Origin of the sequence: Paenibacillus xylanilyticus (assembly GCF_009664365.1) — a bacterium.
GTDB lineage: Bacteria > Bacillota > Bacilli > Paenibacillales > Paenibacillaceae > Paenibacillus > Paenibacillus xylanilyticus_A.
The window spans coordinates 6242848-6358190 of the sequence record NZ_CP044310.1 but is presented as its reverse complement, the minus strand read 5'-3'; the positions used below and the strand labels follow the sequence as shown (position 1 = coordinate 6358190).

At 48.6% G+C, this 115343-nt stretch carries 98 protein-coding genes (1 of these 98 running past the window's edge); 66 read left to right on the top strand and 32 right to left on the bottom strand.

What is annotated here, in order from left to right; all coding sequences use genetic code 11:
- Positions 1-3 precede the first annotated feature (3 nt).
- Positions 4-1509 (top strand): malate:quinone oxidoreductase, encoded by a 1506-nt coding sequence (locus F4V51_RS28330; protein ID WP_153980454.1) that lies wholly within the window; start codon positions 4-6, stop codon positions 1507-1509.
- 155 nt (positions 1510-1664) lie between these two features.
- On the opposite strand, the gene F4V51_RS28325 is transcribed toward F4V51_RS28330, so the two are convergent.
- Complete coding sequence (locus tag F4V51_RS28325) at positions 1665-2738, bottom strand: hypothetical protein (protein WP_153980453.1); 1074 nt, start codon at positions 2736-2738, stop codon at positions 1665-1667.
- Positions 2739-3134: 396 nt separating this feature from the next.
- On the opposite strand from F4V51_RS28325, the gene F4V51_RS28320 reads away from it, so the two are divergent.
- Positions 3135-5234, top strand: coding sequence for a TerD family protein (locus F4V51_RS28320; RefSeq protein WP_153980452.1), 2100 nt, complete (start codon positions 3135-3137; stop codon positions 5232-5234).
- Positions 5235-5406: 172 nt separating this feature from the next.
- On the opposite strand, the gene F4V51_RS28315 is transcribed toward F4V51_RS28320, so the two are convergent.
- Complete coding sequence (locus tag F4V51_RS28315) at positions 5407-6144, bottom strand: glycosyltransferase family 2 protein (RefSeq protein WP_153980451.1); 738 nt, start codon at positions 6142-6144, stop codon at positions 5407-5409.
- Between the two features lie 216 nt (positions 6145-6360).
- On the opposite strand from F4V51_RS28315, the gene F4V51_RS28310 reads away from it, so the two are divergent.
- From F4V51_RS28310 to F4V51_RS28280, 7 genes are all read left to right on the top strand, one after another.
- A complete protein-coding gene (locus tag F4V51_RS28310; protein WP_153980905.1) occupies positions 6361-7233 on the top strand; it encodes an AraC family transcriptional regulator in 873 nt (290 codons plus the stop codon).
- Positions 7234-7795: 562 nt separating this feature from the next.
- Entirely contained in the window at positions 7796-8764 is a 969-nt protein-coding gene (locus F4V51_RS28305; protein ID WP_153980450.1) for an SMI1/KNR4 family protein, read from the top strand.
- A 218-nt stretch (positions 8765-8982) separates the two neighbouring features.
- On the top strand, positions 8983-9783 hold the full coding sequence (locus F4V51_RS28300) for an SDR family NAD(P)-dependent oxidoreductase (protein ID WP_153980449.1): 801 nt from the start codon (positions 8983-8985) through the stop codon (positions 9781-9783).
- Between the two features lie 62 nt (positions 9784-9845).
- Positions 9846-10580 (top strand): SDR family NAD(P)-dependent oxidoreductase, encoded by a 735-nt coding sequence (locus F4V51_RS28295; protein ID WP_153980448.1) that lies wholly within the window; start codon positions 9846-9848, stop codon positions 10578-10580.
- Between the two features lie 63 nt (positions 10581-10643).
- On the top strand, positions 10644-11057 hold the full coding sequence (locus tag F4V51_RS28290; RefSeq protein ID WP_110758206.1) for a MarR family winged helix-turn-helix transcriptional regulator: 414 nt from the start codon (positions 10644-10646) through the stop codon (positions 11055-11057).
- Between the two features lie 108 nt (positions 11058-11165).
- A complete protein-coding gene (gene flgB, locus F4V51_RS28285) occupies positions 11166-11576 on the top strand; it encodes a flagellar basal body rod protein FlgB (protein WP_153980447.1) in 411 nt (136 codons plus the stop codon).
- Between the two features lie 158 nt (positions 11577-11734).
- Positions 11735-13057, top strand: coding sequence for an ATP-binding protein (locus F4V51_RS28280; protein ID WP_153980446.1), 1323 nt, complete (start codon positions 11735-11737; stop codon positions 13055-13057).
- A gap of 63 nt (positions 13058-13120) precedes the next feature.
- Here the strand turns inward: F4V51_RS28280 and F4V51_RS28275 are convergent, their stop codons facing one another.
- Positions 13121-13738: an NUDIX hydrolase gene (locus F4V51_RS28275; protein ID WP_153980445.1), complete on the bottom strand. Its 618-nt coding sequence runs from the start codon at positions 13736-13738 to the stop codon at positions 13121-13123.
- 218 nt (positions 13739-13956) lie between these two features.
- Here F4V51_RS28275 and F4V51_RS28270 point away from each other — a divergent pair, with 218 nt between their 5' ends.
- Positions 13957-14325, top strand: a complete 369-nt coding sequence (locus tag F4V51_RS28270; RefSeq protein WP_153980444.1) for a DUF4180 domain-containing protein — start codon at positions 13957-13959, stop codon at positions 14323-14325.
- Positions 14326-14352: 27 nt separating this feature from the next.
- On the top strand, positions 14353-15477 hold the full coding sequence (locus F4V51_RS28265; RefSeq protein WP_153980443.1) for an SGNH/GDSL hydrolase family protein: 1125 nt from the start codon (positions 14353-14355) through the stop codon (positions 15475-15477).
- Positions 15478-15565: 88 nt separating this feature from the next.
- Here F4V51_RS28265 and F4V51_RS28260 read toward each other — a convergent pair whose 3' ends face one another.
- A complete protein-coding gene (locus F4V51_RS28260) occupies positions 15566-16093 on the bottom strand; it encodes a dihydrofolate reductase family protein (RefSeq protein WP_153980442.1) in 528 nt (175 codons plus the stop codon).
- 75 nt (positions 16094-16168) lie between these two features.
- Between F4V51_RS28260 and F4V51_RS28255 the strand changes: the two genes are divergently transcribed.
- Both F4V51_RS28255 and F4V51_RS28250 read left to right on the top strand, forming a co-directional pair.
- Positions 16169-17071, top strand: coding sequence for a helix-turn-helix transcriptional regulator (locus F4V51_RS28255; RefSeq protein WP_153980441.1), 903 nt, complete (start codon positions 16169-16171; stop codon positions 17069-17071).
- 285 nt (positions 17072-17356) lie between these two features.
- The gene (locus tag F4V51_RS28250) at positions 17357-17623 is read left to right on the top strand and encodes a CD3324 family protein (RefSeq protein WP_153980440.1); all 267 of its coding nucleotides are present in this window, start codon (positions 17357-17359) and stop codon (positions 17621-17623) included.
- A 246-nt stretch (positions 17624-17869) separates the two neighbouring features.
- On the opposite strand, the gene F4V51_RS28245 is transcribed toward F4V51_RS28250, so the two are convergent.
- Together F4V51_RS28245 and F4V51_RS28240 are read right to left on the bottom strand one after the other, a co-directional pair.
- A complete protein-coding gene (locus F4V51_RS28245) occupies positions 17870-19687 on the bottom strand; it encodes an AbfB domain-containing protein (RefSeq protein ID WP_236146855.1) in 1818 nt (605 codons plus the stop codon).
- A 300-nt stretch (positions 19688-19987) separates the two neighbouring features.
- Complete coding sequence (locus tag F4V51_RS28240; protein ID WP_153980438.1) at positions 19988-21436, bottom strand: DEAD/DEAH box helicase; 1449 nt, start codon at positions 21434-21436, stop codon at positions 19988-19990.
- Positions 21437-21925: 489 nt separating this feature from the next.
- Here F4V51_RS28240 and F4V51_RS28235 point away from each other — a divergent pair, with 489 nt between their 5' ends.
- Positions 21926-22864 (top strand): macrolide 2'-phosphotransferase, encoded by a 939-nt coding sequence (locus F4V51_RS28235; protein WP_153980437.1) that lies wholly within the window; start codon positions 21926-21928, stop codon positions 22862-22864.
- Positions 22865-22939: 75 nt separating this feature from the next.
- Here F4V51_RS28235 and F4V51_RS28230 read toward each other — a convergent pair whose 3' ends face one another.
- Complete coding sequence (locus F4V51_RS28230; protein ID WP_162010006.1) at positions 22940-24454, bottom strand: leucine-rich repeat domain-containing protein; 1515 nt, start codon at positions 24452-24454, stop codon at positions 22940-22942.
- A gap of 310 nt (positions 24455-24764) precedes the next feature.
- Here F4V51_RS28230 and F4V51_RS28225 point away from each other — a divergent pair, with 310 nt between their 5' ends.
- From F4V51_RS28225 to F4V51_RS28200, 6 genes are all read left to right on the top strand, one after another.
- Positions 24765-25655, top strand: coding sequence for a diacylglycerol/lipid kinase family protein (locus F4V51_RS28225; RefSeq protein ID WP_236146665.1), 891 nt, complete (start codon positions 24765-24767; stop codon positions 25653-25655).
- A 142-nt stretch (positions 25656-25797) separates the two neighbouring features.
- Positions 25798-26715, top strand: coding sequence for an aldo/keto reductase (locus F4V51_RS28220; RefSeq protein ID WP_153980434.1), 918 nt, complete (start codon positions 25798-25800; stop codon positions 26713-26715).
- 274 nt (positions 26716-26989) lie between these two features.
- Complete coding sequence (locus F4V51_RS28215; protein WP_153980433.1) at positions 26990-28372, top strand: helix-turn-helix domain-containing protein; 1383 nt, start codon at positions 26990-26992, stop codon at positions 28370-28372.
- A gap of 338 nt (positions 28373-28710) precedes the next feature.
- A complete protein-coding gene (locus F4V51_RS28210; protein ID WP_095290679.1) occupies positions 28711-29091 on the top strand; it encodes a GntR family transcriptional regulator in 381 nt (126 codons plus the stop codon).
- Positions 29088-29963: an ATP-binding cassette domain-containing protein gene (locus F4V51_RS28205; protein ID WP_153980432.1), complete on the top strand. Its 876-nt coding sequence runs from the start codon at positions 29088-29090 to the stop codon at positions 29961-29963. Before F4V51_RS28210 ends, F4V51_RS28205 begins: the two co-directional genes overlap by 4 nt.
- Positions 29960-30658 (top strand): hypothetical protein, encoded by a 699-nt coding sequence (locus F4V51_RS28200; RefSeq protein ID WP_153980431.1) that lies wholly within the window; start codon positions 29960-29962, stop codon positions 30656-30658. Before F4V51_RS28205 ends, F4V51_RS28200 begins: the two co-directional genes overlap by 4 nt.
- Before the next feature lie 119 nt (positions 30659-30777).
- Here the strand turns inward: F4V51_RS28200 and F4V51_RS28195 are convergent, their stop codons facing one another.
- The 3 genes from F4V51_RS28195 to F4V51_RS28185 form a co-directional block, all read right to left on the bottom strand.
- Complete coding sequence (locus F4V51_RS28195; protein ID WP_153980430.1) at positions 30778-31554, bottom strand: isocitrate lyase/PEP mutase family protein; 777 nt, start codon at positions 31552-31554, stop codon at positions 30778-30780.
- 57 nt (positions 31555-31611) lie between these two features.
- Positions 31612-32670 carry a bifunctional transcriptional activator/DNA repair enzyme AdaA gene (locus F4V51_RS28190; RefSeq protein WP_153980429.1) on the bottom strand — a complete coding sequence of 353 codons (1059 nt, stop codon included), beginning with the start codon at positions 32668-32670 and terminating at the stop codon, positions 31612-31614.
- A gap of 126 nt (positions 32671-32796) precedes the next feature.
- Positions 32797-33666, bottom strand: a complete 870-nt coding sequence (locus tag F4V51_RS28185) for a DMT family transporter (RefSeq protein ID WP_153980428.1) — start codon at positions 33664-33666, stop codon at positions 32797-32799.
- Between the two features lie 199 nt (positions 33667-33865).
- On the opposite strand from F4V51_RS28185, the gene F4V51_RS28180 reads away from it, so the two are divergent.
- Entirely contained in the window at positions 33866-34456 is a 591-nt protein-coding gene (locus tag F4V51_RS28180) for a hypothetical protein (RefSeq protein WP_153980427.1), read from the top strand.
- A 120-nt stretch (positions 34457-34576) separates the two neighbouring features.
- Here the strand turns inward: F4V51_RS28180 and F4V51_RS28175 are convergent, their stop codons facing one another.
- Positions 34577-35494 (bottom strand): phosphatidate cytidylyltransferase, encoded by a 918-nt coding sequence (locus tag F4V51_RS28175; RefSeq protein WP_095290686.1) that lies wholly within the window; start codon positions 35492-35494, stop codon positions 34577-34579.
- A gap of 98 nt (positions 35495-35592) precedes the next feature.
- On the opposite strand from F4V51_RS28175, the gene F4V51_RS28170 reads away from it, so the two are divergent.
- From F4V51_RS28170 to F4V51_RS28160, 3 genes are all read left to right on the top strand, one after another.
- A complete protein-coding gene (locus F4V51_RS28170) occupies positions 35593-36135 on the top strand; it encodes a hypothetical protein (RefSeq protein WP_153980426.1) in 543 nt (180 codons plus the stop codon).
- A 226-nt stretch (positions 36136-36361) separates the two neighbouring features.
- Positions 36362-37687, top strand: coding sequence for a GntP family permease (locus tag F4V51_RS28165; RefSeq protein ID WP_323131794.1), 1326 nt, complete (start codon positions 36362-36364; stop codon positions 37685-37687).
- 22 nt (positions 37688-37709) lie between these two features.
- Entirely contained in the window at positions 37710-38852 is a 1143-nt protein-coding gene (locus F4V51_RS28160) for a glycerate kinase (RefSeq protein WP_153980424.1), read from the top strand.
- Positions 38853-38965: 113 nt separating this feature from the next.
- Here F4V51_RS28160 and F4V51_RS28155 read toward each other — a convergent pair whose 3' ends face one another.
- Entirely contained in the window at positions 38966-40012 is a 1047-nt protein-coding gene (locus tag F4V51_RS28155; protein ID WP_153980423.1) for a CdaR family transcriptional regulator, read from the bottom strand.
- A gap of 461 nt (positions 40013-40473) precedes the next feature.
- Here F4V51_RS28155 and F4V51_RS28150 point away from each other — a divergent pair, with 461 nt between their 5' ends.
- Both F4V51_RS28150 and F4V51_RS28145 read left to right on the top strand, forming a co-directional pair.
- Positions 40474-44475: a DUF4073 domain-containing protein gene (locus tag F4V51_RS28150; RefSeq protein ID WP_153980422.1), complete on the top strand. Its 4002-nt coding sequence runs from the start codon at positions 40474-40476 to the stop codon at positions 44473-44475.
- Positions 44476-44918: 443 nt separating this feature from the next.
- On the top strand, positions 44919-46379 hold the full coding sequence (locus F4V51_RS28145) for a carboxylesterase/lipase family protein (protein WP_153980421.1): 1461 nt from the start codon (positions 44919-44921) through the stop codon (positions 46377-46379).
- Positions 46380-46506: 127 nt separating this feature from the next.
- Here F4V51_RS28145 and F4V51_RS28140 read toward each other — a convergent pair whose 3' ends face one another.
- Positions 46507-47673, bottom strand: coding sequence for a VanZ family protein (locus F4V51_RS28140; protein ID WP_236146664.1), 1167 nt, complete (start codon positions 47671-47673; stop codon positions 46507-46509).
- Positions 47674-47970: 297 nt separating this feature from the next.
- Between F4V51_RS28140 and F4V51_RS28135 the strand changes: the two genes are divergently transcribed.
- From F4V51_RS28135 to F4V51_RS28125, 3 genes are all read left to right on the top strand, one after another.
- Positions 47971-48312: a zinc ribbon domain-containing protein YjdM gene (locus F4V51_RS28135; protein ID WP_153980420.1), complete on the top strand. Its 342-nt coding sequence runs from the start codon at positions 47971-47973 to the stop codon at positions 48310-48312.
- Positions 48313-48736: 424 nt separating this feature from the next.
- Positions 48737-49549 (top strand): class I SAM-dependent methyltransferase, encoded by an 813-nt coding sequence (locus F4V51_RS28130; RefSeq protein WP_153980419.1) that lies wholly within the window; start codon positions 48737-48739, stop codon positions 49547-49549.
- 174 nt (positions 49550-49723) lie between these two features.
- Complete coding sequence (locus tag F4V51_RS28125) at positions 49724-50785, top strand: LLM class flavin-dependent oxidoreductase (protein WP_153980418.1); 1062 nt, start codon at positions 49724-49726, stop codon at positions 50783-50785.
- A gap of 117 nt (positions 50786-50902) precedes the next feature.
- On the opposite strand, the gene F4V51_RS28120 is transcribed toward F4V51_RS28125, so the two are convergent.
- The 3 genes from F4V51_RS28120 to F4V51_RS28110 form a co-directional block, all read right to left on the bottom strand.
- Complete coding sequence (locus tag F4V51_RS28120) at positions 50903-51355, bottom strand: hypothetical protein (protein ID WP_153980417.1); 453 nt, start codon at positions 51353-51355, stop codon at positions 50903-50905.
- A 91-nt stretch (positions 51356-51446) separates the two neighbouring features.
- A complete protein-coding gene (locus F4V51_RS28115; protein ID WP_153980416.1) occupies positions 51447-53207 on the bottom strand; it encodes a cellulase family glycosylhydrolase in 1761 nt (586 codons plus the stop codon).
- Positions 53208-53318: 111 nt separating this feature from the next.
- Positions 53319-53783, bottom strand: a complete 465-nt coding sequence (locus F4V51_RS28110; protein WP_127537517.1) for a DUF4385 domain-containing protein — start codon at positions 53781-53783, stop codon at positions 53319-53321.
- A 161-nt stretch (positions 53784-53944) separates the two neighbouring features.
- Between F4V51_RS28110 and F4V51_RS28105 the strand changes: the two genes are divergently transcribed.
- The 3 genes from F4V51_RS28105 (at position 53945) to F4V51_RS28100 (ending at position 56342) form a co-directional block, all read left to right on the top strand.
- Positions 53945-54412 carry a YfbM family protein gene (locus F4V51_RS28105; protein ID WP_153980415.1) on the top strand — a complete coding sequence of 156 codons (468 nt, stop codon included), beginning with the start codon at positions 53945-53947 and terminating at the stop codon, positions 54410-54412.
- A 120-nt stretch (positions 54413-54532) separates the two neighbouring features.
- Positions 54533-54658, top strand: coding sequence for a hypothetical protein (locus F4V51_RS29335; RefSeq protein WP_265333663.1), 126 nt, complete (start codon positions 54533-54535; stop codon positions 54656-54658).
- Between the two features lie 235 nt (positions 54659-54893).
- Positions 54894-56342: a copper amine oxidase N-terminal domain-containing protein gene (locus tag F4V51_RS28100; protein WP_236146663.1), complete on the top strand. Its 1449-nt coding sequence runs from the start codon at positions 54894-54896 to the stop codon at positions 56340-56342.
- A gap of 170 nt (positions 56343-56512) precedes the next feature.
- Here F4V51_RS28100 and F4V51_RS28095 read toward each other — a convergent pair whose 3' ends face one another.
- The 3 genes from F4V51_RS28095 to F4V51_RS28085 are packed head-to-tail and all read right to left on the bottom strand — an operon-like array spanning position 56513 to position 59372.
- Positions 56513-56971, bottom strand: a complete 459-nt coding sequence (locus F4V51_RS28095) for a GNAT family N-acetyltransferase (RefSeq protein WP_236146662.1) — start codon at positions 56969-56971, stop codon at positions 56513-56515.
- Complete coding sequence (locus tag F4V51_RS28090) at positions 56968-57888, bottom strand: D-alanine--D-alanine ligase (protein WP_153980414.1); 921 nt, start codon at positions 57886-57888, stop codon at positions 56968-56970. Before F4V51_RS28090 ends, F4V51_RS28095 begins: the two co-directional genes overlap by 4 nt.
- 32 nt (positions 57889-57920) lie before the next feature.
- Complete coding sequence (locus tag F4V51_RS28085) at positions 57921-59372, bottom strand: MocR-like pyridoxine biosynthesis transcription factor PdxR (protein ID WP_153980413.1); 1452 nt, start codon at positions 59370-59372, stop codon at positions 57921-57923.
- Between the two features lie 246 nt (positions 59373-59618).
- Between F4V51_RS28085 and F4V51_RS28080 the strand changes: the two genes are divergently transcribed.
- The 12 genes from F4V51_RS28080 to F4V51_RS28025 all read left to right on the top strand — a co-directional run bounded on the left by F4V51_RS28080 (position 59619) and on the right by F4V51_RS28025 (position 79189).
- Complete coding sequence (locus F4V51_RS28080; RefSeq protein WP_153980412.1) at positions 59619-60854, top strand: MFS transporter; 1236 nt, start codon at positions 59619-59621, stop codon at positions 60852-60854.
- Positions 60855-61639: 785 nt separating this feature from the next.
- Positions 61640-61996, top strand: a complete 357-nt coding sequence (locus tag F4V51_RS28075; RefSeq protein ID WP_153980411.1) for a nucleotide excision repair endonuclease — start codon at positions 61640-61642, stop codon at positions 61994-61996.
- A gap of 259 nt (positions 61997-62255) precedes the next feature.
- The gene (locus tag F4V51_RS28070; RefSeq protein ID WP_153980410.1) at positions 62256-63005 is read left to right on the top strand and encodes a Bax inhibitor-1/YccA family protein; all 750 of its coding nucleotides are present in this window, start codon (positions 62256-62258) and stop codon (positions 63003-63005) included.
- 276 nt (positions 63006-63281) lie between these two features.
- Complete coding sequence (locus F4V51_RS28065; protein WP_153980409.1) at positions 63282-64496, top strand: AraC family transcriptional regulator; 1215 nt, start codon at positions 63282-63284, stop codon at positions 64494-64496.
- A 49-nt stretch (positions 64497-64545) separates the two neighbouring features.
- The gene (locus F4V51_RS28060; RefSeq protein WP_153980408.1) at positions 64546-65598 is read left to right on the top strand and encodes an ABC transporter substrate-binding protein; all 1053 of its coding nucleotides are present in this window, start codon (positions 64546-64548) and stop codon (positions 65596-65598) included.
- 277 nt (positions 65599-65875) lie between these two features.
- Entirely contained in the window at positions 65876-66736 is an 861-nt protein-coding gene (locus F4V51_RS28055) for an alpha/beta hydrolase (protein WP_153980407.1), read from the top strand.
- Positions 66737-66877: 141 nt separating this feature from the next.
- A complete protein-coding gene (locus F4V51_RS28050) occupies positions 66878-67663 on the top strand; it encodes a 2,3-dihydro-2,3-dihydroxybenzoate dehydrogenase (RefSeq protein WP_153980406.1) in 786 nt (261 codons plus the stop codon).
- Between the two features lie 23 nt (positions 67664-67686).
- The gene (gene dhbC / locus F4V51_RS28045) at positions 67687-69021 is read left to right on the top strand and encodes an isochorismate synthase DhbC (RefSeq protein ID WP_153980405.1); all 1335 of its coding nucleotides are present in this window, start codon (positions 67687-67689) and stop codon (positions 69019-69021) included.
- 5 nt (positions 69022-69026) lie between these two features.
- Positions 69027-70640, top strand: coding sequence for a (2,3-dihydroxybenzoyl)adenylate synthase (locus F4V51_RS28040; protein WP_153980404.1), 1614 nt, complete (start codon positions 69027-69029; stop codon positions 70638-70640).
- Positions 70641-70703: 63 nt separating this feature from the next.
- On the top strand, positions 70704-71699 hold the full coding sequence (locus F4V51_RS28035) for an isochorismatase family protein (RefSeq protein ID WP_153980403.1): 996 nt from the start codon (positions 70704-70706) through the stop codon (positions 71697-71699).
- Between the two features lie 14 nt (positions 71700-71713).
- Complete coding sequence (locus F4V51_RS28030; protein ID WP_153980402.1) at positions 71714-78940, top strand: amino acid adenylation domain-containing protein; 7227 nt, start codon at positions 71714-71716, stop codon at positions 78938-78940.
- A 12-nt stretch (positions 78941-78952) separates the two neighbouring features.
- Positions 78953-79189 (top strand): MbtH family protein, encoded by a 237-nt coding sequence (locus F4V51_RS28025; protein WP_153980401.1) that lies wholly within the window; start codon positions 78953-78955, stop codon positions 79187-79189.
- Positions 79190-79296: 107 nt separating this feature from the next.
- Here the strand turns inward: F4V51_RS28025 and F4V51_RS28020 are convergent, their stop codons facing one another.
- Positions 79297-79986 carry a 4'-phosphopantetheinyl transferase family protein gene (locus tag F4V51_RS28020; protein WP_153980400.1) on the bottom strand — a complete coding sequence of 230 codons (690 nt, stop codon included), beginning with the start codon at positions 79984-79986 and terminating at the stop codon, positions 79297-79299.
- An 82-nt stretch (positions 79987-80068) separates the two neighbouring features.
- Positions 80069-80938 carry an arylamine N-acetyltransferase family protein gene (locus F4V51_RS28015; RefSeq protein WP_153980399.1) on the bottom strand — a complete coding sequence of 290 codons (870 nt, stop codon included), beginning with the start codon at positions 80936-80938 and terminating at the stop codon, positions 80069-80071.
- Positions 80939-81173: 235 nt separating this feature from the next.
- On the opposite strand from F4V51_RS28015, the gene greA reads away from it, so the two are divergent.
- The 3 genes from greA to rlmN all read left to right on the top strand — a co-directional run bounded on the left by greA (position 81174) and on the right by rlmN (position 84581).
- Positions 81174-81653 carry a transcription elongation factor GreA gene (gene greA, locus F4V51_RS28010; RefSeq protein WP_095290722.1) on the top strand — a complete coding sequence of 160 codons (480 nt, stop codon included), beginning with the start codon at positions 81174-81176 and terminating at the stop codon, positions 81651-81653.
- A gap of 299 nt (positions 81654-81952) precedes the next feature.
- Entirely contained in the window at positions 81953-83308 is a 1356-nt protein-coding gene (locus F4V51_RS28005) for a sodium-dependent transporter (protein WP_153980398.1), read from the top strand.
- 178 nt (positions 83309-83486) lie between these two features.
- The gene (gene rlmN, locus F4V51_RS28000; RefSeq protein WP_153980397.1) at positions 83487-84581 is read left to right on the top strand and encodes a dual-specificity RNA methyltransferase RlmN; all 1095 of its coding nucleotides are present in this window, start codon (positions 83487-83489) and stop codon (positions 84579-84581) included.
- 101 nt (positions 84582-84682) lie between these two features.
- Here rlmN and F4V51_RS27995 read toward each other — a convergent pair whose 3' ends face one another.
- Positions 84683-85123, bottom strand: coding sequence for a GNAT family N-acetyltransferase (locus tag F4V51_RS27995; RefSeq protein ID WP_153980396.1), 441 nt, complete (start codon positions 85121-85123; stop codon positions 84683-84685).
- Between the two features lie 177 nt (positions 85124-85300).
- Here F4V51_RS27995 and F4V51_RS27990 point away from each other — a divergent pair, with 177 nt between their 5' ends.
- From F4V51_RS27990 to F4V51_RS27975, 5 genes are all read left to right on the top strand, one after another.
- The gene (locus tag F4V51_RS27990; RefSeq protein WP_095290726.1) at positions 85301-85777 is read left to right on the top strand and encodes a MarR family winged helix-turn-helix transcriptional regulator; all 477 of its coding nucleotides are present in this window, start codon (positions 85301-85303) and stop codon (positions 85775-85777) included.
- A gap of 101 nt (positions 85778-85878) precedes the next feature.
- Positions 85879-86997 (top strand): glycosyl hydrolase family 8, encoded by a 1119-nt coding sequence (locus F4V51_RS27985; RefSeq protein ID WP_153980395.1) that lies wholly within the window; start codon positions 85879-85881, stop codon positions 86995-86997.
- Positions 86998-87110: 113 nt separating this feature from the next.
- Entirely contained in the window at positions 87111-87986 is an 876-nt protein-coding gene (locus F4V51_RS27980) for a diguanylate cyclase domain-containing protein (RefSeq protein WP_095360227.1), read from the top strand.
- A 22-nt stretch (positions 87987-88008) separates the two neighbouring features.
- Positions 88009-88152, top strand: a complete 144-nt coding sequence (locus F4V51_RS28915) for a hypothetical protein (RefSeq protein ID WP_167301716.1) — start codon at positions 88009-88011, stop codon at positions 88150-88152.
- Complete coding sequence (locus tag F4V51_RS27975; RefSeq protein WP_153980394.1) at positions 88145-89440, top strand: glycosyltransferase family 2 protein; 1296 nt, start codon at positions 88145-88147, stop codon at positions 89438-89440. Before F4V51_RS28915 ends, F4V51_RS27975 begins: the two co-directional genes overlap by 8 nt.
- A gap of 274 nt (positions 89441-89714) precedes the next feature.
- On the opposite strand, the gene F4V51_RS27970 is transcribed toward F4V51_RS27975, so the two are convergent.
- Entirely contained in the window at positions 89715-90494 is a 780-nt protein-coding gene (locus F4V51_RS27970) for an ABC transporter ATP-binding protein (RefSeq protein WP_153980393.1), read from the bottom strand.
- A gap of 166 nt (positions 90495-90660) precedes the next feature.
- On the opposite strand from F4V51_RS27970, the gene F4V51_RS27965 reads away from it, so the two are divergent.
- The 3 genes from F4V51_RS27965 to F4V51_RS27955 all read left to right on the top strand — a co-directional run bounded on the left by F4V51_RS27965 (position 90661) and on the right by F4V51_RS27955 (position 95534).
- Positions 90661-91461, top strand: coding sequence for a pectinesterase family protein (locus F4V51_RS27965; protein ID WP_153980392.1), 801 nt, complete (start codon positions 90661-90663; stop codon positions 91459-91461).
- 393 nt (positions 91462-91854) lie between these two features.
- Positions 91855-93432 carry a chitinase gene (locus tag F4V51_RS27960; protein WP_153980391.1) on the top strand — a complete coding sequence of 526 codons (1578 nt, stop codon included), beginning with the start codon at positions 91855-91857 and terminating at the stop codon, positions 93430-93432.
- Positions 93432-95534: a glycosyl hydrolase family 18 protein gene (locus F4V51_RS27955; RefSeq protein ID WP_153980390.1), complete on the top strand. Its 2103-nt coding sequence runs from the start codon at positions 93432-93434 to the stop codon at positions 95532-95534. Before F4V51_RS27960 ends, F4V51_RS27955 begins: the two co-directional genes overlap by 1 nt.
- Before the next feature lie 150 nt (positions 95535-95684).
- Here the strand turns inward: F4V51_RS27955 and F4V51_RS27950 are convergent, their stop codons facing one another.
- Positions 95685-96530: an aldo/keto reductase gene (locus F4V51_RS27950; protein WP_095290736.1), complete on the bottom strand. Its 846-nt coding sequence runs from the start codon at positions 96528-96530 to the stop codon at positions 95685-95687.
- Positions 96531-96755: 225 nt separating this feature from the next.
- On the bottom strand, positions 96756-97943 hold the full coding sequence (locus tag F4V51_RS27945; protein WP_153980389.1) for an MFS transporter: 1188 nt from the start codon (positions 97941-97943) through the stop codon (positions 96756-96758).
- Between the two features lie 166 nt (positions 97944-98109).
- Here F4V51_RS27945 and F4V51_RS27940 point away from each other — a divergent pair, with 166 nt between their 5' ends.
- From F4V51_RS27940 to F4V51_RS27930, 3 genes are all read left to right on the top strand, one after another.
- On the top strand, positions 98110-98508 hold the full coding sequence (locus F4V51_RS27940; RefSeq protein WP_095290738.1) for a winged helix-turn-helix transcriptional regulator: 399 nt from the start codon (positions 98110-98112) through the stop codon (positions 98506-98508).
- Positions 98505-99182 carry a TIGR00266 family protein gene (locus tag F4V51_RS27935; protein WP_153980388.1) on the top strand — a complete coding sequence of 226 codons (678 nt, stop codon included), beginning with the start codon at positions 98505-98507 and terminating at the stop codon, positions 99180-99182. Before F4V51_RS27940 ends, F4V51_RS27935 begins: the two co-directional genes overlap by 4 nt.
- An 82-nt stretch (positions 99183-99264) precedes the next feature.
- Positions 99265-99720: a MarR family winged helix-turn-helix transcriptional regulator gene (locus F4V51_RS27930; protein WP_153980387.1), complete on the top strand. Its 456-nt coding sequence runs from the start codon at positions 99265-99267 to the stop codon at positions 99718-99720.
- 142 nt (positions 99721-99862) lie between these two features.
- Here the strand turns inward: F4V51_RS27930 and F4V51_RS27925 are convergent, their stop codons facing one another.
- On the bottom strand, positions 99863-100837 hold the full coding sequence (locus F4V51_RS27925) for an aldo/keto reductase (protein ID WP_153980386.1): 975 nt from the start codon (positions 100835-100837) through the stop codon (positions 99863-99865).
- Positions 100838-100949: 112 nt separating this feature from the next.
- Between F4V51_RS27925 and F4V51_RS27920 the strand changes: the two genes are divergently transcribed.
- Together F4V51_RS27920 and F4V51_RS27915 are read left to right on the top strand one after the other, a co-directional pair.
- Positions 100950-101996 carry an LCP family protein gene (locus F4V51_RS27920; protein ID WP_323131793.1) on the top strand — a complete coding sequence of 349 codons (1047 nt, stop codon included), beginning with the start codon at positions 100950-100952 and terminating at the stop codon, positions 101994-101996.
- A gap of 172 nt (positions 101997-102168) precedes the next feature.
- Positions 102169-104745, top strand: a complete 2577-nt coding sequence (locus F4V51_RS27915) for a DUF2339 domain-containing protein (protein ID WP_153980385.1) — start codon at positions 102169-102171, stop codon at positions 104743-104745.
- A gap of 218 nt (positions 104746-104963) precedes the next feature.
- Here F4V51_RS27915 and F4V51_RS27910 read toward each other — a convergent pair whose 3' ends face one another.
- Positions 104964-105119, bottom strand: coding sequence for a hypothetical protein (locus tag F4V51_RS27910; RefSeq protein ID WP_153980384.1), 156 nt, complete (start codon positions 105117-105119; stop codon positions 104964-104966).
- A 211-nt stretch (positions 105120-105330) separates the two neighbouring features.
- Between F4V51_RS27910 and F4V51_RS27905 the strand changes: the two genes are divergently transcribed.
- Together F4V51_RS27905 and F4V51_RS27900 are read left to right on the top strand one after the other, a co-directional pair.
- Entirely contained in the window at positions 105331-106020 is a 690-nt protein-coding gene (locus F4V51_RS27905) for an FHA domain-containing protein (RefSeq protein WP_153980383.1), read from the top strand.
- Between the two features lie 29 nt (positions 106021-106049).
- Positions 106050-106628, top strand: coding sequence for a class I SAM-dependent methyltransferase (locus F4V51_RS27900; RefSeq protein ID WP_153980382.1), 579 nt, complete (start codon positions 106050-106052; stop codon positions 106626-106628).
- Between the two features lie 109 nt (positions 106629-106737).
- Here the strand turns inward: F4V51_RS27900 and F4V51_RS27895 are convergent, their stop codons facing one another.
- Genes F4V51_RS27895 through F4V51_RS27885 form a run of 3 tightly spaced genes read right to left on the bottom strand, consistent with a single transcriptional unit; the run spans position 106738 to position 110600 of the window.
- Positions 106738-109074 carry a carbohydrate-binding domain-containing protein gene (locus F4V51_RS27895; protein ID WP_236146661.1) on the bottom strand — a complete coding sequence of 779 codons (2337 nt, stop codon included), beginning with the start codon at positions 109072-109074 and terminating at the stop codon, positions 106738-106740.
- A 34-nt stretch (positions 109075-109108) separates the two neighbouring features.
- Positions 109109-109789 carry a DUF4956 domain-containing protein gene (locus F4V51_RS27890; RefSeq protein WP_153980381.1) on the bottom strand — a complete coding sequence of 227 codons (681 nt, stop codon included), beginning with the start codon at positions 109787-109789 and terminating at the stop codon, positions 109109-109111.
- A complete protein-coding gene (locus F4V51_RS27885; RefSeq protein WP_153980380.1) occupies positions 109782-110600 on the bottom strand; it encodes a polyphosphate polymerase domain-containing protein in 819 nt (272 codons plus the stop codon). Before F4V51_RS27885 ends, F4V51_RS27890 begins: the two co-directional genes overlap by 8 nt.
- A gap of 253 nt (positions 110601-110853) precedes the next feature.
- Here F4V51_RS27885 and F4V51_RS27880 point away from each other — a divergent pair, with 253 nt between their 5' ends.
- The 3 genes from F4V51_RS27880 to F4V51_RS27870 all read left to right on the top strand — a co-directional run bounded on the left by F4V51_RS27880 (position 110854) and on the right by F4V51_RS27870 (position 113189).
- Positions 110854-111531: a response regulator transcription factor gene (locus F4V51_RS27880; RefSeq protein WP_153980379.1), complete on the top strand. Its 678-nt coding sequence runs from the start codon at positions 110854-110856 to the stop codon at positions 111529-111531.
- Positions 111531-112823, top strand: coding sequence for a sensor histidine kinase (locus F4V51_RS27875; RefSeq protein ID WP_153980378.1), 1293 nt, complete (start codon positions 111531-111533; stop codon positions 112821-112823). The genes F4V51_RS27880 and F4V51_RS27875 overlap by 1 nt, the downstream gene beginning before the upstream one ends.
- An 81-nt stretch (positions 112824-112904) precedes the next feature.
- Entirely contained in the window at positions 112905-113189 is a 285-nt protein-coding gene (locus tag F4V51_RS27870) for a hypothetical protein (RefSeq protein WP_371859949.1), read from the top strand.
- Between the two features lie 166 nt (positions 113190-113355).
- Here the strand turns inward: F4V51_RS27870 and F4V51_RS27865 are convergent, their stop codons facing one another.
- Positions 113356-114120, bottom strand: a complete 765-nt coding sequence (locus F4V51_RS27865; protein ID WP_153980377.1) for an SDR family NAD(P)-dependent oxidoreductase — start codon at positions 114118-114120, stop codon at positions 113356-113358.
- Positions 114121-114316: 196 nt separating this feature from the next.
- On the opposite strand from F4V51_RS27865, the gene F4V51_RS27860 reads away from it, so the two are divergent.
- On the top strand, positions 114317-114955 hold the full coding sequence (locus F4V51_RS27860) for a TetR/AcrR family transcriptional regulator (protein ID WP_153980376.1): 639 nt from the start codon (positions 114317-114319) through the stop codon (positions 114953-114955).
- An 18-nt stretch (positions 114956-114973) separates the two neighbouring features.
- Here F4V51_RS27860 and cobA read toward each other — a convergent pair whose 3' ends face one another.
- Positions 114974-115343 carry the 3' portion of a uroporphyrinogen-III C-methyltransferase gene (gene cobA, locus F4V51_RS27855; protein WP_153980375.1) on the bottom strand. Its footprint extends 401 nt past the window's final position, so 370 of the gene's 771 nt are visible here — the last part of the coding sequence; its start codon lies beyond the right edge, outside the window; its stop codon occupies positions 114974-114976.

The following is a 115343-nucleotide window of genomic DNA, read 5'->3' as shown; positions in this document are numbered from 1 at the left end:
GACATGAGCCAGGGACAAACGAGTACAGATGTTATCTTGATTGGTGCCGGAATTATGAGTGCAACATTGGGAACCTTGCTGAAGGAATTGGCACCAGATTGGAATATTAAGGTTTATGAGAAGCTCGCCAGTGCAGGAGAGGAAAGCTCCAACGAATGGAACAATGCCGGAACCGGCCACTCTGCACTTTGCGAATTGAACTATACCGTTGAACGACCGGACGGAACCGTAGATATCAGCAAAGCCATTAAGGTGAATGAGCATTTTCAAGTCTCCAGACAATTTTGGTCCTATCTCGTTAATAGCAATCTGATTCGTAATCCGCGGGACTTCATTATGCCGCTCCCTCATTTGAGTTATGTGCATGGAGAGAGCAATGTCCTGTTTTTGAAAAGACGTTTTGAAGCCTTATCGAACCACCCTTTATTTGAAGGTATGGAATTCTCGGACGACCCGACAAAATTGCGGAAATGGATTCCTCTGATGATGAAAGGCCGCAAGGGGAAAGAACCGATCGCAGCTACCAAAATCGACTCCGGTACGGATGTTAACTTTGGTGCTTTAACGCGCATGCTGCTCGATCACCTGAAGAAGCAAAACGTGGATATCCACTACCAACATAGTGTGAAAAATATTAAACGCAAGCAAGACGGAGCTTGGGAATTAACGGTGAAGAATCTGAGCAGCGGTGCAGTAGAGCGCCATACAGCCAAGTTTGTCTTTATCGGTGCGGGTGGCGGAAGCCTGCACTTGCTGCAAAAAACCGGTATTCCGGAAGGTAAACATATCGGCGGATTCCCGGTCAGCGGACTCTTCATGGTGTGCAAAAATCAGGAGGTTGTGGAACAGCATCATGCCAAGGTGTATGGTAAAGCTTCGGTGGGTGCTCCGCCGATGTCTGTTCCGCATCTGGATACCCGCTATATCGACAATCAGAAGTCGCTGCTGTTTGGCCCATTTGCCGGATTCTCACCCAAATTCCTGAAGACCGGTTCGAATACCGACCTCATCACGTCTGTCAAAACACATAATCTCTTGACCATGCTTGCTGCAGGGGTCAAAGAGATCTCACTGACCAAATATCTGATTCAACAGCTGATGTTGTCCAAAGAGCAGCGTATGCAGGAACTGCGTGATTTTGTTCCAAGTGCCAAAAGCGAAGATTGGGATATGGTTCTGGCAGGTCAGCGCGTGCAGGTCATTAAGGATACGGTGCAAGGCGGCAAAGGCACACTTCAATTCGGTACAGAAGTTGTTACTGCTGCCGACGGCTCTGTAGCCGCATTGCTCGGTGCATCACCAGGGGCTTCCACTGCGGTGCAAGTCATGCTGGAGATTCTGCAGCGATGCTTCCCGCAGCATATGGATTCATGGGAGCCGAAGATTAAGGAAATGATTCCTTCCTACGGCGAGTCCCTGGTGGAGAATCCGGAGCTTCTTCGCAAGGTGCACACAACGACAGCGAAGGCGCTTGGGCTGACGGATGAGAAGAAGGCTGCTTCGGTGTAAAGAGGTAAAAGAGATAGAACAACATTGCATCATTTTGACTTTAATTATGACAATGGATAAGAATAAAGTACGTCAAAAAGCCTTTGCTGACATTAATGTCGGCGAAGGCTTTTTGAGGTTCTATGTTGGATTAGTGCACGGCACTCCTTCCGGAGCTACAGATAGATCCGTTTTGCCTCGTCCTCAAAGAACTGAGTTACATTCGGGTACGCCGTTATATCGATGCGCTTCTGTCGCAATATTCGCTCCATGAAGATGGTGTCCATACAGATTTTATTGATAATCGTTCTGCACCACACAGGGGTGTCTTCGAAATATTCCACCAATGCATGAATCTCATCAAACCTGAAAAATAAAATATACGAAGCATAGTTCTGAAGCAGTGTCGTGAAGCAGTGGTCCCGATAGGGAGTGGGACGAGCTTCCGTCAGGAAATTTTTCATGATATCAAACAACGCACTTTTATTTTCGTCATGCATTTGCAGCATTTGATCCACGTCATTAATGAGCCGCAGCACTGCTTCTAACCCTTCCTCCTCGGGCATGTTCAGCTTGGCCGATTTCCCTTCAATACACTGCAAAAGCTCCAACGTAAGGTGTTTGCAGGCCTGGATGTCGTGTGGAGCAATGGCAATCTGCTCGCTGTACTCATTCTTATTTGAACTATAGTAATCATGAAATGCCGTGAAATAATGCTCCAATGTAATATCGGTTTTGGTATGCACCAAGTTCTGGCCTTCAAAGGAACACGCGTAAAGCGTTTCCTCGTTAACCGGATGCGAATATAGATAGAAAAAGAAGAAAAAGTCTCGTAGCTGCTGCTTTTGCTCCTCGTTTAAACGGGTGATCTCGCTCAAGTGAGACAGCTGTAGGAAGCTGTAATTTTTCATGAAATCATTCATGGTGCTATACGCGTTATGCGAGTTAACGGACAGTGTGGTGTTTATGCTGAACAGAAGATGATACAGGACCTGTTCATCATATATATCCATCTGTTGAAGAACAGCTGCGAGAACAGGCTGCCAGTTTGGCTCGGATACATAATGGGGATCCCTTGGTTGCAAGTCGTACATCCAATTCGTGAAGGTCACCTCAGGGTGATTCGGTAGAAACAGATCAGCACTGTCATCTTCATACAGGCCATATTCGAACGAATTCATCCGTAAAGGCGGTAATCCGCGTTTGAATTTGATATTCAGATACTCGTTATATATCGATTGAAGCTCCATCTATCCTAACCTCGATTCATGCGTAGTTCTATTCTAAGTCTTACATAGTGGTATTCGACGCCAATGGGGTTGTTCCTATTCGGCCTTCCATCAAGCGAGCTGTATGGATTACGGGTGATATTGGAAAACGATTGATGCAGTCGTAATACTTTCACCCTGTTGGGAGATCGTGGAATCTGAGATGATGGGTCTACCAAAGGTTCGGGTCACGAACTTCGGACCTCTGGCCTTCAGGCTATTGCGATCCTTCCTTCTAACTCAATTGGATGAATAGGGTCGCAGCTCTCCTGAAGGATTTCTATTCAAGAGAGGAGGCGTCCAGGCTATTATATTCCTTCCTTCTCAATCTAACCTTTCATGTTATATAGGGATATAGCTTTCCTGGACTCTTTTATCATGAACCATAACACCATTTATTTAAGACGAGCAAACAAACTGATTATCGAACATCAAGGGGAGAAACAACTGCCCAAGTCTTATCTGGCTACTGCCCTTAAAAATATTGAAACGCTGGGATACACGTTCTCTGATGAACTGATGCGAGCCGTACGAAGACTATCCAAGGAACAGTTTGAAGCTTTGGTTGTTCAGTTGGTAGCGGATCTGAGAGTGATGGTCGGGGCACAGGTGAAGTACAAACCGATGTATCCGGGATTTCCCATGCAGGTCATGCAGGAAGATGAAGCGGAGCTGTATCTCAATGCCATCATTCACTACCTAACCTTGGTATATCCTGATCGTGAACCTGTTGATAGACAGCCTTTGTCCGACAAGACAGATCTGAAAGTGATCCACTTGGGAAGTGAGGAAGGGTTCAGAACACTCATCCGCCAGCTGATTGAAGCAAAGGGCTCGATTTCGGAGACGGACAAGAATGACATCGATACCGTACTGGAACATGCGGAACCGGATGAGGTAGATGCGATACTGCCTATTGAAATTCCGTTCAAGGAGAATGTGGGCTTCGTGGTGGCTTCGCTGTTGAAACATGAAAAGGCGAGGTTAGAACGAATCGGCCCATACTTCAAAACAGCAACCGACGTCCTGCGTCTGGCTGCTGCCTGGTCGAACGGTGATGTTAGTCTTGCTGCGCCTGTACGCTTCCGCAATTTCAAACGCCGTGAGAGACGTTTATTGCTAGGTTTACTAGAGCAATGCGGACAGATCACCGAGGATATGCTCCGGTATAAGGATCGCTGGGTTCGTCTGGGGGAGATTCTGCATCCTTCCGAATATAAGCTTCGGTATCCTCGCTGCGAAGAAGCCTTTGATATTCTGCGCAATAACAAGCCGTTTGCAACCTTTAATAGAAGCGTGGAGCTGGCGTTCCAGTATCACAACACCTGGAGCCTGATCGATCTGCTGTCGCAGCGTCCGGGTGAATTTGCCAGAAGACTGGATCATCTATTGCGAATCACTGAGGATGAGGCCTATGTATTGTTGGCATTTAGTGAGGTAACTGCACAGGTATCGACGCCGGTGCTGCTGCAGGTGAGACAACATTTTGCCCAGCGTAATGAACCCCAGGATCTTCGTGTCTTTTTTCCAAAAGGCAACGTGGCAAAGGCATTCGGCGTTCCGAATCAGCTGCCAGAGCTGGATGAAGCGACGTGCCAGGAAGTTGTGCAATTGTGCGAGCAGGCACTGGTTGAACGATTCGCTGCTCTTCCTCCGCTGGGTAAGACGTATATCGATGAACAGCTCCATGACTATCTTGTGCCGTTTTCCCAACGTTCCGCGAGCAAGGCCCTGCGTACCCTCGTGAGAGGCAGCCGGGTACCCATGGGTGAAGGAGATACGATTCGTTTCTTCAACTGGTGGAAGGAAGGCATGGTCAACGGGCAGGACACAGGACGCGTTGATATTGACCTGTCTGCGGTGATGTATGACGAGAACTGGAATTATGTTGAGCACATCTCCTATACGAATCTGCGCTCCACCAAGTATAAGGCTGTTCACAGCGGAGATATCGTATCGGCTCCGCAGGGCGCATGCGAGTTCATTGACCTGCATATTCCGTCGATCGTTAATTATGGAGGGCGGTATGTCGTTGCTTCATTGCTGTCGTTCACGAGTCATCCGTATTGCGATCTTCCGGAATGCTTCGCGGGGTGGATGATGCGCAAGAAGCCAGGATCGGGTGAGATTTTTGAACCGTCTACGGTGGCTAACAAAATTGATATTACAGCCGATACACAGATTACGATTCCTGTCATACTTGATCTGGTAGATCGCACGGTGATCTGGACCGATCTTGCCCTAACCAGCCACCCAAACTATTACAACAATGTAGAGGGCAATGAAAAGGGAATGGTCTTGATGGGCAAAGCCATGACCGGATTGCGCAAGCCAGACCTGTACGATCTGTTCAAGCTTCATGCAACGGCCCGGGGCGAACTGGTAGATACACTGGATCAGGCAGACACAGTCTATTCGGTGAAGCAAGGGGTTACTCCTTATGACATCGAGCAGATTATGGCAGAGTACCTGGTTTGAGTTTAGCGAATGTGATTTGTGCAAAAAGAAGGGCAGCTCTGCTGCTCTTCTTTTTTTGTGGATGTAGACTCCGTATAGAGTTATGAAACAATAAGCTGATGACTCACCTATGCTTCAAATAATTTAACTATTTGGAGGAAAAATTTAAATTAAGCGCGTAGATCAGCTGCCATCAGAATTGGCCCTTCGGTTTTTTCTGTACATATCGCTTATAATGCTTCGTTGTTCGGATCTTCTTGCTTTGCGAGAGGAGTTCGCGATCACTGATGATCCAAGTGTGGCCGGAGGAGTTTTTCCTGCGGATCGCGACAAAGTTATGCCTGCCTCCCGAGTATACCTTGTATCCCTTCCGTTTACTTCTTATACAAAACAGATCATCTTCACCGACGCTTCGATTCGGAAACTGGACATGGCTGAATACATATCGTTTAAAGACAAGCGTAGCACCTGGGAGGAGGGTTACAGGGCGATGTTCATCCTGGGGAAAACGAAGGAGCAGCTTCCTGGGTCCTCTTAAATATAGATAATGTGCCCGCTTGCCAATGACATCGGCATTCGTTCTCTTGAAGGTCTGCAAGCTTTCCGTCAAATAGTAGGGAGCATAGTAATCGTCATCATCAAACTTGGCAATATAGCCGTATTTTGTTTTCTTGACCGCATAATTGAGGCAAGCACCGAGAGAGGTACGTTCCGGCAGACGAAAAACGTGTACGTTCCGAAGCTTTTTGGCTAAGCTTTGATAAGGAGCAAGAGGGATATTATCGTTGTTGACGATAACGATCATCTCTTTCTTGGAGTGCTTCTGTCGGCTGTAATTTTTAAATAGATTATGGATATAATGCTGGCGTTTGGTGCAGGCAATGATAGACACGCCTTGTTTGGTCTTGACTGTACCGGGGCTGGCTTCCATTCGATCGCGCTCCTTATCCGTGAGGTTCAAAACGACCTTTCTATAAAATATGTACATAACAAGTAAGAGGAACGGCCTTGATATAAAATGGAGAATTCGCCGTCTATGCTGGCCGTCTGCGGATCCATAAATTACTGCCTGCAGAATGGTGCAGGGAATGTCGGATGCCAGAAGAAGAGCTTTGTTATGCTTGGATCAATGGGGGAGGGAATGATGATGAATACACTGGCACGGCTCAACGAGGGGTTGGCCTATATTGAGGAGAATCTGACGGAGACATTGGATATGAAAGAGGTCGCGCGAATCGCTTGCTGCTCGGAATACCATTTTACACGAATGTTCTCCTTTCTTAGCGGTATTACCTTATCCGAGTACATCCGTCGCCGGCGCTTGACGCTGGCAGCAATGGAGCTCAGCAGTCATGACAGCAAAGTCATCGATGTTGCGCTCAAATATGGATATACCGCACCGGATTCCTTCGCCAGGGCATTTCAGAGCATGCATGGGGTCACACCCTCCGAAGCGAGGAATCATGGCCCTTCGCTCAAGGCCTTCCCCCGGATGACATTTCAATTGACCATTCAAGGAGGAAGTGAAATGAACTACCGTATTGAAGAGAAAGAAGCCTTTCGGATTGTGGGAATCAGCAAAAGGGTGCCGATCGTGTTCAATGGGGTAAACCCCGACATTGCTGCGATGTATCAGCAGCTCACCCCGGAATTGATTGAGACGATCAAAGGGGTGTCGAATGTTCAGCCGCTGGGGATCATCAGTGCTTCGGCTCATTTTAGCGAAGAGCGGATGGAGGAGAAGGGCGAACTGGATCATTATATCGGTGCAGCCACGACCCAAGTGGCCCCCGAAGGTCTGGCATGTCTGGAAGTACCCGCATCAACATGGGCTGTGTTTACTGCGGTTGGCCCCTTTCCGAGTACGCTTCAGGATGTGTGGGGACGAATCTACGCCGAGTGGTTTCCTTCGTCCGATTATGAACTTAGCGAAGGACCGGAAATGCTGTGGAATGAGCACAAGGATGTTACCTTGCCGCAGTACAGAAGCGAGATATGGATTCCGATCCGGAAGAGCTAAAGTAACGAGTAGTATTCTTAAGGTGAAGCAGGAAAATAGACCGGATACGTGGAAAGGGTAACCGACCTGTTTCATAACCATTGGAAGAATTGCATTCATTCAGTAGTATGACATCATACTTGGGGGTGGTAACCATGGATCGCTTGAAACACAGTGGATTTTATAAGCTTAAGTTTCTGGTAACACCAGAGGAATTCAAAGGTCTTTACTGGGCAGGAAAAGCTCCATTACCACCCCCATTTTGTATACTCCATAACAATGAACTTGGATGATAAAATCTCTGGTTTTTTCATAAAAAACGAAGGAATCAGCTTCCCTTATCGCGGAGCGTGGGCCTTCAACGGATGATGTGCAGGAGCTAAAACCCTCTGTGCGGGTTAGTAGAGATGCAGCAGCCGATCTGGCAAACTCATGGATCTTCACAACCTATTCGCTTGTGCTGAATATGGCATAAGGCCAACTTGAATATTAGTCAGGAATGGCATTGCTGGAGAAGGCAATCTGATAAATGGTATAATTTTCAGCAAGGGATATCGAGCGAATGATCAGGGAGGTACGAAGGATGAGAGAAGAGTTATTGGAGCAGCTGGAAGAGTGGCATGAACAGGATGAATTCGAAGAGATTGTGGATGCGATTACAGCCATCGATGTGGAAGAGCGCGACTATGAGCTAATCGGTCATTTGGGTAGAGCGCTGAACAACCTGGAGCGTTACGAAGAGGCAGTTGAACAATTTCTGACGGTTTCCGAAGAGGGTCAGGACGACCCCTTGTGGCATTATCGCATTGGTCTGGCATATTATTACCTGGAGCAATATGAGAAGGCACGTGAGGCTTTTGAAACAGCAGACCGGCTGTATCCGGGAGATGAAGATACACAGGAGTTTCTCGAATGGATTCGCAGTAAGACAGCCGAGAAGCCTGCTGAGGAAATAACTCAAGTGACAACTCAGGAGACGGCTCAATCCGTCCCGGCAATCTCCATGGAGCAGCCCAGTGTTAGTGATCCGAATTCCACGGATTTCTGGGATGACAATGCCGAAGCTGTGCAGAACTGGATTCTGCCTTCACCTACGGACGACCAGGTCGAGTCGGTAGAGGAGCGGCTCGTTTTCAAATTGCCTAGAGCTTATGTCGACATGATGAAATTACATAATGGTGGGATCCCTCGTTATCGATATGTTCCAGTCAGCGAAGCTGGGGCTGCAGAGAAGAGACTCATTGAGATCTCGGGCATGCTGGGCATCGGCCAGGAGAAAAAGCATTCCCTGTGCGGTGAAGAAGGCAGCAGATGGATCATTGAGCAAAATGGCTATCCGGAGATTGGTGTGGTTCTATGTAAGTGCCCATCGGACGCTGAGATCGTTATGCTGGATTACCGTGCATCGGATAATGCGGGTGAGCCTGAGGTTGTTCATGTGGATAAGGGGAACAACTATAAGATCACCTGGATTGCTCCCGATTTTGATACCTTTGTCCGTAGTCTGGTCAATGAGGACAATCGCCGTCCTGACTTGTCTAATTCAATTTAAGTTAGTCTACCCATACCCTGTTTGACCCTTTCATTCCAAATGAGAGCGTTGGACAGGGTGTTTTCGTTTTTGCGATAACCAAAATAAGTTAAATGTATCCATGCCATTGCATATCGGATAGTCTGGTGCTATTATTTAGACATCAAATAGTTATATATCTAAATAATAATCATCTTAGAACCATTACAGGTTTCTTAAATATAAGGAGCGTGGTGAATATGGACAGAATGAAGGACAAGGTTGTGCTAGTTACCGGAGGAGCTTCTGGCATCGGCTTATCCGCAGCCAACTTAATGGCTGCGGAAGGTGCTAGAGTCGTCATTGCCGATTTTAATGTCGATGGCGCTATAGAAGCTGCCAAAAACATTCAGCTCCGAGGAGGCGATGCCGTAGGCATATTTGTTGATGCTGCAAAAGAAACCTCAATTCAAGAAGCAATTGAATTTACGGCACAGCGATACGGTAAGCTCACATGCTTGTTTAACAATGTGGGCTTGACCAACCTCAAGAAGGATTTGGACGTGGTTCATGTAGACCTGGATGAATGGGATCGACTGATGAATGTTAACCTCAAGAGTGTACTTCTGGGATGCAGATTTGCCATTCCTCATATGATCCGTGCTGGCGGGGGTTCCATCATCAATACAGCATCCATGGCAGGCTTTACCGGTGATGCTGTTCGTGTGGCTTATGGCGCTTCCAAAGCAGGTGTAGTCAATCTTACCAAGTATATTGCAGCCCAATACGGGAAGCACAACATTCGTTGTAATGCGGTTGCACCCGGTCTGATTTTGACACCGGCAGCGCAGGATAACATGCCACAAGACGTCTTGAATATGTTTGCAAAATATAATGCACTGCCTTATCACGGAGAACCGGATGATATTGGACATACCGTCCTATTCCTGGCTTCCGACGAGTCCAAATTTATTACCGGCCAGACGATTCAGGTGGAAGGCGGGCATTATATCGCTAATCCAACGGTTCCTGATTTTGAGCAATTTATGCAAAGCGTATAAGCCTTCATTGCTGGCTTTATTCCTATAAACAAACATTCAAAACAAAGTGAGGAGCAACGGACATGAGAAAATTGGAAGGTAAAGTAGCTATTATTACAGGCGGAGCTTCAGGCATTGGCGAGTGCATGGTGGATCTTTTTGCACAGGAAGGTGCCATCGTGATTGCAGCAGATATTAATGAGGCAGCGCTGGAGACAGCTAGCCAGAAGCAGAATGTATATGGAATGAAATTAAACGTGGCGTCAGACGAGAACTGGGAGGCACTGGCGAAGGTCGTCAACGAGCGATTTGACAAAATAGATATCTTGGTCAACAATGCGGGTATCTCATCCGAAAAACCATTTGAGGAGATCAACGCACAGGACTGGGAGAAGATGCTTTCCATTAACGGATTTGGCCCGTTTGCGGGTATGAAGCATGTGACTCCATATATGGCCGCTCAGAAGAAAGGCTCCATCGTTAATATTTCTTCGTATACTGCAATGATTGGACAGGGCTTCAATCACTACTCGGCGTCGAAGGGCGCGGTACGTGCGTTGTCCAAAGCAGCGGCTACGACATTCGGACGTCAGGGCATTCGTGTCAATGCTCTTTTCCCAGGGATTATCGAAACGCCTATGACCCAATCCCTGAGCACGTCCCAAGAACTGCTTGGTCGGCTGATTCAGGCAACGCCTCTACAGCGTTTGGGTCAAGCTATGGATATTGCCAAAGCGGCACTGTTCCTGGCTTCCGATGATTCCTCCTATATTACCGGCTCCGAGCTGGTCATTGATGGTGGATACTCCGCACAATAGTGTGTAGAATAATGACAGCTCTTAATTTTCATTAGGGGCTGTCTTTTTTATGAGGAGGCAGTTATGGAAGAGAAAACAATTTTTGAAATCATACACAATATGGATACCTTCACCAACAAGTTGATTATACAGTGGAACAAATCATTTAATGAGGACCTGGGCGTATCTCATGTGCTTGTGCTTTCCCATTTGAAGCAAAACGGAAAAAGTCGACCTTCGGATATTGCGAAAGTACTGGGGCTTACCCCGCCAACTCTCAGTTATTTATCCGACAAGCTCGTCGGAAAGAAACTGGCTGTCAGGGTCGTTGATGAATCCGATCGCCGCAATAGTTACCTGGATATCACCGAGGATGGCTCCGAAGTTCTTAGCAGAGCATCCATGGAGGGACAAAAGCTGCGCAGAGCGTTATTTGAAAAGCTAACTGCACAGGACCGGGAGAAGTTAGCGGAGATTTTTGAAAAGCTGAATCGCTAATGTTGTGTTAAGTTTTATATGTAAGAATTGAGTGAATGTTGACAGAGGGCAACTTTTTTTCTTATGATAAGTGGGACTGCACCATTATGCTCTGAAGGAGACTGAGCCGTGATTGAAACCAACACGTCAAGACGCAATGAATCTCTTTTGCAAGTGCTGAACGTGCAGCACAAGGTCACCACTGACAATATTGCCAATGCAGACACACCCAATTACAAAAAGAAATCGGTGGAGTTTGAAGAAGCACTGAGACGTATCGTTGAAAATGGTACAAGCAGGGAGCTGGATATGCACCGGACACATCCGAAGCATCTGCCTGCCAAAGACCTCAATTCTTCTGTCGTTCCATACCGGATTGTGGAGAACAACGAAACAACGATGAACAACAACGGCAATAATGTGGACATTGATGCCGAAATGGCGAACCTGTCGGAGAACCAGCTCATGTATAACTACATGGTTGACCGGGTAAGCGGGCATTACAACAAAATGAAAAACATTCTGCAGAGCTTGAAATGAAGAATGTCCAGCGGCCCCGAGGGCTGCTTTTTTTATGGGCAAGTAACGAAAGCCGCTACCTTAACTAATTCATATAGAAAATGTGTATGCTAGTACAAGGGCATCAGAAATACAGCACGAGTGATCAATACGGATCCAGTTCACAGTAGGAGAAAGATATGCGTAATTGGCTTAAAAATGAGAATGTACAAATGACGGCAGTCGCCCTGGCTACAGCCATTGGTGCGCAATTTAAGATCAATCCTTTTCAGGAAGACTATTTTCGAATCGGCCTGGGCGTAAGCATTCTATTGTTCCTGCTTATGATCATGCCGCATCTGTCTTATGTGAAGACGGGGATTCTGACGGGGATCGTGAGCTTTATCGTGCAATCCATAGATTTACTGTACGATGTGAACTCGATGTCGGTCCTGGAAAGTTTGCATGACAACATTGGAGCGGGCATCTATTATATTGCCTTCTCTTATGGTCTTAGCAAGTTCAAGAACAGGTTTCACGAAATTCAGCCACTGCTCCTGGGTGGCTTAATTACATGTGTGGATTTTTCCTCCAATCTCATTGAGCTTTTCATTCGCGGTGTATTGAATGGGACCAGCATCTTCGATATGAGAGAATGGCTGTATCTGCTTGTTGTCGGTGGGCTGCGAAGTTATTTCATCAGCGGTTTGTATAACAGTATCGCAGTAAGACAGATGAGGCTCATGCATGCGGAGCAGGAGAAGCGGATGGAGCAAATGCTCAATGTAAACTCCGGTCTCTACGGCGAGGTCTTCTATCTGAAAAAGGCCATGAAGACAATCGAAGACATAACGGCGGATAGCTACGACCTATATCGGGATCTTAGGGAACAGGACATGAATCAATACAGTCAGCGGACACTGGGGATTGCTCAGCAGATCCATGAGGTGAAGAAAGACTCGCAGCGCATCCTGGCCGGACTGCTGAAACTATATGACAGTGAGAAGGCAGTCAACATGAGCCTGTCGGAGATTCTGAATTTTGCCGTGAAGGGCAATCTTAAATACGCTGAGATGCTGGATAAAAGAATACACATTCAAATGGAGCAGCAGTATGATTGTGAGTCGCCTTTTTACATTCCACTCTTAACGGTAATGAACAATCTGATCGCCAATGCTGTGGAAGTGATCGAGCTCGAAGGGACTATTCGCATACAGGTATATGAACAGGATGAGGATGTACATTTTGCAGTCATCGATTCGGGCAAAGGAATACCTGAAGCCAAGCGAAATATAATTTTCGAGCCTGGCTATACGACGAAATTCAATCAGGCAGGCATTGCCGCAACTGGAATCGGTCTGTCCCATGTTCGAGATATTGTCCAGTCCTTGGAGGGACATATCACGGTGGATTTTGCAGATCAAAGCGGGCAAGGGACCGCCTTTGATGTGTTGATTCCCAAAAGGAACCTGATCAAAGGTGCGGAACTCGAGAACACGATTCCTCCAGATCATAATCTGTGATAAACAGAAAGAGTAGCGACTGTACCCTTCGCGTGGGAGAGTCGCTATTTGGCGTGTTCGACTTTAATCCAGAATGACTTCTTTGGCGGGATGATCCAGAAACTCAAACATGGTCTTCACCTGCTCTGCTGTATTTCTTTCAAGCGAAAGCTCAGGCAGATCATGCCTGTCGAAGAACTGGACTGCACTGGTTTCCACACCGGTTTCAGCTGTACCACCTGTAATCTCGCACCGAATAAACATCTTGTAGATATGATAAGGTTCGGGTGGATGGCCATGGAATTTCTTATCCAATACGGCCAACAGGCGCAAGGGCACGACATCGAAGCCGGATTCTTCCTTGATTTCCTTCACGGCTACTTCCGAGGGAGAGAGACCGATGTCGCTCCAGCCCCCTGGCAAGGCCCAGGCACCATCGATTTTTTCCTGTACCAAAAGGATTTTGTTATCCTTGAAAACAACACCTCGAATATCGACTTTGGGCGTTGCGTATCCAGAATCACTCGCGAAAGTGAGTGCTATCTTTTCCTTGTTTACAGAAGTGTAGTTAGCCAGGATATCCACACTAATCTTTCTTAATTCCTCGTAGCGTTCGATATCGTATACATCTTTGCCATAAGTTAAACCGGTCTGAGCAATAGCCTGAATCTGTTTAGCCCAATCGAGCCACTTCATGTCCATGGTAGCATCCCTCTTTCTTAGGCAAATCGCGAAATATAATTTTTATAGGAAATAAATCCATTATAGCAGAGGAATTCCAGCGAGTGATTACAAATAAGAAGCAAACCCAGGAATGTTGGAGGAGCGAAATGTTCCATATTGCTGTGAAATATACATTGCTTTTTGCGAAGGAAATGCGAGATAGTATAGGGACATGAGATATGGAAGGAGCATGTGAAATGGATATTACAATCGATCAACAGGGCAACTCCAAGGTTGCTATTATTGAGAGTAACGACATCGTCATCAGCAAAGTGCAAGATGCACTGGATCTGATGGCGTCGGTAAATTACCTGAACGAGGCATACAAGATGATTATCGACAAATCCAACATTACGGAAGAATTCTTCGATCTGAAAACGAAGCTGGCCGGCGAAATTCTGCAAAAGTACGTTAATTACCAGGTGAAGCTTGCCATCGTTGGTGATTTTGACGGCTACAGCAGCAAAAGTCTGAAGGATTTCATTTATGAGTGCAATAATGGCAAGCATGTGTTCTTCGTAAAAACAAAAGAGGAAGCGCTTCATATCCTGCATGGCTTGGATTAATTATTATTCGTAGAGGAGGAATACAGGGTGAAAGAGAGTGACAAGTTACAGGTGCACGTTCTGTCTGAGATACAGAATCTGAAGGTACATGGCAGGACAACAGAGCAGCGGGCACCGCTGACGTTATTTTGGACAGGCAGCGCCATTGAACTCCAAGTCACAGGATCTGAACTCTGGGTGGAAGTGGAGTCGGACTATGATATCCATGAACCGTGGATCAGTATCCTGATCAATGGAGTTCCTGTAAGCAGGCAGATGGTCACAGCAGAACGGTATTGGATCTGTATCTTCCGGGGCATGAGCGAAGGTACAGTGAAGAACGTACGCATCGTCAAGGATGTGCAGGCCATGAGCGCAGACCCTGGCTGCTTATTGCAGTTCCATGCCTTGAAGTCGGATGGTGCATTCCTGCCTGTGGAAGAGAAGCCGTACAAGATTGAGTTTATTGGGGATAGCATCACATCTGGAGAAGGTGCAATAGGGGCCAGAGCGGAAGAAGACTGGATTCCAATGTGGTTCAGCGCGATACATAACTATACGTACATGACAGCAGAGGCAATGAACGCAGACTACAGAGTAATATCCCAGAGTGGTTGGGGTGTACTTACCAGCTGGGACAATAACCCGAACAATAACATTCCTGATTATTATGAACAAGTCTGCGGATTGCTCACGGGTGAGAATAACCAGGCAATCGGAGCCGGGGACCCGCATGATTTTGAGTCCTGGCAGCCGGACGTGGTTGTGATCAACCTGGGAAGCAACGATGGAGGTGCCTTCCAGACACCGGAATGGAGAGATCCCGTAACTGGAAAGGTACATAAGCAGCGTTTAAACGAAGACGGGAGCTATCATGAAGAGGACTTGACCGCTTTTGAGAATGCGGTAGACCGGTTTCTGGTCAAACTCCGCAAGAATAATCCGAAGGCTCAGCTTGTCTGGGCCTATGGCATGCTTGGTTTTCCCATGATGCCTGCCATCTATCGTGCAGTGGATCGTTATACGAAGCGGACAGGCGACCGAAAGGTATCCGTCCTGCAGCTCCCGGATACAACGGAAGAGACGATTGGGGCTCGGACTCATCCGGGTGAGTTATCCCACCGCCGGGCAGCAGAGACGCTAACGGAATACCTGCAAGGAATTCTGGCTTAATGAGGAATGCCGTACCAGGGCTGGCTGAATAAAACAAAGACCACACTTCTTCTTGGGGGAGCGTGGTCTTTTTCTCGTATTGGTTGGGTTATATCTGAACCTGATAAAGGATGGATACGATCTGACCGAGTGTCTGTGTTCTCATCATCTTCAGATTACTCGGTACAATTCCCTGGGGAAATAAGGGGATGCCTTCTCCGAGAATTTTCGGAATGATGGCCACTTCAATTTCATGAAGCAGTCGTTTTTCCATAACGGCCTGAACCAGCTGGCCGCCGCCAACAATCCATAGATCGGCATCGGATGCCTGCTGTAAACGGGGAATCAGGCTCTCCACGGGCTCAGTTGTAAACTGCACATGAGGGGCAGGCGGCTGCTCCGAACGGGAGAGTACATATGTGGGTCGGTCTGCATATAGGAAATCTTCGGATAGCTTAAGCACGTCTTCGTACGTGGTTCGGCCCATGACTACTGTCCCAATCGTTTGATAAAATGCAGCATACCCGTTATCTCCGCCATCCCCTTCCACGTCAAACAGCCAATCTACCGAACCGTCCTTTCTTGCAATATAACCATCCAGACTCATCGCAATGTACAGCACTACTTTATTGGACATAATAGATCGCTCCCTTCTGTTTCATATGATACACTCTAACTATGACAAATATTGACGCAGTTAGGTGGTGCAATCATGAATGGTCGAAAACTAGCCATAATGAGACTGATGGATTCAAGAAAAAAGTTTACCGCCCGTGAACTGGCGGAACGATTCGGTGTATCCGTCCGTACCATTCAGCGTGACTTGGATGCGCTGCAGGAGATGGGGTTTCCTTTGTACACGGAGGTCGGCGTGAATGGGGGTTACAGGGTTTTGCCTAATCGAATTCTGCCGCCCCTGCAGCTGACACAGAACGAGGCACTTGGTCTGTTTCTGATGATCGAATATTTGCAGCAGGTCCCGGATTTTCCGTATGGATCCATGCGAGAGCATTTGGCGGAACAGTATTTCTCCACCTTGCCGGCGGATGTGCAGGACCTGATTGTACGCATGAGAGAACATGTGACGTTTGTACAGCATCCGGGTGAGCACGCAGAAATGTTAACGACCGAAATTCTTCATGCTGCCGTAGATAAAAGAGAGATTGAATTTACGTATCATTCCCGAAAAGGGAGGAAAGAAACACAGGCCTATCCTATTGGCATCTACTATGAAAATGGATTTTGGTACATGCCTGCACGTCATAAGGAGCATGTGTTGTTATATCGCGTGGACCGCATGCAGCAATTGAGAGTGCTTGATTCCATAGATGAGTCCATTCCCAGCCTGCAGGCATGGTTTAATTCCGAAGACGACAGGGAAGGCGTAGAAGTGGTGCTGCATTTCACCGAGTTTGGTACAAGACTCGCACATTCGGATGTGCTGTTCCAGTCGATTCAAGGCAATGAATGGCGAGGGCTGGTTCCCCTAGAGGAATTCCCATTCACTGCACGGAAGCTGCTTGCCTACGGTCCTGAAGTTAAAGTGGTCTCGCCAGAACCATTGCAGCAGGCTGTTCGGGAGATGCTGAAGAAGAGTTGGAGCCAGTATTCTTAATGTGGAGGCGATGGAATGGTGCTGATCAGGAGGATATCGCCGTGTGTGGATCGAATGGATTCATGTGTGGGAATCAAACAGCGCCTAACCTATGGGTGCCGAATGGGGGGCTACCATGATTCAATTCATAAGAGGTTTCACGATCCGCTCTATGCAGAGTCCATGCGATGAACAACGGCGGTTGTTTGCATAGAGCCATGACTTTCCTTTCCGCCACATAGAACTCGGAAGTGTACGTCGTATGACTCTGCTGCCTTAAAGACTAATTTTAAGGAGCGGAGCAGCATGAATTATATCAATGCAGATGCGATCTTGCCGGAAGAATTATTAAAAGAGATCCAGAGGCACATCCCGGGTGGGCTGGTTTACATTCCAAAACCGAAGGAAGCTCACAAAAAGTGGGGCGAAAAATCGGGCAGCAGGGCGGTTGTGAAAGAGCGTAATGAGCAGATCCGGCGCCTATTCGCTGCAGGTGTAACTGTACATGAGCTGACGGAACGTTTTTTCCTGTCCATCGACAGTATTAAGAAGATTGTGTATTCCAAGAAATAAGGATGAAGAGCCACATTAGGGAAATCTAGTGTGGCTTTTTTTGTGTAAAGATTCGTTATTACATGTGAAATGGCACATTCAGGGAGCCATCTATTAGAGATTTACAGAATTCGCTTATGAGGCAAAAGAGCAGCGTGATACGAACCGATCCAGATAACCAAAGGCTGCACACTTAGATCAGATTCTAAGATGCAGCCTTTATAACAGTGGGATCTTACGGATGAGATCAGCCTTCACCACGTTAAACTAGAAATTGATTCGCCCGAACGTAGCGTCGCTTTTCACGGTAGAGCTGCTGGATGCGTTAATGGTATCTAGCTGCAGTACGTAGTCATAGTGCCGGATGTAATACCCGGGCTGGCTGTATGATTGGAGTGATATTTTGGAGCTGTCTGCCCAGCCGGGGCTGCTCAGAAAGGTTGCATCTCCCTTATAAGCGGCTGTGTCTACATAGGCTTCAAGCACAATTTTGTTGCTGCTGTTTCGCTTCAGGAAGTATCCCGGGAAGTTGATGGACTCCAGCGAAATGCCCGTTGAGCTGGCGAGACCAGGAACAACGCGGAACTGGGAGTCAAGTGCAGGTGAGACATTCGCGTCAATACGAGCTGTGAAATTGGAATGCCGGATAGAACGGTCCGGATAGTTATGTGAGCTGAACTGGCTGTAGCCTGTCGCTTCCGGGGCAGCAGGTCCCAGCATTTTAACCTCATGCAGTGTTGGAGTGTACCAATTACCCGGGTTGTTCCACAGCACGGCATTTACCATATGGATACGTACATAGCGGGCCGTAAAGTGCACTGTATCTGTGGTAAACCCGTAGGTCAGGTTATTGGTCCGATCCAGTGTGGAATAGTTGACACCATCGTTGCTGATCTCAATCTTGTATTTGTAATACCCCTCCGATCCTTTATACATAAACCAGGAGATATCGATCTCGGTAATGGTCTTCGGCACTCCGAAGTCAACCTGCCACCAAGCAGGCCATGTATTGGAAGAGGCCGCCCACGAAGTCTGGTAGTTACCGTCATTTACATTGGCAGCGGAAGAACCGGAGGCTGTCGAAATGGCCGTAGCTGTCTTGCCTTGAGCGTGATTGACGAGAGAGGACGGCGCTACCGTACCTGCAGCAGCATCGATACTCCAATCCTTATACCACTCCAGTGATGCCGTTCCGTTGGTATCGTTCAGGGTCAGAGGGAGCCAGATATGCTTGTGCTCGCCCAGATTCATTGGATTCCAGCGGTCTCCCATATAAATATAGGACGTGGTGCTGCTGCCTGTAATCGTGGCAATATCATGAATCTGCGATCCAAAGGCAGAGGGATTGCCAGAAGGGGTCAGTGCAGACCATGGTCCAGTCATGGATGTGGCTGTCGCATAAGCCCCCTGATTCGGATACCAGCCAGCGGCCTGGGAGGTGAAGAGGTAATAGCGGTTTCCCTTTTTCACAACGGCAGGGGCCTCTCGGTAGCTGTTCTCAAATAACCAGCCAACAAAGGATTCTACGCCTGTATAGCTTGCGTTCATTTTGAAAATAGCCATCGTATCGTTCGCTCCGCCATTCTTGCGTGACGCACTGATGAGATAGCCCGTACCATCGGTATCCACGAACACTGTCATATCGCGGGACTCATAGTCCAGTGGCCGGAAGCTGCCCTCATACGTGAATTTGCCACTTGGTGTATTGCTGGTCGCTACGGCGACACGTCCCAGATTATAATCCGTTCCGTTCTCATAATGTGCCCAGAGCACATACTGCTGCGTAGCGGGATTGTAGATCACTTTGGGGCGCTCAATCTTGCTGGAGGCAAGCTCTGTTGCGGAATCCTTGGTGAGGATGGCATTGCTGAATGTCCAGTTTTTCAGATCGGTTGAAGTATAGACGTTAACACTGTCAAACTTGCCACTTACCGCATGCTCACCATACCAATAATACGTGCTTCCCACTTTCAGAATATTGCCGCTGTTCGCATGAATGGGGTTACCTGCGGTATCCAGCCAATCGGAGCCGTTGCTAATGGTCACACTTGCCGCGTCCGTTCGTTCCGGATGGAAGCCAAACATCGTCAGTGTCAGAGTCAGAACCAGAATCCATGCATACTTCCTGCTTCTCATTACATGCACCTCCCCAAGGTATGAGCAAAGTGTAGCGCTTTCACATATATTCTAGCTGGACTTCCATTCGTTTCAAGTGAACAATTCATCCATTGCTGAACAAAGAAGTGCTTTTCGATATAAAGCGGCGAGAGCGGGGGGTTTTTGTATAAGATATGTTCTTCTGCTTGCTGAAAACCTGTATAAATCAAAGAAGGAGTGCCTCAAGACACTCCCTCTTCTAAGATATATTAAATTCGTATCATGTGCTTACACATGCTTCCCTTTGCGGACCTTCAGCTGCTTGCCCTTGACCGTTGTGTTTTGCATCATTTCCAGTACAAGCGGGCCTTTGCCGTTTAGAATCTCTACATCAGTCACATTATCGAGAATGGTGATAATCCCGATATCATCTGCGGTGACCCCCTCCAGTTTGGCGATGGTACCTACAAAGTCCACGGCACGCAGCTTTTTCTTTTTGCCGCCGTTGAAGTTCAGCTTCATGATCTGCTGGTTCAGCTGCTCACGCTTGTCTTTTTTGCGCTCAGGTACAATCTTCAGGCGTTTCTCGAATTCTTCCCTGCGGCGATCGACAGCTTCTTCAGATGGCGCCGGAACGACCGGGATCTCGAATCCGATATAGGATTCAATCTCGGCCAGGCGTCTGCCATCCTTCGGCGTAACCAGCGTGATGGCCTTGCCTGTCTTACCAGCACGTCCGGTACGGCCTGTACGGTGCACATAGCTCTCTTTTTCCAGCGGAATATCATAGTTGATGACATGAGTGATATTCGTGATATCGATTCCACGTGCCGCAACATCGGTTGCAATCAAATAACGGAATTGACCTCTTCTGAATGCATTCATGACTTCGATCCGCTCGTCCTGCTCCATGCCTCCGTGGATTCGGTCTGCTGGGTAGTCCAGGTCAGCCATCACCCGGAACAGTTTATCCACGTTCTCCTGTGTACGGCAGAATACAATGCAGCTGTCCGGATTTTCCACGATAAATAGATCCTCCAGCACAGCAGTCTTGTTGACTTCGGATACCCGAACAACCTCGTGTTCTATTGTAGCTGTTGTGAGACCACTTGCTTTGATCTCGATCTCTACCGGATGATCCATATACTTGCGTGAGAGACGGGCAACGTCCTCAGGGAATGTAGCGGAGAATAACATCGTTACGCGTTCGCTAGGCAAGGCCTGAATGATAGCCTGTACCGTCTCGATAAAGCCCATGTTCAGCATTTCATCCGCCTCGTCAATGACGAGATAGGCAATCCGCTCGAGCGGCAGCGTGCCGCGTTCGATATGGTCCAGCACACGTCCCGGCGTACCTACGGCTACATGTGTTCTTTGCTTTAGCTCTGCTTTTTGAACATAAAAAGGAGATTGTCCATAGAGTGCCGTGGCTTTAATCCGCTTATAGCGTCCAATATTGGTGATGTCTTCATTGACCTGCAGGGCCAGTTCACGGGTGGGCGTGAGAATTAGAGCCTGCGGTTTATTTTCATTCCATTCCACCAGCTCACAAATCGGAATACCATACGCAGCTGTTTTACCACTGCCTGTCTGGGATTTGACCACGAGGTCTTTATTTTCCAAAGCGACCGGAATCACTTCAGTCTGAACCTCGGTTGGCGTTTCATAACCCAGACTATCCAGTGCCCGGACGATCTCTTCGCCAAGCTTATAATCTTTGAATTGTTGCTTGCTCATTGTTAACCTCTTTTGCATTAGTTTTAAGTGCTCATACCAGAGACGTGCAGGATGCTTACTATAAGCATTGCACCATACCTATATCGTATACCTGTTCATTATACTCTATATGCAGGAAGGCCAGTGGAGGAATTGACCTAGGTACATGGGCAAATCAGGAAATTCATGCTGGTACCAGGAATTGGAATATGTTAGCATAGGGGTAACTTATTGAACGGAGGGATACGTGTGGCACATTTTTTCCGATTGAGATAGCAGCGAAACGTTTGTTTACGCGTGCTGTTTGCTGCCTGTGTGCAGATAATCGGGAGTGGTTTGCCTATTTACACGTATGCCGTAATCGATAGTGGACACTCTTGTCTAGGAGTGGTTCTTTGGTGTACCACTATTGGACTGCACATATTTAGGTATATCCCTTAATCCGAGATCAAGCACAGGCGTGAATGTCTGTGTTTTTTTATTTTTCTGAGGAAAAGGGGAGGAATGGGTATGACAGGACCAATTTCGAATGAACAGGTAAAACTTCAACAGGAGATATGGCTGCTTGCTGAACAGAATGGGCTTCGAATCCGCAAAGATTCGATGGAAATCAATGAGTCGGGGATGGACTTCAGGGTGGCCTTTGCTACGGATGAGAGTGGGCAAAAGTGGGTTCTGCGCCAGCCGAGACGTGGAGATGTATGGGAGCGTGCCGAGAATGAGCGCAAGGTATTGGGGGTTGTGAAGGAGCACTTGTCTGTTAAAGTGCCGGATTGGCAAATTTGTACACCGGAGCTGATTGCGTACCCCTTGCTGGACGGTGAACCGATTGCTGTGTTCGATCCTGCTGGGGGAGGATATGCATGGCGCTTTCCACTGGAAGACCTATCGGATGTATTCTTTGATTCACTGGCTGCTGCACTCGTACAACTGCATGGTATTGATGCCAGTGCAGCAGTACAAGACGGAGTGCTGAGCAAAACGCCTAGGGAAGTCCGCCAGGAGTTTGCCGCCAATATGGAGCAGATTAAGCAGAGCTTCACGGTACCGGAGCGACTCGCCGAGCGGTGGGAAAAATGGGTATCTACAGACCATTTCTGGCCTGAGCACGTCACATTCAATCATGGTGATCTGCATCCACCGCATATTATCGTCGATCCTACACAGCGGGTTACCGGGCTTATCGACTGGACGGAAGCGGAGATCGCTGATCCGGGGAAGGATTTTGTGATCTTGTATGGGCTTTTCCAGGATGCCGGATTGCGCGATCTGTTAAAGCGTTACGAAAAGGCAGGGGGAAAAACATGGCCCCGGATGTTTGAGCATATTCGGGAGCAGTGGGCTGCTTACCCGGTACTGGTTGCTAAGTTTGCTCTAATCACAGGGGAAGAGTCGACCATGGAGATGGCGAGGGGTATGCTGGCTAGCTGGGATGTGCCAAAGGATTAAACCGATTGTATAAATAATAAGCCTATCGCATGTAGTTCATACAAGAACCTGCGATAGGCTTATTTATCGTAACATTTAAGAGTCAATACTGTTGTCCGCCTGTTTATTCTCAAAAATCAAAATCGTTTTGCTTCGCCCGATATATCCGACTGTCGTGTTAAGCTGCTCCGAAACAAAGCGGACAGGCACAAAAGCCGTACCGTTTTCGATCAACAAGGGGGCATCATTCATCAGGAGCGAACCATCTACCACTACCTGTTTGTTGCCGGCAGTCCAGCGAATGGTTTGTTCACCTTGTGTGATTACGGCCTCCTGCTTGTTGCGATCCCAACCCACCTGGGCATTCAGTTGTTCGGACACAAATCGCAGTGGCACATACGTACGCCCTTCATGGATAAAAGGTGCAGCTTCCAGGGCGTATGTGCGATCACCCACATAGGCTGTGGTCGATCCTTCGATCAGACGCTGGAAACGGCCTTGCGGTGTGCGTTTCTGTTCCCGCACATTCATCTGGTTAAGGAGACTCATGGTACTGCTGCCACTCGATACGTCCAGGTAGTTATTTTGCACGGTCAATCCAGCGGAATCCGCTTCTGTCATTGGGGTCAGTACATTAGGAGATACAGAGGTGGAGGCTCCGATGTCCTGGACCGTATTCACGGGAATAGCCTGTGTAAAAGTAAAATCGGCAATCGGCGTCAGATCCCATACACGATTGTTTGCAAGCTTCAGTACCTCCAGCTTGGTGAGCTGTCGTAATGGCTCCAGATCATAGATCTGATTGGATTCCGCATTAAGCTCGGTTAACCGCACCAAACCTTCAAGTGCCTTGAGGTGCTGAATGTGGTTACTCGAAATGTCGAGCCCCTGAAGACGCGTCATATGCTGCAAGGGTGTCAGGTCCGAGATGGCATTGCCTGCCACGTTTAGTCTCAATAATGTATTGTCCATTTCGGTCAGTGGGGCCAGTGATTGAAGCCGATTATTTGCTACGTTCAGCTGCTGCAGCCGAGATTGATGAACCAGTGGAGACAGATCCGTAATCTCATTGTTGGAAATCTCCAGCCATTTCAGATGATCTAGATCAGACAAGGCAGATAGGCTGTAAATTTGATTGCCACTCGCGTAAAACGTATGTAAGCGGGTGAAGCCACGAACCACTTCTATAGAAGAGATAGAGTTGTTGCTGATGTACAGCCGTCCCAGTTCCTTCAGGTCAGCGAGTGGATCAATGGAGGTAATATAATTATTGCTTACGTCGATTTCCCGGAGCTGGTCCAGATGCTTCAGCGGGGTCAGATCCTCAATCTCATTGCCATATAGGCGGAGATGTGTCAGGTTGGTCGCATACTCCAGTCCCGACAGGCTCTGTATCCCTGCATTACTCAGATCAACAACGGTAAGCTGTTCCAGGTCGGAGGAAGTTAAGGGTGAATCTACCGGTTTGTTCAAGATCAGTTTAAGTCCGTTTTCCAGTGCAGGATCTTCTATGATGCCTTTGCCTGAGTCCATCGTTGCGTAGGCCATGGCTTGCCCCGACGCACCGATACTTAGAATGAATATTAGACATAGTAGTGCCAATCTTTTCATTGCATGCATTCCCTCCGATATTCTTGAAATTCTCTGCTTTTATGTAGTCCATCTCCAAAGTTAAAGTCAGATCAACAGGAGTAAATCCTTAACATTTCTCTAGTTATTAACCCGTCAGCCGAGAAAAGGAACATTAATTTCAGGGGACAGGTAACAACTCTACTTCTATTCTATATGAAACAAGCCTTGATCTGTACTCCTACAGGTGAACTTTACCAAAAAAATCTTTTGGACTGCGAGCCTTATTCATTCTCCCCCGAGAAAGGGTATAGAAGAAGTAAATATGTGCAGGTGGAGGGGAGAGGCGTTTATGCGTCAAGCCATGATCATTAGCAATCCGTCATCGGGAAAAGAAGAGGCGCAGCAGTACGTGTCCCAGGTTCAGGCGATTTTGGAATCGCAGCAATATCAAGTGATGATTAATGAGACAGCCGGGGTGGGTGATGCAACCAGTTACTGTCTGGACGCCTGCCAAGGCGGCTGTGATCTGGTCATATCCATTGGGGGAGACGGCACACTGCATGAGACCATTAATGGCATGATGGATCAGAAGCATCGTCCCAGGCTGGGGATTGTGCCACTCGGTACAGTGAATGATTTTGCTCGTGCGCTCCATCTCTCTCTCGATCCGGATGAAGCCATTAAGCAGCTTGGTTCAGATCAGGTACGCAGGGTGGATCTGGGGAAAATTAATGATCGTCTCTTCGCCAATGTGGTGGCAGCTGGTTCTTTGGCTGAGGCGTTATCTTCTGTCTCATCGGAAGACAAGTCGAAGCTGGGCTCCCTGGCTTATTTGAGGGAAGGATTGAAGGACCTTGTGTCCTCGCAAGCCAATCCTTTGAAGATTGAATACGATGGGATGACGTGGGAGGGTGAATCCCCGTTGTTTCTTGCTGCGCTAACCAATTCGGTTGGCGGATTTGAGAAGCTGTCTCCGGATGCAGTAGTGGACGATGGACTGATTCATTGTTTTGTAATTCGCAATATCAGTGTGTTCAACAGCCTGACACTGGGAACCTCCTTGTTGTTTGGGCATCTGAAGGACCATAAGGATGTGGATTATTTTACGGCCAAAGAGGTCCGGGTAAGCTGCACTGAATCGGTTCGCACCAATGTGGACGGAGAGGAAGGGCCTGCACTGCCCATCCAGATCAGCGTTCTGCCCCAACATATTGAAGTAATCGTGCCTCAAGAAACGTAAGCCTGTCGAGAGTTGAAGTAAAAACAACCATTTTTCCATATAAGATATCTAAAAATCCATTGAAACCGATTGCAGATCTGTGTCACAATCATAGCTGGAAGACAAGTATATACAATCTATCCGAATATGGAGGGAAATCACCTTGAGAACAATAAAACTTGGCAGCAGCTCACTTGAAGTACCAGTTGTGGCCGTAGGCTGCATGCGCATCAATTCACTCAGCAACAAAGAGGCAGAACAATTTGTTCATTCCGCCATGGAAGTCGGTGCGAACTTCTTCGACCATGCTGATATTTATGGAAACGGGGCATGTGAAGAGATTTTTGCAGAGGCGGTACAGATGAATCCCCAGGTTCGTGAAAATATGATTTTGCAATCCAAATGCGGTATCCGCAAGGGCATGTTTGATTTCTCCAAAGAGCATATCCTGAATTCAGTGGATGGCATTCTGCAGCGTCTGAAAACCGAGTATCTTGATGTCTTGCTGCTGCACCGTCCGGATGCTCTCGTGGAGCCTGAAGAAGTGGCAGAGGCATTTGATCTGCTCGAGCGCGAAGGCAAAGTGCGTCATTTCGGCGTATCCAACCAGAACCCGAACCAGATTGAACTGTTGAAAAAGTACGTGAAGCAGCCGCTGGTAGCCAACCAGCTTCAGCTGAGTATTACCAACACAACAATGATCTCCAGCGGGATCAACGTGAACATGGAGAACGATGCAGCCGTGAACCGTGATGGCAGTATTTTGGATTATTGCCGTTTGCACGATATCACGATCCAGCCTTGGTCTCCGTTCCAGTATGGCTTCTTCGAGGGCGTATTCCTGGGCAGCGACAAGTTCCCGGAACTGAACGCCAAGATCGATGAGATTGCAGCCAAATATGATGTGAGCAACACCACCATCGCCATTGCCTGGTTGCTGCGTCACCCAGCTCAAATGCAGCCTGTAACGGGCACAACGAATATTGAACGCCTGAAGGACTGTGTGAAAGCCGGAGATGTTCATCTTACACGCCAGGAGTGGTACGAAATCTATCGTGCTGCCGGCAACATCCTGCCTTAAGTCTGATTCACAAACAGAGTCGTAGAGACTACTCTCTTATACGAAAACGCGAGCATTTATTCGGCTCGTGTTTTTTGTTTTTTCCTTGATTTGATGCGAGTTCATTCCCGGTATAAAATAGGGGAACGGGGTTTATTTTATCAAAAGGATTAAATTGTAATTAATACAAATTAGTTGAAATTATTATGTTGACCCTTTCTTTTGGATTACATATAATTACTTTTGCAAACCGTTAATCCTGTATATGGCTTTAATTTGGGAGGGTGGTGTTCGTTTGGAGCCGACAACCACGATTCGCGATCATTTAGAGAATTATCTGAAGCGCGAGCAGATGTCCATCAGTTCTTTTTCGGAAGCATCGGGTATTAATTCGGGTACGCTGAGCAATATTTTGAACAAAAACCGCCCGATTGCGATGCAGCAGTTGGACCGAATCACTTCAGCCATGAAGCTTGAAGAAGGCCATTTCTATGAATTGTATATAGATGAGTGTTTCGTTCATGCTACCCCCGATTGGCGAAGACTGGGCCCCTTCCTTCACCGTTGTGCGGAGTTAGACAAGCTAAATTGTATTGAAGAGGTTATCCAATTGATGATGGATAACCTATCGTATATTCCCCTTTTATTTGATCTGGCTGAGGAATTCTACCACGAAGGCAGATTTAAACCAGCCATTCTCTTATATGAAACGATTGCTGAGAGTGAGAAAATGCAGCATTCGGAGCGTCTTGCTCTATGTCAGTATCGGCTGTTCAAGTTGGGTCTGACCAATGACCAGCAGAGAAACCTGATCATCGCAGCCAAGTTCGAGTATTATGTCGATCGCCTGGATGAACGATATCAGTTGGACGCTCTTAATGAACTGATCAATGCTTTTGGAGCACTACACCGATGGAGCAAAGTGCAGGAGCTGTCCGAGAAGCTAAAAGTGAAGGCAACCATTCATTATGAATTGAATGGCAGAAGAAAACAGGAAGAAACCAAAAAGCCTATTGTTTTCTATGTCCTTTATTCCGATTTGGCTGCTGGAAGTGCATGTTATCATCTCAAAGATTACGATAGTGCTTTAAAATATGTCTCATTATATGCAGATAACAGCTGGGTTAAAGACCCCGATCAGGATGAGATTGTGGTTATTCATCAGTTCCAGGAATGGGCTGTAGCAAATCGTTATATCTATCAATTGATGGCGGGGCAGTTCGAGATACTGCCTTCCTATTTAGAATATATATCTACCAAGGAAAATGAAATTTTTCCTGCGCTTTGCGATATAGTCACCGCCGCTAATCGTTATGGTGAAAATATCGATTATGTTCTTGAACAGTATCAATCCTATTTTACGTATCAGGAACAGAGTAATCGAATTGGAAAGGTTAGCAAGCAGGTTACAGATGATCGTTATTTACGTCTTTTAGCTGATCTTGGAGCGTATTATCTAAAGAAAGATGAATATCATAAAGGCTTGGGATTCGTGCTTGATAGCTTAAGATTTTCTATTGTAATTAGCAGCGGCAGGGGTATGCTAAGGGGTATCGGATTGTTTGAACAGTATAGGGATTATGCGACCGATACAGCCAAGCAGCAGTACAAAATGATTATTAGTGAGGTGCAGAAACTCAATGAAGAGAAAGTTGGCTTTGCTGATAGCTACATGTAGCATTGTGGTAAGCATACTAACTCCTGCAAGTGAGCCTGACTTAAGTACGGATGCTCCAAACCCCGAAATTATGAGAACCGCTGATCATGGTTTCGGCTCTTAATCCCATTAGGAAATTGGAACGCTTCTGAATTTTCATTCAGAGGCGTTTTTTTTGTTTGCCTTTGCCATGACAAAGGAGGGGTGGCTCCATCTTAAACGGATGAACTCACTCCATCCTGCAGGTTCAAAAAAATGAAATACGGGATAGTCGGCTATTTACTTTTGAATATCTGTGTACTATAGTTAGTTACATGAGTAACTAACCAATTAACCTAAATAACGAAAGTTGGATTGGCATGAAATCGACTTTGGATGAATCACAGCCCATATTTCATCAGATTGCCATGATGATTATGGATGATATTGTGGAAGGCAGATTACAGGCGGAAGAGCAGGTTCCATCGACGAATGAGCTCTCGCGGTTCTACAATATCAATCCGGCAACAGCGCGCAAAGGGCTGCAGGAGCTTGTGGACAGAGGAATCATTTATAAACAGCGAGGTGTTGGGATGTTTGTCGCCAAAGGAGCAAGAGATGCACTGCTGGTTGAGCGAAAGCAGCATTTTTACGAAGAATACATTATGCCACTGCTCGAGGAAGCCAGACGGATTCATATGAATGAAGACATGATTATCGATCTGATTAAAGGCAAGAGAGACAAGGAGAGTGAGTCATGATTCGTGTAGATCAGGTAAGCTACGGTTACCATCAGACACCTGTTTTGGACCATGTCACATTGCATGAAAGTGAGCCGGTCATTAGTGCGATCTGGGGGAGAAACGGAGCCGGGAAGACAACGCTTATGAGTTTGCTTGCTGGACATAATCGTCCGGATCAGGGCAGCATTCAAGTCATGGGGGAGAACCCCTATAATAATCTGGCTGCCCAGAAGCATCTCTGCTACGTTCAGGAGAATCACCCGCTGGGCAGGAATTGGACAATAAGTGACCTGGTACGATTCGGTCAGTATTTTCATCCGGAGTGGAATCAGGAATTGGCAGAGTCGTTAATTGATCGGTTTGAATTACCATCTAAAAGGAAGATCGTCAAATTTTCCAAAGGGATGAAAACAGCTGCCCAGATGGTTCTTGGCCTCGCAAGCCAAGCGAGTGTTACCATTCTGGATGAGCCGACTAACGGGTTGGATGCAGAGAAACGCAAATTTTTCTATAATGCCTTGCTTGAAAGTTATGAAGAGCATCCCCGTTTGATTTTGATTTCTACCCATCATATTGAAGAGATTCAGCCGTTATGTGAGTCAATCATCGTCCTTCATCAAGGTGGCGTCCTGTGTCATGAACAGATGGAAGAGATGCGCGAAAAAGGAGTTCTGCTAACAGGGTTAATTCGAGATGTAGATCAGGTTACCCAAGGAGAATCCATCATGGAGTCTATACAGCTCGGATCAACAAAAAAGGTGATGATTAACGCCTCTTACTCCAAGGAATGGAGGGATAAAGCGCAGGCGCATGGCCTTTCCATAGAAAAAGCGACACTGCAGGACTATTTGGTTAACCTGACGCGGAAACAGGAGGTGCTTAAGGGATGAATGCAGTTAAAGGTACAAATCGACTGATTCTGGATGATATGCGTTGGTATCTAATGCTCTTCTCACTCATTACACTTATGCTTACGGCAGTATATCTGGCAGTGGGCTTCATATTTGATGTTGCTTTTACCACGCAGCTGTTCGGACCCATGTATGGGGGGATCTGTGCATTTGCCGTGGCAGGTCTCATTACGCTGTACCCCGTTGCAATTGGACTGGGGAGCACCCGGATTCAGTTTCTGAAATCCTTCTACCTCATCTCTGCATGGATGGTGGTTGGTACCATTACCATTCTGAATGTGATCTATCTCATCATGCATCTGCTTCATGAAGCGGGATGGCTAGGTGTAACCTTTTATCAGTTGGGTAGGCTGCACTCAAGTCATTATCAATTCTTGTCCTATCTCTGGATTGACTTGATGGTTGGATTTCTTGTCCTCGGGTTATCTATCTTTTTGACGGTTTGCTGGATACGGTTGGGGATGCGCAATTTCCTGATCCTGTTCTTCGGCTTGGGCCTGATTCTTACACTGGCTTTCGTTTTATCTGACCTGAGTGTTCTCGTAAAATGGTTCACGAGTATCAACATCCTGGTGTTTGCCACGGTCTTGGGGGCTTTGAGCTGGGGGTTGATTCTATGCACCTATCCCATGATGAAGAATGCGCCGCTTACAATGAAGGGCAGAAAAGAGTAGTGGTTACCGGTATACGTTAGAAGGCTGTGTGGAACTATGGGATCAAAGCGTAAACAAACACGAGTGCATGACTGCCTCGTGTTTTTCTGTTTAAATACCACTCCTGTACCTGAATCTTCTTAGCTTGTTTCAAGTAAAATGCTTCGTCCGAGTTCCTTCAAGTGTTCCATGGCACTCTGATAAGGATAAGGTCCATAGCTTACCCGGGCTACCCCAAGCCTCGCGAGCTGCGCTGGTGTGGGCTCATTAGATGTCACCATCACGTTTACTGGAATCGGGGAGCGTTCACATAATTCCTGAATAAGTTGTGGGTTCTGCAGGCCTGGAACGAATAGGCCGCTGGCTCCTGCCTCAGCATAAGCGCGGGATCGTACCAAGGCTTCTTCCAAGTGGGATGAGGTATGCTGCGCTGGGGCCGTTTGCAAAAATATATCCGTCCGAGCGTTAATGAATAGGGGAATGTCCATCTGTTCAGCCGCTTCCCGAGCGGCTCTCAAGCGCAGGACGAACTCCTCGATGGCATAGAGACCTGTTCCACCAGGAAGTTGATCTTCGATGTTAATGCCGACAGCGCCATGTTCAATGACCCGGAGGACATTTTCCTTCACTTCTGACGCATACCTGCCATGCCCTCCCTCCATATCGATGGTAACAGGCAGTTTAGTGCTGGATGTGATGCGAGCCAGATTGGAAAGTACCCATTCAAACGGCATGATCTCTCCGTCCTGCTCACCATGAGCCGCAGCAACAGACCAGCTTCCGGTGGCTATGGCTGCGGCTCCAATCGATTCAATGACTTTTGTACTTCCGGCATCCCACACATTGATTAGCACGAGTGGATTACCTTTGATGTGCAGCTGGTGAAATAGCTGTGTTTGTTCTTTCAGGGTCTGCATAGGATGATTCTCCTCCGTTATATCGTTATTAATGATTACTTTTTCACTGATGATGTCTCAACGAATTTGTTCATAAGCAGTCTTCTCATGGGTTAACAGCCAGTTCTTGCGAGTGAGGCCACCGCCGTACCCACCCAGATCACCACTTGCATTAATGACCCTGTGGCACGGGATTACAATGGCCAGTTGATTCGCCCCATTGGCCTGTGCGACTGCACGGCATGCGGACGGTTTACCCAGTGCAACAGCGATGTCCTGATATGACCTTGTCTCGCCTGGCGGAATCGCCATAAGCTGCTCCCAGACGCTCTTTTGAAATGGTGTTCCTAAACAGAACAACGGGGTGTCGAATGCCCTTAAAGTCCCGTCAAAATACGCTGTCAGTTCCCTCTCTATGGAGCGAATGGGTTCAGTTACACCCGGTACGATGGCCGACTTGGTTCGTTTCCGAAGACGCTCCACTTCCCGCTCCAGACCTCTGCGATCCACAAATTCAAGCAGATACAGGGCTGTATCATCTGCCACGGCCATCATGGGTCCAAGACGTGTATCGATCCAGGAGGCCTTTAGCACTCGCCCGTCATCCACATGAGTAGGAGCGGCACCCATAATTCGGGAGAAAGCATCCCGGAAGCCGCTGCTGGATTCGTAACCTGTCGATAGCTGGGCATCGATAATGGTGCGGCCTGAGCGGATATTCTTCAAAGCCAGTCCCATGCGACGTGCGCGAGCATACTCCACAAAGGTCATGCCGAACCGCTTTTTGAACTGGCGGCGTGCCGTGGACTCATCGATGGACAGATCCTTGAAATCCTGACCTTTCCAGCGCTTTTCCGGATTGTTCTCCACGGCCTCGACCAGTATTCGGACTACATCGGATACCTGGTTGGGATGGGATAATGGACGGCAACGCTGACAGGGGCGAAATGAAGCGAGCAGTGCCTGCTGTGCAGTCTCGTAAAACTCACAGTTTTCATATTTGGGTTTCCGTGCAGGGCAGGTAGGGCGGCAGAATACCCCCGTCGTTTTGACACCAACATAGAATAAACCTTCGTATTCCGAATCTTTGGCAACCAGCGCCTGATAATATTGTTCTTTCAGTTCAGTAGAGATCATTACACGCACGTCCTTACGATTTTTGTTCCAGCCAGCAAGATGCTGTTTTTACGGAAGTTACATCTGTCTTTGTTATTATAAAAAAACGATGCGCAGGGCATCGCCGAAAATCAGGCATGAATATTTTTATTTTGGTGCAATGTCTTTCTTTCCTCCAGTCCAGTTTACCAAAAAGATCCCCAGGAATATAAATAACCCGCCAATATAAACGTAGCTCCGGATGACCTCCCCAAGAAGCAGCCAGCCAGATAGTATGCCGAAGAACGGAGCTAGAAAAAGAAAGGCGCTTGTTTTGCCAGGATCGCCTTTGCTCAGCAGGTAGTACCATGCAGCAAACTGAACAATGGAGCCAAGCAGTGCCAGGTATAGAACAGCACGAATGGAAATGGCGTTAAGCTCCAGATGTGGTGTCTCCAGCGTTAAACTGAGCAGTAATAGGAGCAGGCCGCCGAATAACATCTGATAAGCGGTCAGCACCCAGGTGCTGAAGCGGGCCCCCCACTTTTTTACGAGTAAAGTAGCAATGGCCCACGACACCGCGGAGCCTATGCCCAGCCACGTTCCTTCTGATAACTGCAAGTGAAATCCCAACGTAACAAACACTCCTGCAATACCAATAACGACACCTATCCACTGATAAAACCGGTATTTCAGATGGAGAAACAGACCTCCCAATATAACGACCAGCAACGGATTGGTAAACGTAAGAATGGAGGTCTCTCCAGAAGGAATGGTACGCATGCTAAGAAAGATGCAGGCCATAACCCCAGTTGTCTGGAACATACCAATAACGAATAATCGGGTCCAGTCCAGTAAGGTGGAAGGAAGATTTTTGTTCCATACCCATAGTGCCATGAGTCCTCCAGCCAGTGTAAAGCGGGTACCTACGAGAAGAAGTGGAGAGATATAAGCGAGCCCGATTTTGCCAACAGCAAAAGAAGAACCCATAAGCGAAGTGGCAATGATGACAAGTATGATGTAAACCAAGCGATTCAATATGTTCCCCCCTAAATTCGGTAATGCCTTCGTCTAACCAAGGTAACACGTCAATAGTTCAGAACTCATCGAAGTGTCGCTGTAATGATCAAATTCGGTGGGTTTACATATTATGGAGCTTCATGAGGGACGATATGGTGTAGTGATTAATAAGGCATGTGTCGTTTACATGGATTAGACCAAGATGGAAGGAGTTCCAATGATGAAAAAAAACACGAATACATTTGCTCTTTGGGCATCGGTGCTTTGCATTCTGCTGCTGATCAGCGCATGTGGCGCGAAAAATAACAATGAATCGGTTCAGGAACACGCTTATCCGCAATCCAAGCAGCCTATCGAGGAAGCGGGAAAAGGCTCCATTCCGAACTCGGATGCCAAACAGGGTAATGAGGACCCGGCAAATACGGCGGATGGCGATGAAGGGAAGCTGTCTGCTCAATCCGATTCATCAGCCAATGACGAACAGATCACCATTCAAATTGACCAATCGGATAAGCCGACAGAGGATAACAAAAGCTTTGACTTCTCCGTGAGCCAGGTGCCAGAGGGCTACACCCTCTCTGAGCTGCGGTGGACATCCAACCAGATTACCATCATTAACTCGCCTGCAGAGGCCATTCAGCATGGTGGTGACGGTAAAGAAGGCTTCTATATTAGCGGGAACGGACAGTTCTCCGGCTTTAAGTACTCGGATGAAATGAAGGGTGAACGGGGCAAAATCACACTTGTCTACAAGAATGAAGCGGGTAAGGAAATCCTGGCCGAGCAGGAAGTTCAGTTGAAAAAATAACGTATAAGCAGCCGATATTGAACTGCACCCTAATTGTTGGATAGCATCTAACAATTGGAGGTGCAGTTTTTTGTGTGCCATTATATCCAAAAATGTATCTTGCGTTAAGCGTTGTCTGCTCTACATGAAATCGAAGAAATAACGAACGACATGAAACATGACCGGAGACGTATAGGTCAGGCTGTCGACCCGGCTGAGATAGCTTTTTTTGAGTGCATCGAATTTGTTGTCGTCCCCGATTAACAGGTCACGCTTGAGTACAGACACCGTCAGACTGCCGAAGAAGCCGGCAAGGCTGATCAATACACCGATAAAGATTCCGAATTGCCAATCGAACGGAGTCAGATAAGGGTGAATGAAATAGGAGGCTGCCGTTGTGATCACGAATGCACAGGCGAATCCTTCCCATGTCAAAAATGGATTGGCTGTGGGGACCACTTTCCGTTTGCCCAGATATAGAGAGACCAGATAGTGGACCACATCGTTAAGCTGTGTTAACACCACCAGGAAGAGGACCAGCTTCGACCCATACTCCGGCGTTGCGAACGGAAAGTAGGCCAGATGGCTGAGTCCGAATACCATCAGCATCAATCCCCACTGCGTAGAACTTACACTTCGCAGGAAGCCGACTGTTCCCTTATTAATCAAGCGGGGAAGCGGCAGCACGAGGAAGACATACAGCGGAATAAAGACGATAAACATCCCATACCATCCAATATAGATCCAATAGAACTGTACCGGTATAGCGAGATAAGCCCATAGGAACAGCCGGCGGTCAGCCTTTCGGGTGCTGCGGATCATGGAGAAATACTCTTTGAGCGCGAAGAACGCGAGTACCATTAACGAGATAAGGGAAACAATCGGATTGAAGAGCGTAGCGAGACAGAAAATGACGAGCATGCCCCACCAGGTCTTGATTTTGTTGCCGATGCCCGAATAATCCTTATCCGGCTGAAGCTTGGCAATGATTTTGTACACGATATGTATGACGAGTAATGCTGCAAAAATGAGCGTTAATGTGAAGAGCGAGCTGCTCACGAACCAATCACCTGCTTATTCCAGAAGTAAGATCCCATAATTGGGTACCTATGTTATTATGAAGGAATAGTGCCAACTTGATAAGGGGAAATTTCGTTATGACAGCCGACCGTTCAATCTACATCCTGCTTACGAATACAGGGACACTGTTTACCAAGGTTATTCAGAGTTACACCAGAGCACCATACAATCATGCCTCGATCTCTTTCAACCGGGAATTATCCGAGCTGTACAGCTTCGGCCGCAAGCACCCGAACAATCCGCTGAATGGCGGTTTTGTGAAGGAGGATATTCAGACGGGTACATATAGCAAATATCCAAATACAACTTGTGTTATTTATGAGCTTCAGGTTACGGACCGCGAGGTGGAAAAAATGAAACGTGTGCTGCAGATCTTCATCCGCAGCCGTCAGAAGTACATGTATAATCTGCTGGGGGTCATCGGCATTACCCTGAAGGAGCCCGTGGAATTCAGCAACTCCTACTTTTGCTCCCAGTTCGTGGCGGAAATCCTTCAACGTTCAGGAATTAAGCTGTGGAATAAGCTGCCTGCCCTGGTGACCCCCGATGATTTTCGTCAAAGCGATCGCCTGAAGCTCGTGTACGAAGGAAGGTTAAGCGACTATAAGCCAGTTACCTAAATGCAAAACAGCCTGCTGCCTCGAATCATTGGACAGCAGGCTGTTCTTGTATATTATAGGGACGATCTCGCCGACTGATCAAAGTCTACTTCTTCAATAAACTCAATGACTTCGCCGGTTGGGGTATGAACCAAAGCTTTTTTACTTGTACCTGTTGTGCATATGCACAATGAATTTCGTCCTTTCATCAATATTGTTTTAATGCTCCAGCCTCTATAATGAAAGCGTGTTCAACAAGAGCAAGGGGGCAATCACAATGGAGGCTTTAACTATTAGTTGGATTGGCGCACTGGCAGGACTTGCTATTGCCATCATATTGATCTTAAGGAAGCTGAACCCGGTCTATTCGTTATTTCTGGGAGCAATTGTAGGCGCTTTAATTGGTGGAGCAAACCTGGAAGAGACCGTAAACATATTGGTGAATGGCACGCAAAGCGTCATGGGCACCGTGCTCCGCGTCCTTGCGGCAGGGGTTCTGGCAGGTGTCATGATGGAGTCTGGAGCGGCAGAGACCATAGCTCAGGCGATTGTGAGAAAATTTGGTGGAAGCAAAGCAATTCTGGCATTGGCACTGGCCACGATGATTATTACAGCCGTTGGGGTATTCATCCCCGTTGCCGTACTTATAGTGGCACCAATCGCACTGTCTGTGGGTAACAAAATGGGCATTTCCAAACTGGCCCTAATTCTTGCGCTATCTGGCGGTGGTAAAGCGGGGAACATTATCTCTCCGAATCCCAATACGATTGCAGCGGCACGTGGATTCGATCTGGATCTCAGCAATGTCATGCTGGCAGGTGTGATTCCGGCCATCTGCGGATTAATTGTGACCGTTATCGTCGCTTCGATGCTCAAAAATAAAGGCGTAATGGTTACTGGTCAGGAAGCGGAGCAGGGTGAAGTGGATACCTCACAGTACCCGCCGCTGAAAAAAGCAATTGTTGCACCTCTGGTAGCCATCATTTTGTTAATGATTAACCCGATTGGTTCAATAACAGGGGTAGAAGTACTATCCACGTTCAAAGTGGATGCGATGTATATTCTGCCGCTTGCCGGCATCATCGGCATGCTGGCGATGGGACAAGGTAGAAACATTGTGAAGTATACAACTTCCGGATTAAATAAAATGACAGCAACCGTGCTTATTCTGATCGGCGCAGGTGGGATAGCGGGTCTGATCTCTGCATCCGACCTGTCAGGTCAGGTGGTTAGTTTAATTGAAGCATCCGGCATCTCAGGCACCTTCCTGGCGTCGATTGCGGGTATTCTGATGGCAGCAGCTACTGCCTCTACATCAACCGGTGTCATTCTGGCAACGGGCTCGTTCGGTGACGCAATTCTGAACATGGGGACGGCTCCGCTCGCAGCAGCGGTTATGGTGCACACCGGGGCAACCGTCATTGATTCTCTACCTCAGGGGAATTACTTCCACGTTTCGGCAGACAGCATGAAAATGACGATCCGGCAGCGGATGGGAGTCATTCCTTATGAAGCTATTGTGGGTGGGACGATGGCGATTGTAGCCACATTACTATACGGATTTATCCTCTAATAATAAGGATGGGGTGAGAAGAATGGGAGAGAAGACATTTGTACTGGCACCGGATTCATTCAAGGAGAGCATGACGGCGAAGGAAGTCTGTATTGCGATGGAAAAAGGATTGCGTAAAATCTACCCGGACGCCAGTTACATCCATGTGCCCATGGCAGACGGCGGAGAGGGAACCGTGCAATCATTGGTGGATGCTTCGAATGGCATCATTCACCGGAAAGAGGTGAGCGGACCGCTTGGTCAACCGGTCATGGCGCAGTATGGCATTCTGGGCGACGGCGCAACGGCAGCCATTGAGATGGCATCAGCCAGCGGCATTCATCTGGTAACCCCGGACAGCCGGGACCCGCTCCGCACGACTACTTACGGAACAGGAGAACTGATTCGGGCATGTCTGGATCTTGGCATTCGCAAAATCATTATCGGGATTGGTGGCAGTGCCACCAACGATGGCGGTACAGGTATGGCTGAGGCGCTTGGGGCGAAGTTTCTGGATGCCCAAGGGCAGCCACTTGCTCGTGGCGGTGGGGATCTGAACAAGTTGGCCCATATCGATGTGTCGGGTCTGGACCCGCGTTTGCAGGAAGTGGAGCTCATTGTAGCCTGTGATGTGACCAATCCGTTATGCGGAGAGCATGGTGCTTCAAGGGTATTTGGACCGCAGAAGGGGGCTACACCGGAAATGGTGCAGCTGCTGGATGTCAATCTCTCTCATTATGCGGAGGTGGTGAAACAGCAGTTGGGCAAGGATATTCGGGATGTTCCAGGTGCCGGAGCAGCGGGTGGACTGGGTGCAGGATTGCTGATTTTTACCCAGGCTGTTCTGCGTAAAGGTATTGAGATTGTCATCGAATACACAGGTTTGCAGGGCAAGCTGGATGATGCAGATGTGGTGTTTACAGGTGAGGGCGGAATCGATTTTCAAACGAAATTCGGCAAAACCCCTTACGGTGTTGCACAGGCCGCCAAGGAAGCGGGCAAACCGGTGATCGCCATCGCAGGGTATGTTGGTGAAGGGATTGATACGCTGTACACGGAAGGTATTGATGCTGTATTCGGTATTGTACCGGGCGCAGCCGATCTGGATAAGCTGCTTCGTGAAGGGCCGGAGAATGTGGAGCGTACCATGGAGAACATTGCAAGAGTGCTGAAGTTGGGTTTATGATCTTGATGATTAATCGCTATGAAGTGATAAATTAAAGTATAACGGAGACGGGTTGCGGATCTGCCAGCGTGCAGATGCTGCATGCCCGTCTCTCTTTGTTATGTTGGCTGGTGTCACTGATGGAGTGAGAGCAGTCCATGGGTAAGCTCGATCAGTTCGAGCCAGTTGTGTGGGTCTCTGCCCGTAATGCTCTCTATGCGTTTGAGGCGATACTGCAGCGTATTGCGATGAATGTTCAGATCGGTTGCCGTCATGGTCATGCTGCCGTTATGGTGGATGAAGCTGCGCAAGGTTTCCAGCAGATCTGCGTGATCTTCCAACCTGCTAATGATGTTGGCTTGAGACGTCAGTCGAGCCTTGCTGAAGCTTACCAGAAAGTGCACATCATCATAATAGAGGAGAGGAGCAGCCGGCTGAAGTGCCAACAGAATATTCATGACGGATCTTGCCTGCTCATAACAAACGGCAACGTTGGGTTCTTTTCGGCTGACTGATATAAAGCAGTGAGGCTGTTCTTGACGCAATCGCTTAAGGAGTGAATCAAGATCCATCTCGCTTTGAATCATAATAATCTGTGCGTCACCTTCGTCTTCCATGGAGAACGAGGGGAACTGCAGCAATACTTTGCCTATACTTTCATTGAATTCAGGAGTAGTTCCACTGGCCTTGATGTAGAGGAGGGTCGTTGGCAGCTGCAGATCCAAGTTGTATTGCAAGGCTTCCTTCCTGATCTTCAAGGAATAGGAGCCGTAATGATTCAAGAGGCGTTCCAGAAAGGCCTTCTTGCGAGATGTTTCGTGAGCCAGACTCTCCAATTGGTTGCGTTGTTCAATGAGGAGCGCTACCGTTGTTCGCACAATGTTACAGAACGGGCGAACCTCATCCGGATGGCCAGAGATTCCGATGACACCCACATGCTGGTTGTTGATCGTAATCGGTTCATTGGTACCCATTTTCTCTAATTTCCCGTCCTGCCAGACCTCTACTCGGCTTCCGGTTGTCAGTGCCCGAACAGCACCCTGATGAACGGTTCCAACCCGCTCCTTCTGACCGCTTCCAATAATAATGCCCTGTTCATTCATGATGTTGATGTTATACGGGATGTCCTGCATCATGTTATCGACGATTTCCTGTGCCTGTTTCTCGGTGAGCTGCAGCAACGCTATTTCCCCCTTTCTACTTATTTTACTTAATACAGGTCAATCGTTATTTGGGAATGTTGGCATATCGATCTACGTTGTTCATATGAACGAAATTATAAAGGATTGATAAGGCTTACACAAATGACATATTCAACTCGATTGCGCGAGTGATAATATGTTCCTCTCCCAGTTCCCGCTCTGATTCGTTAAGGTTCCTTAGACTACAATTTTGTTGATGTTCACTCCACCTTGATTTGATAGGCTCGACATAGAGGGGAGTAGGTCTTCGAGATTATATGTAAATAAAAAAATGATGAATAATGACGAAAAATCTAGAGATTCTGCCTATTTTTTCACCTTCAAGCAGGATCTTTTTCCATATTTTAGATTGATTGTTCAGAATCCGTTCAGAGTTGTGCAATACAATAGACCTAAATTGCGGACCATTTGAATGGAATAGAAGGGGAGGACATAGGTTTATGTTTTACAGGAAGCTAGTAAGTTGTTTATTAGTTGCAGTTCTGTTGTTGCAGGTTGTTAGCGTAGGTGGGGTAGCGAATGCAGCATCTACACCATTGGAGCAATTAAATGGAATCAGAAATTCTGTTCAGGATATTGAACAAACTATTTCACAAGTTCAAAGTCTCATAGAGAACAGCAGCTTAATTGATATTATCGATAAAACAACGCTCTATGACGGGCTGGATGGAGAACAGAAGAAAGAACTGGCAAGAGGAATGACTCTTTTGCTTCCACTTGGAACAGATTATGAAAGTCAGGGTCAAGTGGATTACATGTTTTATCTCTTAAGCGACATAGTAGTGCTGCCCAGAGTTACGAATTCAAGTGCTGTAGAGGGTCTTCTGAATGAGCTATATAACTATTATAGTCAGGCTGGAAATTTCCTACCTTCTGAACAAGCACAACCAATGGGTGAGGCGAGTGCTGCCTACAGCATGCTTAGAGGTGCTGATAAGGAAATATTCACAAATATTGTGATGTTTGGACCTGCTTTAGGTCAACACCAAACACCCATTAATTATAAGGGTCAGATTGAATTACTGAACGTGCTGATGTCGGATTATCTTCCAATTAACAGACCCATCACTGGATCAGACATGGATGCTGCACTGAATAGTCTTTATGCACACTATCAAATGACTACAATGTTCGGCATGAGTCCAAATGCTACGGTACAGCCTTTTCCAATCAACATGGAGAAGATGTCTACCATCCAGAATAATGAGCAGAGACGGGCGGAACTGGCAGATTGGATGATTTATAAGAGAACCGGTGTTGAAGGCTACAATACCACAGCAGAAGTACAAGCCGCCTTCGACGCATTCTTCGCAGTGGCTGCACCAGCAGTGACAGCGGATGATGAAGCAAATGCAATTGTAGGTGCGGACGGTACAATGGAATACAGCACGAATGCTGGCGTGGATTGGTTTGTATACAGTTCTGCTAATCAACCTCAATTTGAAGGTGCCCAAACGGTATGGGTACGTGTGAAAGCAACTGAAAGTACTCCAGTAGGTCCTTACGTGACATTGACCTTCACCGAGAATAGAGGAGCAGATCCACTTGAGGCACTGAACTTGGCAAAAAGTAATGGAGATTTAGCCGGTGTACTTTCTGCAGTTCAAGATCCTCAAGTTGGAGTAATTCTTCCTCAGGATTTTGACAACTGGACCAAGGATGAGAAAGAATCCATGGCTGAGTTTTTAACATTTATGAACGGCAGCAAAGGATATGTGAGTAAAGATCAAGTGCAATATGTGATTGACCTGGTTGTTTACCCTCGGGGAATTCTTCAGACACGTGATTTGCCGAGCGTGGAGCAGAGGATTACAACGTATTTTGACATGCTGAGAGGCCTGCCTGAAGTATTCAGTGGGAATATGGATTCCAGCATCCCGGAATACTATAGCATTGGGAAAAAGTATAACAAGCTGTCGGCAGTAGATAAGCAGATTTTGGCGTATAATATTAAATTTGATATTTTACGTAGTTCGCTACCCGTATATCAGTATAGTGAGCGGTTATCTGCTAGTCTATCGACGTATGGACCGATTAACAGTTTGACAACCCAAAACCAAATGTACAGTGCATTGGTGCGTCTTCGTTTATTACAGAAGGAGTCGGCAGAGTTTAATCAGAATTCGAGCACATCAGAATATTTGGAGAACTTCTCGCTTAACCTAAATAAAGTAGACGATATTACCTATTCAAAATACAAAGAACTCGCCCAGTGGATGATTGATAATCGTCCAGTACAGGGTTACGAAAGCTACCAAGCTATTCAACAAACGTTCAATGCTTTCTTTGGCCCATTATCACCGATGGAACAATTAAACGATGCAGTGGATGCAGAAAATGTAGGTGAGGTTCTAACTATTATCCGCAACAGCCCTGAGCTTGTAATACTCCCTGCGGGATTCAATGATCTTACTCTTGAAGAGCAGCTAGCTGTAGCTCAAGCTTTGATTGATTTGCTTCCGGATAAATATGATTATGAAAATGAAGGACAGGTAAGATATACCGTTGGGCTGGCATATGAAGCTGTGCTTGCTTATAAGGCAACGAGTCAGGCCGAGATGCAAAGTCATTTGGATAATTTCTATATGAAGCTTTCTCAAGTCGATGAATATATCTCGATTGAAGACTTCGAAGATTATGAAGAATTCCGTGAGCTTAGCAAAAAGTACGTAGAGGGGTCTGTTGTAGATCAGAAATTGATCGCTTATATGGCTCGCCTCATCTTCAAAGAAGAAGGTCTTTCAGTAGATAAGGCTCTTCTCGGCATGGTTATGATCTTGACCATTTCTCCATCTCTTAATGTAAACACAACAGACGAGATGAGCCAGACCTTGTTTACACTTCTGATGATTCAACAAGAGGTGGAAGAGTACAACAAACAATCGGATCATGAAAAGCTGGATGACTTCCCATTGAATTTCTCGAAATTAGCAGATGCATCGAGTGATGAGTCTAAGATCGAAAAACTCGCACAATGGATGCTGGACAAAAAACCAGCTAACGGTTATGGAAGCTATACCGAGGTTCAATCGGCATTTGACGAGTTTTTTGAACCCAAGACCCCGGTGGTCACTCCGCCAAGCAGTGGCGGAAGCGGTGGTGGATCTTCATCTACACCTGTAACATCAACGCCTGCAACCAACAAAGAGACACTTACGGTGGATGTGAATGGTACCAACGGGACCAACTTGGTGAAAACAACAATTACACGTACAACAGAAACAAATGGTAAGGTGAAGGACCTCGTAACAATGTCTGAAGCGACTGCCAAAGAATCTGTAGAAAAAGCAAAACAGCTTGGCATGGATACAGCACGCATCATCATTCCGGATGCCAAAGATTCCGTATCCGAGACTCGCGTAGAACTGCCAAAAGCAGCAGTAAAACAGCTGAATGATGGCGGACTTAAGCTGGAGATCTCGACAGAGAATGCAATCATTTCAATTCCTACGGTTTCGACCGCTGGTTTCAACCAAGACTTGTACTTCCGCATTGTGCCAATGAAGCAGGAATCCGAGCGCAAGCAAGTGGAAGAACGCGCGAAGCAAGAGCAATTGATTCAGCAAATTACGCCGGATGCAAATGTCAAAGTACTGGCTCGTCCAGTCGAAATCGAAACGAATATGCAGAGTCGTGAAGTAACACTGACATTGCCACTCCGTGATAGTCTGCCGACAGATGCAGCAGCACGTCAGAAGGCTTTGGACAACCTGGCCATCTACATTGAACACAGTGACGGTACCAAAGAATTGCTGCAAGGAAAGCTCGTTCAGCTGAACGATGGCAGTGAAGGCATCGAATTTACAGTAAGCAAATTCAGTACGTTCACACTGGTTGTGGTCGATGGACTGAAAGCGGCAGAAACAACTAATAAACCGTATATCAAAGGTTTTGGTGACAAGTTCCGTCCAGATGCATTCGTGACTCGTGCTCAAATGGCAGCGATGCTGGCGCGTAACCTGACGGATGAATCTAAATCTATTAATTCCGGTAATTTTGCCGACGTAGCAGCAACTCACTGGGCAAACAGCGAAATTGCACAAGCTCAATCCGCAGGGATCATGAATGGTATGAGCGCAACTCAATTTGTACCAGAAGGTTCGATTACACGCGCGCAGATGGCGACGATTGCTTACCGCTGGATGCAGCAGCAATCGGGCAGTGCAACTGCAGCAACGGAAGCTAGATCATCCTTTACGGATGTGTCCACAGATTCCTGGGCTGCAGAAGCGATCGCATATGTACAATCTGCTGGCCTGATGACTGGATACACCGATGGTACGTTCAAACCGGATAGCCAATTAACCCGGGCTGAAGCAGTAAAAGTATTAAATGTGTTGTTCAAGCGTACCCCAGCAACGGGTACAGGTTCACAATCGTTCTCGGACGTACCTGCGTCTCACTGGGCATATGCAGATATTCAAGCTGCAGCACAGCAATAATTTATCGGTAAAATAGTTGATAAATAAATAAGGCTACCCGAAAGGGTGGCCTTATTTGTATTTAAAAGAACAGATTGCAGTTTATTTTAGATGCGAATTTTACATATCTACCTGCAACAAACTGTCGAGACGTTTATTCCACGGTGTCTGTCCTTTTTCACGTATCACGCAATGGTTTCAAATCTCTGCAATCACTGAGAATACTGCTCCGTATGCAGAAGTTTCTGCATAACCGGTGAAGCCTCATCCGTTCCTGAGGAATGGTTATTGTTGTACTGTTATCATGGGCTGATCCTCGAAATATTTCTTCACTGTGTGCATAAAAGTTCCACGTGAAACGTCTCAACCCCGGCCTTTTTGGGTAAACTTGTAAATTGGTCTGGCGGGGCTCTATACTCAATAGTATGTATAACATTTAATAGGAGAGAGGATGTATATGCCGCATGAGAAAGCTTCAAGTTAACACACGGTACGGTACAGTTGAGGGAGAACATCTGCATGGAACGAGTGTATGGAAAGGCATCCCTTATGCCAAACCACCAGTGGGCGAATTGCGCTTTCAAGCCCCGATTCCGCCTGAATCATGGGATGGGGTCAGGGAGGCGAAGCAGTTCGGACCTGAAAATATACAGCCAAGACATCATCAAGCAGAAGGGATATTCGGAGAGTCTCCTGCTGAGTCGGAGGACAGTCTGTATCTGAACATCTGGGCACCGGAAAAAGAAAGCGAGCATCCTCTCCCGGTTATGGTATGGATTCATGGAGGTTCATTCACATCGGGTGCGGGAAGTCAGCCCTTGTATGATGGAACCCATCTGGTCGTGCGTGGCGATGTCATCGTTGTGACGATAAACTATCGTCTCGGCCCACTTGGATTCATGCATATGGCTCCACTTGGGGAAGGGTTTGCAACCAACGTGGGCCTGCTGGATCAGGTCGCTGCCCTGCAGTGGGTACAGGATAACATTGGAGCCTTTGGCGGTGATTCTGGCAATGTTACGGTATTCGGTGAATCGGCTGGCAGTATGAGTATTGCAGCATTGATGTCCATGCCGGCGGCCAAGGGCTTGTTCCACCGTGCCATTATGCAAAGCGGAGCATCGCAGTTCATGCCAGCAGAGCAGGCTGCCGAAATTAGGAACGGTGTATTGAAGGTTCTGGGTGTAACTCAGGATGATCTGCATAAGCTGAAAGATACCCCGGCGGAGCAGATCCTGGCTGCTGGCGAAACGGTCAAAAAACACAGCGGTGCTGCCATGGCTTTGTTGTTCCAGCCTGTACTGGATGGAGTGACGCTTCCGCAGTCTCCACTTGAGGCTGTACGTGCGGGAGCTGCCGAAGGCATCCCTGTATTGATTGGAACTACCCTGCATGAAGGTGCGCTGTTCATTCAGCCGCATGTCCCTTATTCGGAAGAGATCGATATGGTACAGGCCGTCGACTTCATGACGCCCGATCTGGAGAACCGGGCAGCGATTGCGGACAGTTATCCCAAAACGGCAGACGGACAGGCTCAGGTGATGACCGATCTGTTCTTCTGGCGCTCGGCACTTCAATACGCGACTGCTCAACAGAAACATGCACCTGTGTGGATGTATCGGTTTGATTGGGTCATGCCGGAGCATCCGTTGCTGAGAAAGTCGATCCACAGCATTGATATCTTCTTTGCTTTCAATACACTGCATGCGCTGAAATCCATGAACGCCGAACCGGATGCAGCAGCTGCAGAACTGGCAGGCAAGGTGCAGGATGCCTGGATATCCTTTGCCAAGAATGGTCGTCCGGAAACGGCTGGAGTGAACTGGCCTCCTTATGAGGAGAATCGTGCGACCTTGATCTTCAATCATGAAATTGAACTTGCGCATGACCCAGAGTCATCAAAGCGGGAACTGCTTGGCGTGTAAACGAGCGAATTAAAGTGTCATCATATACAGATCAAAGGCGTCTTCCGTCATGCTTGATGGAGGACGCCTTCTTTTGTGTCCATTCAATACACTGCTGCTGACCAAAGTGTCCGATGTACGGCGCAATTTATTTACGGGAAGCTCTGATATTGGATACATGATCACAATAGAATGAGCGGCTGCCTCTAGAGAAGAGTACCAGTATGACGTGAATGAAGAGTGCTCCGAACAGGAGCATATAGAGACCGATCATACCAATCGAAATCCATACTTTATAGGGTTCAAGCACCGAGTCATTATTGACAAAGGCATACTCGTTGACGAGCCGGATCATGGTAAACATGAGCCAAGGCACATAAAGCGCGAGCCAGCGTTTAAACAGCAGCGGCATGGATGGTTTCCCTGTCTGCCTGCGAACATACCGGAAGCGCATCAGTGCGGAGCCAGGTGTGTTGCCGTCCCGGACACTCGGAATAAGAAACAATACAATGAGCATCGCGATGGTTGTATTAGCTGCGCTGTTGATCACATGAGTACTGGATAGACTGAAGATCGAGAGCAGATTCGATAGAAATACCACCACCACACCGTCGATGAGGAGTGCAAGCAGCTGAGGGATCGGGAACACTTGGTTTTGCTCCACAATTTGCTCACTTTTCGCCTGAATGCTGGCACGTGACGGGAATAGGGCAAGCAGGATCGGGGCTGCGAAGAATCCAAGTACCGCTCCTGACGTATTCGACAGCAGGTCATCGACATCAAACAGTCGATAAGGGCAGTCGTAATAACCGTAGAATCCGGTGATTTGTGTAATTTCAAAAAACAAGGAAAGTCCAAATCCGCCAAGCAAGGCATATTTCCAGCAGGATCTCTTTTGGAAAAAGTACCGGATATACACGCCCAGCGGCATGAGCAGCAGAACGTTAAACACAATTTGCAGAAAGGCCCTGCCCTGAATCATCCCCATATAGGTGGACGGCTGGGACCATACAATTGGTGTTTCTTTCATAATATCTTTGACAAAAGTGAAGGGAACGAGATTGTAATATACCGTATCGGCTGCCTGCTGGGCACACGTATTGTGGGTCGATGGAAAGGGCAGGATGACGAGACAATACGCAGCGAGAATATAAAAGATGAACGAAAAACTGATGGCAAAGCGGGACCAGCTGAAAAAGCCGTCTTTGCGATAGCCATAAATAAGCCAAGGAACAAGTAAAAACATGGCGATGACCGCGAAGATAAAGAAAGCTGTTTGTACAGGGAAAACATAAGAAGACATGGACATAGACATGACAAGAAACTCCTTTTGAAAAATATATTTCATGGACGGGCTACTACCCGGAATCAAACTAGTAATTAACATGAATCTAAATTTGGATATGTCACGGGAATCTCTCCCGGATAGTTATATCGTATAGGATCCGTTTTAAAGTAAGGAGAGGTGAACCTTAAATTTCGTTTAAATTCCATTAACCGAACGCAGAAAGGGGGCTAACATGGAATTAACGTGATCAACCCGCTGGAAGGAACATGAGGAATCCCGTATACTTGCGAGAAGCCCAAAAAAGGAATGGAGAGTTTAAACGATATGTCCAATTTACCTAACTGCCCCAAATGCAATTCCGAATACACATATGAGGACGGTAATCTGCTGGTATGCCCGGAATGTGCACATGAGTGGACGTTGGAATCCGAAACCGAGCGTGCAGAAGAAACCAAAGTAGTACGTGACTCGAACGGGAATATACTGAATGATGGAGATACCGTGACAGTCATTAAGGATCTGAAGGTGAAAGGCAGCTCGCTGGTTGTTAAACAAGGAACCAAAGTAAAAAATATCCGTTTAATAGACGGTGACCATGATATCGACTGCAAAATAGATAGTTTGGGTGCGATGAAGCTGAAGTCTGAATTTGTGAAAAAGATCTAGAAGGTTACATAGTGTATTTCATGAATGAAGCATCCGAGATGAATTGACAGGAAATATATGGATGGTATATACTGTCTGAAATTTAACAGGCAAACGCAATGATCAGGAGTACTAAGGACTAGGGCTGGCTCAGAGAACTGCCGTATGGTGCAAGGCAGTCCAACCTATCCCCCAACTCGCCTGTAAGCGGCAGGATTGAGCAGCAGTCATTCAGATGGACTGAGACCAGATCCTGACGGCTAACCCCCGTCATCAGGTTCCTGAGTTTCTGTGACCCAGCAGATACAGAGAGATCTGTCATTGGCATGGTTCATGGATGAAGAAGAGTGGTACCGCGAAGGTCATACCTGTCGCCTCTTAGTTGAGGTGGCAGGTTTTTTGCATTATTTTGACCCTAAATGAAAAAAAGGCAGGTGTCGGGTGAATGACAAGAGAACGCATTATTGACTATTATTCCGGGTTTGACGAGTGGGGAAGATTGGAGCGGGAGCCGCTGGAGTTCATCATCAACATGCATTACATCAGGGCACATCTTCCTGCAGCTGGACTCGTTCTGGATAACGGCGCAGGGCCAGGGAAATACGCGATGGAGCTTGCGAGGGATGGATACCGAGTAACCTTGTCAGACTTGACACCTGCTTCCGTGGATATCGCTCGGCAGAAGGCTAAGGAGTATGATCTGACGAAGCTGTTTGAGGGATTTCACGTACTGGATGCAACCCGTCTTGAGGGGCTGGCTGACGATACATACGATGCATCGCTGATGCTGGGGCCGTTGTATCATCTCCAGACTGAACAGGAGCGGGTAAAGGCTGTAAGGGAGCTGCACCGGGTAACGAAGCAAGGCGGCATGGTGTACATCGCGATGCAGAGCCGAATGAGAATGAGCATTAACTCGCTGCAGTCTCCCCAGCACTGGAAACCGAATGATCATATGGGTGCCATTCGTGCTTTTATGGAAAAGGGGACATTCGACCATCAGGATCAGGGCCGATTCACAGGGGCGTACTATTTTAACATTCAGGATATTCAACCCTTCATGGAGCAGAACGGATTCCAAACGGTGAATCTGATTGGATCATCCAGCCTCGGGGCCATGCTCACAGCAGAACAGCAGCAGTATTGGAAAGAGCGAGGGGAGTATGAAGAGTTAATCCAATTCATGATTGAGAAGGCAGCAGATCCTACAATTCTGGGAATTTCCTCTCACCTGCTGTACATCGGGACCAAGAAATAATCATGAAAGTCACAGAAATAGAGAATAATATGTCAAAATCAGGCCCTCTGGAGAAAGAGGGCTCTTGTGTTTTTCTTCAAAATAGTTCAATATTAAGATACATAACAAAAGGTGATCTACTTACAATAGGTTAGGTGAACAACGGATCGCTTCATAAACAGGGAGGAACAGAACATGGAAATCGGAATCAGTACCTTTGTAGAGACCAATCCAGATGTGAAAACCGGAGAACTTATAAGTCACGCACAGCGTATTCGTGATGTTGTAGAAGAGATTGTCCTGGCTGACGAGGTCGGTCTGGATGTATACGGTGTAGGGGAGCATCATCGTGCTGACTATGCAGCATCATCCCCGGCAGTGATTTTGGCAGCAGCGGCTTCACAGACCAAGCGTATCCGTCTGACCAGTGCCGTAACTGTACTGTCATCGGATGATCCGGTACGGGTGTTTCAGGATTTTGCAACGCTGGATGGCATCTCGAATGGTCGTGCAGAGATTATGGCGGGCCGGGGTTCGTTTATCGAATCCTTCCCTCTATTCGGCTATGATCTGAACGACTACGACGAGTTATTCGATGAGAAACTGGATCTGCTGCTTAAGCTTCGTGATTCGGAAAAGGTAACCTGGGAAGGCAAGCATCGTCCTTCCTTCAACAACCTGGGCATCTACCCGCGTCCAGTGCAGGAGAAGCTGCCCGTATGGATCGGTAGTGGTGGTAATCAGGAATCGGTTGTCCGCGCAGGTCTGCTCGGTCTGCCGCTGGTACTCGCGATTATCGGTGGTCGTCCGGTTCAATTTGCTCCACTGGTGGAGTTGTACAAAAAAGCTGCAGCCCATGCAGGGCATGATGCTTCCAAACTGACAGTGGCATCACACTCTCACGGTTTTATCGCGGATACAATGGATGAGGCTGTTGAGAAATTCTTCCCGCCTGCTCAGGCTGTCATGAACATGCTGGGCCGTGAACGTGGCTGGGGACACTACAGCCGTGCAACGTTTGATGCTGCACGCAGCCTTGAAGGCGCATTGTACGTTGGTGACGTAGAGACGGTGGCTCAGAAGATTATTTACCTGCGCAAGGAAGTTGGCATCACTCGTTTCATGCTGCACACCCCTCTCGGCACGATGCCTCACAATGAGGTGATGAGAGCCATTGAATTGCTTGGTAAAGAGGTTGCTCCAATCGTTCGCAATGAAATTGCTCGTTGGGAAGCGGAGAATGGTGAAGCGCGTTAATTCTGCTCGTTCGTCCGATCAGAGAAAAGAGAACATCACTTATTTTAACGTAACAAAAGGAGTAGAGGCTCAGCTTACGAAGCTGGGCTTCCACTCCTTTTTTTGTTTTGGGCTGGTTTACAATTTCATGATGCCAACCAGCATGCTGGTTCCAGCTGCACCAAGGGCAATCAGCTGAATTTTCAGGCCTAATCCATCAAAGCTGAATACTTTCGGAAGCAGCCAGTATAAGCTGATCATGGTCCAGAACGTGTACAAGGCTGCTGCAGTAAGCAGCTGTCTCCCGGAGATTTCCCTGATTTCGGAACCCAGCAGGCCCGGAAAGGTTGCATCACCAATCATTTTCAGATTCCAGTAGGAGAGAAAAAAATAAACAAGCACAACGCCCATCGTCCCCACGATCATCAGCGTATCCTTACTCAGCAGTAAACGGCTAAGAGTCCGTGACCTGTTCTTCATTTCCCCGAAACCGACGAGGAAAAAGACGAAGCCTACCACCAGTCCTACACCGGCTCCTGTCGTGCACAGCGTATGTAGAACGATACCGAGGACTCCAATAATCCATACCATGTCATCACCTTCTTCACAGCCTTGCGACTTGCGAGCTTCCCGCTCACAGAATATACCATGCTGTCCATTCTACGCCTGAATGTATGGCTCATCAATGAAGTGCATTCCCTGTTATCTGGTTCCCGCTTTTGAACAGCGTATAGTGAATGACCTCACCGCTCCAGAAATGGAAGGTCAGATTAATCTGCCCATTATGCAGTTCACTGAGCCATTCCGGCTGCAGAATCAGTTGATTTGTTTCATAAGAAGGTGCAAATGTAGTCAGGAATTCTTTGTAAGAAGTCCAGTTCTGCGGAGCAGTAAACTCTCCAGAGGAATAGACGGCCTCCATGGTAGCGAGCTGATCCCCATGAAAGAGCGTTGGGATGGAGAAAGCCTCTGTACTACCGAATGCATTCTCCAGCTCGGGCTTGGCCGATACGACGAGCTTCCAAGTCCAGTCAGCGCCTTGATTGAACTTCGCCGTGAGGATGGCCTGCTTGCCGAGCTGGTCGCCCTTGCTAACCATACGGGATAATGCATCAGCTTGGATAAGCAGCGTACTCCCGCTGAATGAATAGTCTGCGTTTTGTTTCAACAGCTGCTCACCTGCATAGAGCGATACGAGTTTGGTTCCATTTAACTTGACTGTCAGCTCCGTATCCTGAATGGGGTAGCCTTGCCTCAGGTACAGTAGGTCACGATCTCCAACAGCAGAACGGCCTGTCCAGCCTGCCTGAATCATCTGGAACAGAGCCGGATCGGACCAGACATACGTCTCCCGGTTTAGATGCTGGCCATTGTCCCACCATATGGACGCTATCTTTTTGTCCTTCAGCTCATGCCCGATGAATTCGAAATATTTTAGCTTCTCGCCCTGTTCAATAACATCCGTATGTTTATCGAATCCCAGAAGTCCATACTCGCCAAGAATGACAGGAATTCCATGCGTGACCAGCGTCCTGTATATGTTGTTAAACGTGCTGGCCGCATCATTCTTGGTATCGGTATCAAACGTGGTGTGTCCAGCGATATTAACGCTAAATGGCCAGTATCCATAGTAATGCACGGTGGCAATCAGGTTCTTGTCCTTCAATTCAGTGATGGTATGCCTCAAACTGTTCAGCCTTGCCTGTGTAGGTGAACCCTCAAGTGCAGGCAGCAGAAGTGCACGCTCTTCGTTATTGCCGCCTGTGCTGCGAATCAGCTTCACAAACGTCGTGTTTAATTCATGCAAAAGAGCAAGCTGCCTTGGCTCATCGATATTGCTTCCTGCTCCCATATCACCCGCCTGAATGATTCCTCGATTGAAGCGCGGCTCATTCACACTTTCGAACATCAGCCGCAGCGGAGCATCCTTGAATTGATTCGCAATTTGGGTCCACACTGCTGTGTAACGAGCGAGTACCTGATCATGATCGGTTTCCAGCTGACTGATCCAGAGATAGGAATCATGATGGAGATCCAACACGACGTACAGATTGGCATCCAGTGCCCATCCAATCACTTCCTGGACCCGTGCCATGTAAGCAGGATCTATCCGGTAATCCGGTGCGGCACCAATATGCTGGTCCCAAGTAACGGGGATTCGTATGCTTTTGAATCCTTGAGCGGCAATGTTTCCGATTAATTCCGGACTAACGCGTGGATTGCCCCAGTAGGTTTCATCCGGACCTACCGTATCCAATGAGTTGCCGAGGTTCCATCCGGGCTGCATCTGATCCACAATCGTTTGCAGTGGGCCAAAAGCGGTCGTTTCGTGCTGCCTGGCAAGCTCCGATTGGGCTGCAGACGCAGGTAATGGCAGCAGGATGAAAAGACACATGGCGATGCATATCAGTGATACGGAGATAGGGCGACTAGGTAATTTCATGAAGGCTCCTTTAGCTTAAGTGATCTCATTATGTTTTCGTCCTGTAGATCGACGTAATGCATTATATCAAAAGGAGTATCGGGATGAGCCATGTATTTTTTACCCAAATGCCTATTCGTTCTCCGATTCGTACTTTTCCCGGTGCTGCTTCTTCATTTCAATATAATCCGGGTCAGTCTTGGCAATCTCCCACTGCGCCTTGAAGATAGCTGCGGCTTCCGCTTTCACTTTGTCATTCTGATAGGGAAGGATCGAACCGTCCTCTTTTGAATATTTGCGTCCACCTTTATGGTTCGTATAACGCCGGGCCCGTGTATATCCCATCTGCAGAAACTTGCGCGCCATATCCATGCCAACGAAATCATCCTTTTTCTTATATTCCAAAAACAGCTCGTAGATCTTCTCCGATGATTCGGTCGCGATCTCGGGTGTCTTAAAACGCCAATAGGGCAGAATCTCGCTCTTGTAGGGTTCCACCATCAGCACGCCCTGCTCTCCCCGTCCGACGGTATATAGTTCGGGATGTTTGCGCAAATCGAGCTCTTCGTAATTCAGAGTGTAATCGAATTTTTTCATCAGTGTGGTCCCTCCTTGAGATAACATGTATGGTATAGTCGTGCTTGAGCATGGAATTTTTGTAATCGTAATATGACTCCTACCTCTTTTTACCCCGATTCTTTTGGAACATACACGGTTAATGGGGGACAGAGAAGTAAAACCATAGGAGGGATCATGATATGGGAATGTCCGGAAGATATCTTGTGGTGACCGACGAGTTGATTGAATCGATCAAGTCAGGCGAGATCAGTGTGCATGATTGTTCCGTCGATCTGGATATTGATAAAACGTGGCAGATGCTTCAGTTCACCTTAACCGGTAACCTGGCGGAAGGAGAGCCGCCTCTCGGATATGTGGTGCCGATGTCAGGGGAACAATATTTGGGGAATTATTCGGACATGGATCTGTTTTTGCTCTCGAACGAACAGGTGCTGGAAGCCTATATGGCTCTGGAGCAGCTGGACCCCGATGAACTGAAGGCACGTTTTGACCTGGACCAAATGATTACGGAAGGCGTCTATCCGGTCATGGAAGGCTGGGATGCAGATGAGACGTTCACAGAGATCGTTCAAACAATGAACGACGTTCAGGCTCTATATCAGGCAACAGCCGCCGCCGGCAATGGAATTGTCTTTTATATTTTCTGAAACGGTTCCTAACGGTGACGCCCTTCATGTTTAAGCTGCTTCGGTTCGGGTTATTGATAAAAATAAGGCGATTGCCTTGATGATTATCACGAAAATCCGGTAGAAGAGAGGGATTGCGGTATGACACAGGACCAGAATGAGGAGAACAAAGCCATTCAAGACGACGAGCCGGATCAATTTGAAACCCCTGTAACGACAGAGGACAATGAACCGACTGAAGAGGTTGACGAGGAAACCAAAGAGTAATGTACGAGGTCGTCTAAAATAAATACTTATCCAAAGGTCGGACACATTTCCGGCCTTTTTTGGCGTTTTTACGTTCCACCGGTTTACAACATTTACCTGATGGCCTCATAATAGGAATGAACCACATTTTTCCTAAGGAGGAGATCGTATCAAGAATCGAAGGTTAGCCAAGTGGATCGCCGTACCACTCGTTTTGATGATGGTGGCGCTTACGGGATGTCAGGCTGTTGGTGGGGTGGATATTAGTAAAGCCATGGTCAACAGTACAAACGTAAAATCCGGTGAATCGAGACAATCCATGCACATTAACATAGAGCCGGCCAAAGAATTCGCTACCGAGAAAGACAACGAAATGATTGAACTTATTAATTCCGTATCGCTGGACATCGAAAATGCCAAAGTGAAGGATGCCCAAACGGCATCGATCCAAGGCGCTGTAAGTTTCCAAGGAACCAAACTGCCTTTCCGCCTTTCCATGGACGAAACCCAAATGGTAATCGACCTGGACGGGGCGCAGAAGCCGCTGTACATATCACTTGAGGCTCTGGAAGGCGCGCAAGCACTTCCGATGATGGACACCAAGGCTCTGGAAAAGCAGATTGAGGAGCTCTCTCCCAAGTTGCTTTCCTTTGTTTTAAAGCATCTGTCCAATCCGAAAAATATCTCTGTTACGCCTGTACAGGAATCGGTTAACGGTGAGTCCCTCAGCCTCTCCAAGCTCCATATGGAGATCACTGGAGAAGAGATTCTTGCCATGGTTAAACCGTTTCTGACAAGTGTTGCCCAGGATGAGCAAGGACTCAAGGATCTGATTGGCGATCTATATGAGGTGTTCTATCCTATGCTGACAGCAATTAATCAGGTAGAGGAAGTGGACACAGGAGCCATAACCTCCTTAATGCCAGAATCGAAAGAGGCAGCTGTTGCCACCATGTACCCGATGATCAAGGCAGGACTCGACGAGCTTCTGGTTAACTATGATCAAGGGTTGAACGAATTGTTGAATGAAATGCCCGAGCTGAAGACGGTATTTGGCACAGATACAACATTTAAGCTCGATTTCTATCTCGACAGTGCGCTGAACATCCGCAAGCAAAATGCTGAGTTGAAAGTGGCACTGCCTGCCTCCGAGGATCTGCCTTTGCAATCTGTGACTTTATACGCAGACAGCGAGCAGTGGAATATTGGTGGGGCGGTAACCGTGGATGCGGTTGATACAACGGGTGGCGTAATCGATCTGATGAAGGAAGATATCACTCCTGGACAGATGCTGCGCAACTTTGACTCCAATTCTGTTGTGTATCAGCTGCTGAAAGACGAAGCCGGCATCACTCGGAAGAGCATTATGCTGTATCCGGAAGATGAGACCTACGGTGCCATTACGGTAAAAAATACAACATTCGTTCCTCTGCGTTACCTGTCCGAGGAATTGGATGCCGAGGTGAAATGGACCAAGGGATCGGATACCATCGTTGTTATTGACGACATCACAGGCAATGAGATTGTCCTGACTGTTGGTTCCAAGAACGCAACGGTTGCGGGTAAGGAAGTAACCATGGTTGAATCCGCCTATGTGGGCAAAAACGGTAAGACTTACGTTCCACTGCGCTTCATGGCAGAGTCTCTTGGAGCAACCGTGGATAAGGAAAAAGAAACAGGCTGGATCTTTATCGATCGGCCGTAAGTTAAAACATTTGTACGACATTTCCGGGTGAAGCGCCGATTATCAATGGTGCCGTTATCCCGATTAATGGTGTACAGTCAGCCAAATATTGAGTGTTATCTCCGTCATCAGAAAGCGCCTGTTCCCAGCAAGTTGTTGGGTACAGGCGCTTTTATGAGTATGATCGAATATTAGGCAGGCTGAAGAGCCTGCGGCTTTTTGCTGAATCCAGTACTCCCGGCGGTAAAGCCCATCTGCCGATAAAACTCATGAGCTGCTTCACGGTCGGGACGGTTACCGCTGTTTAAGGAGAGCGAGTCTATGCCTTGATTGGCGGCCCATTGCTCTGCTGCCAGAATCAGCTGACGGCCTATCCCGGTGCCTCTGAACTGGTCATGCACGATGAGTGCCAGGATGCGGCAGTGCTGGCCGTTTTTCTCATACAGGTAAGAGGTCTGCATGCCAATCAATCCGATCACACGTCCACGGACCTCGGCGACGAGCGTATTAAAGTTTGCATCAGCCGCAATGTGGGCATAACGCTCCTGCATTTCAGCATACGTCGTGGGATAGCCGAGTTGGTCCATGAGAATGACCATATCCTGCAGATCTTCCGTTGAACTGCTGCGTATTGTTACATCCTGGCTCATGATAGCTTTGCCTCCTTATTTCGTTCCTTCAGTGAGAGTTCAATGATGGTATCCAGCAGCTCCGAAAAGGAAATGCCTGCAGCGGCTGCACTTTTGGGCAGCAGACTGTTACGGGTAAGACCTGGAAGCGTGTTGACTTCAAGTACATAAGGCATGCCCTCACGGATGATCATATCCACGCGGGCATAGACGCTGCATTTCAGCACACGATAACAGGCCAGTGCGGCATCTTCCACGCGCTGGTGAATGTCTGCAGGTAGCTGAATCACCTGTTCTTCGGCACCGCCGTCATTATATTTGGAGCTATAGTCGAAGAACTCGGCACTTGAACGAATGGAGATGATCGGGAGCATCCTGCCATCTACAATGGCACAGGTAATTTCATCCCCTGCGATATATTGTTCAATCATGACCGTGTCATCCCATACAAGTGCGGCTTCAACCGCAGCTTGAAGAGACGAAGGCTCTTGAACAACCTGGGTGCCAATGCTGGAGCCGCCAGAGTTCGGCTTCACAACGACCGGATACGTCAACTGCTGAACCGCTGTAGATGACAGTTCTTCCAGATGGTTCACCTGCACCCATGCTCCGGTAGGTATGCCCGCATGGTGCATGAGCTGTTTGGACATATCCTTATCCATACATACGCTGCTGGACAAGACGCCGCAACCGGTGTATGGAATGCCCAGCGACTCCAGGGTACCTTGAACTGTACCGTCTTCGCCGTATTTGCCATGCAGTGCGAGTAAGGCTACATCAATACCCGCCGACTTGTCGATCAGATCCCGTTTGCTGCTTAGCTCAATGGGAATGACCTCATATTTATCCCTAGCTAGATGGGCAATCATCTCCTGTCCGGTGAGCAGGGAAATATCCCGCTCGGAAGATGTACCGCCCATAATCACGCCAACCTTCATGTGTAATCCTCCCATGTTGTTATTCAGCCGCTTCAGCTCATCTGAGCCGCGGTCTCACCAATGATACGGATACCTTTGCGAATATTGTCATCGCTCACCCTCGAGAAGCCTAGGCGCATCGTATTTAACCCCTGACCTGGTTCCAGATAAAAGGTATCGCCGGGCGTGAAGGTCACACCCTTCACCTTGCAGGCAGCCAGCAATTCCCGGGTCCGGTATCCCGGGGGGAATTGTACAAATAAATGCAAACCGCCCTCGCCGGAGATCTGGCACATGGGCAGATGCTTGCGTAAGCAGCGCACGACCAGTTCGTATTTCCGCTTATATTCAGTGCGGGCCCGCTTCAGATACTTCTCAAAATTTCCGTTGCTCAAGTATTGGTAGAGCAGGGATTGGTCCAGTGTTGAGGTGTGAATGCTGCGGGCCCGTTTCATGCTTTCCAAATAATCAATCAGCGCTGCATCTGCAATGACCCAGCCTACTCGCAGTCCGGGAAAGAGTACCTTGGAGAAGCTGCCCAGATAGACGAGTCCATTACCCTTGCCCGCACTAGCGATGAGAGGAGAGACGTGGGAACCGGAATAACGCAGTTCCTCATTGAACCCATCCTCGATAATCGGCACTTCGTATTGATTCATTAACCGGATAATCTCTGCCCGTTTGGCTGGAGAAGTCACCGTTCCGGTTGGATTGTGATATGAAGGTACCAAATAGGCCAGATCATACGAACTTGTGACGAGTTCATGTTCCAACTGCTGCAGATTGAGTCCGTCCGGCTCCATGTCCACGCCTGTGAGGTTGAACTCATGAAGCTTCAGATTTTTGATGGCTGTATGATGGGTAGGGTTCTCACATAGAGCTCTGCCGCTTTGTCTGCGCAAGGCACCAAGCACCAGATCGAAGCCTTCCGTGAATCCGTTGGTGATTAGAATATCCTTACCGCTCAGGTCAACACCCTTGTTCTCCATGTAACGGAGCAGATAGTTCATCAAAGGACGGTAGCCTTGTGCATATCCGTAGTTCAGCAGCACTTCGCCTTCGAGAGACATGCGATCAAGGAAGGCCCTTTTCACATTATGCAGATCGAACAGCTTTTCATCCGGGGCAATACTGGTAAACGAGATCTCGCCACGTTCTGCACCGGAACCATGTTTCATCAGATCATATTGTTCCGCCTGGATCGCATAGTCGCTCACGCGGCTCTTCCAATCCAGCTGCCAGCCGGTGGTTGGCTCAGGCGCTTCAATCATGGGGCTGACGTAGTTCCCTTTGCCTTTCACCGCATAGATCAGACCTTCTTCTTCAAGCTCGGCATAAGCGAGCAGGACCGTGCTGCGACTAACTTTCATCAGTGTACTGAGTTCACGGGTGGAAGGCAGCTTTTGCTTCGCTTGCAATCCGCCTTTGAGCATCAATCGCTTCATATAATCTTTGACTTGTATATATACAGGGCGGTCCTCCGTCAGTTGCAGATCGGAATACATCCCATCACTCCCTCTGTTTGCTATCTTGCCATATTATAAACCCCACCGAAAGAACCACGATACCACTGTTTCCATTACAAGGTGGTTGGACCCGGAGCCGATAGCTGTCGATCCGTCCAGTCGCCTTTAGTCACGGTAATTTATTTCCAATGCCTCTATTTTTCATGGTTTTTCTATAGTAACCTATATTTTAGCATGACCAAAAATGCTTTATTTCCAATATGACGACACCGGAGGAAATCCCGCATGGCAAGAACGCTTTTCCCGAGACTTCGCGGCAACAGCCGGGGCTGTCTCGCTTTCGAACCGTTTTTCCTGATTCCGTACAGCATGATGGCGACTTACGCTACGCTGTACATGTATGAGCTGGGCGTTACCGAGACCAATATTGGCTGGATTACGACGCTCGGGCTGATCGTGCAGGTGCTATCATCATTCATGAGCGGGTATTTGACCGACCGAATGGGACGCAAACGCGCCATCCTCACCTTCGACGTGCTTAGTTGGAGCGTGGCGATGCTCATCTTTGCCTTTTCCCAAAATGTCTGGTTTTTCGTTATCGCGACATTCATCAACGGGCTTCAGCGAGTTCCACATATCGCCTTTTACTGTCTGATCGTCGAGGATACGCCCAAAAAGGACCGGACTTACGTTTTCACGCTGCTTCAGATCATCGGCGTCGTCGGTGGTTTGTTTGCTCCGCTTGGCGGTCTGTTGGTAGATCATTACGGGCTGGTGGACGGCACTCGGATCATGTATGTGCTGTGTTCGCTGCTCATGACCTTCCAATTCATCGGGCGGCATCTGACCACGAAGGAAACAGAAATGGGCTATCGGAAAATGAAAGAGACGAAGGAACTCGGTCTCAAGAAGAGTTTGATCGACTACAGTGGCGCGATCCGAGATCTGTTTGCCAGCCGCAGTCTGATGCTGATCTTCATCGTTTATATCCTGTTCAACTTTCAAATGACGCTAAAAACGACCTATCTATCGCTGTATCTGGCCGACTATCTGAAAGTGGACAGCGGACTAATCTCGCTCGTTCCTGCCGTTTCCTCTATTATTATGCTGCTCGCGCTGTGGTTCATCATGCCGAAGATTCCAGCTGAAGGAGAGACGCGCTCGATGATGGCTGGTTTTGTGCTATCGTTGCTTTCGAACGTGATGCTGGTGCTGTGGCCGACGTCGAATCTGGTCTGGATAGGTTTGAGTACCGTGCTTGCCGCTGTCGGATTGATGATCAGTTCGCCGTACCTCGAAGCGGCCGTCCAGAACGCGATCGACGACGAAAAAAGAGCGAAGGTATTCTCGATGCTTTCCGTCGTGATCCTGCTGCTTACTTCCCCGGCCGGTATCGTGGGAGGCTGGGCGTACACGCTCGATCCACGGATTCCGATCTGGATCATTACGGCTTCTTTTGCTGCTGCGTTTGTGTTTTTAATGATTTATTTGAGTCGGGGGAGGGAGAAAGCCCATTTGTAAGGGAATCTGGGGCTCTCCGCTATCGTCTCGTATATATGGATCTTTCTGGGATAGTTTAAGAGGTGCCGCTTGGTCGGCGTCTCTTTTTTTCTTTTAAATATACTGCGAACTCAAGAAGCTATGAGGTTTGGCTTGAGTATACGGAGGTTGTTATAAATGGTTTAAGGAGGACAACGTAAAAAGGCCCTGGCTTCGTGCCGGGCTGTGGGTGTAGCTTGATCCAATTCTATATAGATCTGCTGTTATGAAGTTATGACTTACTAAGATTGCATGGCATGACCATTCTTCTCTTTGCTAGGATCGATAGCTATCGGTTCTTCTGCGTGGATCTAGTTGGTCGTTGCTGACTGGAATTGCAGGCTTTCTAATTCAAATCCACTTAGTACTTCTACTTCTTTTTCTACGTTGCAATCTACAATGAATCTCTTTCTACATTTGCTTGCTGCAAGGGTCGTATTGATGATGAATCCTAAAAGCTACAGACTTGCAATACGTGCTAACTGTCCTCTTGTTGTGGTGCGCACATTACAGAATTCAGTATGAAAAAGATCATGATTCATAGGGTACAATAGACGGAAGTAGATATAAAGACATATGTCTTAGTGCCCAATTTCTTCCTCATACCCCTATAGTACCACTTTGAATCAGGGAAGTTAACCTTTTTTTTGAAATTATTGTCGTAATAGTTGAAAATAGCGTGAATTGTGCATCTTATAGGATGAAATGGTTTCCTATAATAATGTATGATAGGATGTAAGCCTATAGATAATGAGGAAGTGAGCCCAATGATTCAGATTACCGTACCAACGCCGGATGTAAACATCACGAAGCAGGAAGACCCGCAGCTTAGCCACATCTATGGTTTCACCGATTTTCACCTGATCACACGTGAAAAGGGTGGAATCTTCATGTTTTACAATGCCGATGGAGAGCTGTTATTTGTCGGGAAAGCAAGAAAATTGAGACCGCGGATCAAGAAGCATTTTGAGGATACCGTTTCTCCAATGAAGAACCACCGGGAAGAAGTGGCGACCATTGAAGTTTGTCTGGTAGAAGATGCCGTAGACCGTGAAATTTATGAGACCTATATCATTAATACGATGCGTGCGAAATACAATGTAGACAAAGTGTTCTACAACTAAGTCTTCTACCTAGTAACTATAGCAACAACTAGCATTTAATTATCTGTATCAAGTTAAAAAAAGGTTTTACAGCCTGGGACATATGTCCTACAGGGTTGTAACGATGGATAAGGATGTGATCGACCGATTGCATCCAAGTCTGTGCTTGAACATCAAAACATATGAATAGCAGATCATTGGAAATGTAGAACATGAAGAACACGAAGAACATAAAGATTGGTTTCAAAGATTGACCCAATACATAAAAGAGGTGATTGTTTTGATCGGACGCAGTGGTAACCCCACACTCAAGGACAGTACATTTGAAAATGCCGGTGGATATGGAGATGACCGGTACCAGCGTTACATGACGATTAACGGCACAGTGAACAAAGCATTCATTACGCTGGTCATCCTGCTCGGCAGTGCATTTGCGACATGGATGATGTTCTTTAACGGTCAGGAAGTACTTCCTCTCGCCATCGGAGGTGCCATCGTCGGATTTATTCTGGCATTGATTATCTCGTTCAAACCTGTGGCAGCACCCTATCTGGTTCCCATCTATGCCATCGCGGAAGGTATGTTCCTTGGCGCACTCTCCGCAACCTACGAGTCATTGTACAATGGAATCACTTTGCAGGCTGCTTTGCTGACGATGGCCGTGTTCATCGCCCTGCTGGTCGCTTACAAATCGAGACTGATCAAAGCTACGGAGAACTTCAAACTGGGAGTGGTAGCAGCAACCGGCGGCATTATGATCATGTATCTGCTCAGTTTCGTGCTGGGATTGTTCGGTATTACCGTTCCCTATCTACATGACAACAGTCTGATCGGAATTGGGATTTCAGTCGTAATCGTGATCGTGGCGGCACTGAATCTGGTGCTTGATTTTGACTTTATTGAGAACGGTGCTGAACAAGGTGCTCCCAAATATATGGAGTGGTACGGTGCATTTGGCCTTATGGTTACCCTGGTGTGGCTGTATATCGAGATTTTACGTCTGCTCAGCAAGCTGCGGAGCCGGGACTAGGAACGAATAATTACAATGGAGATAACGGATTAAATCAAGAGCTAACGCGTGCATCGTCACGTCGTTGGCTTTTTTTATGCATGTGGATGACGATGATCATTCGCACTAAAACGGGTGCACATATTTCCATATATGGATTGACTGAGAGGAAAAGATTGTGATACTCTAATTGATAATGATTATCATTGTCGATAAATAGTGAATCAGTCAACTGACCTCAACGTACGTTGTACGCTTCATATTAAGATGATCAAACAGATCGAGAGGAGTGGCCTCATGTTACTGGAGAATGAATTGCACCGTGCTGTGCTAGCCCCCGTTATGAGTCGCAGCCCCAAGACGGACCTTGCTGAAGTAAAAGCCTATATGGACGAGCATTACAATGAAGCATTGTCTATTGCCGATCTTGCTCAGAGAGCAAATATCAGTCCGAAGTATTTTGTTGATCTATTCAAAAAAACCTACGGTCTCAGCGCGATGGAGTATCTGACAGATCTCCGCATTAACCGGGCCAAGCGTTATCTGAAGGAATCCGGATATAAACTGCGTGATATTGCGCTCAGAGTCGGATACAGCGATGAATATTATTTCAGCCGCAAATTCAAAAAGGAAGTCGGCGTTTCTCCTTCCGATTATGCCAAGAACGCCAGAAAACGCATTGCCACCTGCTCCTCCAGCGTCATCGGACAGCTGCTGGCCCTCAATGTCATGCCCATTGCTGCGCCCATCGATCCGAAATGGACAGCGTATTATTATAACGCGCACCGCACGGAAATCCAGTCCCATCTTCAACTAACCGATCCTTATACCAGCTGGAGATTTGAAGCGAACGTGGAGCGGCTTGTGCACATACGGCCGGACGCTATCATTGGTACCGATCAACTCAGTGAAGAGGACCAAGCTGGACTTGCCGAGATTGCGCCTTGCTGTTTTGTACCCAAGCAACAGACGGATTGGCGTGCACAGCTGCGTATGATTGCTGCGTTCCTGGAACGGGAGGAACAGGCAGAACAGTGGATTGGACTGTATAACAAGCGGGTAGAGAAAGCGCGGGAATCGATGCAGAAGGAAGTGGGATGCGAGAAGGTGGCTGTGATCCGGGTATATGGACAGCGCCTCTATCTCTATAGTAATCCGGGGATTGAGGAGGTGCTCTATGGCGCATTGCAGCTGGAGACCTTTCCCGATGCCAGTACCAATACACCGCTGACGTTGGAACAACTAAATGTAATGAATCCGGACCGGATTCTGATCATGGTATGCCCGGAGGCCGTATCGCGGGCTTACTGGCTTAGTCTGCAGCACTCGCCAGTATGGAGACAGCTGAACGCTGTGCGTCAGTATCAGACGCACCTGATCACTGGCGATCCCTGGTTCGATTACTCCGCAGTAGGCGTTATGCGTATGCTGGATGAGGCACTGCTCATTTTCACGGGATATTGTCCAAATATATATCTGGATAACGTCCATGGTGATTCACGAGCGACATGACATATAATCCATCTATCTAAATGAGAATGTTTATCAAGGGGGATATATCATGCATCAGCAGGAAAAAAAGAACGGACAGCGTTTCGCTCCAAGTAGGTGGAATAATCATCGGTTGTCAGCCTTGATTGTGCTCGTATTACTGGTGGGCTTACTGGCGGCCTGTGGCTCCACATCAGAACATGAAGGAGCAGCACAGCAGGAGCAGAAGACAGCCGAGGCCTCCACAACAGCCTCATCAGAAACGGCGGTACAGGAAGAGGAGACTGCAGAAACCGCAGCTGGCGAACGAACTGTAAAAGACGAAATGGGACATGATGTAGTGGTTCCTGCCAAAGTGGAGCGTGTATTTGCACCTTATCTGGAGGATTCCCTGCTTACACTCGGCGTCAAGCCCGTTGCTCAATGGGCCAGCGGCACCCAAGGGCATGTTTACTTACAGGATCAGCTAAGTGACGTACCTACACTCGATTTCTCAAGTGGGCTGCCTTCGCCTGAAGCGTTGATGGCTTACAACCCTGATTTTATTATCCTGCACACCGCGAATTATGCCGAGAACGGTGTCTATGAGAGTTACTCGAAGATTGCACCAACCTATGTATTTAACAATGCATCCGGCGATGTGGAGAAGTCACTGGAGATCATTGGCGATCTGCTTGGCAAAACAGCTGAGGCTGAACAGGCTATCGAGACATATCACGCCAAGGTAGACGCGGCGAAGGCAGAGATCGCCAAGGTAGCGGAAGGCAAGAAAGCGGCCATTATCCGCTTTGCTCCCCGCGGAATCAGCATGATGGGCGGAAACTACTTCAGCGGCTATGTCGTATATGAACAGTTGGGACTCGGCAAGCCTGCGCTCGTCGAGACGGAGAACAGTGCTATTGTCTCCACCGAAGTGCTGCCCGAGATTGACGCAGATTATATTTTCACCGTGGAACAGGGACCAGGAAGCATGAAAGAAATGACGGATACCAAAGTATGGCAGAGTATGCCTGCCGTTAAAGCGGGAAATGTATATGCAGTTGAGCCAGCACCATGGCTGGGCGGCGGTTTGATTGCCTATGGTCAAGTCATTGACGATACACTGAAGGCATTGACCCAATAATAGCGATGAATAAGCTCCTCCTCGGAGTGACCCGAACCGGATTTTATTTCGGTGTTCAAAGGTGTCACGGGGAGGAGCTGTTGTTTTTTGCCAAGGCATAAATCAATCAAGAAAAATATGTAAATATGGAGATAATCAAAATGAATTCTGGATATCGTCCATGGGACAGCCGAAATCACTCTTTTATAATTGGTAATGAGAATCAATCTCATATAAAACGATATGATCTACCTACACATAGCAATGTAAGTTGAACAACGAGGAGGATCCATCCGTAATGACGTTTCAGCCCAATCAATCAGCCTCAGGTACCCTTGAGCAGATGGCACGAAGTACTGTTCCCATTCCACATTCGGAACAGTGGACTATGAAATCACGAGCGGGGAATCATGCCTATCAGATCATGGTATATCAACCCGCAGAGGCCGCCCCGCCGTCTGGATATCCTGTGATTTACCTGCTCGACGCTAACTCTGTTTTTGGCACGATGGTGGAAGCGGCCCGCATACAAGGACGCAGACCAGAGAAGACCGGGGCACTCCCGGCCATCATCGTTGGAATCGGGTACCCGACTGCTGCAGCGTTCTCGCCTCATCGGTATTACGATTTTACTCCGCAGGCCACGACGGAATATACCCACAAGTCGGATGGGACAATTCTGCCTGAGCAGGGGGGAGCGGATGCTTTTCTGCAATTCATTGAAGAGGAACTGAAGCCGGGCATGGAGCAGCAGTTCAACATAGATCGGAACAGACAGGCCATTTTTGGCCATTCACTTGGCGGGCTGTTCGTTCTGCACACCCTTTTTACCAAGCCGGACGCTTTCCGTTACTACATTGCTGGAAGCCCTTCGCTTCATTGGAACCAGAAGGTGATGCTGGCCGAGGAACAGGCGTTCATCGCAGGTCTGGAGCAGCATCCGGTCAACGTTAAGGTCTGGATTGGCATGGGCGAACAGGAGAAGAACCATCCTGCCCGCAACAATGACAAGGCATCGGCTTTAACGGAACGTCTAACTGCGCTGAAACAGCCAGGGCTCGATATCCAATATACCGAGTTCGAGGAAGAGAATCATGTCTCGGTGCTGCCGTTTCTGATCAGTCGCACGATACGTTTGGCCTGCAGTCCTGAAGCCTAGGGGCGGAGGAATAGATATTTGTTTGATTAAGGTGTGGAATAGGCCGCTTTTTTTGGATTGGCTGAGATGACATGGATGATCCAATCGAGTTCAACAATCAATCAACGTTCAACAGGCAGTGAGTCAGGGGAGGTACACAGCGTGAGCTATACAGGAATTCATGGAAAAGTAGCTCTGGTCACCGGTGCAGCACAGGGAATCGGCGAAGCGGTTGCCAGAGCTCTGGCTGAACAGGGTGCAGTTGTAGCGGCAGTAGATATTCGGGAAGAGCAGCTTGAACAGCTGGCTGTGGATCTTAATCATCAAGGCCATCAGGCGGCTGCTTATTCTGCTGACATTGCGAATCGCCAATCGGTGGACGATACCGTACAGCGAATCGAGGAAACACTTGGACCGATTGGCATTTTGATCAATGCAGCTGGTGTGCTGCATACAGGTACAGTGGCATCCCTGAGTGACGAGGAATGGACAAGAACGTTCGATGTTAATACCCACGGTGTATTTTATATGTCACGTGCGGTTGTACGAAATATGGCGAAGCGCCAATCGGGAACGGTGGTTACTGTCGGTTCGAACGCTTCGGGCGTACCCCGAATGCACATGTCGGCTTATGCAGCCTCCAAGGCAGCGTCCACCATGTTTACCAAATGTCTTGCGCTTGAATATGCGGAGCAGCATATCCGCTGCAATATTGTATCTCCAGGGTCGACGGACACCCCCATGCAGCGGGCATTATGGCAGGATGATCATGGCGGGCAGGCCGTCATTGCAGGATCACAGCAGGCGTACCGTCTCGGCATTCCTCTGAACAGGCTGGCTTTGCCTTCCGATATCGCGGATGCCGTACTCTTTTTGGCGTCAGACCAGGCGAGACATATTACCATGCATGATTTGTGTGTGGATGGAGGCGCCACACTCGGCGTCTGAATCAAGATAAGGAGATGATGAATATGTCAAAAGCGGGTGCAATCGCAGCCACCTCCGCCTTACACCTTCTTGAACAATATCGAGAGGGGACATCCTTTTTCTGGTCTTCACCGCAGCATACCATGCTCGCTCAGGGCGAACGATCGAGGTTTCCTGTCGCCGCTGTTAAGCAGCAGGTGGTATCTGATTCAACAGAAAACATGGGTCATGCCCATGATAACCACGTGGAAGGAGTACATTTTGTTATCGAACAGGTTCGCAAAATGATTCAGGAAGCGCAGCAAACGGGCCTACGGAAACCAATTGTGGTGGGAGCGATACCTTTTGATCCGAGTCAGTCCTCTGCCGAGCTGTTCATCCCGGAAACGGTGCAATGGGCAGAACCTCCAAGCCATGCTGCAAACGGATCATACGAGAGGCGCCCGGCGGCGGCTGGCTGTGAGATTGAGGAAGTGCCTGGGGCCGAGATGTATCAACGAAGTGTCGATCATGTGCTGAAGCAGATGGAGCAGGGAGAACTCGACAAAGTGGTGTTATCCCGTACACTGCGTGTGGTCTCAGATGATCTTGTGGATACACATCAGCTTTTGCGTAATTTGTTCAGGGATAATGCACACGGGTATACGTTTGCGGTTCCCATGAGGAAAGTTTCTGAAACAAAAAGTACGATAACAACGAATTGTCACGATGATAATGAAGTGAATTACCAAGAAACACGTACGTTTATTGGCGCAAGTCCGGAGTTGTTGGTGACTCGAAAAGGCACCATTATACGGGCGAATCCGCTGGCTGGCTCCGCACCCCGTAGTGATGACCCTGCTGAGGATCGCCGCCGCGCAGATGCGCTGCTCACTTCAGCCAAAGATCGGCATGAGCATGCTGTGGTCATTGATGCTGTTGCTGCTGCACTCCGACCTCTTTGCAAACAACTGATCGTTCCGGCTGAGCCCTCCTTGATCCAGACAAGCACGATGTGGCATCTGTCTACCGAGATTCATGGAGAATTGCTGGATAGAGATATTTCATCACTGGAGGTGGCCTTTGCCCTCCATCCGACCCCGGCTATCTGTGGAACTCCTGTATTAACGGCCAGAGAGGTCATTGGGTCACAGGAACCGTTTGATCGCGGACTATTCACCGGCATGGTTGGCTGGTGCGACAGTGAGGGCGACGGGGAATGGGCTGTGACCATCCGCTGTGCGGAAGTGGAGGGCAATGAACTTCGATTATTCGCAGGGGCAGGCATCGTAGCGGGCTCCACACCGGAAGCGGAACTGGCAGAGACCTCTGCCAAATTCAGAACGATGCTGCTTGCCATGGGTCTGGATTCGACCGTACCCCATTTGAAGGAGGAATAAAAAAGATGCTGCCAGGATATCAGGCTTGGCCTGAAGAGTTTGCAGAGCTTTATCGTCAGCAAGGTTGCTGGGAGGGCATTACATTTGGGGAAATGCTCCGGCAGCGTGCGGCTTTATATGGCAATCGTACTGCCATTATTAGCGGTGGAGAGCAATTCACCTATGCAGAGCTGGACACACGAGTCGACCGATTGGTGGCAGGGTTGTATGCCATGGGAATACGGCAATATGACCGCGTTATAGTGCAGCTGCCGAATATACCAGCTTTAGTTGAAGTGATCTTTGCCCTGTTCCGTCTGGGAGCACTGCCGGTGTTTGCCCTTCCTTTGCATCGTAAAAGTGAAATCGAGTACTTCGCCCGCTTCTCTGAGGCTGTTGCTTATCTGATCCCGGATCAGGATGGAGGTTTTGATTATCGCAAACTTGCAGCAGAAGTTCAGGCAGAGGTGCCGAGCCTTAGATATATCATCGTGGCAGGAGAAGCGGGTGCTTTTACTAATCTGGAGGATCTATATATTGATCCCGTTCAGCTGCAGGATGAGCAGCCTGTCTCTTCGGATGTAGCCTTCCTTCAGTTGTCTGGTGGAAGCACCGGACTGTCCAAGATGATTCCACGCACCCATGATGACTATATCTACAGTCTGCGGAGAAGCGTGGAGGTCTGCGGCCTCAGTCCGGAAAGTGTATACCTGGCTGTTCTGCCTGCAGCACATAATTACCCTCTAAGTTCACCAGGAATACTAGGCACGCTCTATGCAGGAGGTACGGTTGTGCTGTCACGGGGGTCAAGCCCCGATGAAGCTTTCCCGCTCATCAAGGAGCATCAGGTGACCATCACGGCACTGGTGCCTCCGCTCGCCCTGATCTGGCTGAACGCGGCCGCTGCGAGAGGAACCAAGCTGACATCCCTGCAGGTTCTCCAGGTTGGTGGAGCCAAATTCAGTGCCGAGGTGGCTGGACGCGTCAGACCTGTCCTGGGCTGCACACTGCAGCAAGTCTTTGGCATGGCCGAGGGGCTGGTGAACTACACCCGTTTGGATGATCCCGAGCACATCCTGATTAACACACAGGGTAAACCGATGTCCCCCTACGACGAGGTGAAAATTGTCGATGACGAGGATATTGAAGTGGAGTTGGGGAAATCCGGGCATCTCCTGACCCGTGGCCCCTATACCATTCGTGGTTATTACAAGGCCGAAGAGCACAACGCAAGATCCTTCACCACAGATGGGTTCTATCGTACAGGAGATATTGCGAGCTTGACACCCGAGGGTTACCTCATTGTGGAGGGACGGGCGAAGGATCAGATCAACCGTGGCGGAGACAAGGTGGCTGCCGAGGAAGTGGAAAACCATCTGCTGGCTCATCCGGGGGTTCATGATGCAGCCCTGGTGTCCATGCCGGATGAATATTTAGGCGAGCGCTCCTGTGCGTTTATCGTACCCAGCGGCGAGACTCCGGCTGCTGCCGAAATCAAGTCCTACCTGCGCAGTCGCGGCCTGGCGAGCTATAAAATCCCGGATCGGGTTGAGTTTGTCCAATCTTTTCCCAAGACGGGTGTCGGGAAGGTTAGCAAGAAGGCACTGCGCGAGATGCTGACGTTGAAGCAGCCTATATAACGATCTTGATGCAGGCTACGTTAAAACGGTTTGAAATAAATAATGCTGAAAAGAGGGATATGGATGGCACTTCCAGTGATTAAGTCATATGCAATGCCTGCAGAGTCGGAGCTTCCGGTCAATAAGGTAGCGTGGACGCCGGATGCGAAGCGTGCAGTACTACTCATTCACGATATGCAGCAATATTTCGTGGATGCTTTTACGGCTGGGGAATCACCGGTAGTGGAGCTGATTGATCATATTGGACAACTTCGTGCAAAGTGTCATGAACTGGGCATACCTGTGGTGTATTCCGCCCAGCCGGGTGGACAGACACCGGAGCAGCGCGGACTGCAGCTGGACTTCTGGGGAGCGGGCATTAATGGGGGACCTACGCAAAAGCAAATCATTGAACCACTGACACCTGCTCCTCAGGATACGTTTATGACCAAATGGCGATACAGCGCCTTCCAGAAGACGGAACTGCTTGAATTGGTGCAGGAGCAGGGGCGGGATCAGCTGATCGTATGCGGCATCTATGCTCATATTGGTTGTCTGATGACCTCCTGTGAGGCATTTATGAAGGATATTCAGGCCTTCCTGGTTGCCGACGCGGTAGCTGATTTTTCAGCCGAGAAGCACCGTATGGCACTTACCTATGCGTCGGAGCGCTGCGCAGTGACGCTAACCACCGGGCAATTGCTTGAATCGCTTGATGCCTCTGCTAAAGGAAGCGATTCGATCGGGGCAAGCTTCCCGGAGGCAAGATCACACACTGCTGAAGCGATGGATTCTGCTGAGACGAGTATTGGCAGCAGTGCTCAGGCGAGACTGGACGCGCTGCGAGTACAGGTGGCCGAACTGCTGCAGGAGCAACCGTCCCGGATCGGGGAGCATGATGACCTCATTGAGATCTGGGGGCTCGATTCTATTCGTATTATGAGCCTGGCGGAGCGTTTTCGGGTGGAAGGAACAGAGGTAACCTTTGTCGATCTGGCCGAGCAGCCAACGCTAGCCTCGTGGGCGGTGCTGTTGAATGCACAGCCTCACAGGGTCATGCCGAACGGAGATTACTTTTGAACGGGGCGGTGAACTTGTCGCAGCGTCGGAATGGAACGTGGCCCATGTCGGCTGCGCAGTCCGGGATCTGGTATGCTCATCAATTGAATCCGGACAACCCCATGTACAATACAGGCGAATATGTGGTCATTCACGGGAATGTTGATGTACAACAGTTTGAACAGAGTGTTCGTCAAACCGTCGAGGAGGCCGAAACCTTAAACATGGTTTATGGTGAAAATGAACACGGCCCCTACCAGACCCTCAGCCAGAAGGGTGACCATTGGACGTTTCATGTACTGGATGTTCGCGGCGAACAGGATCCCCATGCGGCTGCTATGGCCTGGATGCACCGGGATCTCGCCAGCCCCGTCAATCTTGCAGCTGGACCGGTATTTACAGAAGCCCTGTTCCAAGTGAGTGAAGGGAGCTACTACTGGTACCAGCGTGTGCATCATATTGCGATTGACGGATACGGCGTATCGCTAATTACCCGTAGGGTAGCAAGTCTGTATACTGCCAGGGTTAAGGGTGGATCGGGTGAGAGTGTCATGGAAGCACGAGCATTTGGACCGCTTTCCTCTGTCATTCAGGAGGATGAGGCTTATCATGAGTCTGCTGCAAGGGAGCAGGATCGCACGTTTTGGCTGGAGCGTTATGCGGATGAACCGGACGTCGTAAGTTTGGGCGAAAAGGCTTCGCGCACAGCGGATCATTTCCTGCGACAGAGGTTTGAACTTGCACCGTCTGATCGGGATCGCCTTCAAGATGCGGCGGACCGGTACGGGGTGACCTGGCCTGATCTGGTTATTGCAGCAGCAGCCATTTATGTGCACCGGATCACCGGTACGCGAGATGTGATACTGGCTCTGCCTGTCATGTGCAGGCTGGGATCGGCAGCCTTGCGTGTACCAGGCATGGTTATGAACGTGCTCCCGCTGCGTTTGAAAGTGGAGTCTAATATGCGCATATCTGCCCTGGCCGAGCAGATTGTGGGGGAGATCCGGGCTGTTCGCAAGCATCAACGTTATCGGCACCAGGATCTGCGGCGTGATCTGAAGCTGTTGGGAGAGAATCGCCGACTATTCGGGCCGATGATCAATGTCATGCCATTCCATCATGAGCTGAATTTCGCAGGTCAGCTCGGGATGATCCATAACTTGTCTACAGGTCCGGTCGATGACCTGTCCATTCATGTCGTGGACCAAGGGCACGGTCATGGACTTCGGATTGATTTTGATGCCAATCCTTCCGTCTACAGCGAATCGGATTTGCTGAGTCATCGGCTCCGTTATATGCAGCTGCTGAATGCAATGATGCAGGAAGGAATCGAAGAGCAGTACGTAGGTCAAATGGAAGTGCTGTTACCTGAAGAACGTGACCAGGTCCTGAACGGGTGGAATCAGACACAGCACAGGGCTGCTGAAGGGAACTCGGCGGCCATGTTTGAACAGCAGGTTCGGCGCACCCCATCTGCGATGGCGGCAACGTTCGAAGCTGAATCTCTGACCTATGCCGAGCTTAACGAGCGTTCAAACCGTCTTGCCCACGAGCTGATCCAGCATTATAAGGTAGGACCAGAACAGATTGTAGCCATTGCTATGCCGCGATCTCTGGAGGTCGTGGTTGCCATCCTGGCTGTTCATAAGACGGGAGCAGCTTACCTTCCGCTGGACCCGGATTACCCTGAAGAGAGACTAACCTACATGCTAGAGGATGCCAGACCGGCATGTCTGATTACGGTGAAGCACAATCTGTCCCATTTGCAGCACATGTCCGATGTCCCCATGTTAGCCTTGGATGAACCGAAGGTTGCGGCGAGAATAGCCCGTCAGTCCGGGAGCAATCCCGAACCAGAGGATCTCACAAAAGCTGCCTCGCAGCTGAACCCCTCTTATATCATCTATACCTCCGGATCAACAGGTAAACCGAAGGGGGTTGCCGTTACCCATCTCGGCCTTTCCAATCTGCTGGAAGATATGAAGCTAAGACTGAAGGTCGGTCGGCAGGATCGCTGGTTATCGGTCACGACAATTGCTTTTGACATTTCTGTTCTTGAGGTGTTTCTGCCGCTTACGACCGGAGCAAGGCTGGATATAGCTCGCAAAGAAACCATTCTTGATCCGGTGACTCTGGCTGCACAGATGAGACGGCAGGGGACAACGATTATGCAAGCCACACCAACGTTGTGGCAGTCTCTGGTGACCAGCAAGCCTGGAACATTTGACGGTCTGACGGTCATTACAGGCGGTGAAGCCCTCTCTGAGGAACTGAAGCTTTCCTTGCAGGCGATGGGATGTCACGTTCATAACCAGTATGGACCGACGGAGACCACGATTTATTCAACGGCTGCTGCCATGGTGGCTGAATCAACGGGTAAGCCCTCTATTGGCGGACCGGTTCGAAACACGCAGCTTTACGTGCTGGATGGGAGTCTGAATCCAGTCCCTCCGGGTGTTGTCGGAGAATTATATATTGCGGGAGATGGGCTGGCAAGAGGCTATCTGGGAAGACCTGACCTGACCGCCGAGCGGTTTGTTGCGAATCCCTTCGGACAAGCAGGCAGCCGCATGTATCGTACAGGAGACTTGGCGAAGTGGCTGCCTGACGGGTCTATTGACTATTTGGGCCGGGCAGACCACCAGATCAAAATCAGAGGATTCCGTATCGAATTGGGTGAGATTGAATCCGTCATTTCCAGATATCCGGGCATAGCCCAGGTTACGGTTATGGCACGCGAGGACCAACCTGGGAATCCGCGTCTGGCCGCATATGTGGTTGCAACCACTGAATACTCTTCAGGTCTGGATCTGTCGCTGCTTCGGGCACATGTGGCGGATGAACTGCCGGATTACATGGTGCCAGCTGCCTTCATGAACCTTGACGAAATGCCGCTGACTCCCAATAAAAAAATCGATCGCAAGCAGCTGCCTGTCCCTTCAATATTGTCCCATGCCAGCGGACGTGAGGCCAGGACCCCTCAGGAGGAGATGCTGTGCAGTTTATTCGCTGAGATTCTGGGTGTCGCTCGTGTAGGGATCGATGATGATTTCTTCGAACTTGGTGGTCATTCCCTGCTTGCAGGCCGTATCACAGCCCGGATTCGGGATGTGTTTGGAACAGAGCTGAACATTGGCAGCGTATTCGAGTCACCAACGGCAGCTGGCCTCGCCAAGAGATTGGATCAGGTGGGTTCAGTTCGACCAGTAATAGAGCCTGCTGCACGTCAAGGTGAGATTCCTCTCTCCTTTGCTCAGCGGCGGCTCTGGTTCCTGTATTGTCTGGAAGGGCCGAGTCCTACGTACAATATTCCGCTTGTGGTGCGGTTAACCGGCAAACTTGATATACCTGCGCTTCAAGCCGCCGTTCAAGACATTGTTGATCGCCATGAGTCGTTGAGAACGTTATATCCGCCAGAGCTTGGTTCTGCAAACCAGACCATTCTGGATGCTGAAGAGTTTCGTGTGAACTTACATGTAAGATACGCTACAGAGGATGAGCTGGCGGAACTTCTGACCGAATCTTCCCGGTACAGCTTCGAGCTCTCAAGCGAGCCGGGCATCCGTACGGAGCTGTTTACATCTGGTCCAGATGAGCATGTTCTGTTGGTACTGATTCATCATATAGCTGGAGATGGTTGGTCCCTGTCGCCTTTGATGCGGGACTTGTCCCAAGCATATAGGGCACGTGTTCAGGGGGCGGCGCCTTCCTGGGAACCACTGCGCGTTCAATATGCCGATTACGCGGTGTGGCAGGATCGACTGCTTGGAGACGAAGGGCAGCCGGACAGCCTGATTGCAAGGCAGCTTGAGTTCTGGAGCCGTCAACTGGAAGGCTTGCCGGAACAAGTAACGTTTCCAGCCGATTATCCACGTCCGGTGGTCTCCAGCTACCGGGGCGGAACGATCCCTTTTACCATTAGTCAGAAACTGCATGAACAGCTCTTGGCTGTGGCCCGGGAGAACAAGGTCAGTCTCTTCATGGTTATGCATGCGGTATTATCGGTACTGCTTACACGCATGGGAGCAGGTACGGATATTGCGATTGGGACCCCGATTGCCGGCAGGAGCGACGATGCACTGGACGAAGTGGTGGGCATGTTCATCAATACCCTTGTGCTGCGTACAGACACTTCCGGAGATCCGACGTTCCGTGAATTGCTGGCACGTGTGCGGAAAGTAGATTTGGATGCTTACGAACATCAGGATCTGCCTTTCGAGCGTTTGGTTGAAGTGCTGAATCCGTCCAGATCCCGCTCCAAGCATCCACTCTTTCAGGTGATGCTGGTCCTGCAAAATACACCAGACGTTCAGCTGGATCTGCCAGGTGTGGTATCCCAAACGAGTATGCAGGGCGTGGGTTCATCCAAATTCGACCTGACTGTGGAGCTCACGGAACAGCGTGAACACAATGGTTTACCAGCGGGAGTTGAAGGTGTACTGGAGTACAGTACGGATCTTTTCCGGGAATCAACGGCAGCAGAGCTTGTGGTCCGATTGATCCAGGTGCTGGAGGATGCGGTCCAACATACGGATGAACACATTAGCTGCTTTAACGTGGTAACTCCCACGGAACGTGCCCTCCTGGAGCAGCAGTGTTATGCCGCAGGGGATGACGCTTCTTTACCTGGAATGACCATTGTTGAACGCTTTGAAATTCAGGCAGCGGCTACCCCGGATGCACCGGCCTTGAGCTTAGGAGACACGGTCATTAACTATCAAGAGCTCAATGCAAGTGCCAACAGGCTCGCAAGATTATTGATTGCAGAAGGTGTAGGCCCAGAGCAGATGGTTGCTCTTGCACTGCCACGTTCCACTGAGATGGTGGTCGGTATTTTGGCTGTGTTAAAAGCAGGGGCTGCCTATCTTCCGCTTGATCCGAATTATCCTTCGGATCGATTGACGCATATGCTGACAGACGCAGCTCCGGGCGTGATGATTACCAACGAGGAAGTAGCGTTCCTGCTGCCTCAGACCGAATCCGTACAACGGTTAAACCTGGACGATCCTCAAACCATTCAGCAGCTGTCTGCTCAGGATGAACGAAATCCCGCAGATGGTGAACGCAATGGACGCGTATCTCATCTCAGTCCGGCTTATATGATCTATACCTCGGGTTCCACAGGCAAACCAAAGGGAGTGGTTATTCCCCATGCCAATGTGATCCGGTTATTTGAGGCTACACAGCACTGGTTCCAATTTAATGCGAGTGATGTATGGACGTTATTCCATTCTTACGCCTTTGACTTCTCGGTCTGGGAGATCTGGGGACCGCTGCTGCATGGGGGCCGGCTGGTCGTTGTGCCGCATGAGATTAGGCGCTCGCCAGGTGCCTTCCTGCAGCTGCTTGCCGAGCAAGAGGTAACGGTGTTAAATCAGACGCCGTCAGCATTCTACCAGCTGATGCAGGCAGATCGGGAGCATCCCGAGTGGGGACAGAAGCTTGGACTCCGCTACGTGATCTTTGGAGGAGAGGCACTGGAGCTCGGACGATTAGAGGGTTGGTATGAGCGCCATCCAGATGATGCACCCAAACTGATTAATATGTATGGCATTACGGAGACCACCGTTCATGTCAGCTATCAGGAACTGCATGCAGGCAGTGCCGCAGAAGGAGCAAGCAGCTGGATCGGCTGTGCCATTCCGGATCTGCGTGTATACGTGCTTGATGATCATCTCCAGCCAGTGCCTGCAGGTGTGACAGGTGAGATGTATGTGGCTGGAGCAGGCCTCGCCCGCGGGTATTGGGGCAGACCGGATCTTACGGCAGAGCGTTTCGTCGCAGATCCATACGGTCCAGCAGGAACACGCATGTACCGGACGGGAGATTTGGCGAAAAGACTTCATGATGGGTCGCTTGATTACTTGGGCCGGGCGGATCAGCAGGTGAAAATACGCGGTTTCCGCATCGAGCTTGGCGAGATCGAAGCGGTGCTGGCCAGACATTCAGAGGTTGCACAGGCTGCGGTCATCGTGCGTGAAGACCAGCCGGGAGATAAACGCCTCGTGGCGTATATTGTGCCAAACTCGAAGATGGGACCCGGACCAGAATCGGCTATGCTTCGTCGTCATGCATCAGCGAGTCTGCCTGATTACATGGTTCCATCAGCGGTGGTCACCATGGAGGCTATCCCGCTTACGGCCAACGGCAAGCTGGACCGCAAAGCTTTGCCTGTACCGGAAATGCAGCTGACTTCCGGTGGCCGGGCACCGCGTAATCCGCAAGAGCAGATTTTGTGTGATCTGTTTGCCGAAGTGCTGGGATTGCGAAGTGTCAGCATCGATGATGGGTTCTTTGACCTGGGTGGACATTCCCTGCTCGCTGTTCGTTTGATGAGCCGAATCCGGGAGGCCATGGGCAAGGAACCGGGGATTGGCATTTTGTTTGAAACGGCAACGGTGGCCGGACTGGCCGAACGGCTTGAAATGGATTCGGATACAGGAACAGGTTCGCTGCAAGTGCTGCTGCCTCTCCGGACTCACGGAGCCCACCTTCCGCTGTTCTGTGTTCATCCTGCCGGAGGATTAAGCTGGTGTTATGCCGGATTGATGAAGCATCTGGGTATGGAATACCCGATCTATGGATTACAGGCTCGCGGCATTGCCCAGTACGAGGATCTTCCAGCTACGCTGGAGGACATGACCGCAGATTATATCCGTCATATTCGCTCAGTACAGCCTGAGGGACCTTACCGATTGCTGGGCTGGTCTCTTGGAGGCAATGTAGCTCAGGCCATGGCCGTACAGCTTCAGTCGGAAGGGGAAGAGGTAGAGTTTCTTGCCATGCTGGACGCTTATCCGAGTCATTATCTTCCGATTCGCGGGGAACCGGATGAGGAAGAAGCCCTGACTGCCTTGCTTGCCCTTGGTGGATATGATCCGGACAGTATTGGGGAAGGTCCGCTGGATATGGCTGCAGCCATGCGTATTCTGCGCAGTGAAGGAAGTGCGCTGGCCACTCTGGATGAGGAGACGATCATGAAGCTGCGGAAAACGTATGAAAATTCTGTCCAGATTCTGGAGGCGTACACGCCTTCCCGGTTCGAAGGGGATCTGATTTTCTTCCGTTCTACCGTCATTCCGGACTGGTTTGATCCCATTGAACCAGAGATGTGGAATGCCTATATTGGAGGCCAAATGGAAAGGCATGATATTGCCTGCCGTCACAAGGATCTCTGCCAGCCTGGACCACTGGCTGAAATATGCCGGACGCTGATGGCCAAGCTGGAGATACTGAACCAGCGCCAAGTTCATCTTAAATAGGAGGATAAGCTGATGAGCAACCCTTTTGAACAGGAAGACAGCAATTATCTGGTATTAATGAATGAGGAAGGGCAGTATTCGCTCTGGCCCGCAACCATTCCAATCCCTGCAGGCTGGACCCAGATGCTGGGCAAGGCAAAACGCCGGGTGTGTCTTGATTACATTGCGGAGCAGTGGACGGACCTGAAGCCACTAAGCCTCTGTGATGAAACGGGGATGCCAGGTGTGGTCCAAGAGGCTGGCGGATGAGACTCCGGCTGCATCCCAAGGCCATTATCAGTATAAATAAATATCAAAAATCTCTGGCTAATTTGCCAGGGATTTTGGTGTTTCTACATATCTACTATTAACTATCTTCACAGTAGTGATGAATACAACTCCTCAATCGTAATCACATCAGGCTGGGTTGGCAGTTCCATTGCAGCGGAACCGGTCGCTGCCAGCATATATCCCTCATCCAGACGCTGGCTGAAGAATTGATACGTCGGTGCTTCGGGACAATACCAGAGTCCGTCCATGCCACGCAGCATGGAAAAGGAGTCTAGCGGCATTGATAACCCCATACCGATGGCCTTGATATAACTTTCTTTCAGCGTCCACAGCCGATAAAAGGTTTCCAGCTGCTGTTCTGCGGGCTCTGCTGCCAGCATCCGGCTCTCCAATGGAGAGAAGAAACGTTCGGCAATTTTCATGTCGATGGTGGATATTTTCTCTACATCCACACCGAGTGGAGCATGACCCCCTGAAATGACGGCAACCCAATCACCGGAATGGGATACATTGAAAGGCAGTTCAGGATGGCTGATAAGTGAAGGCTTACCGTATGTATTGCGGATAAAGACAAGCTCGCCTGGTCTCGCACCAGTCCATTTGCCCAATGTCACACGAGCCAGCGCCTCCCCAAGCACTGAACGATAGGCATCGGCCTGATGGACAAAACGTGCCGCTTGCTGCCGCCGCTCAGCCGAGACGAGCGAGAGGAGCGAATTCCAAAATTTATTGGGGATTTCCTCAGGAATGCGCAGAACTTGAATGTTTATCATCATTTATCACCTGAGGAGATATTCGGCATGTTCAGCAGAATCCCCTTTATATTCCTTAGTCCTTCGTTGAGTCTTCGCTCCTGTTTTACAGCTGTTGCGTTCTCTTCCACTCCTCATGCCCGGCTCGAATGCGTTCCCACATCTCCACGCGCTCCGGCTCACTGTAGCGTACCAACGGTTCATGAAAGACTCCATCCAGCAGCTCTCTCCAATCGGTATAGCTCTGTATTTCGGTTTTATGAATGCCTTCAGCAGTATGGGTTCGCAGCATGCATCCACGCAGCTCGTTGCTGGCCGCGGCATCCCTCTGGCGAAGCAGGAAAACCTGATGCCATGGCGATTCGGCCGATTGACTGTAGAAATGATGTTTGGGGATAAACTCATCCAGGGTATGGAGCACCTCTGGAGCATAGTCTACGCCCTCACTGGGTCCATGAGGTTCGTATTCAAGCCGCCATCCCTCAGAAGCAACGCTGGATGAGGTTAAGTTGTAGGTGAAAGGAGTCTCTCCATAAACCTCATAACGAAGTGGCAGAGGCTCGAAGGGCATGCCACCCAGGCCAACATCGACGAGCCAGCGTTCGGTCTCAGGACCAGCTTCAGGTAGGAGGACGGACAGCCCAAGATGGAACGAATTCACACGCGGCTGCTCGCCATGGGGCTGCACTCCCGCACGATGCCACTGTACTTCATAGCCGAGCGAACGAAGCAGGACACTGAATGCACCATTGAGATGGAAGCAGTACCCGCTGCGTCCTTGCAGGACAAGTTGGACTGAATTGGCAAGATCGATTGCTTCCGGGCGCCCTGTAAAGATATCTATCGTTTGCCATGAAAGGTATTGTACATGTGCACGATGAAGTTCTGACAAAAATTCCAATGTTGGCGGTTTAATATCATCAATGTGGATTCGTTTCAGATAGGACTTCAGTTCTGAATCTGTCATTGTGTTCAAGCGGAATCACCTCAAGTCGTTTAGTCGGCCATTCTTAAAGGAAGCGAAAAGGCCATGATTTTATTGTAGAAGTGACAAGTGAAAATGGATACTCACATTTCCTCAGATTGTACCGGTACAATTCAGACCGCATCTATATAATGGAGGATGAAATTCTTTTTTCGGGGGTATGTTAACCGTTTGGAGTGGATATAGGTTAGAATATAGATAGAAAGCAGGATTAGGAGATGGAAAAATGGCTAATGATGAAGTAATTTTGACACAGGAAGGCTTGGAAAAGCTGGAGGACGAACTGAGGGAATTGAAGACGGTGAAGCGTAAAGAGTTGGCTGAGCGTCTGAAGCTTGCGATCAGTTACGGTGACCTGAAGGAAAATAGTGAGTATCATTCAGCCAAAGATGATCAGGCATTTATGGAAACCCGCATTTTGATTCTGGAGAAGATGCTGACCAAGGCCAGAGTGATAAGTTCAGATAATATCGACTCCAACAAGGTGAGCATTGGCTCAATCGTGCTGCTGAATGATATTGAATTTGCAGAAAAGATTGAATATCAACTGGTTGGCCCAGCTGAGGCCGATGTGGCAAATAACAAAATTTCCTACGAAAGCCCGCTCGGCAAGGAGATCATGGGCAAAGAAGTAGGCAGCGTCATTCATGTCAATGCACCGATGGGTGTTATCAAATATGAGTTGCTTGAGATCAGATCGAACTAAACTACAGATCAAAAAAATGGATTACGTTGCTGCCACGGGGGTGGCGAGCGTAATCCTTTTTTGTAACCAAAAACAGTATTTTGGAAGGTTATCGGAAGTCTTTATTATGTTTAATATAATGCAAGGGGTTGGACTGTCTGAATTTATCCCATACTGAAATGTAGTGAATATTTAATAAAAATAAACCTCTCTCTCGAATGTAAATAAATAACATTTCGATTAATTTCGATTTTCGAATGACCTGACACGAGGAGTGTTATATAATTACGGGAAAACTTTAAAGTGATGGAGTAGATACGATGAATTTTAGTAAGTCAAACCTGGAGCAAGACAATACTGGCAAAGGTGAGCGCTTCTCACGCGCCGGGTTTATCCTAGCCGCCATCGGTAGTTCCGTTGGTCTGGGTAACATGTGGAAATTCCCCTATATTACGGGGGAAAATGGAGGAGCTGCGTTTTTCCTGCTCTTCATCGTCTGTCTATTGCTGATTGGTCTGCCCGTTCTGCTTGCAGAGCTTGCCATCGGACGCAGTGGCAGAGGCAGCGCCGCTACGGCATTTATCAAGGCTGGTGGACATAAGGGCTGGCTTGCTGCAGGATTACTGCAAGTACTGACACCGTTTATCATCCTTTCCTTCTACGTTATTATTGCAGGCTGGACGCTGCAGTACGCTGTGACCTCTTTTAGCGGTACATTGTTTGATAATCCGGATTATGCCGGGCAGTTTGGTTCCTTTGTAGGCGGGTATCTGCCGATCATGTGGCAGCTGATTTCCGTACTGATTACAGGCTGGATTGTAGCCAAAGGGGTATCCAACGGAATTGAGAAATTCAACAAGGTACTGATTCCAGCCATGCTGGTTCTGCTCATTATCCTGATGATTCGGGCAGTGACTCTGCCTGGAGCAGGTGCAGGAGTTTCCTTTTTCCTGAATCCCGATTTCTCGCAGCTTACGACTGAATCAGCGCTGGTTGCACTTGGACATGCCTTTTTCTCCCTGTCGCTCGGGATGGGTATCCTGGTGACTTATGGTTCCTATGTAGATAAAAATCAATCGCTGGGTGCGGCAACTGTCGCTGTCGGCGCGGGTGACCTGATCTATGCATTCATTGCCGGTCTGATCATCTTCCCAACGACATTTTCGTTTGGTATTGCACCGGACCAAGGACCTTCGCTTATTTTCATAGCTCTTCCAGCTGCGTTCTCGGCTATGCCGCTCGGATTCCTGTTTGGTGGATTATTCTTCATCCTGCTGGCAATCGCAGCACTGACATCGGCCGTATCCTTGCTTGAGGTTCCGGTGAAATACTTCATGGAACGGTTGTCCTGGAGCAGAAACCGGGCCGTATGGGTGGTCTCGCTGGCTGTTTTCATCGTTGGCCTGCCTTCTGTATTGTCTCTAGGCTTGCTGCCTGAATGGACCATTGGTTCGAAGAGTGTATTCGACTGGATGGACTTTGTAGCGTCGAACATTCTGCTGCCAATCGGTGGATTGCTTGTGACGATCTTTGCGGGTTACTTCTGGAAAAAGGCTGCCGAGGCTTCAGGCCTGAATGCAGGCTGGTTCCGGATCTGGTTGTTCATGCTGCGTTATGTGGCACCCATACTCGTGGTTCTCGTGCTGCTGCACACATCTGGTATCATTCACTTCTAAACCGTGAAGACCGGGTAAGAGGAAACGATGTGCATTGTGCAGATTTGCCATAGCTAAAACCTCTTGGAAGAAATGCAAAAGCCCTTGTGTTCCCTCGATAATTTTGGGACAATACAGAGTAGAGGTTTTTTGGTAGGACCGATAAGCCATATGCTTTTTGCGAAAAGAGGACTATACAATGAACAAATCATCCATTTATGGATTAACATTAGAGCAACTTCGTTCCTGGCTGCCGGAGCATGGGCAGAAGAAATCCCGTGCTTCCCGGATCTGGGAATGGTTATATCAAGAGCGCGCACATGATTTTTCCGAGATGAACGATGTGCGTCAGGAATGTCTGGATGTTCTCTCTGAACACTTCACGATGAACTCGATGAATGAACACGTGAAGCAGGAGTCGGCAGACGGTACGGTGAAGTTTCTGCTGCGGATGCAGGACGGGAACCTGATTGAGACGGTATTGATGCGTCAAAAATACGGTCTTACCGTCTGTGTAACGACCCAAGTGGGCTGTAATATTGGCTGCAGCTTCTGCGCGAGCGGATTGATTAAGAAAAGCCGTGATCTGTCCGCAGGAGAGATTGTGGAACAGATCATGCATGTACAGCGGCACCTGGATGCAGCAGGTCAAGGCGAGCGAGTAACCAACGTTGTCGTGATGGGGATTGGTGAACCGTTTGATAATTTCGAGAACATGAGTAATTTCATCGAGGTGATCAAGGATCGTAAGGGGCTAGCCCTTGCTGCCAAGCGTATCACCGTATCCACAAGTGGACTGCCTGACAAGATTAAGGAATTTGCAGACAGCAGTCTGCAGGTTAATCTGGCGATCTCCTTACATGCACCGAATAACGAACTGCGTACACACATCATGAAGATCAACCGGGCCTTCCCGATTGAACAGCTGATGGATGCAGTGGATTATTATTTGGCTACCACGAACAAACGCATCATGTTTGAATATATTTTGCTTCGGGATGTTAACGATCAACGGGAGCATGCAGCCGAGCTGGCTGAACTGTTGTCCAGCCGTAAGAGCATGGTCAGCGTCAATCTCATTCCATACAATCCGGTTGATGAGCATAGTCAATATCAGCGGAGTACGGAAGAATCGATTCTGGGCTTCTATGACACACTTAAGAAAAATAACATCAACTCCACGGTACGTATGGAACACGGTACTGACATCGATGCTGCCTGCGGTCAACTGCGCAGTAAACAGATGAAAAATAATGCCGCTGAATCACAGCCAGACCGTCTGGCTATGGGGTAATCGTCCCTTTGAGATGATTGGTGCGGCATCGTTATAGTGCACGTAGGCAAAACGCCTCCGTATCTCACTGAAAAAGTGAGTACAGAGGCGTTTTTTAATATCTATTTGAGCTGTTTGGTCATTAACAGATGGGGAATGCCATCTTCCATAAACACATCGGAGGCAGCGGCATAGCCAAGACGTTCATAGAACCCGGAAGCTTGAACCTGCGCATGCAGTTTGGCCTTCTCCAGCCCTTGATCCAGAGCCATTTGCTCCAGTTTATCGATCAGCACCCGGCCGAGGCCATGTTTGCGGTAATCCATCATCACACAGATCCGTTCCAGCTTGGCGACATTCTCCACAATACGCAATCTGGAGGAAGCGGCAGGTACGCCGTCCACGTAGAGGAGAATATGACGGGCTTCAGTGCCGAGCGCATCGTAGGCGTCGAATTCCTCTTCTGCAGAAACTCCTTGCTCTTCTACAAAGATCGCGGTACGAATGGCGAAGCAGGCATCGAGCAGTTCCTGATTATCAACTTCTACAATAGTGGTATTCATTAATGTTTCTCCTTTGGCCGATAGTAATGTCATTCTGGCATGGTAAACTGATACAAAAGCAAAATGGGATCCTCAAAAGAAGCAAAATATCATCGTTCACTTTTAAGATGAGTTAATTTTAGTTATATCACTAATTATGTTGCGAATGCAACAAAATGATAAGAGGGTGTGCGTACAATGACTGAGAAAAAAGAAGTGCTGCGCGAGATCGGCATGATCGCACGTTGTTTGGATTCCATCAGCAATGTTGAATTTCAACATTTGAACCTCTCTCGTGGACAGTATTTGTATCTGTATCGCATATGCGAGAACCCTGGCATCATTCCTAACCAGCTGGCCGAGATGATTAAAGTGGACCGTACCACGGCAGCCAGAGCGATCAGCAAGTTGGAAGCAGACGGGTTTATCGTCAAGAAGTCAGCATTGGGTAATAAAAAGAACAAGCAATTATATCCAACAGAGGCCGGACTGGATGCCTGGGCTTTTATTCAAAAAGAGGGAGTGCACTCCGACCAGGTTACGCTGGAAGGACTGACAGAGGAAGAGATTGAGCTGGCGGTCAGCCTTCTACGGCGGATGCGCCATAATATCGAAGTTGATTGGAAGTTTGTCAAAAAAGGCGGCCGCCGGGCCTACATGAACGAGTCCGAATGAGCAGAGCCCCTATCCTTGATCCTTACATCCCAGACCATAGCCGAGCTTATTTCAAGGAAAAGAACCAACATTCCACTGGATTAATCGCACAGGAGGCAATCATGAAGAGCATCAAGCGTAGAAGACTGACGTGGCTGGTGGCACTATCCGTTATTGCAGTCAGTATTATAGCCTGGTCGTTTCTGTACATGAAGGAGAGGTTTGTGATGAACGCGGTGTCCCCGACGGTGGCATTTGTCCAGAACCATATGACCAATCCGAATGGCACGCTGGCTTCCTATTTGCAGGATGCTGCTTCAGAGCAGGCGGACATTGTTGCCGGCAGGGAGGCGTTGTCAGAGTCACTTGGTTTGTGGATGCAATATGCGGTGGCCAAGAACGATCAGTCTTTGTTTGAACAGAGCTATGAACTGCTGACGACTTATTTTCTGATGCCTCAGAAGTATATTGCCTGGAAACTGGACAAGGAAGGCAAGGCCCACGTAACGACGAATGCACTTGGTGATGATTTTCGAATTATAGACGCATTATTGAAGGCTGCGGATCAATGGGAACAGGGCAGAGATGCGAAGTTGACCACGGCTGCCGAGATTTCCCGTACCTTGAGCCAATCCGTACAGAATGAAGGATACTTTGTCGATTTTCATGACTTTGCAGGAGGGTATTCCCCGGATACGTTGAGCTTGGTATATGTGGACTTGCCGGCTCTCGAGCAGTTGGAAAAACACGAGATGCTGCAGCCTGGGACCTACGCCAAGTATGAGAATTTGCTTCAAAACATGCCTGATGACGGAGTGTTCTATCCCAAAACATTCAACGTTGTGAGCCAGCAGTTTACATATGATGACAAGGTGAATATGATCGATCAGCTCATCGTAGCGAACCACTTAGTCCAGACCAGCCGGAAACCGGACAAGCTGATTTCTTTTTTAAAAAAGGAATTCAAAACCCGCCATCAGCTGCCCGGACAGTATGTCCGTAATAATCGTGCACCTGCGGTAACCTATGAATCGCCTTCCGTATATGGACTCGCCATCTTGCTTGCCGTGCGCACCGGTGATCCAAAATGGGCCAAACTGCTGTATAACCATATGATCACAATGCGTGGTCAGGATGGGGCTTATCCGGGAGGATATGTGTTTGATGGGAACACCCATATGTTTGATAATCTGTTCCCTTTGCTTGGAGAGACAGAATTACAGAAGTTTCTTAAAAAGTAATGGATTTGTAATCTTATTTGGGTATAGATATGGTAGGATACCATTGTCTAATGATGTCATAAATTGGCGGATTACTAGAAGACATAACTTAAACCATCGGAGAGAAGGAAACTATGAGAAACAAAGCACCTATCCAACGTATCGCATGGGGATATGCCAGTCTGATTGGATTAGCTGTTATTCAGCAGCTCGTCATCTATCTCAAAATCTACATGAATCAGAGTTTTACCACGCTTGATGTCATATTCAGCATTGTGTCGCTTGGCGCGCTGGTCCTTGGTTTTGTGATACCTGTCGGAGTGTCTGTTGTTGCCGGGTTTGTATACCTGGTTTCTTATTTTGTATGGCTTGTGACCTACGCGAACGTGGATGTACTGACGTTCTCATGGTGGCTGCTGATTCCGGCCAATGTGGCGGTGGCTGCCTTCATTAAAGCCAGTCTGGTTCGAAGCGCACGTGTGATGGAGCGGCTGCAGGAACTGCAGGATCGCAATCCCGAGCTGGATCTGGACACCACCCTCGGCAATAAGGAGGCCCTTGCAGATACGGTTATCAAGCAGAGTAACCTGGCAAGAAGATACTCGGAGCAGTATGGGTTCAGCATGGCTATGTTCAAGATTGAATTTCTGCCGCTGGTCCTTGAATCACTCGGATCCGTTCGGTATGCACAGTTCCTGCTTGAGCTGTCGAACACCATTCAGAAGCAAATTCGGTTCGAAGATTATAAGTTTTTTGTAGACCGGGGACGGTTCGTCATTCTCTGTCCGATGACCAATGTGGAATATTTGCCTGTGCTCACAGCACGGATCAAAAAGGCCATGATGGATCTGCAATTTATCGATAAAAAGGGAAACGAGCTGCAGACGGTTATTCGCTCCGGTGCACTTGTTTTTCAGAAGGAACAGTTCAGTAAGTACGAGGATATCGATGCTGTAATTGCTGCGCTAGAACGGAATACAGAGACAGATCTCATTGGAGAATACATCTAGATGCAGGAGGAGGCATAGTCCGGTGAATTATTTAACATGGTTTGTTCCGCTCTGCATTATCGTCAGTAGTTTCTTCACGATCACCATACTTATCTTAACCGTTGCGACGCTGCGTTTTCGAGGGAAAATCAACAGGAAATATGATCGGAGGAAGTTGAATGGCTGATTTCCTGCTGCTGATGTCCATTCTTAGTATCTGGATATCGGTCACTGAATCTATTGTCATTATGGCCGGGGCTATTCGATTCATCAATAAACAAGAGAAAAAGGGAATTCAAATCCCGGAGAACATGGATGATTATCCAACGGTAACGGTTATGGTGCCTGCACATAATGAAGGCGTAGTTATCGTTTCCACGGTTGAGCATATTCTTCGTCTGAACTATCCCGAACATAAAGTTCAGGTCATCGTCATCGCAGATAACTGCACGGATGATACAGCTGAACGGCTGAAGGAGCTCAAGGCAAAGAGCAGCTATGCAGACCGGGATTTCACGATTCTGGAGCGGAAAGGCACAGGAGGGAAATCCGGGGCCCTGAATGATGGTCTCGAACTTGCCTGGGGCGAATGGATCTGCATTTATGATGCAGATGCGGCGCCTGAACGAAATGCATTAATGTTTCTGACACAGAAAGCGCTGGAGAATCCAGAGAAGCATGGTGCTGTATTTGGACGTAATAAGGCTCGTAACCGGGGGCAGAATTTTCTCTCCCGCTGTATTAATCTGGAGCTTGTAACCGTTCAGCGCGTTCACCACACCGGGCTATGGGAGTTATTCAAGCTCGGGACGATCCCGGGCACCAACTATATCATTAAGGCCAATCTGATTCGTGAAATTGGCGGATGGGATCCCGACGCCATTACAGAAGATACGGCTGTGTCGTTCGATATTCTTACCCGTGGTCAGCTTATTGCATTGGCGCCGCAAGCGGAAGCCTATCAACAGGAGCCGGAGCAGCTGAAAGTGTATATGAAACAACGCCAGCGCTGGTCCAAGGGAAACTATCAGGTCGTTATTGATAATATTAAGCATCTATTCGACCGTACAAGCTGGAGAATTAAACTCCATGTCCTGTACTATGCTGCGAGTTATTTCTGGTTTATGATCGCTATTATTGTTTCGGATATTATCTTTGTTTCTAACCTTGTATACCAAGTTATCGCACTGTTTAATCCCAACGTGATTTCTCCATTTCAGTTCTCCGGGGACGTATACGTGTATCTGGTTATCGCTTGGGCACTTATGTATTACATTTATGTACTGCAAATTAATCTGGCGCTCTCCGCCGATATTGGACAGAGCAATACCCAAAACTTCATTGTGGCTTGCCTTTCCTACTTCACATATGCCCAGCTGTTTCTGGTTATCTCTGTTAAGGCATTTGTCTCTCTCATTGGGGACAAGCTGTTCCGCAGAGAAACCAAATGGTATAAAACGCAGCGATTCGGCTGAGTTCATTGATGGTAAAACAAAGGCTGTTTCTGACCTGTTCAGAGGCAGTCTTTTTTTATGGAAGAGCACGTGCACAATAGGTATTATCTTTCGAACAATGGAAACGGAAGGCTGCGCAGACAACGAATTCCGCTGTTTTTGTTCCACTCGGCAAGCAAATAACACACAGCATGCTGTGGATAGATGGAATAACCTGAAGCAGCCAAAAAACCTATCCACATGTGGATAAGTTTTTTGGCTTTTTAAGTACTCAGGCTGTGTGCAGAGGAGCTGTTTATTTAACGGCTGCTCTCACATAGACACGATCTCCATGTCGGTCCACATCTACAGGGGCTTCAAAAAAGATGCTCAACACTTCGGTGTTCATCACCTCAGAGGTTAGCCCGCTGCTCACAACCTCACCTCGCCGAAGCAGGAGACTATGACTGAACACGGGCAGAATCTCTTCGGTATGGTGGGTCACGTAGATCAGGGAAGGAGAGTCTGGTCTCTGCGATAATTCGCTGATACTCTCCAGCAACCGCTCACGGGAGAACAGATCAAGCCCATTGCAGGGCTCGTCCAAAATAAGAATGCGCGGATTCGCCATCAGGGCTCTGGCAATAAGAAGCTTCTGCTTCTCGCCCTGGGAGCAGGTTCGATATTCGCGATCCCACAAGTGCTGACAGCCAAGAGTGGTCATCAGTTCCCGGGCCTGATCCAGATCCTCATCGGATAACTTGTCATATAGACCAATCGTGGCATGCTTGCCGCTAATGACGACATATTGAGTCCGATCCGTCCCATGTAATTTCTCCTGGAGGGAAGAACTGACCCAACCGATGGTTTTGCGCAGTTCACGCAGGTCGACCTCTCCATACGGATGTCCAAGCACCGAAATCGAGCCTTCGGTAGGCCAGAGGTAACCGGTGATCATGTTAAGCAGCGTGGTCTTGCCGGAGCCATTCAGGCCGAGCAGTGCCCAGTGTTCTCCATCATTAACCCGCCAGCTGACATCGTTCAGCAGGGTGATCGGTCCCCTTTTCCAAGTCACGTGTTGTACATCAATAATCATGTCGTATTCCTTCCTTCTGTTTTCCGCTTGTATATCCTATTTGTATTGTAGTCACAGATATTTTGATATTGTCAAGCCATGTGGACTCTGCTAAGATGGGACAAATTTGTTGTAAACGCATTCAATTCGAAGTGTACGGACGCTAAAAATAAGGAGGCCGTTGGTCATGAAAGAGTCGATATCCAAGGATAAGAACGCCCGCACATATACGGTTTCACTCGATGGGAGCGGTGATTTTGCCACGATTCAGGCTGCGATTGATTCCTTCGTAAATTCGGCCGGTCCCGGCAAGGATGTTGGGCAGGCTCTTGCCGTATATGTGGATGGGGACCTGACCGCTTTTCGCAAATGTCGTTTCATCGGACATCAGGATACGATCTTCACCGGGCCGCTTCCGGAACAGCCAATAGATCGGAGCTTCTTCGGTGGTCCCCGAGAAGGGGCAGAAAGGCGGAAGCTGCGCCAATATTATGAAGACTGTTATATCGAGGGCGATATCGATTTTATTTTTGGTTCGGCTACAGCTGTATTCAAGGGTTGTGAGATTTTTGCGAAGAAACGCGCGTTTGATGACCCTACTGCCTCTGCAGAGGCAGTTCATGGCTGGATCACTGCAGCTTCTACACCGGAAGATGTCCGGTACGGCTATGTGTTCATCGACTGCTCCCTGACCAGCAATGCACCTCCGCAATCCGTATACCTCGGCAGGCCGTGGAGAAATCACGCCAAAGTATGCTTCCTGCATTGCTGGATGGGTGCTCATGTGAAGCAGGAGGGCTGGCATAACTGGAACAAACCTGATGCAGAGGCCAGCGTGGTGTTCGCCGAATATAACAGCAGGGGCCCGGGAGCAGGGAGCGGGGCGGGGCGAGTGCCGTGGGCAACCATTTTGAATGAGGAGCAGGCCGGGGAATATTCATTATCTCGCGTGCTATCCGGAGAGGATGAATGGCAGCCCTTTGGCTGAAGCTTAACAATTCCTAGTTCCTCAGGGGCAACGTTATACTGCCTGCTGCGGGAGCTTTATACAAGGCTGTCTTTCAAGTCCGTTAGGGGCTTGGCAGACAGTCTTTTTTTTTTGCGTCATATTCAATTTTCGCCCTCCAAAAGAATAATTTATCCCTTATCTCATTTGCAGTTTACTGATTAAATACAAATGAGGATCTGTAAATTTCCTGTAAAATTTGGATGTCATTAATCTTAAACGTAAATGAACGGCAGATCCGATGTCGAAGAGAGAGGGGGAGTTGCAAACGTAAATATGGATCACGAATTAAATTCCTATCGCCGCAGATCACATGCCAGTGCACAGAGAAGCTTTTGCAAGGTGAAAACAAGCTGAGTACAGGAGGGATTTTGCTTGAATCAAGCTGTTCGAGTCCGCCCGGTTATCATAGTCGCTTTGGCATTTCTTCTGATCATTTCGTGGTTTGCACCAAGAGCAGACGCCGCTGCCCAGTGGCAGGCCGGCACCGCATACAAGAAAGGAGACCTCGTAACATATCAAAACAAAAATTATGAATGCATTCAGTCCCATACGGCTTTGAACGGCTGGGAGCCTCCTCTGGTTCCTGCACTATGGACCTATGTTGGAGATGGTCCCGGGGAGGGAGGAGAGACACCTGTTCCGGATACAACCCCACCCTCCATTCCTGCAGGCTTAACCTCATCTTCGATCACGGCAACCTCAGTCCAGCTTACCTGGAGTGCATCCACGGATAATGTGGGGGTGACCGGATACGACGTTTACCAAAATGGGGCTCTCGTGAAGAGCACCTCAGCTGTAACAACGACAATAAGTGGGCTAACTAGCGGCACAGCTTATGTTTTTACAGTAAAAGCAAAAGATGCTGCAGGCAATGTGTCTGCTGCAAGCAATCCCCTCAGTGTAACGACTTCCACGGGAACTCCGAATCCGGGGCCAATCGGTAACAAATGGCTGATCGGCTACTGGCACAACTTCGACAATGGCTCTACCAATATCAGACTTCGCAACGTATCCACAGCTTACGACATCATTAATGTTTCCTTTGCCGAACCGGTTTCGCACGGCAGCGGCACGCTCGCTTTTACTCCATATAACGCAACGACAGCCGAATTCAAATCGGATATTGCGTATCTTCAGAGTCAGGGAAAAAAAGTACTGCTGTCCATGGGAGGAGCCAATGGAACGATTGAGCTTACCGATGCGAGCAAGAGGCAGCAGTTCGAGGAGTCACTGAAATCCATTATTTCAACTTACGGTTTCAATGGTCTGGATATCGACCTGGAAGGAAGCTCCCTCTCCCTGAATGCAGGGGATACCGATTTCCGTAATCCGACGACACCCAAGATCGTTAATCTCATCCAGGGTGTCAAGGCGGTCAAGTCACACTTTGGCAGTGAGTTCATACTTACAGCAGCACCGGAGACGGCCTATGTCCAAGGTGGTTATCTGTCCTATGGCGGTCCCTGGGGAGCATATCTGCCGGTGATCCATGCCTTGCGTAACGACCTGACGTTGCTCCATGTGCAGCACTACAACAGTGGCTCCATGGTCGGGCTGGACGGGCGCTCCTACGCTCAGGGCACAGCTGATTTCCACGTAGCCATGGCCGAGATGCTGCTTCAGGGCTTTCAAGTAGGTGGAAGCTCGGGTTCATTCTTCAGTCCGTTGCGTCCGGATCAGATTGCGATCGGTGTACCGGCATCCCAGCAGGCAGCCGGTGGGGGCTATACATCACCTGCCGAGCTGCAGAAGGCATTGAATTACTTGATCAAGGGTGTATCCTACGGCGGTTCTTATACTTTGCGCCAACCCGCGGGGTATCCGGGCCTTAAGGGCATTATGACCTGGTCCATTAACTGGGATGCATATACGAACCATCAATTTTCAAACGCACATCGTTCGTATCTGAACGGGCTCAGCACGCAAACGACGAAGGAGGTTGTGTACTAATGTCATATAAAGCCAAACACATGGGTTTCAAAAAAGTCGGTAAGGTTCTCCTCGGTGTGGTCCTGCTCTTATCTGTCATCATCCCTTCATTTACCCTTCAATCTCGAACGGCCGAAGCAGCAGAAGCCTATAAAATTGTCGGTTACTATCCTGCCTGGGCGGCATACGGACGAAACTACAATGTGACGGATATTGATCCCACCAAGGTGACGCATATCAACTATGCCTTTGCCGATATTTGTTGGAACGGCATTCATGGAAATCCAGACCCTTCGGGCCCCAATCCGGTGACTTGGAGCTGCCAGAATGAGAAGAGCCAGACAATCAATGTACCGAATGGAACGATTGTTCTCGGAGACCCCTGGATCGACACAGGCAAACAATTTGCCGGGGACACATGGGATCAGCCCTATGCAGGGAATATTAATCAGCTCAACAAGCTGAAGCAGGTCAATCCGAATCTGAAAACAATCATCTCCATTGGAGGATGGACGTGGTCCAACCGTTTCTCCGATGTAGCCGCAACATCAGCTACCCGTGAGGTCTTTGCCAACTCTGCCGTCGATTTCCTGCGGAAATACAACTTTGACGGAGTGGATCTTGACTGGGAATATCCGGTATCAGGCGGGCTGGATGGCAACAGCAAGCGTCCAGAAGATAAGCAAAATTATACCCTTCTCCTAAGCAAAATCCGCGAGAAGCTGGATGCGGCAGAAGCCGTTGACGGCAAAGAGTACCTGCTTACGATTGCAAGCGGAGCATCTCCAACCTATGCTGCCAATACGGAGCTTGCGAACATCGCTTCCATCGTTGACTGGATTAACATCATGACCTACGATTTTAACGGAGCCTGGCAGAAAATCAGCGCACACAATGCACCGCTGAATGCGGATCCTGCCGCTGCAAGTGCAGGGGTACCAGATAGCAATACTTTTAATGTGGCTGCCGGAGCACAAGGACATCTGAATGCAGGAGTACCGGCTGCCAAGCTGGTGCTGGGTGTTCCATTTTACGGTCGAGGCTGGGATGGATGTGCACAGGCGAATAACGGCCAGTATCAAACGTGTTCGGGTGGTTCTTCTATAGGAACTTGGGAGGCAGGCTCCTTTGACTTTTACGATCTGGAAGCGAACTATATTAATAAGAATGGATACACACGCTATTGGAACGACACAGCCAAAGTGCCGTTTCTCTATAACGCCTCCAACAAGCGCTTCATCAGCTATGACGATGCGGAGTCCATTGGACACAAAACCGCATATATCAAGAGCAAAGGGCTTGGCGGAGCGATGTTCTGGGAGCTCAGTGGGGACCGCAACAAGACACTCCAAAACAAGTTGAAATCGGATCTGTCAACCGGGGGTACAGTGCCTCCTGCGGATACGACGGCACCGAGTGTACCGGGTAATGCCCGTTCGACAGGAGTAACGGCAAGCTCCGTAACCTTGGCCTGGAATGCTTCGACGGATAACGTTGGCGTTACCGGCTATAACGTCTACAATGGCACTAGCCTAGTGACTTCCGTTACTGGAACAACCGCAACAATTAGCGGGCTTGCACCAGGTACTTCCTATACCTTTACGGTAAAAGCAAAGGATGCCGCAGGCAATCTATCCGCAGCTAGTAATAGCGTTACAGTAAGCACTACGGTTCAGCCGGGGGGAGATACCCAAGCACCAACCGTGCCGACCAACCTCACATCAACTGCCAAAACCTCATCTACGATCACCCTTAGCTGGGCAGCCTCCACGGACAACGTTGGTGTAACCGGATATGAGGTATACAACGGAACTGCTTTGGTGACAACCGTTAGTGGAACATCGGCAACTGTTACGGGTCTAACGGCAGACACCTCTTATACGTTTACAGTAAAAGCGAAGGATGCGGCAGGTAACCTGTCTGCTGCGAGCAGTGCCTTGACGGTGAAAACCGAAGTGGGTACGACGAATCCCGGCGTCTCCGCTTGGCAGGCAAATACGGCTTATGTCGTAGGGCAGCTGGTTACGTATAATGGAAAAACGTATAAATGCCTGCAATCCCATACCTCCTTAACGGGGTGGGAGCCTTCCAATGTGGCTGCATTGTGGCAGCTTCAACCGTAACATACCTGTAAAGGAGGATGCTCCTGATGAACTCGGGAGCGTCCTCGATGTGATAAGGCTTTTTCCTTGAGAAGGATTGCAAACCAAAACACACAAAAGCCCCCAACCCCCGCATATGCGAGGGAATGGAGGCTTTTTGCTTCATTTAAATTAGAAATCAAAGTTGTCCGGGTCTGGTCCAACACGAACATCTTCGTTGAGGGCGCTGATTCGATCCATCTCATCGTTGGACAATTCAAAGTCGAAGATGGAAGAGTTCTCAATGATCCGATTTTCCTTAGTGGACTTCGGAATGGTGATGACACCGTTTTGCAGATCCCAGCGCAGGATGACTTGTGCCACGGATTTGCCTTTGGCAGAAGCAATCTCGGTAAGCACCGGGTTGTCCAGCAGTTGACCTTGCATCAGCGGGGACCAGGCTTCAAGCTGAATACCATGTTTCTCACAGAAGGCTTTCAGTTCAACCTGAGTAAGGCGAGGATGGTACTCGACTTGGTTAACCATCGGTTTCACTTTGGCATCCTGCATCAGGTCTTCAAGGTGATGGATCTGGAAGTTGCTTACTCCAATCGCTTTGATACGTCCTGCAGCATAGAGCTCTTCCATCGCTTTCCATGCACCTTTGTATTTGCCCGCTTTTGGCCAGTGAATCAGGTACAGATCCAGATATTCCAGACCGAGCTTGTTCAAAGTTGTATCGAAGGCTGCAAGAGTTTCTTCATATCCAAGGTCTGCAGTCCAGGCTTTGGAAGTGACAAACAGTTCTTCGCGCTTCAGGTTGTTTTCTTTCAACGCTTCGGCAATCGCCTGTCCAACACCGGATTCGTTACCGTATATAGCGGCAGTATCAATGCTGCGGTATCCATGCTGAATTGCTTTTTTGACCGCTTCGATCAATTCTGCGCCTTCTTCTACCTTAAATACGCCTAGTCCAAACCAAGGCATTTGAACGCCGTTATGCAAAGCTACTGTGGATTGTAAGTGTTGTGCTGTCATGTGATGACCTCCTAAGTTTGTTCGTAATTCACAGAAAGTAACTCTCAAAATTGTTCAATCTGATCCCCCAAAATTAAATGAGAGTAGATTAAATAGGGTCCAACATACTATAATACTATACCATGCAAAACCGGTTCCTTTAAATAAGGGCTTCATGAGTCGCCGAGCGTGATCAGTCTGAGAATTCTAATTTTTTTTGGTGCAGTCTGTTCTTATATCAAATGCTTATGCAACTGATGATCTGCGTTCAAGTACTCTGGCCCATCCTGTAAGAAGAACGGCGGCAAGAACCATAATTGCACCAACCCAAGTCGTATGCACGAGCCCAATGGAGTCGGTAATGACCCCGCCCAGGTATGCGCCTATGGCAATACCCGCATTAAAGGCAGCGATGTTGAAGGCAGAAGCCACATCCTTAGCCTGTGGCGCATAGCGTTCTGCGAGCGTGACGACATACATCTGAAGTCCGGGTACATTCATGAAGGCAAGCAGACCCATGCCGAGAATGGTGAGCAGTGCTGCCAGCTTAAACGGTACGGTAAAGTACAGTATGCCCAGAATGATCGTTTGAACGATAAACATATAAAATAATGCCTTCAGCGGATCACGGTTGGCGGCTTTGCCCCCAATGATATTGCCGATTGCGATGGCGATTCCGTATAACAACAGAATGGCTGCCACGGTTTTCTCGGAATATCCGCTGATATCATGCAGAAGCGGAGACAGGTACGTGAAAACGACGAATGTACCTCCATAACCGACCGCTGTAATCGCAAACGCCAGCAGCAGCCTTCCTCCCGTTACAAGCTTCAATTGGTCACGGAATGCTGTGCGTGTTCCACGCTGCAGCGTGGAAGGAACAAGTACCATATTACCAATTAGGGCAATGATACCGACAATAACAATGAGAATAAAAGCAGCACGCCAGCCTAAATGTTGACCGATCAGCGTACCCAGAGGCACCCCGGTCACGGTAGCGATGGTCAGGCCCGAGAACATAATCGCAATGGCACTGGCCCGGCGGTTTGCTGGCACGAGGTCAGCCGCAATAGTGGAACCGATGGACATAAACACCCCATGTGACAGGGCTGAAATAATCCGGGCTATAAGCAGCATGGTGATGCCACTGGATAGCGCGGCCATCGTATTGCCTGCAATGAAAACAACCATGATGGCCATCAACAGTGTCTTGCGTGACACGGTTGAAGTTAATGAGGTCAGGATGGGCGCCCCGAAGGTTACACCGAGCGCATATAAAGTAACGGTCAGTCCCGCTGTAGTTACGGAAATGCCCAGGTCACCCGCAATGAGTGGCAGCAGTCCAACACTGATAAACTCAGTGGTGCCGATGGCAAACGCACTAATGGCCAGTGCGAGCAGGGCCCAGGTGCTGCGTTTTGAATCTTGTACCATGTTTCTTGTTCAACTCCCCGAATGTAGATTTACGTACCGGCAAATGCTATTATGAATTATTCGATACAAAATGAATAGTACGTACTTTTTAGTACCATACGTACTTTTTGGTGCCTATATAGATAAGCTTGGCAAGTTCATCAGATGATTAGGGAGGAAGCATATAATGAACAGAAAAAAATACAATATCTCGGTCGAGGCTACGCTTGAAGTGATCGGCGGCAAGTGGAAGTGTGTTATTCTCTGTCATCTCACGCATGGCAAAAAACGCACCAGTGATCTTAAGCGTATTATGCCCGCCATTACCCAAAAGATGTTAACCCAGCAGCTTCGGGAGCTGGAGGACGACGGCATCGTGAACCGGATCGTCTATAATCAGGTCCCGCCCAAGGTAGAGTATGAGCTCAGTGAATATGGCTGGAGTCTGGAGCCGATTCTGAATGCACTATGCAATTGGGGAGAGCAGCACATCGTGAAGGAGTACGGAGACAAATCAGCGATGCTCGAGGACAATGGATTGAACCATTTTGATTCGGATGAGAACAAGGAGCTGATCAAGCAATGAATTACGAAATTTTGCATGAAGGTGCTTTTGCCATGCTCAAGGTTCGTTTGCAGCGCGGAGAGCGATTCAAGGCTGAGAGCGGCGCCATGGTATCCATGACACCGACGGTTCAGCTAAAGGGATCTGCGGAGGGTGGCATGTTTGCCGGAATTGGAAGAATGATCAGCGGGGAGAAGTTTTTCTTTCAAGAGTTAACCGCTGCCGGAGGGCCTGCAGAGATTTTGCTGTCACCTTCCACCATGGGCGGTGTGGAGGCTGTTGAACTGGATGGCTCTTATTCGCTGTATGTGCAGAAGGATGGCTTTTTGGCGGGGACCGAAGGCATCCAGGTTAATAGTAAAATGCAAAACCTGAAGAAGGGCCTCTTCTCGGGAGAGGGTTTCTTCATTATTGAGATCAGCGGAAGAGGCACGGTATTCCTGTCTTCTTATGGTGCAATTCACGCGATTCACCTGGCCGCGGGAGAAGAAGTCATTGTGGATAACGCGCACCTGGTTGCCTGGCCTCAATATATGGAGTATCATATCGAAAAAGCATCGCAGGGCTGGTTATCCAGTGTAACCAGTGGTGAAGGACTGGTATGCCGATTCAGAGGCGAGGGCACAGTCCTGATCCAGAGCCGCAATCCGCAGGGATTCGGACAATGGGTGAAGCAGTTCATCCCTTCCCGCTGACAACAAGTCAGCTATCCGATTACCTCTACAATACACGGCATACAACAAGTCCCAAGGCATCAGTGATGGAGGAATAAATGAGATGAGTTCACAGTATAAAAACGCACATGAAAGTCCAGGACACCTGCTGTGGCAGGTTACAACGATGTGGCAGAAGGAAGTGCGCAGGGTGCTTGATCCCTTGGGATTAACCCCGCCGCAATTTGTGCTTCTGCATGGCTGCTTATGGCTGAATGAGAGAGATACGGAAGGGAAAGGCGTAACGCAGGTTCAGCTTGCGAATTTTGCCAACGTGGATGTGAATGTGACCTCTCAGGTTCTTCGAGCGCTTGAAAAGCGGGGGTTAATCCTTCGCAGTCGCCATCAGACCGACACCCGTGCGAACATTATTACTACAACGCCGGAAGGCACGGAGCTGGCCAATCGGGGAATTCAGCTGGTTGAAGAGGCTGACAGACAATTCTTTGACCTGGTAAGCGATCATAAGGAAGAGTATATGGACATTATGCGGGAGCTTATCAAAAATAAATCGGAATAATTGCTGTGTGGTAACCCACATTTATTGAACTCATAGATGATATACCTATCGAAGCAACGTAAGATAAGCTGGCGCCTGGCCTTCTATATACAGACATTAAAAACCTCCCCGACCATGAGCCGGGGAGGTTTTTTAATAGCTTCTATTCGAGCCGGTACGAGGCGAACGGCTCACCATGACGGAACGAGTCACTGAGTTGATCCAGCTCTGTGATCATGTCTGGCGTAAGCTCCAGGCTTAAACTAGCCAGGTTATGCTCCAGCTGCTCGGTACGTGTGGCCCCGACGATAACGGTCGAAACGGCTGGACGAGCCAGCAGCCAGGCGAGCGACAGAACACTTGGAGAGCAGCCGTATTCTGCTGCTTTCTCGCGTACCTGCTCTCCTAATCTGACATTGTGCTCAAGCAGGAACCGGTTGAAGGATGGATCCGTATCCGCTCGGGAGCCCGAAGGAATGCCCGCTTGTCCATTATATTTGCCAGTCAGAATGCCGCCTGCAAGTGGGAAATAGGGGATGATTCCGACGCCTTGATCAAGACACATGGGGACAAGTTCCAGCTCTGGTGTGCGGTCTGCCAGGGAGTAGCTGGTTTGAGTGGAAATATAGCGTACATGACCTTTCATTTCACTGATGCCAAGAGCTTTCATGAGTTCCCAGGCCGCATAGTTGGAGGCCCCGATATAGCGAACTTTACCGGAGGACACCATATCGTCCAGCGTTCGCAAGGTTTCCTCCAGCGGAGTGTGCGGATCAAACGTGTGGATCTGATACAGATCCACATAGTCCGTCTGCAGACGCCGGAGGCTCTGTTCCAGTTCTTGCTGCAGATGATAGCGGGAGGAACCTCGCCCATGCGGACCATCATGCCGGGGAAGTCCGGCCTTGGTTGCAAGCACAGCGTTTTCCCTACGACCCTGCAGGGCCTGTCCAATAATCCGTTCCGATTCGGTTCCGGCGTAGATGTTGGCGGTATCGATAAAGTTGATTCCCTGATCCAGTGCTGCATGAATAATGCGGGTTGAAGCCGCGTCATCTGCACGTTTACCAAAAGCATTCGTACCGAGACCAAGTGCCGATACACGCAAGCCGCTGCTGCCCAAACGTCGATATTCCATTCATCATCGCTCCTTCTGTGTCAGTTCTTGTATAGCAGATTATAACGTAATCTATTGAAAACGTGTTATTAATATAGTTAAATGATTCTAAGAACCCGTTATTAAAGGAGATATGATGGAAAACAGTGCTGCACATTTAACCCGCCGGAAGCCGAAGAAACCGAAGAAGAGATGGAAGAAACCTCTAATCATTACCCTAAGCGTGCTGATCGTGCTGGGAGGACTCGGATATGTCTACCAAAAACAACTTGTACTGTTGGCATTTAACCTATTTGCCTCAGGTACGGTGAAGGAAGCGCTGGATGATTCCTACAAGCCGGTTGGAGATCAGAATGCAGAAGTTCCTGTGATACAACACACTGACCCATTCTCGCTACTGCTGCTGGGGATTGATCAACGGGATAATGAACCAAGCCGTTCGGATACGATCATCTATTCCGTCGTGCGTCCGGAAGACAATAAAGTGCTGCTGCTGTCCATTCCGCGAGACTCCTATACCGAGATTGTCGGGCGGGATGTGAAATCGAAGATTAATTCAGCTTATGCCCATGGTGAAGCCAAGATGGCTATGGATACGGTGGAGAATCTGCTGGGAAACAAGGTAGACTTCTATGCCGCAATTAATTTTAACGGACTCAAGGATATTGTCGATGCGGTTGGCGGCGTTGAGCTGCCGATCAAGAAAAATATTGAGAACAAGCTCAAGAGTCATGAGAAGCTGTTTGTTGAAGCAAATAAACCCATCTATAGCGGCGAAGAAGCGCTCGGCTATGTCAGATACCGGGAAGACTCCGATTTTAACCGGACGATGCGCCACCGGATTTTCCTGAGCGCGTTCATGAATCGTGCATTGGAGGTCAAAAATCTGACCAAGATCCCGGACGTCATCAAGATTGCCGGATCGAATTTTACAACCAACATGAGCTCGGATTTCATCGTGAACTTTGCCGAGTCCTTATATATGAAAGACAGCGCGCCAACAATCAGCAACTATATGCTGAAGGGTGAAGGCGCAACCCGCAGTGGGACTTGGTATTATGATCTATCGGAGGATGATCTGCAGCATGTACGGACCATGCTCAGCAACTGGCTTGACCCGGATGCCACCGACATCATCGAACCTGAATCCGCAGATGGGGAAGAGAAAGATGCAGCATAAAACGTTTATTATGTAGAATTATTTTAAATAGTGTAACCCCGAGAAGCGAGCTTGCTTCCCGGGGTTTTTGCTGTGCATTTATTGCGCCAATCTCAATCTATAGGATCATTTCATGTCATATGTATAGTAAAATACAGGGAAACACATCAACATCAACCAATGGAGGAACCTTATGAAGGACTTCAAAGACCGACTTCGCCAGGTTCAGCAGCAGCAGAGGCAGCTGGTAAAAGAATACAGCACGCTGCTTCAGGACTATGAGTCGGATGACCTGATTGTGCAGAATGAACAGCTTCGTGAGCAGGTGGATGCACACGAGCTGAAGCTGCGTCAGATCGAGGCACGTGCGCGCAAGATGGAGGAGGAGAATGCCCGGCTGCGGATGGCGTTGTCCGAACAGATGCTGGATGAGAAGCTGAATCTTATTCGCGTATCCCAAGAGAAAATGGAGACATATTTCCGCGGGAAAACAGGTGTACATAATGACCGGTTGGAAGCTCACGAACATCGTACCAAAATAAACATGAACGCTCTATTTAACAAGGCTTCAGAGGAGCTTCAGGAAGATGCGATGGAGTTCAAGGAGAGGATTGCTTATCTTGCTGCAGAGGTGAAGGAACGCATCGAACGGCATAGACAAACGCTGCAGGAACGGGAAGAAGCGGTTCGGCAGCAGATGCAGCTTGGCTATGAGCATATGGCGGAGGAAGGATTGAGTGAAGAAACCATTCAGCGCCGGATTCGTCAGAACCGGATGGAGATGAAGATCGGGCTAAGCTGGATCAACAAGGTCGCCATCCTGCTTATTATTCTTGGCGTTGGAGCAGCGTTCCAGTATTCGTATTCCACGTGGTTCAATGATGAAATGAAGGGCGGTGCGTTCTTCCTGCTCGGCATGCTAATGCTTGCCGGGGGAGAGTGGCTGTTTCGGCGGAAACGCCAGACGTTTGCGATGGGCTTGCTGGGAGGCGGAATATCGGTACTTTTCGGCTCCATTTTCTACAGTTATTTTCTGCTCCATATTATCGGTCTATATACGGGTCTTGGACTTTCTGTCCTTGTATCAGCGGTGTCCGTCCTGCTATCGTTAAGATATCAATCGAGGACGATCTGTTCGCTTGGTCTGGTAGGCGGTTATCTGCCCCTGTTCTCGTATATGGCCTATTTCGGTCTCAGCGGGAACTCCGTATATGTTGCCATGGTCTATTTGCTGCTTCTTAACGGCATTATTGTACTTATTTCCTTCGGCAAACGTTGGCCGATCGTGCATTATATCAGTTTTCTGTTTAATACACCGTGCATGTTAATTCTCCTGTGGCTATCGCCGAACAACGTTGTGGGCATGGTGTATTCGGTTGCTACGTTTGCATTATATCTGGGAATTACACTCGCGTATCCATTCAAACATCGGGTCAAACTAACCTGGTGGGATTTCGCTCTGCTGGCCATGAATACGAGCATCAGCTGTCTGATGCTGTATGTACTCTTTGACGCAGAAGGCTGGGAGGATGCGCAGGGATTGCTGGCGCTTATATTCTCCCTGGTGTATGTCGGACTCGCCGGGTGGGTACAGCGCAATATGGTTCAGGAGAAACAAACCATACTGCTGTTCTATATCACATCCTTGACCTTTGCCATCCTGATGATTCCGTTCCAGTTTGGGGCGAAGTGGCTGTCCATGGGATGGTTAATCGAGGGGATTTTGCTTGTTATCCTAGGTCACTTGAAACAGTTCAGGTCAGTAGAACGTGCGGGATGGGGCGTTGTGCTCCTGTGTGTGTTCACCTTCGTATATTATGATGTGCTGGTGCTGTACATGGTGGGGGAGCAATCCTATTTTATGCTGAAATACTCCTGCATTACGCTGGGTGCGCTTTTGATTACAGCGTATTATGCCATGGTTGGCAGCGGGGACGGGATATGGTCCAAAACCAAAATTCATCATAGTGTGCTGGAGCTTGGCGCACTGAATCTATTCAAGTACGTTACCCTCGGCAACCTATGGATATATGTGCTGTACGAGTCTAATGAACTCTATACCCGAGCGGTTGATGGGACCTTCCTGCTCTACTTGTTCTACAAATGGCTGATGTTTGCTGCATTAACCATCGCACTGGCGTATGGCTTAAGCCGAGCTAAGTTATTTCATGACCAGATGGTGAAGTACTACACAACCTTTCTGCATGCAGCAGGCTGCTGTATTGCACTTGCAGTGACGTTGTCCATGCCAGCACTCGATCCGGGAGCGGAGCAGCATACGGCTGCGGAGATTGTGGGATTGCTAGTTCTGATTATTTTTAATATTGGCGTGTTTTTCGCTGGAAGAGACTTGCTGATTGCGGTCATACGCGGACAGTTCAAGAGCGTGGAGTGGTACCCGGTCATTGCGGGAATCTACCTGCTGGGTGTCATCACGGTCTTCCTGACGGTGCAGTTCCAATGGGGAGACATCGGTTTGATGTTCAGCTTGATGTATCTGCTGCTTGCGATTCTCTATATTGCGTACGGATTCCGTAGAAGGTACGTTATGATTCGTCGTCTCGGGCTCGGTCTGACCTTGTTCTCCACGGGGAAAATGGTGTTCTACGATGTAGGCTTGCTGACAACGGGCAGCAAAATCATCGCCTACTTTAGCTTCGGTGTGTTATTGCTGGGTATTTCGTATCTGTATCAGAAGGTATCCAGTCGGATGGAGGAAGCTCAAGCCAAGAAGACCCCACAGGTGGAAGAATCGGATCGGCCTGAGTAAGTACTTTTTTAAATATGAACAATCGTCAGATCGCATTTCCAATGGTACACTTCTAAGCAAAGCAAACAGGCCTCTTCCCGCTGTGATGTCAGCGTGTAAGGGGCTTCTTCATGTGAACTTATGCGATTATGCAGGCAGGGAGATAGATTCTACCCAAACGGTGAGTTATGACATTGGTGAAACGTTTATGACATGGATCGCGTTATAATAGAGTAAGCTCACGGCTGTGTGTTCAGTTGCAGCCATGATGTTTCAGAGGCTGGCGTGCCGTTCAATAATTCGCTGCTTTCGTCTGTCATTCGTGACAGGACAGTTAGTGTAATGGACAGGGTAAAAGCGAGCAGTACGTATATGAAAATCTTCTTTTTGTTCATGATGATAACCCTCTCTTGTTGATTAGGCTGGATGAAAGACCGATATGAGAAAAAAAGCACAACGTCTGGTATAGTAGAGAAACGAATACATCATTGCCTGTATACACTATATAAATATCCAGGGATGCAAACAATGGAACAAATCTGATGAAGTTATCATTATTCATGAAACGTATAGAGCTAGAGTTAAAATTGAAGGTGGGAGATGAACATGCGGGAGACGGCAAAAATCGTCATTCGTACACCTGGGCAGGAGAGCGATGGCTCATTTGCTTACGTAAGCCAGGGACGTTCCATCACGGTGGGACGTTATACGGGCGGCGGTGAATCGGACTTGTCCGTGTATAATCAATTGATATCGAAGCGGCACTGCCGCATACATTATGATGCACAGCGTCAGCTGTGGGTGGAGGATCTGGATAGCAAAAATGGTACCGAATTGAACGGGCAGCGGCTTGTTCCCTATGAGAAATACCCGTTTGCCGAAGGAGACATTCTGACCATGGTCAACGGTTTGATCCAGCTTCGGACGGAGGGTGATCTCGAAGAAACACGCGAATACCGCATATCCGATCTGCTGGGTGAGGGAGTCCGGGTGCATGATCACCTGCAGACGGTACAGATTGGCGAGGTGGAAATTCCGCTGTCGAAGAAGGAGTTCCAGCTGTTCAAGCTGCTGTACAGTCAACTGGATCATTTTGTGACGAGAGAGCAGATCGTTGGCCAGGTATGGCCTGAACGAAGCATGCTGGAGAGCGATTCGGTAGGAATCGATGAGATCAACTCGCTGATCTATCGGACCAATCGCAAGTTAGGTGACCATTTTACGATTAAGTCCGTTTATAAAAAGGGTGTATACATGAAATCACATGTGCCTGGCGTTATGGGTGGCATGATGTAACCAGTTTGTATGAATAAAGGGATGAGGCCATGTTGATCATTCAATTCATTCCATGGCTGATTGCCGTGGTGACGCTAATCGCCGTAATATCCATTGTGCTGGTCAGCTGGAAAAATGGAATTTCGCCCATGCCCACATCCAGACTGGTCCGGCAGGTAGTCATTCAGGAGGTTCATCGCATTCCGGGTTACGGGGATATCATTGAGGCAGGTTCCGGCTGGGGGACGCTTGGAGTGGACATCGTCCGTCATTGTCCGGGTAAGCGTGTTACGGGCATTGAGAATTCGGTCATTCCCTTCTGGTTCTCTCAAGTCATGTCCAGCATGATGATTGGATTCAGGAAAGCCAAGGGCGAGCGGAATTCACTGAAGGGACGGCTGCGGTTCATACGCGGCGATATCTACAAGAGCTCCTATGAACATGCAGACGGTGTGGTCTGTTACCTGTTTCCGGGTGCCATGACCCGGCTCGTGGACAAGTTTAGCCGGGAGCTTCCACCGGGGGCACGGGTTATCTGTGTCTGTTTCGCACTTCCGGGCAAAGTTCCTCTCCGAACAATCACGTGCAAGGATGCTTTGCGTACGAAGGTTTATGTATACACATTCTGAAGAGAACGAAAGAAGGCGCCGAACCCACTTCTACAGTGAATTCGGCGCCTTCTATTGTTATCCGGAACAGGCGATTTATTTTATACCGCTCTGCTTCGTGCGTTATTACTTATTTTGCGGAGTTTGTGGAGTCTGTCGCGTTGGTACTTGTGCTTGTGCTGTCTGTCGTTGTACCGGATTCTGTTCTGTTTCGTCCGCCTCCGAATCCACCTTGGCCGCGTCCTCCACCAGGACCACCGATGCCGGTATTGGCAGTGGTTACACCAGATTCATTCACCCAGGTAACGTTGCTTGTGGATTGGAATGCAACCACTTTGGTGCCGCCACTGTACGTACCATCTGTGTACAGGCCATCTGTGGCTGTACCCGTCGATGTTCCCCCAGAGTAGATCTCATAAGAGCCGTCTTCTTTCAGGTCTGGAGAGCTGATGACAACGGATTGATAATCTTTTGCTGGAGCAAAGGTCAGGATGTTGTTGCCATCGCTATCTTGTACGTGAACCAGGGTTCCTGCTTTTTGCGTTTCAGGGAATGTCATCACAATGGTGTTTTGAGTGGAGGAATCCGATGTACCTTGTGCCATGCCGGAACTGCCGGCTGCAACCAGATAGCCACCGCTCATCTCGAATGTACCGTCATAATCCAGTGGTCCGTTGCCATTATCGGTTGGTCCGTTCACAATCACGGTTCCGCCGGTCATGTAGATGGAACCATTGGAATCAAGTCCATCGCCACCTGCATTGACGGTAAGGGATCCACCGTTAATGTGAAGCTCACTGTTTCCAGCGGATTCACCCGGCATGCCGCCTGGCGCGCCACCTTGTGGGCGAGTATTGGTATTTGCGTCCGTACTTTGATCTGTTTGATCCGTATCTGCAGTTGTTGATGTTGTTCCAGTCGTCTCGGTTACAGAGATATTGGAAGCGGCAGTTGTGTCAGCTGCTTGAGAGCTGTCTTCTCCTGTCGTTGCCTCAGCATCTGCAGTTGCTGCAGTGATGTCACCCGAAGCATTGACGCCATCATCTGAAGAAGTTACGTCCACATCACCATCATTCAGTGTAATGGATGCTCCTTCAAGCCCTTCATAGCTCTTCGCAATGACAATTGTTCCACCGTTAATGGTCAGCGCCAGATCGGCATGAATGCCGTCATCGCCGGATTCGAGTGAGATCTTGCCGTCATTAATCGTTACATTGCTGTTGCTGTGCAGGGAATCATCCATGGAATCAATGGTGTACGTACCGCCGTTAACGGTAAGATCTGTCCCTGCCTTAAGTGCCTTGGCACTGGTTGATTCTGTTTCTGTTGTAGTTGTGGCCGCTGCATCTGCATCCGAAGCAGTAGTCGAAGCCTTATCCGCAGAACTTGTCGGTGCTGTACCTGCTGCATTCGTTCCATCCGCTGCCGGCATATCAGCAGGCGGTTCACCATCTGGTGGAGTACCCATGTCAGTTGGAGGTGTTCCGCCACCCCAGCCACCGCCACCGCCGCCGAACGGACCTTCTTCTGCTTTGGCTGGTGCATTGGCGCTGCCGCCGCCAGTTACGATGTTAAAGGTTCCGCCATCGGTAACGAGCGTAGTCTCAGCCTGAATACCATCGTTACCACTTTGGATATCGAATGTACCACCGGCAATGGCTACGAAGCCTTTTTCGGCATCGGTATCATTGGTCGATTTCATACCGTCGCCTTCAGCATCAACCGTAATGGTACCTTCCTGGACAGCAAGCATATCCTTACCTTTGATGCCGTCATCTGCTGCTTTGACGTTAATGGTACCACTTACAATGATGAGATCATCTTTACTTGTGATCCCTTCGTTGTAGTTACCTGTTACGTTGAGTTTACCTGTGCCGTTAAACGTCAGATCTGCTTTACTGAAGATGGCTGCATCGGGCTCATCCGTTGCATCATCAGCGTATACGTAGGTCGTACCATCCGAAACGGCATTTTCCGTTCCTTCCTGCAGGGTAATCACAGCTTTGCCAGCTTCCTTAATATAGATGGCCGCACTGTCGTTATCGTGAATGGTTGCCCCATTCAGCACGAGATGAACGGTTCCTTTATCGGTTACATTCACTACAATTTGCCCGTCTGTCAGTTCCCCGCTAAGCACATACGTACCTGCCTCGGAGATGGTTACCGAGCCGTTCGCCGCCTTGGCTCCGGAGCCGGTAACGGTTGCTGTCTTCCCGCTCAGTTTAATGGTTGTAGAGTCGGTTTCACTCCAGCTTACATTGGTATCGTCCGCATCCAGGGAGACCAGATCCGCATATTTGACGGAGGTCTGCTCACTAACGGAAACCGTTTTGGTTGTGCCTGTTGTTGAGGTTGCGGCGTTGGCGGTTGAGTTGGTAGCTGCTGGAGCACTGCATGCTGCAAGCATTGCGGTAACCATCGCTACGGACCATAACTTGCTGCCTGTAATCCACTTTTTATTCATCATGTATCGTTCCTTTCGATTTATAAAATGTCTCGAATTAATATTCAGGCGTAGGTGCCATGTTGAGGGAGATATCCAGGTTCCCGTTACGTGTACGAACGGCATCAAGGAATTCCTTCTGATTGACGTGCTGGCCAAGGTGAACCAGATAGACCAGTTCGTACAAGCTGCCAAGTTCGGTTGTTCTCACTTTGTTTAACTGATACTCGACATTGAATTTTTTGAATACTTCATCAAAGGCTTCTTCATAGCTCAGGTTTTCAGGAATGGTGACTTTAAGCAATTTTTGTTGACTCTTCTTGGCTCCGAATTTGAAATGACTCAGAACAAACATCAGTACACACAAGATGACGGTGAACAATACCGCGTATCCAAATGCGCCGACGCCGCAGGCAAGACCGGAAGCCATGGTGAACAGGACGTAGGAGATATCCTTGGGATCACCAGGTGCGCTTCGGAAACGGATGATCGAGAAAGCACCTGCCAAGCTGAAGGCGCGGGCTACGTTGCTGCCGATCAGCAGGATGATGATCGCAACGATAACAGGCAGGACAACCATGGTTAATGTGAAGCTTTGCGAGTATGTGTTTGCATTGGTTTTCATGTATGTGAGACTGATAATTGCACCCATAAGGATGGCTAGGCCAATCGTGATCACGGCGCTGCTGAATGTGAGCGTTGTGTCGGTTAGAGCAGAACTGAAAATGGAATCAAGCATATACTACACTCTCTCTTTCTATGATCGTTTGGTTTGGTTTCATGGCAGGATCGAAATCGGTACCTGGAACGAGGATTCGTTCCCCCTGGTAGTTCAGGTTCGTCGTTCGGACGAGGCGTCTGAATTCGTTGCCGTATTTGGAGAAGCCTACACGGTACAAGCCATGTTCAGACAATAGCTGGGATAGCCAGAACGGAACGGTTTTCTCCGCCTTGACCTCCATCAGCCAGCGACCGTCCTCCACCAATGGTTCACCATAGTCTCCCTGCTCCAGCTTCAGATCGTATCTGCGGCTGCGGATATTGGTGTCAAAGGTAATGCGGAGATCGCGGCTGTTCTTATCGAACAATGCTTTGCGTTCATAGGCCAGATACACTTTTGGCTCCAGGTTGTATAAGCGAAGGAAGTATTCGATCTCATCGACAACCTGCTTGTTCATGTAATCTGCCAGCTCAGGTGCCTGTCCCGTACGAACGAATTCGTAAGCCTCATCCAGCATCAGGGCGGTTCTTCTTTTGTTTACCAGGCCAAACACTTTCTTTTTGATCTCCAGATACACTTTGGCATTTTCTTCAGGAACCCCATAAGCCCGCAATCTCAGCTTCTCCTTATATTTGGGCTTGGAGAGACTTGCGCGGATCAGGGAATCCTGCGGAGTATCGAAGTACAGGTTGCTGATGGAGTAGAACTCGTGTTTCTTGTTGTACGCGTCCAGTTCCATGTACTTCAGCAGATCACGGTAGAAACGTTCATATTGCTCATCGGTCAGAAGATACTTGCTCTCATATCGGTTGAATACTTCAATCGCCATTTAAGATTCATTCCTTTCATCCATGGGTTGTATGTTTTGTTTCATCGTGTATCGCTTCCATGTCTGTATCTTAGAGCGCCAACCTTGAATGAATCTTAAATGATTTTACATTCCGTTGATCTTTTTTTACCTTCCTATAATAGTTCTCGTAAAATAAATGAATTAAGATTGATTCAAGGTTCGGCAGGTAGAATGATTGATATAATAAAAGAAAGTGGCGACGAACAATTCAAGGCAGAGGAATGAATAGATCATGAGAATATTAATTGCGGAAGATGAGGTTCATTTGGCTGAGGCCGTATCCCAGATATTGAAGAAAAACAATTACTCCGTGGACATGGTCCATGACGGCAGATCAGGACTCGATTATGCGTTAAGCGGTATATACGATCTGCTGCTGCTCGATATCATGATGCCGGAGATGGATGGGATCAGCGTGCTGAGGAAGCTGCGCAGTGAGGGAAACCACACGCCTGTGATCCTGCTGACGGCCAAGGGTGAGCTATCGGACAAAGTAACCGGACTCGATTGTGGGGCGGACGACTATATTGCGAAGCCGTTTGAGACAGAGGAATTGCTGGCCCGTATTCGGGCAGCCCTTAGAAGAAAAGGCGAGGTTGTACCCGAGGACGGATTGAAGTTTGGCGATATTGAACTGAATACAACGCAGCTGAAGCTGGCCGTGCAGGGCAAGGAGATTAAGCTTAATCTGAAAGAGAACGAGCTGCTGGAGCTGCTAATCACACGCAAACAGGCCATCACGTCCAAGGAGCAGATCATCGAGAAGCTGTGGGGTTTCGATTCTGAAGTGGAGTATAACAATGTGGAGGTATACATCTCGTTTTTGCGCAAGAAATTGACCTTCCTGAACTCCAAGGTCCGCATCAATACCATCCGGGGTGTAGGTTATGTACTTGAGGTGACGGCCTAATGTTCAAGAGACTTCGAAACCGGTTTTTGGTCGTCAATCTGGTATCGATCTCCATCATGATGCTGGTTGCTTTTGCGACGATCTATATCATTACGTACCAGAATGTGCAGCGGGAAACCAATATGGAGCTCTTCAAGGTATCCGATTTCTATCACAACCCATATAATTCGTCCAAGATGCCGCGAGGGGATGATGCAATCGCAGGTAATCCGCCAACGGACATGCAGCAGAACGGGCCAGGCGGAGATCCCAATTCGCCGCCAGGGCGTTCGGTCTCGTTCATGGTGAAGACGGATAATGAGTGGAATATTACGGATTCACAATCCAGATTCAGCATGGAGGATGCATTTTACGCACAGGCACTGGAGAAGGTGGACAAGACGGATCATTCAGAGCGTAAGACTGGACAATTTGCGCTAGATGGAACGAACTGGGCGTATGTCATTGATCCGAGCAGCGATGGACATATGATTGTGTTCATTGATGTAACTGCCCAGCAGGGCATTCTTACGAATCTGATCTATACCTTCACCATCGTAGGCTTGTTCATGTTAGTCGTTATTTATTTCCTGAGCCGTTACTTTGCCAATCGTTCCATTGCTCCGGTCAAGGAAGCGTTCGATAAACAGAAACAGTTCATCGCGGACGCCTCTCATGAGCTGAAGACACCTCTGGCCATCATTAATACCAACACCGACGTGCTGCTTGCCAATCGGGACGATACAATTGATAACCAGTCCAAATGGCTGCATTATATCAAGTCGGAGACAGAGCGCATGTCCCGGTTGACAAGTGATCTGTTATATCTGACCGAGATCGATGATTCGCGTTCCACGATGATCCACTCCAAGTTTGATATGAGCGATGCGGTAGAGACCATTATTTTGACGATGGAAGCTGTTATTTTTGAGAAAAATATATCTCTCGACTACAGCATTGAGCCGGAGCTCATGGTCCATGGCAATAGTGAACAGATCAAGCAGGTCATTCTGATTCTGCTGGATAACGCCGTGAAATACTCCAAAGAGAAAGGCGCGGTCAATGTTTCACTGAAGAAGCATAATCATGAGGTGGTACTAGCCGTCTCCAATACAGGGGAAGGTATTGCACCGGAGCATTTGGATCGTATATTCGATCGGTTCTATCGTACGGATGCATCCAGAGCACGCAAGCATGGTGGACACGGTCTCGGTCTGGCAATTGCCAAATCCATCGTGGACCAGCACAAAGGTCAGATCTATGCTCGTAGTGTAGTAGGAGAGGGAGCGACGTTCTATGTTCGTCTAACTTAGATCTGAATAAGGCATGTCTGTTATGGGTTAACCTATGCTACAATGGCAACAGTATGTATGAACCAAGGAGCTGAACTGAACGTGACGGAAGCGAATTCGATTAATGAGCAGGAAATGATGCAATATATTGCGGACAAAACCAAAGCGAGCCAGGCGAATATTTCGCTTGTGCTGAAGCATGAGCAAGCCTACATCAACAAAGCGCATGAAAATGCCAAGGGTGAAGTGGACATCGACGGCGATGATCTGGCTGACTACATCCTGAGCCGCAAAGATGTGAAGCTCGATGAATTGACAGTAGAAGGCATTCTGGATGCCGAAATGGACTATCTCATGGAAAAAGGCCACGCTGGATACGTGGACTAAGATCATTGGATCAACGCAGGTACTAGCCACATCGTAATCAATGGACGCCAAAAAAGACCCCAACCTCCACATAACTGTGGGTGTTGAGGTCTTCTTTTATATTACTGTGAAGGGGTCTTAATGGATAAGACTAATCTTTAGGGTAAAACATTCGTACAGCAGCTTATTATTGACCCATCATGCCGCCATCTACAGTGTAGAGGGATGCTGTTACATAAGAAGCATCTTCAGACAAGAGGAAGTTCATTACGGCTGCCACTTCTTCTGGTTCGCCATAACGTCCCATTGGAATGCTGGCTACAGTAGCATCTTGGTAGTTTTCCACGTCACCGGAGTTTGCTTCGATTTGACGCATCATACGAGTGTTAATCGTTCCTGGCAATACCGCGTTTACCCGGATATTGTAAGGTGCAAGTTCATTTGCTGCAGTACGAGTGAGACCTACTACGGCATGTTTGGACATAATATATGGGGATACGGCTGGAGCACCCATCAGACCTGCAAGGGAAGAGGTGTTCAGAATCGCACCGGATTTTTGTTTTTTCATTACTGGAATAACATTTTGCAGACCAAGGAATACGCCACGAACGTTAACGTTATATACCGCATCCAGTGCTTCAACGCTGAGATCTTCGATCAGACCGGTTGGGCCTTCAATACCTGCGTTATTGGCAAAGTAGTCGATTCTGCCAAAAGCATCGAGTGCTTTTTGAACATAGTTTTTCACGTCTGCTTCCTGGGATACGTTTGCTTTTACCGCAATCACATGCTCTTTGTCGAGGTTCAGTTCAGTGATTGTTTTTTGAATGGCTTCTTCGTTCAGATCCACCAGAACCAGATTGATTTTACGTTCAGCCAGTCTGCGTGCCAATTCTTTACCAATGCCTCCGGCAGCTCCTGTAATAACTGCTGTATGTGTATAAGTACTCATGATATATTCGCTCCTTATTCGTTATTGGCAGGTTTTTCTTTAAAAAAAGTTTCAACCTGTCGTCTATCTTTCCTGTCTCAATGTTAAGATATACATAACGGTGTGACAATAATCATTGACAGCGTATATGTCTGGTATCGGACACAGATGTAAGCGGTGTTCATTTAGGTTACAATAATGGACAAAGGAGGCGAAAATGTTGATTATCGAACACCCCCAGGACCGGAGAGCACGAAGAACGCAGGATGCGATTATCGCTGCGACGGTTTCATTAATATTGGAAAAGGGAGCCGACGCCGTCACCATTCGTGACATTACAGAGCGTGCAGATTACAATCGGGGCACTTTTTATTTGCATTTTCCTGGCAAGCCGGAGCTGCTTGATTTCATTTTGGAGGATTTCATGCAGGGAGTGGGCCAAGCCTATGCCAAACCGTATGCTGAATTAAAGGAAGTGGATATGACCGGATTACTTCCTTCAACTATGCCGGTATTTGAATATATTGAAGCTCATCAGGATGTCTTCCGTGCCTTGATGACCATGCATGGTGATATGGCCCTAAGGCTATGCAATATGTTCCGGACTTACTTGACCGAGGATTTCGTGCTGGTAACTGAAGATAGTGAGTACACAATCAATTATGATATTATGCTGAGCTACCTGATATCTGCCACGGTGGGTGTCATCATGCACTGGGCAGAGATAGGATTCAAATATTCTGCGCATTATATGGGAGAGCAGTTGACGGCATTAATAAACATCAAACCGACCCGTCTGCTGATTGAACCAGGACAGAAGGGTCGGACCATTCACGAACGTATGCTGTTGGATTAAGAAAAGGGAAGCAGGCAGCTATCCCGTCATAGAGGTATCTGCTGCTTGCTGGAGCTGAATCAGTTGTTCGCGTACGAGAACGGCTTCGCCAATGATGATTAGCGCAGGGTTATTAACCTTCTCTGAAAGGGAAAGAGCGTAAAGCTGGCCGAGTGTGCCGGTAATGATTCGTTCGTTCGCGGTGGTTCCGCGTTCAATCAAGGCTGCTGGTGTACTGCTGCTTTTGCCGGATTGCAGCAATTCACGTTGAATGAGGGGTAATTGGCTGATACCCATGTAGATTACCAGCGTGTCAACACTGTGGGCGAGCAGATCCCAGCGAACGGAAGATACACGGCCATCACTCCCTGTACCTGTGACACAAGCGAAGGTTGAAGCCACTCCCCGA

Coding starts and splice junctions, on each gene's coding strand:
- F4V51_RS28330 (WP_153980454.1), top strand. CDS start 4: ATGAGCCAGGGACAAACGAGTACAGATGTTATCTTGATTGGTGCCGGA.
- F4V51_RS28325 (WP_153980453.1), bottom strand. CDS start 2,738: ATGGAGCTTCAATCGATATATAACGAGTATCTGAATATCAAATTCAAA.
- F4V51_RS28320 (WP_153980452.1), top strand. CDS start 3,135: ATGAACCATAACACCATTTATTTAAGACGAGCAAACAAACTGATTATC.
- F4V51_RS28315 (WP_153980451.1), bottom strand. CDS start 6,144: ATGGAAGCCAGCCCCGGTACAGTCAAGACCAAACAAGGCGTGTCTATC.
- F4V51_RS28310 (WP_153980905.1), top strand. CDS start 6,361: ATGAATACACTGGCACGGCTCAACGAGGGGTTGGCCTATATTGAGGAG.
- F4V51_RS28305 (WP_153980450.1), top strand. CDS start 7,796: ATGAGAGAAGAGTTATTGGAGCAGCTGGAAGAGTGGCATGAACAGGAT.
- F4V51_RS28300 (WP_153980449.1), top strand. CDS start 8,983: ATGGACAGAATGAAGGACAAGGTTGTGCTAGTTACCGGAGGAGCTTCT.
- F4V51_RS28295 (WP_153980448.1), top strand. CDS start 9,846: ATGAGAAAATTGGAAGGTAAAGTAGCTATTATTACAGGCGGAGCTTCA.
- F4V51_RS28290 (WP_110758206.1), top strand. CDS start 10,644: ATGGAAGAGAAAACAATTTTTGAAATCATACACAATATGGATACCTTC.
- F4V51_RS28280 (WP_153980446.1), top strand. CDS start 11,735: ATGCGTAATTGGCTTAAAAATGAGAATGTACAAATGACGGCAGTCGCC.
- F4V51_RS28275 (WP_153980445.1), bottom strand. CDS start 13,738: ATGGACATGAAGTGGCTCGATTGGGCTAAACAGATTCAGGCTATTGCT.
- F4V51_RS28270 (WP_153980444.1), top strand. CDS start 13,957: ATGGATATTACAATCGATCAACAGGGCAACTCCAAGGTTGCTATTATT.
- F4V51_RS28260 (WP_153980442.1), bottom strand. CDS start 16,093: ATGTCCAATAAAGTAGTGCTGTACATTGCGATGAGTCTGGATGGTTAT.
- F4V51_RS28255 (WP_153980441.1), top strand. CDS start 16,169: ATGAATGGTCGAAAACTAGCCATAATGAGACTGATGGATTCAAGAAAA.
- F4V51_RS28250 (WP_153980440.1), top strand. CDS start 17,357: ATGAATTATATCAATGCAGATGCGATCTTGCCGGAAGAATTATTAAAA.
- F4V51_RS28245 (WP_236146855.1), bottom strand. CDS start 19,687: ATGTTTGGCTTCCATCCGGAACGAACGGACGCGGCAAGTGTGACCATT.
- F4V51_RS28240 (WP_153980438.1), bottom strand. CDS start 21,436: ATGAGCAAGCAACAATTCAAAGATTATAAGCTTGGCGAAGAGATCGTC.
- F4V51_RS28235 (WP_153980437.1), top strand. CDS start 21,926: ATGACAGGACCAATTTCGAATGAACAGGTAAAACTTCAACAGGAGATA.
- F4V51_RS28230 (WP_162010006.1), bottom strand. CDS start 24,454: ATGAAAAGATTGGCACTACTATGTCTAATATTCATTCTAAGTATCGGT.
- F4V51_RS28225 (WP_236146665.1), top strand. CDS start 24,765: ATGCGTCAAGCCATGATCATTAGCAATCCGTCATCGGGAAAAGAAGAG.
- F4V51_RS28210 (WP_095290679.1), top strand. CDS start 28,711: ATGAAATCGACTTTGGATGAATCACAGCCCATATTTCATCAGATTGCC.
- F4V51_RS28205 (WP_153980432.1), top strand. CDS start 29,088: ATGATTCGTGTAGATCAGGTAAGCTACGGTTACCATCAGACACCTGTT.
- F4V51_RS28200 (WP_153980431.1), top strand. CDS start 29,960: ATGAATGCAGTTAAAGGTACAAATCGACTGATTCTGGATGATATGCGT.
- F4V51_RS28195 (WP_153980430.1), bottom strand. CDS start 31,554: ATGCAGACCCTGAAAGAACAAACACAGCTATTTCACCAGCTGCACATC.
- F4V51_RS28190 (WP_153980429.1), bottom strand. CDS start 32,670: ATGATCTCTACTGAACTGAAAGAACAATATTATCAGGCGCTGGTTGCC.
- F4V51_RS28180 (WP_153980427.1), top strand. CDS start 33,866: ATGATGAAAAAAAACACGAATACATTTGCTCTTTGGGCATCGGTGCTT.
- F4V51_RS28170 (WP_153980426.1), top strand. CDS start 35,593: ATGACAGCCGACCGTTCAATCTACATCCTGCTTACGAATACAGGGACA.
- F4V51_RS28160 (WP_153980424.1), top strand. CDS start 37,710: ATGGGAGAGAAGACATTTGTACTGGCACCGGATTCATTCAAGGAGAGC.
- F4V51_RS28150 (WP_153980422.1), top strand. CDS start 40,474: ATGTTTTACAGGAAGCTAGTAAGTTGTTTATTAGTTGCAGTTCTGTTG.
- F4V51_RS28145 (WP_153980421.1), top strand. CDS start 44,919: ATGAGAAAGCTTCAAGTTAACACACGGTACGGTACAGTTGAGGGAGAA.
- F4V51_RS28140 (WP_236146664.1), bottom strand. CDS start 47,673: ATGTCTATGTCCATGTCTTCTTATGTTTTCCCTGTACAAACAGCTTTC.
- F4V51_RS28135 (WP_153980420.1), top strand. CDS start 47,971: ATGTCCAATTTACCTAACTGCCCCAAATGCAATTCCGAATACACATAT.
- F4V51_RS28130 (WP_153980419.1), top strand. CDS start 48,737: ATGACAAGAGAACGCATTATTGACTATTATTCCGGGTTTGACGAGTGG.
- F4V51_RS28125 (WP_153980418.1), top strand. CDS start 49,724: ATGGAAATCGGAATCAGTACCTTTGTAGAGACCAATCCAGATGTGAAA.
- F4V51_RS28120 (WP_153980417.1), bottom strand. CDS start 51,355: ATGGTATGGATTATTGGAGTCCTCGGTATCGTTCTACATACGCTGTGC.
- F4V51_RS28115 (WP_153980416.1), bottom strand. CDS start 53,207: ATGAAATTACCTAGTCGCCCTATCTCCGTATCACTGATATGCATCGCC.
- F4V51_RS28110 (WP_127537517.1), bottom strand. CDS start 53,783: ATGAAAAAATTCGATTACACTCTGAATTACGAAGAGCTCGATTTGCGC.
- F4V51_RS28105 (WP_153980415.1), top strand. CDS start 53,945: ATGGGAATGTCCGGAAGATATCTTGTGGTGACCGACGAGTTGATTGAA.
- F4V51_RS29335 (WP_265333663.1), top strand. CDS start 54,533: ATGACACAGGACCAGAATGAGGAGAACAAAGCCATTCAAGACGACGAG.
- F4V51_RS28095 (WP_236146662.1), bottom strand. CDS start 56,971: ATGAGCCAGGATGTAACAATACGCAGCAGTTCAACGGAAGATCTGCAG.
- F4V51_RS28090 (WP_153980414.1), bottom strand. CDS start 57,888: ATGAAGGTTGGCGTGATTATGGGCGGTACATCTTCCGAGCGGGATATT.
- F4V51_RS28085 (WP_153980413.1), bottom strand. CDS start 59,372: ATGTATTCCGATCTGCAACTGACGGAGGACCGCCCTGTATATATACAA.
- F4V51_RS28080 (WP_153980412.1), top strand. CDS start 59,619: ATGGCAAGAACGCTTTTCCCGAGACTTCGCGGCAACAGCCGGGGCTGT.
- F4V51_RS28075 (WP_153980411.1), top strand. CDS start 61,640: ATGATTCAGATTACCGTACCAACGCCGGATGTAAACATCACGAAGCAG.
- F4V51_RS28065 (WP_153980409.1), top strand. CDS start 63,282: ATGTTACTGGAGAATGAATTGCACCGTGCTGTGCTAGCCCCCGTTATG.
- F4V51_RS28060 (WP_153980408.1), top strand. CDS start 64,546: ATGCATCAGCAGGAAAAAAAGAACGGACAGCGTTTCGCTCCAAGTAGG.
- F4V51_RS28055 (WP_153980407.1), top strand. CDS start 65,876: ATGACGTTTCAGCCCAATCAATCAGCCTCAGGTACCCTTGAGCAGATG.
- dhbC (WP_153980405.1), top strand. CDS start 67,687: ATGTCAAAAGCGGGTGCAATCGCAGCCACCTCCGCCTTACACCTTCTT.
- F4V51_RS28040 (WP_153980404.1), top strand. CDS start 69,027: ATGCTGCCAGGATATCAGGCTTGGCCTGAAGAGTTTGCAGAGCTTTAT.
- F4V51_RS28035 (WP_153980403.1), top strand. CDS start 70,704: ATGGCACTTCCAGTGATTAAGTCATATGCAATGCCTGCAGAGTCGGAG.
- F4V51_RS28025 (WP_153980401.1), top strand. CDS start 78,953: ATGAGCAACCCTTTTGAACAGGAAGACAGCAATTATCTGGTATTAATG.
- F4V51_RS28020 (WP_153980400.1), bottom strand. CDS start 79,986: ATGATGATAAACATTCAAGTTCTGCGCATTCCTGAGGAAATCCCCAAT.
- greA (WP_095290722.1), top strand. CDS start 81,174: ATGGCTAATGATGAAGTAATTTTGACACAGGAAGGCTTGGAAAAGCTG.
- F4V51_RS28005 (WP_153980398.1), top strand. CDS start 81,953: ATGAATTTTAGTAAGTCAAACCTGGAGCAAGACAATACTGGCAAAGGT.
- rlmN (WP_153980397.1), top strand. CDS start 83,487: ATGAACAAATCATCCATTTATGGATTAACATTAGAGCAACTTCGTTCC.
- F4V51_RS27995 (WP_153980396.1), bottom strand. CDS start 85,123: ATGAATACCACTATTGTAGAAGTTGATAATCAGGAACTGCTCGATGCC.
- F4V51_RS27990 (WP_095290726.1), top strand. CDS start 85,301: ATGACTGAGAAAAAAGAAGTGCTGCGCGAGATCGGCATGATCGCACGT.
- F4V51_RS27985 (WP_153980395.1), top strand. CDS start 85,879: ATGAAGAGCATCAAGCGTAGAAGACTGACGTGGCTGGTGGCACTATCC.
- F4V51_RS27980 (WP_095360227.1), top strand. CDS start 87,111: ATGAGAAACAAAGCACCTATCCAACGTATCGCATGGGGATATGCCAGT.
- F4V51_RS27975 (WP_153980394.1), top strand. CDS start 88,145: ATGGCTGATTTCCTGCTGCTGATGTCCATTCTTAGTATCTGGATATCG.
- F4V51_RS27970 (WP_153980393.1), bottom strand. CDS start 90,494: ATGATTATTGATGTACAACACGTGACTTGGAAAAGGGGACCGATCACC.
- F4V51_RS27965 (WP_153980392.1), top strand. CDS start 90,661: ATGAAAGAGTCGATATCCAAGGATAAGAACGCCCGCACATATACGGTT.
- F4V51_RS27955 (WP_153980390.1), top strand. CDS start 93,432: ATGTCATATAAAGCCAAACACATGGGTTTCAAAAAAGTCGGTAAGGTT.
- F4V51_RS27950 (WP_095290736.1), bottom strand. CDS start 96,530: ATGACAGCACAACACTTACAATCCACAGTAGCTTTGCATAACGGCGTT.
- F4V51_RS27945 (WP_153980389.1), bottom strand. CDS start 97,943: ATGGTACAAGATTCAAAACGCAGCACCTGGGCCCTGCTCGCACTGGCC.
- F4V51_RS27940 (WP_095290738.1), top strand. CDS start 98,110: ATGAACAGAAAAAAATACAATATCTCGGTCGAGGCTACGCTTGAAGTG.
- F4V51_RS27935 (WP_153980388.1), top strand. CDS start 98,505: ATGAATTACGAAATTTTGCATGAAGGTGCTTTTGCCATGCTCAAGGTT.
- F4V51_RS27930 (WP_153980387.1), top strand. CDS start 99,265: ATGAGTTCACAGTATAAAAACGCACATGAAAGTCCAGGACACCTGCTG.
- F4V51_RS27925 (WP_153980386.1), bottom strand. CDS start 100,837: ATGGAATATCGACGTTTGGGCAGCAGCGGCTTGCGTGTATCGGCACTT.
- F4V51_RS27920 (WP_323131793.1), top strand. CDS start 100,950: ATGATGGAAAACAGTGCTGCACATTTAACCCGCCGGAAGCCGAAGAAA.
- F4V51_RS27915 (WP_153980385.1), top strand. CDS start 102,169: ATGAAGGACTTCAAAGACCGACTTCGCCAGGTTCAGCAGCAGCAGAGG.
- F4V51_RS27910 (WP_153980384.1), bottom strand. CDS start 105,119: ATGAACAAAAAGAAGATTTTCATATACGTACTGCTCGCTTTTACCCTG.
- F4V51_RS27905 (WP_153980383.1), top strand. CDS start 105,331: ATGCGGGAGACGGCAAAAATCGTCATTCGTACACCTGGGCAGGAGAGC.
- F4V51_RS27900 (WP_153980382.1), top strand. CDS start 106,050: ATGTTGATCATTCAATTCATTCCATGGCTGATTGCCGTGGTGACGCTA.
- F4V51_RS27895 (WP_236146661.1), bottom strand. CDS start 109,074: ATGATGAATAAAAAGTGGATTACAGGCAGCAAGTTATGGTCCGTAGCG.
- F4V51_RS27890 (WP_153980381.1), bottom strand. CDS start 109,789: ATGCTTGATTCCATTTTCAGTTCTGCTCTAACCGACACAACGCTCACA.
- F4V51_RS27885 (WP_153980380.1), bottom strand. CDS start 110,600: ATGGCGATTGAAGTATTCAACCGATATGAGAGCAAGTATCTTCTGACC.
- F4V51_RS27880 (WP_153980379.1), top strand. CDS start 110,854: ATGAGAATATTAATTGCGGAAGATGAGGTTCATTTGGCTGAGGCCGTA.
- F4V51_RS27875 (WP_153980378.1), top strand. CDS start 111,531: ATGTTCAAGAGACTTCGAAACCGGTTTTTGGTCGTCAATCTGGTATCG.
- F4V51_RS27865 (WP_153980377.1), bottom strand. CDS start 114,120: ATGAGTACTTATACACATACAGCAGTTATTACAGGAGCTGCCGGAGGC.
- F4V51_RS27860 (WP_153980376.1), top strand. CDS start 114,317: ATGTTGATTATCGAACACCCCCAGGACCGGAGAGCACGAAGAACGCAG.